At 65.0% G+C, this 115,343-nt stretch carries 98 protein-coding genes and 4 pseudogenes (2 of these 102 only partly in view); 36 read left to right on the forward strand and 66 right to left on the reverse strand.

The window, feature by feature from the left end; all coding sequences use genetic code 11:
* Positions 1-797, forward strand: the 3' portion of a protein-coding gene (locus ACQPXH_RS17230; RefSeq protein WP_433597547.1) for a class I SAM-dependent methyltransferase. It extends 106 nt beyond the left edge of the window; the window shows 797 of its 903 coding nt (coding positions 107-903); its start codon lies beyond the left edge, outside the window; its stop codon occupies positions 795-797.
* Between the two features lie 21 nt (positions 798-818).
* Here the strand turns inward: ACQPXH_RS17230 and ACQPXH_RS17235 are convergent, their stop codons facing one another.
* Positions 819-2,975, reverse strand: a complete 2,157-nt coding sequence (locus tag ACQPXH_RS17235) for an acyltransferase family protein (protein WP_433597548.1) — start codon at positions 2,973-2,975, stop codon at positions 819-821.
* Between the two features lie 222 nt (positions 2,976-3,197).
* Here ACQPXH_RS17235 and ACQPXH_RS17240 point away from each other — a divergent pair, with 222 nt between their 5' ends.
* The 3 genes from ACQPXH_RS17240 to ACQPXH_RS17250 all read left to right on the forward strand — a co-directional run bounded on the left by ACQPXH_RS17240 (position 3,198) and on the right by ACQPXH_RS17250 (position 18,307).
* A complete protein-coding gene (locus ACQPXH_RS17240) occupies positions 3,198-3,608 on the forward strand; it encodes a hypothetical protein (protein WP_433597549.1) in 411 nt (136 codons plus the stop codon).
* A gap of 268 nt (positions 3,609-3,876) precedes the next feature.
* On the forward strand, positions 3,877-17,118 hold the full coding sequence (locus ACQPXH_RS17245) for an amino acid adenylation domain-containing protein (RefSeq protein ID WP_433597550.1): 13,242 nt from the start codon (positions 3,877-3,879) through the stop codon (positions 17,116-17,118).
* A gap of 121 nt (positions 17,119-17,239) precedes the next feature.
* Positions 17,240-18,307, forward strand: coding sequence for a serine hydrolase domain-containing protein (locus tag ACQPXH_RS17250; protein WP_433597551.1), 1,068 nt, complete (start codon positions 17,240-17,242; stop codon positions 18,305-18,307).
* Between the two features lie 94 nt (positions 18,308-18,401).
* Here ACQPXH_RS17250 and ACQPXH_RS17255 read toward each other — a convergent pair whose 3' ends face one another.
* From ACQPXH_RS17255 to ACQPXH_RS17310, 12 genes and pseudogenes are all read right to left on the reverse strand, one after another.
* Complete coding sequence (locus ACQPXH_RS17255) at positions 18,402-18,824, reverse strand: tautomerase family protein (RefSeq protein ID WP_433597552.1); 423 nt, start codon at positions 18,822-18,824, stop codon at positions 18,402-18,404.
* 28 nt (positions 18,825-18,852) lie between these two features.
* A pseudogene (locus ACQPXH_RS17260) lies at positions 18,853-19,553 on the reverse strand (SDR family oxidoreductase).
* Between the two features lie 217 nt (positions 19,554-19,770).
* The gene (locus ACQPXH_RS17265; protein ID WP_433597553.1) at positions 19,771-19,992 is read right to left on the reverse strand and encodes a hypothetical protein; all 222 of its coding nucleotides are present in this window, start codon (positions 19,990-19,992) and stop codon (positions 19,771-19,773) included.
* 141 nt (positions 19,993-20,133) lie between these two features.
* A complete protein-coding gene (locus ACQPXH_RS17270) occupies positions 20,134-20,949 on the reverse strand; it encodes an alpha/beta fold hydrolase (protein ID WP_433597554.1) in 816 nt (271 codons plus the stop codon).
* Positions 20,950-20,978: 29 nt separating this feature from the next.
* The gene (locus ACQPXH_RS17275) at positions 20,979-22,187 is read right to left on the reverse strand and encodes a cytochrome P450 (protein WP_433597555.1); all 1,209 of its coding nucleotides are present in this window, start codon (positions 22,185-22,187) and stop codon (positions 20,979-20,981) included.
* 5 nt (positions 22,188-22,192) lie between these two features.
* Complete coding sequence (locus ACQPXH_RS17280; RefSeq protein WP_387283872.1) at positions 22,193-22,648, reverse strand: PaaI family thioesterase; 456 nt, start codon at positions 22,646-22,648, stop codon at positions 22,193-22,195.
* A 4-nt stretch (positions 22,649-22,652) separates the two neighbouring features.
* On the reverse strand, positions 22,653-24,380 hold the full coding sequence (locus ACQPXH_RS17285) for a fatty acyl-AMP ligase (RefSeq protein WP_433597556.1): 1,728 nt from the start codon (positions 24,378-24,380) through the stop codon (positions 22,653-22,655).
* 8 nt (positions 24,381-24,388) lie between these two features.
* Complete coding sequence (locus ACQPXH_RS17290; RefSeq protein WP_433597557.1) at positions 24,389-25,126, reverse strand: thioesterase II family protein; 738 nt, start codon at positions 25,124-25,126, stop codon at positions 24,389-24,391.
* A complete protein-coding gene (locus tag ACQPXH_RS17295) occupies positions 25,123-26,382 on the reverse strand; it encodes a cytochrome P450 (protein WP_433597558.1) in 1,260 nt (419 codons plus the stop codon). Before ACQPXH_RS17295 ends, ACQPXH_RS17290 begins: the two co-directional genes overlap by 4 nt.
* Positions 26,379-27,278 (reverse strand): class I SAM-dependent methyltransferase, encoded by a 900-nt coding sequence (locus ACQPXH_RS17300; protein ID WP_433597559.1) that lies wholly within the window; start codon positions 27,276-27,278, stop codon positions 26,379-26,381. The genes ACQPXH_RS17295 and ACQPXH_RS17300 overlap by 4 nt, the downstream gene beginning before the upstream one ends.
* A 2-nt stretch (positions 27,279-27,280) precedes the next feature.
* Positions 27,281-27,538: an acyl carrier protein gene (locus ACQPXH_RS17305; RefSeq protein WP_433597560.1), complete on the reverse strand. Its 258-nt coding sequence runs from the start codon at positions 27,536-27,538 to the stop codon at positions 27,281-27,283.
* A 12-nt stretch (positions 27,539-27,550) separates the two neighbouring features.
* Entirely contained in the window at positions 27,551-28,531 is a 981-nt protein-coding gene (locus ACQPXH_RS17310; RefSeq protein ID WP_433597561.1) for an acyl-CoA desaturase, read from the reverse strand.
* Between the two features lie 935 nt (positions 28,532-29,466).
* On the opposite strand from ACQPXH_RS17310, the gene ACQPXH_RS17315 reads away from it, so the two are divergent.
* The 3 genes from ACQPXH_RS17315 (at position 29,467) to ACQPXH_RS17325 (ending at position 32,505) form a co-directional block, all read left to right on the forward strand.
* Positions 29,467-30,453 (forward strand): hypothetical protein, encoded by a 987-nt coding sequence (locus ACQPXH_RS17315; protein ID WP_433597562.1) that lies wholly within the window; start codon positions 29,467-29,469, stop codon positions 30,451-30,453.
* Positions 30,454-30,612: 159 nt separating this feature from the next.
* On the forward strand, positions 30,613-31,977 hold the full coding sequence (locus ACQPXH_RS17320) for a flavin monoamine oxidase family protein (RefSeq protein WP_433597563.1): 1,365 nt from the start codon (positions 30,613-30,615) through the stop codon (positions 31,975-31,977).
* A 123-nt stretch (positions 31,978-32,100) separates the two neighbouring features.
* Complete coding sequence (locus ACQPXH_RS17325) at positions 32,101-32,505, forward strand: hypothetical protein (RefSeq protein WP_433597564.1); 405 nt, start codon at positions 32,101-32,103, stop codon at positions 32,503-32,505.
* A gap of 73 nt (positions 32,506-32,578) precedes the next feature.
* Here ACQPXH_RS17325 and ACQPXH_RS17330 read toward each other — a convergent pair whose 3' ends face one another.
* From ACQPXH_RS17330 to ACQPXH_RS17360, 7 genes are all read right to left on the reverse strand, one after another.
* The gene (locus ACQPXH_RS17330; RefSeq protein ID WP_387283899.1) at positions 32,579-32,734 is read right to left on the reverse strand and encodes a DUF6131 family protein; all 156 of its coding nucleotides are present in this window, start codon (positions 32,732-32,734) and stop codon (positions 32,579-32,581) included.
* Between the two features lie 206 nt (positions 32,735-32,940).
* Positions 32,941-33,951, reverse strand: coding sequence for an endonuclease/exonuclease/phosphatase family protein (locus tag ACQPXH_RS17335; RefSeq protein WP_433597565.1), 1,011 nt, complete (start codon positions 33,949-33,951; stop codon positions 32,941-32,943).
* A 241-nt stretch (positions 33,952-34,192) separates the two neighbouring features.
* A complete protein-coding gene (gene frdD / locus ACQPXH_RS17340; RefSeq protein WP_433597566.1) occupies positions 34,193-34,546 on the reverse strand; it encodes a fumarate reductase subunit FrdD in 354 nt (117 codons plus the stop codon).
* Positions 34,543-34,935 carry a fumarate reductase subunit C gene (locus ACQPXH_RS17345; protein WP_433597567.1) on the reverse strand — a complete coding sequence of 131 codons (393 nt, stop codon included), beginning with the start codon at positions 34,933-34,935 and terminating at the stop codon, positions 34,543-34,545. The genes frdD and ACQPXH_RS17345 overlap by 4 nt, the downstream gene beginning before the upstream one ends.
* Complete coding sequence (gene sdhB / locus ACQPXH_RS17350; protein WP_433597568.1) at positions 34,932-35,675, reverse strand: succinate dehydrogenase iron-sulfur subunit; 744 nt, start codon at positions 35,673-35,675, stop codon at positions 34,932-34,934. The genes ACQPXH_RS17345 and sdhB overlap by 4 nt, the downstream gene beginning before the upstream one ends.
* Before the next feature lie 5 nt (positions 35,676-35,680).
* A complete protein-coding gene (frdA, locus tag ACQPXH_RS17355; protein WP_433597569.1) occupies positions 35,681-37,423 on the reverse strand; it encodes a fumarate reductase (quinol) flavoprotein subunit in 1,743 nt (580 codons plus the stop codon).
* Positions 37,424-37,446: 23 nt separating this feature from the next.
* Positions 37,447-37,680, reverse strand: a complete 234-nt coding sequence (locus tag ACQPXH_RS17360) for a hypothetical protein (RefSeq protein ID WP_433597570.1) — start codon at positions 37,678-37,680, stop codon at positions 37,447-37,449.
* Positions 37,681-39,098: 1,418 nt separating this feature from the next.
* Between ACQPXH_RS17360 and ACQPXH_RS17365 the strand changes: the two genes are divergently transcribed.
* The gene (locus tag ACQPXH_RS17365) at positions 39,099-39,317 is read left to right on the forward strand and encodes a hypothetical protein (RefSeq protein WP_433597571.1); all 219 of its coding nucleotides are present in this window, start codon (positions 39,099-39,101) and stop codon (positions 39,315-39,317) included.
* Between the two features lie 194 nt (positions 39,318-39,511).
* On the opposite strand, the pseudogene ACQPXH_RS17370 reads toward ACQPXH_RS17365, so the two are convergent.
* The 6 genes and pseudogenes from ACQPXH_RS17370 to ACQPXH_RS17395 all read right to left on the reverse strand — a co-directional run.
* Positions 39,512-39,783, reverse strand: a pseudogene (locus ACQPXH_RS17370) (histidine kinase); the annotation flags it as partial.
* Positions 39,784-39,809: 26 nt separating this feature from the next.
* A pseudogene (locus ACQPXH_RS17375) lies at positions 39,810-40,417 on the reverse strand (hypothetical protein); the annotation flags it as partial.
* Positions 40,418-41,608: 1,191 nt separating this feature from the next.
* Positions 41,609-42,358 carry a hypothetical protein gene (locus ACQPXH_RS17380; RefSeq protein WP_433597572.1) on the reverse strand — a complete coding sequence of 250 codons (750 nt, stop codon included), beginning with the start codon at positions 42,356-42,358 and terminating at the stop codon, positions 41,609-41,611.
* A gap of 158 nt (positions 42,359-42,516) precedes the next feature.
* Positions 42,517-44,088, reverse strand: a complete 1,572-nt coding sequence (locus ACQPXH_RS17385) for an HD domain-containing phosphohydrolase (protein WP_433597573.1) — start codon at positions 44,086-44,088, stop codon at positions 42,517-42,519.
* Between the two features lie 1,447 nt (positions 44,089-45,535).
* The gene (locus ACQPXH_RS17390) at positions 45,536-46,150 is read right to left on the reverse strand and encodes a cutinase family protein (protein ID WP_433597574.1); all 615 of its coding nucleotides are present in this window, start codon (positions 46,148-46,150) and stop codon (positions 45,536-45,538) included.
* A gap of 878 nt (positions 46,151-47,028) precedes the next feature.
* Positions 47,029-47,406, reverse strand: a complete 378-nt coding sequence (locus tag ACQPXH_RS17395) for a phage tail protein (RefSeq protein WP_433597575.1) — start codon at positions 47,404-47,406, stop codon at positions 47,029-47,031.
* A 316-nt stretch (positions 47,407-47,722) separates the two neighbouring features.
* On the opposite strand from ACQPXH_RS17395, the gene ACQPXH_RS17400 reads away from it, so the two are divergent.
* Positions 47,723-48,151, forward strand: coding sequence for a hypothetical protein (locus ACQPXH_RS17400; RefSeq protein WP_433597576.1), 429 nt, complete (start codon positions 47,723-47,725; stop codon positions 48,149-48,151).
* Between the two features lie 308 nt (positions 48,152-48,459).
* Here the strand turns inward: ACQPXH_RS17400 and ACQPXH_RS17405 are convergent, their stop codons facing one another.
* A complete protein-coding gene (locus ACQPXH_RS17405; protein WP_433597577.1) occupies positions 48,460-48,807 on the reverse strand; it encodes a hypothetical protein in 348 nt (115 codons plus the stop codon).
* Complete coding sequence (locus ACQPXH_RS17410) at positions 48,774-48,899, reverse strand: Rv1535 domain-containing protein (RefSeq protein WP_433597578.1); 126 nt, start codon at positions 48,897-48,899, stop codon at positions 48,774-48,776. The genes ACQPXH_RS17405 and ACQPXH_RS17410 overlap by 34 nt, the downstream gene beginning before the upstream one ends.
* A 66-nt stretch (positions 48,900-48,965) precedes the next feature.
* Here ACQPXH_RS17410 and ACQPXH_RS17415 point away from each other — a divergent pair, with 66 nt between their 5' ends.
* Positions 48,966-49,232: a hypothetical protein gene (locus ACQPXH_RS17415; RefSeq protein WP_063038195.1), complete on the forward strand. Its 267-nt coding sequence runs from the start codon at positions 48,966-48,968 to the stop codon at positions 49,230-49,232.
* A 94-nt stretch (positions 49,233-49,326) separates the two neighbouring features.
* On the forward strand, positions 49,327-49,539 hold the full coding sequence (locus ACQPXH_RS17420) for a hypothetical protein (RefSeq protein WP_433597579.1): 213 nt from the start codon (positions 49,327-49,329) through the stop codon (positions 49,537-49,539).
* Between the two features lie 103 nt (positions 49,540-49,642).
* Here ACQPXH_RS17420 and phoU read toward each other — a convergent pair whose 3' ends face one another.
* Positions 49,643-50,344 (reverse strand): phosphate signaling complex protein PhoU, encoded by a 702-nt coding sequence (gene phoU, locus ACQPXH_RS17425; protein WP_433597580.1) that lies wholly within the window; start codon positions 50,342-50,344, stop codon positions 49,643-49,645.
* A gap of 162 nt (positions 50,345-50,506) precedes the next feature.
* Between phoU and ACQPXH_RS17430 the strand changes: the two genes are divergently transcribed.
* Positions 50,507-50,836: a plasmid stabilization protein gene (locus tag ACQPXH_RS17430; RefSeq protein ID WP_433597581.1), complete on the forward strand. Its 330-nt coding sequence runs from the start codon at positions 50,507-50,509 to the stop codon at positions 50,834-50,836.
* Between the two features lie 85 nt (positions 50,837-50,921).
* Here the strand turns inward: ACQPXH_RS17430 and ACQPXH_RS17435 are convergent, their stop codons facing one another.
* Together ACQPXH_RS17435 and ACQPXH_RS17440 are read right to left on the reverse strand one after the other, a co-directional pair.
* Complete coding sequence (locus ACQPXH_RS17435) at positions 50,922-51,245, reverse strand: hypothetical protein (protein WP_433597582.1); 324 nt, start codon at positions 51,243-51,245, stop codon at positions 50,922-50,924.
* A complete protein-coding gene (locus tag ACQPXH_RS17440) occupies positions 51,242-51,958 on the reverse strand; it encodes a hypothetical protein (RefSeq protein WP_433597583.1) in 717 nt (238 codons plus the stop codon). Before ACQPXH_RS17440 ends, ACQPXH_RS17435 begins: the two co-directional genes overlap by 4 nt.
* 220 nt (positions 51,959-52,178) lie before the next feature.
* Here ACQPXH_RS17440 and ACQPXH_RS17445 point away from each other — a divergent pair, with 220 nt between their 5' ends.
* The 3 genes from ACQPXH_RS17445 to ACQPXH_RS17455 all read left to right on the forward strand — a co-directional run bounded on the left by ACQPXH_RS17445 (position 52,179) and on the right by ACQPXH_RS17455 (position 56,997).
* Positions 52,179-52,412, forward strand: coding sequence for a hypothetical protein (locus ACQPXH_RS17445; RefSeq protein WP_433597584.1), 234 nt, complete (start codon positions 52,179-52,181; stop codon positions 52,410-52,412).
* A 255-nt stretch (positions 52,413-52,667) separates the two neighbouring features.
* Positions 52,668-53,651: a hypothetical protein gene (locus tag ACQPXH_RS17450; RefSeq protein ID WP_433597585.1), complete on the forward strand. Its 984-nt coding sequence runs from the start codon at positions 52,668-52,670 to the stop codon at positions 53,649-53,651.
* A 787-nt stretch (positions 53,652-54,438) separates the two neighbouring features.
* Positions 54,439-56,997, forward strand: coding sequence for a LuxR C-terminal-related transcriptional regulator (locus ACQPXH_RS17455; protein WP_433597586.1), 2,559 nt, complete (start codon positions 54,439-54,441; stop codon positions 56,995-56,997).
* A gap of 61 nt (positions 56,998-57,058) precedes the next feature.
* Here ACQPXH_RS17455 and ACQPXH_RS17460 read toward each other — a convergent pair whose 3' ends face one another.
* The 6 genes from ACQPXH_RS17460 to ACQPXH_RS17485 form a co-directional block, all read right to left on the reverse strand.
* Positions 57,059-57,589, reverse strand: a complete 531-nt coding sequence (locus tag ACQPXH_RS17460; RefSeq protein ID WP_433597587.1) for a dihydrofolate reductase family protein — start codon at positions 57,587-57,589, stop codon at positions 57,059-57,061.
* Between the two features lie 136 nt (positions 57,590-57,725).
* Positions 57,726-58,529 carry an LLM class flavin-dependent oxidoreductase gene (locus tag ACQPXH_RS17465; RefSeq protein WP_433597588.1) on the reverse strand — a complete coding sequence of 268 codons (804 nt, stop codon included), beginning with the start codon at positions 58,527-58,529 and terminating at the stop codon, positions 57,726-57,728.
* A 242-nt stretch (positions 58,530-58,771) separates the two neighbouring features.
* Positions 58,772-59,008, reverse strand: a complete 237-nt coding sequence (locus ACQPXH_RS17470) for a peptidase inhibitor family I36 protein (RefSeq protein WP_433597589.1) — start codon at positions 59,006-59,008, stop codon at positions 58,772-58,774.
* Positions 59,009-59,241: 233 nt separating this feature from the next.
* Entirely contained in the window at positions 59,242-59,955 is a 714-nt protein-coding gene (locus ACQPXH_RS17475) for a response regulator (protein ID WP_433597590.1), read from the reverse strand.
* 44 nt (positions 59,956-59,999) lie between these two features.
* Positions 60,000-60,200, reverse strand: a complete 201-nt coding sequence (locus ACQPXH_RS17480) for a DUF7489 domain-containing protein (RefSeq protein WP_433597591.1) — start codon at positions 60,198-60,200, stop codon at positions 60,000-60,002.
* Between the two features lie 87 nt (positions 60,201-60,287).
* On the reverse strand, positions 60,288-61,421 hold the full coding sequence (locus tag ACQPXH_RS17485) for a sensor histidine kinase (protein WP_433597592.1): 1,134 nt from the start codon (positions 61,419-61,421) through the stop codon (positions 60,288-60,290).
* Between the two features lie 173 nt (positions 61,422-61,594).
* On the opposite strand from ACQPXH_RS17485, the gene ACQPXH_RS17490 reads away from it, so the two are divergent.
* The 3 genes from ACQPXH_RS17490 (at position 61,595) to ACQPXH_RS17500 (ending at position 62,955) form a co-directional block, all read left to right on the forward strand.
* Positions 61,595-61,744: a hypothetical protein gene (locus ACQPXH_RS17490; protein WP_433597593.1), complete on the forward strand. Its 150-nt coding sequence runs from the start codon at positions 61,595-61,597 to the stop codon at positions 61,742-61,744.
* A complete protein-coding gene (locus ACQPXH_RS17495) occupies positions 61,741-62,010 on the forward strand; it encodes a hypothetical protein (RefSeq protein ID WP_433597594.1) in 270 nt (89 codons plus the stop codon). The genes ACQPXH_RS17490 and ACQPXH_RS17495 overlap by 4 nt, the downstream gene beginning before the upstream one ends.
* A gap of 123 nt (positions 62,011-62,133) precedes the next feature.
* Positions 62,134-62,955, forward strand: coding sequence for a MerR family transcriptional regulator (locus ACQPXH_RS17500; protein ID WP_433597595.1), 822 nt, complete (start codon positions 62,134-62,136; stop codon positions 62,953-62,955).
* A 448-nt stretch (positions 62,956-63,403) separates the two neighbouring features.
* Here ACQPXH_RS17500 and ACQPXH_RS17505 read toward each other — a convergent pair whose 3' ends face one another.
* From ACQPXH_RS17505 to ACQPXH_RS17515, 3 genes are all read right to left on the reverse strand, one after another.
* Positions 63,404-63,838 carry a hypothetical protein gene (locus ACQPXH_RS17505; RefSeq protein ID WP_433597596.1) on the reverse strand — a complete coding sequence of 145 codons (435 nt, stop codon included), beginning with the start codon at positions 63,836-63,838 and terminating at the stop codon, positions 63,404-63,406.
* 70 nt (positions 63,839-63,908) lie between these two features.
* Positions 63,909-64,325, reverse strand: a complete 417-nt coding sequence (locus ACQPXH_RS17510; protein WP_433597597.1) for a hypothetical protein — start codon at positions 64,323-64,325, stop codon at positions 63,909-63,911.
* A 131-nt stretch (positions 64,326-64,456) separates the two neighbouring features.
* Positions 64,457-64,741 carry a hypothetical protein gene (locus ACQPXH_RS17515; protein ID WP_433597598.1) on the reverse strand — a complete coding sequence of 95 codons (285 nt, stop codon included), beginning with the start codon at positions 64,739-64,741 and terminating at the stop codon, positions 64,457-64,459.
* A gap of 543 nt (positions 64,742-65,284) precedes the next feature.
* Between ACQPXH_RS17515 and ACQPXH_RS17520 the strand changes: the two genes are divergently transcribed.
* On the forward strand, positions 65,285-65,734 hold the full coding sequence (locus ACQPXH_RS17520) for a putative glycolipid-binding domain-containing protein (RefSeq protein ID WP_433597599.1): 450 nt from the start codon (positions 65,285-65,287) through the stop codon (positions 65,732-65,734).
* A gap of 402 nt (positions 65,735-66,136) precedes the next feature.
* Here the strand turns inward: ACQPXH_RS17520 and ACQPXH_RS17525 are convergent, their stop codons facing one another.
* The 6 genes from ACQPXH_RS17525 to ACQPXH_RS17550 all read right to left on the reverse strand — a co-directional run bounded on the left by ACQPXH_RS17525 (position 66,137) and on the right by ACQPXH_RS17550 (position 72,163).
* On the reverse strand, positions 66,137-66,559 hold the full coding sequence (locus tag ACQPXH_RS17525) for a hypothetical protein (RefSeq protein WP_433597600.1): 423 nt from the start codon (positions 66,557-66,559) through the stop codon (positions 66,137-66,139).
* A 396-nt stretch (positions 66,560-66,955) separates the two neighbouring features.
* Complete coding sequence (locus ACQPXH_RS17530) at positions 66,956-68,479, reverse strand: tetratricopeptide repeat protein (RefSeq protein ID WP_433597601.1); 1,524 nt, start codon at positions 68,477-68,479, stop codon at positions 66,956-66,958.
* 306 nt (positions 68,480-68,785) lie between these two features.
* Positions 68,786-69,073, reverse strand: coding sequence for a hypothetical protein (locus ACQPXH_RS17535; RefSeq protein ID WP_433597602.1), 288 nt, complete (start codon positions 69,071-69,073; stop codon positions 68,786-68,788).
* Complete coding sequence (locus tag ACQPXH_RS17540; protein ID WP_433597603.1) at positions 69,063-69,941, reverse strand: M48 family metalloprotease; 879 nt, start codon at positions 69,939-69,941, stop codon at positions 69,063-69,065. The genes ACQPXH_RS17535 and ACQPXH_RS17540 overlap by 11 nt, the downstream gene beginning before the upstream one ends.
* Before the next feature lie 534 nt (positions 69,942-70,475).
* Positions 70,476-70,820 (reverse strand): hypothetical protein, encoded by a 345-nt coding sequence (locus tag ACQPXH_RS17545; RefSeq protein WP_433597604.1) that lies wholly within the window; start codon positions 70,818-70,820, stop codon positions 70,476-70,478.
* 440 nt (positions 70,821-71,260) lie between these two features.
* Positions 71,261-72,163 carry a helix-turn-helix transcriptional regulator gene (locus ACQPXH_RS17550; RefSeq protein ID WP_433597605.1) on the reverse strand — a complete coding sequence of 301 codons (903 nt, stop codon included), beginning with the start codon at positions 72,161-72,163 and terminating at the stop codon, positions 71,261-71,263.
* A gap of 219 nt (positions 72,164-72,382) precedes the next feature.
* On the opposite strand from ACQPXH_RS17550, the pseudogene ACQPXH_RS17555 reads away from it, so the two are divergent.
* A pseudogene (locus ACQPXH_RS17555) lies at positions 72,383-72,610 on the forward strand (LysR substrate-binding domain-containing protein); the annotation flags it as partial.
* 348 nt (positions 72,611-72,958) lie between these two features.
* Here the strand turns inward: ACQPXH_RS17555 and ACQPXH_RS17560 are convergent.
* A complete protein-coding gene (locus tag ACQPXH_RS17560; RefSeq protein ID WP_433603488.1) occupies positions 72,959-74,560 on the reverse strand; it encodes a sulfatase-like hydrolase/transferase in 1,602 nt (533 codons plus the stop codon).
* Between the two features lie 60 nt (positions 74,561-74,620).
* The gene (locus ACQPXH_RS17565; protein WP_433597606.1) at positions 74,621-75,559 is read right to left on the reverse strand and encodes a haloalkane dehalogenase; all 939 of its coding nucleotides are present in this window, start codon (positions 75,557-75,559) and stop codon (positions 74,621-74,623) included.
* Between the two features lie 68 nt (positions 75,560-75,627).
* Between ACQPXH_RS17565 and ACQPXH_RS17570 the strand changes: the two genes are divergently transcribed.
* The gene (locus ACQPXH_RS17570) at positions 75,628-76,224 is read left to right on the forward strand and encodes a TetR family transcriptional regulator (RefSeq protein WP_433597607.1); all 597 of its coding nucleotides are present in this window, start codon (positions 75,628-75,630) and stop codon (positions 76,222-76,224) included.
* A 349-nt stretch (positions 76,225-76,573) separates the two neighbouring features.
* The gene (locus tag ACQPXH_RS17575; RefSeq protein ID WP_433603489.1) at positions 76,574-78,124 is read left to right on the forward strand and encodes an alpha/beta fold hydrolase; all 1,551 of its coding nucleotides are present in this window, start codon (positions 76,574-76,576) and stop codon (positions 78,122-78,124) included.
* Positions 78,125-78,545: 421 nt separating this feature from the next.
* On the opposite strand, the gene ACQPXH_RS17580 is transcribed toward ACQPXH_RS17575, so the two are convergent.
* Positions 78,546-79,100: a hemerythrin domain-containing protein gene (locus ACQPXH_RS17580; protein ID WP_433597608.1), complete on the reverse strand. Its 555-nt coding sequence runs from the start codon at positions 79,098-79,100 to the stop codon at positions 78,546-78,548.
* Positions 79,101-79,219: 119 nt separating this feature from the next.
* Here ACQPXH_RS17580 and ACQPXH_RS17585 point away from each other — a divergent pair, with 119 nt between their 5' ends.
* The gene (locus tag ACQPXH_RS17585) at positions 79,220-80,680 is read left to right on the forward strand and encodes an aminotransferase class I/II-fold pyridoxal phosphate-dependent enzyme (protein ID WP_433597609.1); all 1,461 of its coding nucleotides are present in this window, start codon (positions 79,220-79,222) and stop codon (positions 80,678-80,680) included.
* Positions 80,681-80,689: 9 nt separating this feature from the next.
* Here ACQPXH_RS17585 and ACQPXH_RS17590 read toward each other — a convergent pair whose 3' ends face one another.
* Positions 80,690-82,159 carry a bifunctional phosphatase PAP2/diacylglycerol kinase family protein gene (locus ACQPXH_RS17590; protein ID WP_433597610.1) on the reverse strand — a complete coding sequence of 490 codons (1,470 nt, stop codon included), beginning with the start codon at positions 82,157-82,159 and terminating at the stop codon, positions 80,690-80,692.
* A 39-nt stretch (positions 82,160-82,198) separates the two neighbouring features.
* On the opposite strand from ACQPXH_RS17590, the gene ACQPXH_RS17595 reads away from it, so the two are divergent.
* Positions 82,199-82,426 carry a hypothetical protein gene (locus ACQPXH_RS17595; RefSeq protein ID WP_433597611.1) on the forward strand — a complete coding sequence of 76 codons (228 nt, stop codon included), beginning with the start codon at positions 82,199-82,201 and terminating at the stop codon, positions 82,424-82,426.
* Here ACQPXH_RS17595 and car read toward each other — a convergent pair whose 3' ends face one another.
* Positions 82,427-85,909, reverse strand: coding sequence for a carboxylic acid reductase (gene car, locus ACQPXH_RS17600; RefSeq protein WP_433597612.1), 3,483 nt, complete (start codon positions 85,907-85,909; stop codon positions 82,427-82,429).
* A 263-nt stretch (positions 85,910-86,172) separates the two neighbouring features.
* Between car and ACQPXH_RS17605 the strand changes: the two genes are divergently transcribed.
* The 4 genes from ACQPXH_RS17605 (at position 86,173) to ACQPXH_RS17620 (ending at position 91,882) form a co-directional block, all read left to right on the forward strand.
* Entirely contained in the window at positions 86,173-87,624 is a 1,452-nt protein-coding gene (locus ACQPXH_RS17605; protein WP_433597613.1) for an MFS transporter, read from the forward strand.
* 123 nt (positions 87,625-87,747) lie between these two features.
* A complete protein-coding gene (locus ACQPXH_RS17610) occupies positions 87,748-88,815 on the forward strand; it encodes an LLM class flavin-dependent oxidoreductase (RefSeq protein ID WP_433597614.1) in 1,068 nt (355 codons plus the stop codon).
* Positions 88,815-90,179 (forward strand): NtaA/DmoA family FMN-dependent monooxygenase, encoded by a 1,365-nt coding sequence (locus ACQPXH_RS17615; RefSeq protein ID WP_433597615.1) that lies wholly within the window; start codon positions 88,815-88,817, stop codon positions 90,177-90,179. Before ACQPXH_RS17610 ends, ACQPXH_RS17615 begins: the two co-directional genes overlap by 1 nt.
* 68 nt (positions 90,180-90,247) lie before the next feature.
* Positions 90,248-91,882, forward strand: coding sequence for a GMC family oxidoreductase (locus ACQPXH_RS17620; RefSeq protein WP_433597616.1), 1,635 nt, complete (start codon positions 90,248-90,250; stop codon positions 91,880-91,882).
* A 519-nt stretch (positions 91,883-92,401) separates the two neighbouring features.
* Here the strand turns inward: ACQPXH_RS17620 and ACQPXH_RS17625 are convergent.
* Complete coding sequence (locus ACQPXH_RS17625) at positions 92,402-92,749, reverse strand: DoxX family protein (RefSeq protein WP_433597617.1); 348 nt, start codon at positions 92,747-92,749, stop codon at positions 92,402-92,404.
* 103 nt (positions 92,750-92,852) lie between these two features.
* On the opposite strand from ACQPXH_RS17625, the gene ACQPXH_RS17630 reads away from it, so the two are divergent.
* Positions 92,853-93,737, forward strand: a complete 885-nt coding sequence (locus tag ACQPXH_RS17630) for a sigma-70 family RNA polymerase sigma factor (RefSeq protein WP_433597618.1) — start codon at positions 92,853-92,855, stop codon at positions 93,735-93,737.
* Between the two features lie 264 nt (positions 93,738-94,001).
* Here ACQPXH_RS17630 and ilvD read toward each other — a convergent pair whose 3' ends face one another.
* The 7 genes from ilvD to ACQPXH_RS17665 form a co-directional block, all read right to left on the reverse strand.
* On the reverse strand, positions 94,002-95,708 hold the full coding sequence (gene ilvD, locus ACQPXH_RS17635; RefSeq protein ID WP_433597619.1) for a dihydroxy-acid dehydratase: 1,707 nt from the start codon (positions 95,706-95,708) through the stop codon (positions 94,002-94,004).
* A gap of 200 nt (positions 95,709-95,908) precedes the next feature.
* Positions 95,909-96,382 carry an HAD-IIIC family phosphatase gene (locus tag ACQPXH_RS17640; RefSeq protein WP_433597620.1) on the reverse strand — a complete coding sequence of 158 codons (474 nt, stop codon included), beginning with the start codon at positions 96,380-96,382 and terminating at the stop codon, positions 95,909-95,911.
* A gap of 166 nt (positions 96,383-96,548) precedes the next feature.
* Entirely contained in the window at positions 96,549-96,746 is a 198-nt protein-coding gene (locus ACQPXH_RS17645; protein ID WP_433597621.1) for a hypothetical protein, read from the reverse strand.
* A 531-nt stretch (positions 96,747-97,277) separates the two neighbouring features.
* A complete protein-coding gene (locus tag ACQPXH_RS17650) occupies positions 97,278-98,078 on the reverse strand; it encodes a VOC family protein (protein ID WP_433597622.1) in 801 nt (266 codons plus the stop codon).
* 470 nt (positions 98,079-98,548) lie between these two features.
* Positions 98,549-99,559 (reverse strand): alpha/beta hydrolase, encoded by a 1,011-nt coding sequence (locus tag ACQPXH_RS17655; protein ID WP_433597623.1) that lies wholly within the window; start codon positions 99,557-99,559, stop codon positions 98,549-98,551.
* Entirely contained in the window at positions 99,556-100,503 is a 948-nt protein-coding gene (locus ACQPXH_RS17660; protein WP_433597624.1) for an acyl-ACP desaturase, read from the reverse strand. The genes ACQPXH_RS17655 and ACQPXH_RS17660 overlap by 4 nt, the downstream gene beginning before the upstream one ends.
* 46 nt (positions 100,504-100,549) lie before the next feature.
* Complete coding sequence (locus ACQPXH_RS17665) at positions 100,550-101,383, reverse strand: transcriptional regulator (RefSeq protein ID WP_433597625.1); 834 nt, start codon at positions 101,381-101,383, stop codon at positions 100,550-100,552.
* Positions 101,384-101,921: 538 nt separating this feature from the next.
* Here ACQPXH_RS17665 and ACQPXH_RS17670 point away from each other — a divergent pair.
* A complete protein-coding gene (locus tag ACQPXH_RS17670) occupies positions 101,922-103,472 on the forward strand; it encodes an acyl-CoA carboxylase subunit beta (RefSeq protein WP_433597626.1) in 1,551 nt (516 codons plus the stop codon).
* Between the two features lie 205 nt (positions 103,473-103,677).
* Here ACQPXH_RS17670 and ACQPXH_RS17675 read toward each other — a convergent pair whose 3' ends face one another.
* From ACQPXH_RS17675 to ACQPXH_RS17700, 6 genes are all read right to left on the reverse strand, one after another.
* A complete protein-coding gene (locus tag ACQPXH_RS17675; protein ID WP_433597627.1) occupies positions 103,678-104,286 on the reverse strand; it encodes an Rv1733c family protein in 609 nt (202 codons plus the stop codon).
* Complete coding sequence (locus ACQPXH_RS17680; RefSeq protein WP_433597628.1) at positions 104,283-104,930, reverse strand: TetR/AcrR family transcriptional regulator; 648 nt, start codon at positions 104,928-104,930, stop codon at positions 104,283-104,285. The genes ACQPXH_RS17675 and ACQPXH_RS17680 overlap by 4 nt, the downstream gene beginning before the upstream one ends.
* Before the next feature lie 230 nt (positions 104,931-105,160).
* Complete coding sequence (locus ACQPXH_RS17685; RefSeq protein WP_433597629.1) at positions 105,161-106,102, reverse strand: helix-turn-helix domain-containing protein; 942 nt, start codon at positions 106,100-106,102, stop codon at positions 105,161-105,163.
* A gap of 114 nt (positions 106,103-106,216) precedes the next feature.
* Entirely contained in the window at positions 106,217-107,242 is a 1,026-nt protein-coding gene (locus tag ACQPXH_RS17690; RefSeq protein WP_433597630.1) for a fused (3R)-hydroxyacyl-ACP dehydratase subunits HadA/HadB, read from the reverse strand.
* Positions 107,243-107,339: 97 nt separating this feature from the next.
* Positions 107,340-108,743: a lipase family protein gene (locus ACQPXH_RS17695; protein ID WP_433597631.1), complete on the reverse strand. Its 1,404-nt coding sequence runs from the start codon at positions 108,741-108,743 to the stop codon at positions 107,340-107,342.
* Positions 108,744-108,968: 225 nt separating this feature from the next.
* Entirely contained in the window at positions 108,969-110,147 is a 1,179-nt protein-coding gene (locus ACQPXH_RS17700) for a lipase family protein (RefSeq protein WP_433603490.1), read from the reverse strand.
* Positions 110,148-110,877: 730 nt separating this feature from the next.
* On the opposite strand from ACQPXH_RS17700, the gene ACQPXH_RS17705 reads away from it, so the two are divergent.
* The 4 genes from ACQPXH_RS17705 to ACQPXH_RS17720 all read left to right on the forward strand — a co-directional run bounded on the left by ACQPXH_RS17705 (position 110,878) and on the right by ACQPXH_RS17720 (position 113,002).
* Entirely contained in the window at positions 110,878-111,378 is a 501-nt protein-coding gene (locus ACQPXH_RS17705) for a DUF2599 domain-containing protein (protein WP_433597632.1), read from the forward strand.
* A gap of 51 nt (positions 111,379-111,429) precedes the next feature.
* Positions 111,430-112,125 (forward strand): SDR family oxidoreductase, encoded by a 696-nt coding sequence (locus tag ACQPXH_RS17710; protein ID WP_433597633.1) that lies wholly within the window; start codon positions 111,430-111,432, stop codon positions 112,123-112,125.
* Positions 112,126-112,157: 32 nt separating this feature from the next.
* The gene (locus tag ACQPXH_RS17715) at positions 112,158-112,460 is read left to right on the forward strand and encodes a putative quinol monooxygenase (RefSeq protein WP_040700936.1); all 303 of its coding nucleotides are present in this window, start codon (positions 112,158-112,160) and stop codon (positions 112,458-112,460) included.
* Positions 112,461-112,774: 314 nt separating this feature from the next.
* On the forward strand, positions 112,775-113,002 hold the full coding sequence (locus ACQPXH_RS17720) for a hypothetical protein (protein ID WP_433597634.1): 228 nt from the start codon (positions 112,775-112,777) through the stop codon (positions 113,000-113,002).
* Between the two features lie 53 nt (positions 113,003-113,055).
* On the opposite strand, the gene ACQPXH_RS17725 is transcribed toward ACQPXH_RS17720, so the two are convergent.
* Positions 113,056-113,694 carry a TetR family transcriptional regulator gene (locus ACQPXH_RS17725; protein WP_433597635.1) on the reverse strand — a complete coding sequence of 213 codons (639 nt, stop codon included), beginning with the start codon at positions 113,692-113,694 and terminating at the stop codon, positions 113,056-113,058.
* 54 nt (positions 113,695-113,748) lie between these two features.
* On the opposite strand from ACQPXH_RS17725, the gene ACQPXH_RS17730 reads away from it, so the two are divergent.
* Positions 113,749-114,417, forward strand: a complete 669-nt coding sequence (locus tag ACQPXH_RS17730; RefSeq protein WP_433597636.1) for a class II aldolase/adducin family protein — start codon at positions 113,749-113,751, stop codon at positions 114,415-114,417.
* Positions 114,414-115,343 carry the 5' portion of a carbohydrate kinase family protein gene (locus ACQPXH_RS17735; RefSeq protein WP_433597637.1) on the forward strand. It continues 18 nt past the right edge of the window, so 930 of the gene's 948 nt are visible here — the first part of the coding sequence; it begins with the start codon at positions 114,414-114,416; its stop codon lies off the right edge, out of view. Before ACQPXH_RS17730 ends, ACQPXH_RS17735 begins: the two co-directional genes overlap by 4 nt.

Below are 115,343 nucleotides of genomic sequence, written 5' to 3' on the forward strand. Positions count from 1 at the left end.
TCCACGACGACTTCGCGGCGTGGTTCGTGGAGGCGGCGGGTGAACCGCACTTTCAGCAGATACTCGGAGAACCGGCGTCGGCGGGCTCAGGCGGATTGTTCGGGCGGTTCATGGGGGTTCGGACAAGATTCTTCGACGAGTTCTTCGCCGCGGCGTGGCAGCAGGGTGTGCGCCAGGCGGTGATCCTGGCATCCGGTCTGGATGCGCGGGCCTATCGGCTGGATTGGCCCGCGGGCATGGTCGTCTACGAGATCGATCAGCCCCGTGTGCTGGAGTTCAAGGACGGGGTGCTCGCCGAGCACGGTGCCGTGGCCACGGCCGATCGGCGCGCGCTGGCGGTCGATCTGCGCGACGACTGGCCCGCCGCGCTGACTACTGCCGGCTTCGATCCGGGGCGGCCGGCGGCGTGGTCGGCCGAGGGACTGTTGCCGTTCCTGCCGGGTTCGGCACATGACGCATTGTTCGAACGCATCGACGGCCTGTCCGAACCCGGCAGCTGCATGGCCGCCGACGACTTCGGCCGCGGCATGGACCAGCGCCACTTCGACATGGAGGAAAAGTTCTTCGGCCCCAACCCGTTCGGCAACTTGAACGTGCACGACCTGTGGTACGACGACGCGCGCGCCGAGCCCGGGGACTGGCTGTCTCGGCACGACTGGTCGGTCCACCGGGTCAGCCCCTTCGATCTGGCCGCCACCTACGGCCGCCCGATCACCGACTTGCCCAGCGACCTTCCTGCCGAACTGCTCGATCGGCTGCAGCAGGCGGCCTACATATCCGCCGAGAAGCACCGGTGAACCCGGACCCGCGTGGCCGGCTCAGCCGTTGGCGAGTGCACGGTCGGCGAGTGCGGCGATGACCGGTCCGAGTGTTCTGGCGTAACTGACGGTGAGATGGTTGTCGTCGCGGTACACCAGGTTGTCACCGATGATGAGCGGGCAGCTGGCGGCAGTGCAGAACAGCGAGGTCAGATCGGCGTACTGGCCGCCGCCGGTGGTAGCTGCCGCCTGCTCAGCCGTTATACCCGCGTCGTCGACCGCTTCCGGCCGCGCCGGCGTGCATGCCGCGGCATTGTCGATATGTTCGGACAGGCACGCGGGCACGGTGGTGTGCGGATCGGGAATCGACCCGAGCACGAGGACTGCCGCCCCGGTTGCTCGCAGCTGGCCGACCAGGCGGTTCAGGCTGTCGATCCAGGCCTGGTCGTATGAGACGAAGCCGAAGTCCGCGCCGTAGCGCCGGGACATGCTCACCACGATCAAGCGCGGGCGTTCGGTCTGCAACCTGGCCAAGATCTGGCCGCGCCACTGCTCGCATTCGGTGTACTCCCGGCCCAGATAAGGGCTGGTGATGGGCAAGCCGAGCAACGGACAGGTGACCTTGGCCATGGTTTCCAGCCGCCAGTGCCGCTGCGCGGCGATCGACTCGAACGCCGGATGCCACATCGCTGCGTGTGAATCGCCGACCAGGGCCACTGTCGTGGCCGAGTCCGGATCGCCGGAGGCGCACTCGGCCTGTCCCACGTCACGCCACGATCGCACACAGCCGTCGACGAACACGCCCGCCTTGTCGCCGGGCGCGTCGGCCAGCGAGGGGGTGAGATTCGAAGGGACAGCGCGGATTTCGGCCGAGGCGGCGACTGCGGCCTGCGTCTGCGCGGTCAGCTGCCGAACAGTCGCGTCGTGCGCGTCCGCGCTGGAGGTGGCCGGTGTGGCGAGCGTGAGAGCCGCGGCCGCTGCGCCGCGGCCGACCGGGACGGGAGTGAGCACGAGCAGCATCAGTGCCACACCGCCGGCGACCGCGGTGATCGCGCCGCCACCGGCGAGGCTGCGTGCGGCCGACCCGCGCAACCCGGCGGCGAAGCGAACCGGGTTCTCGACCAGCCACAACGTGAGCATGGCGAGTCCGCCGGCCATGATGACCGCGCCCATCGAGCCACCTCGACCGAGTTGGTGACCGAGCACGCGCGGTGCCAGCAGCAATACCGGCCAGTGCCACAGATACCAGGAGTACGACACGCGGCCGATCGCCCGCATCGCCGGCACCGCCAGTCCGCGGCCGACCCCGAATCGTGTTTCCGCACAACCCGATACGATCACCAGGGCGGTACCGAGAACAGGCAGCAGGGCGGCAGTGCCCGGATACGGTGTCTTTCCGTTCAGCTGGGTGCACGCCGCGACGATCAGGGTCAGACCGATCCATCCGGCAGGGACGGCGACCGATTTCGGCAACCGGGACCACGCACCGGCCGACAGCGCGATCATGCCGCCTGCGCCCAGCTCCCAGGCCCGCGTCGGCAGCGAGAAGAACGCCCACGGTGGCAGCGTGTGGGTCCAGGTCAGCGAGATCGCGAAGGAGAACACGGCGACAGCCGCAAGAACGACCAGGTACGGGAACACAGCGGCCGATCCGATTGCGCGCCGCCGCGCGAACCACGCCGTACCGGCGATCAGTGCGGGCCACAACAGATAGAACTGCTCCTCCACACCGAGCGACCAGAAGTGCTGAAACGGCGACGGAAGCGTATCGGCGGCAAGGTAGTCGGTGCCGTGCAGTGCTAGCCGATAATTCCCGGCGTACAAGGCGCTGGCGATTCCGTCGCCGAGGACTTGGCGAGCCTGCAGCGGCGGCAGCAGTACCGCCGCGCCGATAGCCGTGGCAACCACCACCACACCAGCCGCGGGCAGCAGGCGGCGGGCCCGCGCGCCGTAGAACCGGAGCAGCCCGACAGTATCGGCGGAAACCGCTTCTCGCCAAAGGATTCCGGTCACGAGGAATCCGGAAATGACGAAAAAGACGTCGACACCGATGAATCCGCCCCCGAGCCCGGGCGTATTCGCATGAAAAAGCACAACGGCAAATACGGCGACTGCTCGCAACCCCTCGATGTCGGGCCGAAATCTCTCGTGCGGTGTCGCATCGGGCGCCCGATCAATTCGCCGATCTATCAAACCGCCGCTCGCCGCCACCGTCATGCGCGGCATTGTTATCGGTATCGCTGGCTAAGTCACGGCAACTCACCGCGCGCCGAGCGCCCGACCTCGATCTTTCGGCGGCACAGGCAGATCGAGTTCGGTTTCGGGATCTCACTGTGCGCCGAGCGCGCGGCCGTCTTCGACGCTACTGTGGTCCAGCCCACAATCGAGGCCGACTACCGCGTGGGAAGCGCGGTCCATCCCGGGAAGGCGCAAGGCAATATGTCGCGAACGATCCTCTACCCATCCGACGAGTTGATCCGCACCGTGACCGCCACCCTGCTCGGAGCCAATGAGCAGTCGGACTCGACTCCCCTCTTTTTCGGCCTCACCCTGGCGGGTCCGGATCAGATCGGCGTTCTCACGCTACCGACATCCGCAGATCCGCCGTTCCAGGATCTGGCGACGCTGGTCTTCTCGCGGGCGCCCCGTAAGACGCTGTGGGGGTTCGGATTCCACGCGGAAGCGGCCCTGATGCGGACCGCCGACGCACGGGGCAATCTCTGGTCGGCGTCGCGGGACCGCCCCGGCGCCGATGTCGTGGAAACATTCCGGTCGGCAGATCACGGCGTGCCCGACGATCCGATCGATCGAGAGCTGTGGGTCGCCGCACTGGCTCTCGCAGCGCTCTGAGCAAACGGTGAGCGCCCTGCCCCCGGATGCAACCCATGTGACGTCGTGGCGCCGGTGCCTGTGATTTGATAGGGCACAAATACTCCAAATCGATACCTTCTCGCTTTGTTCGACACTGGTCCGCCAACGGTGTGCCGGGATCCGGCCGGGTTCGTTGGTTCGGCAAGACCTGTGGAGCTCGACGCGAGAGGACTGTAGTACTCGAATGGATAGGGTTCGTCGCACTGTTCGGAGTCGAATTCGCCGCAAATCGAGTAGTCCGCTCTTCATGCAGTTGTTGGGGGCCGCGGTCGAATCCGCGGCCGGCTCGATCGCGATCCGCTACAACCCGACCGGCGAACCCGATGATCAGCGCGAACTCACGTACACGGAGCTGGACCAGTCGTCCTCGCGGCTGGCACGGGAACTGATCGAGCGGGGCGTGGGTCCCGGCGACGTCGTTGCCGTCGGCTTCACTCGCTCGATCGAATCCGTACTGGCCGTATGGGCCATCGCCAAGACCGGCGCGGCGTATGTACCGGTCGACCCCACCCTTCCGCCGGAGCGCAGCGCATACATCGTCGCCGACTCCCGGGCGGTGCTGGGGCTCACCGATTCGACGCATCGTTCGCGGTTCGGCACCGAGATCTACTGGCTCGACATCGCCGATCCGCTGCACCGGGAGCGGATCGCGGCACGACCCGCACATCCGGTCTCCTATGTCGACCGGGTGGGCACACCAACCGAACAGCATCCGGCCTATGTCATCTACACCTCCGGCTCCACCGGTCGCCCGAAGGGCGTTGTGGTGACTCACGCAGGTCTTGCAATGCTGGTGAACGCTCAGCGAGAGCACTACGCGGTCGATGACGATTCGCGGGTGCTGCACGTTTGTTCGCCGAACTTCGACGTGTCGGTGCTCGAGCTGCTGCTGGCCTTCAGTTCCGGCGCGACGCTCGTGGTTGCCCCGCCGACCGTGTTCGGCGGCGCCGAGCTCGCCGACCTGTTACGCCGTGAGCGTGTCACCCACATGCTGATCACGCCTGCGGCCCTGGAGTCGGTCGATCCGGTCGGACTCGACACGTTGCGGGTCGTGGTCGTCGCGGGTGATGCGTTCGGCCCACGGCTGGTCGAGCGATGGGCGGTCGCCGGGCGGTCTTTCCACAACGCCTACGGACCCACCGAGGCCACCATTCTCGCCACCGGCAGCGCCGAGTTGGTGCCCGGTCAGCCGATCACCATCGGTACCGCCCTGCCGGGTGTCGGCGCGGTGGTGCTCGATTCGCGGCTGCGGCCGGTACCCGCCGAAGTCATCGGCGAGCTCTACCTTTCCGGTCCCGCGCTCGCGCAGGGCTACCTGGGGCGGGCGGCGCTCACGGCGGACCGATTCGTGGCGAATCCGTTCGGCGGGGAAGCAGGCAACCCCGGGGCACGGATGTATCGCACCGGCGATCTGGTGCGGCGCCGCGGCGTCGACGGCGCGATCGAATATCTGGGACGCTCGGATTTCCAGATCAAGATTCGCGGCCTCCGTATCGAACCGGGTGAGGTCGACGCAGCACTGACCGATCACCCCGATATCGAATACGCGGCGACTCTCGGCAAGGTCGCGCCCTCCGGCGCGACCGTACTGGTCTCCTATGTGCTGCCGCGCACCGGCATTTCCATTGATGCCGGAGCAATCCTGCGCTTCGCCGGAGCCGCATTGCCCGGCCATTCGGTGCCGTCCGCGATCGTCGCACTCGACGCGATCCCCTTGTCCGCCAACGGAAAGCTCGATCGGCAGGCATTGCCCGAGCCGGAGTTCGAGGCGGCGGCGTCGCGTGCCCCCGTGGGCGCCGTCGAATCCCGGCTAGCCGAGTTGTATGCCCAAGTGCTCGGTGTGCGCGTCGGGGCGGAGGATTCGTTCTTCGCCGCCGGTGGAGACAGCATCCTATCGATCCAGTTGGTCTCGCGGGCCCGTGCGGCAGGGATAGTGTTCACCCCCCAGGATGTGTTCGAGCAGCGCACCGTGGCCGGGTTGGCGCGGGTCGCGGTTGTCGGCGCCGAACCCACGCCGAGGCTCGCGGAGTTGCCCGGTGGCGGCATCGGGGAGATTCCGCTGACACCGGTGCTGGCCGCTCACCTCGTCGGGGGGCGGTCGTTCGGCCGGTTCACCCAGCACATGGTGCTCGCCCTACCCGAGCACATCGACCGGGTGGGTTTGGTCGCCACGCTCGCCGCAGTGCTGGACCACCACGACATGCTCCGCGCACGGCTGTGGTCCGCCGACGGGCGATGGCAGCTGCGCACGCTGCCGCCGGGTGCGGTGGACGCGGACGCGCTGCTCACTCATGTCGACGTGCCCGCCGGACTGGACATTGATGAGTTGCGCGGAACAGCCAGTGCGGCAATGGATTCCGCCCTCGACACGCTCGACCCGGCGTCGGCCCGGATGATCGCCTGCACCTGGCTGTCTCGACCGGACGGCCGGGACGCGCTGATCATCGCCGCGCACCACTACGTGATCGATGGCGTGTCGTGGCGAATTCTGATCTCGGACTTGGTGACCGCGTGGATGCAACGCGACGGTGGGCATCGGATCGACCTGCCCGCTGTCGGCACGTCGTTCCGGCGGTGGGCGCACGGTCTGGTCGAGGCGGCGACCGCCGCGGACCGTACCAGCGAATTGCCGTACTGGCGGCAGGTGCTGACCGTCGCTGATCCGCTGTTGGGGGCGCGGGCACTCGACCCGGTCATCGATAGAGCGGCCACGGTGCGGCATTTCACCGTCACGGTGCCGACCGAGGTCACCCATGCGGTGTTGACCGAGTTGCCGCGGCTGCATCGGAGCGGAGTCAACGACGGTCTGCTCGCGGCATTGGCGCTCGCGGTGCGCTCGTGGCGGGCGAAAAGAGGGGTCGATGCCGCGGCCACGCGAATCCGGCTCGAGGGACACGGTCGTGAGGAAACCGCCGTCGCCGGTGTCGACCTGAACCGCACTGTCGGCTGGTTCACCAGTATGTATCCGGCGGCGCTCGATCTGTCCGGCATCGACGCCGATGCCGCATGGAACACCGCCGACGCGACCGCGGCGATGCTCAAGACGGTGAAGGAGCAGCTGCTCGCGGTGCCGGATAAAGGCATCGGTTTCGGCATGCTGCGTCATCTCGACACCGGTACCGCCGGCGAACTCGACGGCGCGCTCGGCCAGATCGGATTCAACTATCTCGGTCGGATTTCCGCAGGCGACGTGCCGGAGGGGCTGACGGATCACAGTTGGCTGCCGACCGCCGACTGGGGCGCGCCGGCAGCCGACCAGGATCGGGCGATGCCCGCGACCGCCGTGGTGGATATCAACGCGATCGTCACCGATATCGACGCGGGCGCGCAGATGAGTGCGTCGTTCGCTTACGCGTCCGAGATCCTCGACGAGGCCGCCGTGCGGGAGCTCGCCGAGTACTGGGTGGCCGCACTGACCATGCTCGCCGGACATGTACACGATCCGGCGGCCGGTGGCCTGACCCCGGCGGATGTCCCGCTAGTGCCGACCACCCAGGGGGAACTCGATAGCTGGCAGCGGGAACACCCGGGCCTGGTCGATGTCCTGCCGCTGTCGCCGCTGCAGCTCGGATTGCTTTTCCTGACACAGCTTTCCGACGATGCGGCGGATCCCTATCTGCTGCAGTTGGCGGTGGAGTTGTCCGGCGTGATCGATCTGGATCGCCTACGGCGGGCGGCGCAAGCGGTGTTGGATCGGCATGCGATCCTGCGGGCCGCGTTCAGAACTTCGGTCGAGGGCACCCCGATCCAGATCGTCGCGGAGGGTCTCGAGGTCCCGTGGCGGATCGTCGACACCTCGGACACCGATCGGGCCGCGCTCCTGGCCGCCGAGGCACGTCTCGGGTTCGATCCGACGGCGGCGCCGCTGCTGCGATTCACGGTGTATCGCACGAACGCCGGACGCGTACATCTGGTTCTGACCGCGCATCACATCCTGTTGGACGGCTGGTCGATGCCGTTGTTGATGAAGGAACTACTGGTTTCCTACGCCGCCGACGGTGATTCGACGGCGCTGCCGCGAGTCCGGCCGTATCGGGACTATCTCGCCTGGTTGGCCCGCTACGACCGGGACGCCACCCTGCGGACGTGGCGCGCGGCGCTGGCAGATCCGACGCCGACTCGGCTGGCCATGACCCTGCCGCCGCCCGCGACGCCCGCCGAGGGCCACGGTGTTTGCGCCGCCGACCTGTCACCTGCCGAGACTGCGGAGCTGCTGAGGTTCGCCGCGGCAACCGAGGTCACCGTCAATACGGTGGTCCAGGCGGCGTGGGGCCTGGTGCTCGCGGCCAGTGTCGGAGGCGATGATGTCGTATTCGGCGCGGTGGTTTCCGGGCGGCCGCCGCAGGTCGACGGGGTCGACGAAATGGTCGGCCTATTCGCCAATACCGTCCCGGTCCGGGTTCGGTTCGACTCCGATGCGCCGGTGCGGCAACTGCTGATTCGGCTGCAGTCCGAACAGGTTTCGTTGCTCGACTCTCATCACATCGGGCTCGCCGATATTCAACGCGCGGCTGGTGCGGGTGAGTTGTTCGATTCTCTCGTGGCCTTCGAGTCGTATCCGGTCGACACCGATGGTTTGCGGCAGGCCCACGCGACGATCGACGGGCTGGAAGTCGTCGATCTCCAAGGTCGCAACTTCACGCACTATCCGGTGGCGGTCGTGGTCGAGCTGGGCACTCGACTGCATGTGCAGGTGCAGTACCGGCGCGACATGATCACCGCCGCCGCCGCGCAGTCGCTCGCCGCGCGGTTGCGGGTACTGATCGGTGAATTCGTCGCGACGCCGGAGCGCACACCGGCGGAAATCAATCGGATCTTCGATGGTCGCGGCGATCTGATCTCGCAGACGCGCTACTGGCGCACCATGCTCGAGGGCCTGCCGGATGAGCTGAACCTGCCCACGGATCACCCACGTCCAGCGATTCCCTCCCTCGCGGACTCGTGCGTCGAGTTCGAGATCGGTGCGGATCTGCAGCACCGGCTACGTGAAGTCGCACACGACACCACAATGTTCACGGTCGTACACGCGACCTTCGCGGTACTGCTCGCGCGACTATCGGGGACCGATGACATCGCGATCGGCACCCCCGCCGAAACGGGCGGATCGGTCAACACGGTCGTCCTGCGCACCAGGGTGCCGGGTGAAATATCCTTCAACGATCTGCTCGCGCAGGCGAAAGACATTGCCCTACAGGCATTCACACGAACAGAACTGCCCTTCGAAGAGTTGGTGGCACTGCTGGATCCGGTTCGGTCGGACGCACGTCACCCACTGGTCCAGGTGATGCTGTCCGCCGGTGATCGGACTCCCCTCGCACGCGGACCGTACGATCTGTCCCTGCACATTCGGGAGAACCGAGACAGCACCCGCATCGTCGCTGACCTCTCCTTCGCGCCCGATCTGTTCGACCGGCGCACCGTCGAGATTTTCGCCGAGCGATTCCTGCGATTGCTGGCGGCCGCGGTACGCCGACCCGGGGACCCGATCGGTGACCTGCCGTTGCTCGGCGACGACGAACTGGCCCTGCTGACCCGGGTCCACGACAATGACGTGCGGGCGCCCCGGTTACTGCCTGATCTGCTGACTCGTGGAGTCGCGTTGGGCCGGGACCGGATTGCGGTGCGGTACCAGGGGCGGTCGATCAGTTACGGCGAACTCGACGACCAATCGTCACGATTGGCGAGGGTCCTGATCGATCGAGGGGTCGGTCCCGAACTGCCGGTTGCGGTGTCACTGCCCCGTTCCTACGAGATGGTGCTGGCAGCCGTCGCGATTGCCAAGGCCGGTGGTGCGCACCTGCCGATCGACCCAGCTCATCCCGCGCGTCGGGTGCGGCATATGTTGACCGATTCCGGTGCGGCCCTGGGCATTACCGGATCCGACCAGGTCGATCGGCTACCCGATGCGGTGGATTGGCTGCTGCTCGATGCACCGACGACGGCGGTGTTGTGTGCAGGCAAGTCCGCCGACGTGATCACCGATACCGAGCGGATCGCGCCGTTACGGACGCAACATCCGGCCTACGTGATCTACACCTCGGGCTCGACGGGCCTGCCCAAGGGGGTTGCCGTAACCCATGCCGGGTTGAGCGATCTGGTCGATCATTCGGTCGGCCAGTACTGTCTCGAGCCACACCACCGGTATCTGCATATCTGTTCGCCGAGTTTCGATCCATCGGTGATGGAATGGATGTGCGCATTCTCGGTGGGGGCGACGTTGGTGGTCGTGCCGTCGGATGTCACGGGCGGACCGGAACTCGGCGAGTTGCTGCGGACCGAGGGGGTGACGCACACGATCATCACCCCGGCGGTGCTCGGCACGGTCGATCCGGCCGGTGTGGGCCGGATGGAAGTGCTGTTCGTCGGTGGGGATGTGCTGACCCCGGAGCTGTTGGCAAGGTGGCAGCCGGGCCGCCGATTGTTCAACGCGTACGGTCCCACCGAGGCGACCGTTATGTCGTCGAATGTGGAACTGGTTGCGGGGCAACATATCACGATCGGCAGGCCGATTCTGGGTAGCTCGGCATTCGTGCTGGATTCGCGGTTGAATCCGGTACCACCCGGTGTTACGGGTGAGCTTTATCTGGCGGGCGCCGCGCTGGCTCGTGGCTACTGGAAACGCGCCGGGTTGTCGGCGCAGCGGTTTGTCGCCAATCCCTGGGGTGGGCCGGGTTCGCGGATCTATCGCACCGGCGACCTCGTGCGCTGGTGCGCGGCACCGGAGCAGCGGGCGGGGAATCTCGCCGTTCCATCGGCGGATTGGCAGCTCGACTATGTCGGTCGCGCTGATTTCCAGGTGAAGGTCCGTGGTTTCCGTATCGAGCTCGGCGAGATCGACACCGTGCTCGGCCGACATGCCGATATCGATTTCGTGGTCACGCTGGGCCGTGAGATGCCCGGTGGTGCAACGGCATTGGTGTCGTATGTGCGGGCGGCGCCGGGACGGGTGGTGGATCCGGCCGGGCTGCGGGAATATGCGGCCGGGATCCTGCCGTCGCATATGGTGCCCGCGGCGATTGTGGTGCTGGACCGGATTCCGTCGACTTCGAACGGAAAACTGGACCGTAAAGCGTTGCCGGAGATGGTGTTCCCGACGGCGGTGTCGCGTGCTCCGGTCGGCGCGGTGGAGTCGCGGCTCGCCGAGCTCTTCGCGCAGGTGCTGGGCATGGAACGGATCGGGGTGGACGATTCGTTCTTCGCGGTCGGCGGTGACAGCATCATGTCGATCCAGTTGGTGTCGCGGGCCAAGGCGGCGGGGATCGTGTTCACCGCGCGGGATGTGTTCGAGCAGAAGACAGTCGCGAGATTGGCTCGCGTTGCCGTGGTCGGTGCGGCGTCGGCGGCGAATCTCGCGGAGTTGCCCGGCGGCGGTGTCGGCGCGGTTCCGTTGACTCCGGTACTCGCCTGGTTCCTCGACAACGGCTCGTTCGGTCGGTTCGCCCAAAGCATGGTGCTCGGATTGCCGGAGGAGATCGATCGCGCGGGTGTGGTGGCCACTGTCGGCGCGGTGCTCGATCATCATGATGTGCTGCGTTCGCGTGTGTGGCAGGCGGACGGGTCGTGGCGGTTCGAGGTGCTGGCGCGTAACGCCGTCGAGGCCGATGCGCTGGTCGCCGAGGTCGAGGTGCCCGCGGGTATCGATGAGGCCGAGTTGAACCGAATTGCCGACACGGCCATGGATTCCGCGTTGGCCACGCTGGATCCCGCTGCGGGCCGGATGATCGCGTGCACGTGGCTGCGCAGACCCGATGCGCGCGACGCTGTCGCCGTCGCGGTCCATCACTATGCGATCGATGGTGTGTCGTGGCGCATTCTCATTCCCGACCTCGTGCTCGCGTGGGCGCAGCGCAGCGCCGGGCAGCCCGTGGCCTTGCCCGCCGTCGGCACCTCCTTCCGGCGCTGGGCGCATGCCTTGGTGGAAGCGGCCGCCGCACCGGACCGTGCCGAGGAACTCGGCTATTGGCAGCGGGTGTTGGCCACGCCGGATCCACTGTTCGGCGCGCGTGCCCTGGACCCGGTCGCCGATACCTTCCAGACCCGGGGCGTATTCGACATCCGGGTTCCGGTCGCAGTCGCCGACGCGGTGCTCGCCAAGGTTCCGGCGCTGTACCAGGGCGGCGCCAACGACAGCCTGCTGGCCGCGCTCGCGATGGCGGTGCGTTCCTGGCGCGCGCGGCGCGGCATCGATGCTCCGTTCACCCGGCTGCGGCTCGAGGGCCACGGTCGCGAGGAAGACGCGGTGCCCGGCGCTGACCTGACTCGCACCGTAGGTTGGTTCACCATCATCAGTCCGGTGGCCATCGACCTGTCCGGGATCGACACCGAAGCCGCCCTCGCCGGTGGCGAGGCGACCGCCGCGGTGCTGAAATCGGTGAAGGAGCAACTGCTTTCCGTGCCCGATCGAGGCATCGGTTTCGGCATGCTGCGACATCTGAATCCGGATACCGCCGACGCGCTGGCCGGTGATCTCGGGCAGATCAGCTTCAACTACCTCGGCCGCGTCTCGGCGGGTGCGGTGCCCGACGGCCACTCCGACTGGCTGCCCACCGGAGAACTGGGAACCATTGCCGCAGAGCCGAATCCGGACCTGCCGCTGTCCGCGGTGATCGATATCAACACGATCGTCAGCGATACCGCGGATGGCCCGCGGATGGTGGCGTCGTTCGCCTTTGCCGCCGCGATCCTCGACGAGGCGGCGGTACGGGAGCTGGCGCAGGACTGGCTGACCGCGCTCACCGCGATCGCCGACCACACGAAGGATCCGGCCGCCGGCGGTCTGACTCCGTCGGATGTGCCGCTCGTGCAGGTCTCTCAGGCCCAGTTGGACCAGTGGCGGCGGAACCATCCTGGACTGTCGGATGTGCTGCCACTGTCACCGCTGCAGAATTCGCTGCGGGTGCTCATCGAGCTACTGGACGGTTCGGTCGACGCCTACATAATCCAGCTGGCGGCGCAGCTGACCGGCGAGCTGGATATGGGCCGGTTGCGCCGAGCCGCGCAGACCATTCTGGACCGGCACGCGAACCTGCGCTCGGCCTTCGTACCCACGGCCGACGGGACACCGGTGCAGCTGGTGGTGGACGGGGTCGAGGTGCCATGGCAGGTTGTCCATGGCGTATCCGAGGCCGAGCTGCCGGAACTGCTGGTCGCCGAGCGGCGCCGCGGATTCGATCCGGCGGTGGCACCGCTGCTGCGATTCACGGTGTACACCAACGACTCCGGGCACCATCTCGTCTTGACCGGACACCACATCCTGCTCGACGGCTGGTCGATGCCGTTGTTGATGAAGGAGCTCCTGGTCCTGTACGCGACCGGCGGCGACAGGTCACTGCTCGCACCGGTCCGGCCCTACCGCGACTACCTGCGGTGGCTCGGGCAACAAGACCGGGAGGCCGCGGTACGCGCCTGGTCGGACGTGTTGACCGGCGCCACCGCGACCATGCTCGCCCCTGAACTGACCTGGCCCGCGGCGACCGGTGACGGGTTCGGCGTCGTTGAATTCGATCTGTCGACCGCACAGACCGCGGCGCTGACGGCGTATGCGGCGACGGCCGAGGTCACCGCCAATACGGTGATACAGACGGCATGGGGTCTGGTCATCGCCGGTAGCACCGGACGCGACGATGTCGTCTTCGGCGCGACCGTCTCGGGCAGACCGGCGCAACTCGACGGTATCGGCGACATGATCGGCCTGTTCGTGGATGCCATCCCGGTACGGATCCGGTTCGATCGCGGCACAACGGTACGGGCTCTGCTGGCGGGATTGCAGGGCGAGCAAGCGTCGCTGTTGGACCATCACCACCTCGGACTCGGCGCCATCCAACGCGTCGCCGGGCTGAACTCACACGCCGCGCCGACTCCGCGAGCTCCATCGGCCGGCGTCCCCAATGACGACCTGTTCGACACGATGCTGGTCTTCGAGTCCTACCCGGTCGACGCCGAGGGGCTACAGCAGGCCGGCGACGCCATCGACGGGTTGCGGATCGAGCAGATGCGCGGAGCCGACTTCACGCACTATCCGATCACCGTTGTGGTCTTCCTGGATACCCGGACGCTGGTGCAGGTGAAGTACCGGCGCGATGTCGTCGCCGACGAGACGGCACAGGCTGTGGCCGATCGGCTTCGCCGCGTGCTCAGCGATCTGCCCGCGACAACGGACCGTACCGCGGCCGATATCGCGCTACGGTGCAGTACCGAATCGGACGACCCGATCACCAGGTCTCGCTACTGGCGCACCGCATTGGCGGGCCTGCCCGATCGGCTGGCGCTGCCGACGGACCGGCCGCGCACCGCAATGCGGTCCAATGTCCGTGGGCAGGTGGAGTTCTCGGTGCCGAACCAGGTACACCTGGGTCTCCGACAGCTCGCGCACACGGCGGGCGTCACATGGACCGCGGTGGTGCGCGCGGCATTGGCGGTAGTGCTCGCGCGGCTATCCGGCTCCGGCGACATCGCGATCGGCACTCCGATGCCAGGCGATCGCCGCGCCGAGCTGGTGCTGCGGACCCGCGTGGATCGGGCCGCGCGCTTCATCGACCTCCTACCGGAGGCACACGAGCGTGAACAGCGAGGTTTCCGGCACGCGGGTATTCCGTTCGACGAGTTGGTGGATCTGTTGGGTGCGCGGCGGTCGCCGGATCGGCATCCCCTGTTCCAGGTGGCCCTGTCGTTCCAGAGCCCGCCGGATGCGGTCGGGGATCTGGCTCTGGCGATCTCGGCCGCGGATGGCGACTCGGAGAGTATGCACGGCGAAATGTCTTTTGTGCGTGATCTTTTCGATGACCGTACGGCGGAGATGTTCGCCCGGCGGTTCGTTCGGGTGCTGGCGGCGGTCGTGGACGACCCCGCGACGCGGGTGCGCGATCTGCCGCTGTTGGTCGACGACGAGTACGAGTGGCTGACCCGGATGGGCGGCGGCACCGTGGCTACCGTCGGGGTGCTGCCGGATCTGCTGACCCGGGGAGTCGGTTCGGGGCGTGATCGCGTCGCGGTGCGCGACGCGGGACGGGCATACACCTACGGTGAACTCGACGAACTGTCGTCACGTCTGGCGCGCGTCCTGATCGATCGAGGTGTCGCGCCGGAGACGGTGGTGGCGCTGGCGATGCGACGTTCGTACGAGATGATCGCCGCGGTATGGGCGGTCGCCAAGGCGGGTGGCGCGTATCTGCCGGTCGATCCGAGCTATCCGGCCGAACGGGTGCGGCACATGGTGGCCGATTCCGGTGCGGTAGTAGGCATTACGGTCGCCGAGCACGCCGATCTACCCGACTCGGTGGACTGGCTGGTGTTCGACGATCCCGCGGTGCTCGCACGCTGCGCCGCCCACTCGGCGGCCGCGGTGACCGACGCGGACCGTCGTGCCCCGCTGCGCATGTCGCATCCGGCCTATGTGATCTACACATCGGGGTCTACCGGATTGCCCAAGGGGGTCGCCGTCACCCACGCCGGGTTAGGTGGACTCGTCGGCCACACGGTCGACATGCTCGGACTCGGGCCGCAACATCGGATGCTGCATGTGTGTTCGCCGAGTTTCGACCAATCGGTCGAGGAGTGGTCCAGCGCGTTCTACAGCGGCACCACCCTTGTGATCGCCGCGCCGGATATCGTCGGCGGCACCGAACTTCGTGACCTACTGCGTGGCGAACGGGTGACGCATACGATCATCACCCCGGCGCTGCTCGGCACCGTCGATCCCGCCGGCCTGGACGATTTGGCGGTGGTGTCCGCAGGGGGCGAGGCCACCACTCCCGAACTGCTTGCCAGATGGCAGCCGGGTCGCCGCTTCATCAACGGATACGGTCCGACCGAGGCGACGATCGGCGCCACCTATACGACTCTGCTTGCGGGACAACGGGTGACGATCGGCCATCCGATACCCGGCGGGTGGGCGGCGGTGCTCGATGAGCGGTTGCACCCGGTGCCCGCGGGTGTCACCGGTGAGTTGTATCTGGCGGGCCCGGCACTGGCCCGCGGCTATCACGGGCGTTCCGGTGCGACGTCGGAACGTTTCGTCGCGAATCCGTGGGGTCGGTGGGGCGACCGGATGTACCGGACCGGCGATCTGGTTCGTTGGGTCGAGGTACCGAATGCCACGGCAACCGGTTGGGAGTTGGAGTACTTGGGCCGCACGGACTTCCAGGTGAAGATCCGCGGCTTCCGTATCGAGCTCGGCGAGATCGATGCGGTACTGGCCGCCCATGCGGAAGTGGATTTCGCCGTCACGATCGGCAGGGAGAATTCCGCTGGGGCAACGGTTCTGGTGTCGTACGTGGTGGCCGCCAAGGACCAGGTGATCGATACGGATCGGCTGATCCGCAGGGCCGCACGGACCTTGCCGTCGCATATGGTGCCCACGGCGATCGTCGTTCTCGATGACGTCCCGTTGACCCAGGTCGGCAAACTCGATCGCGCGGCGCTGCCCGAACCGGAGTTCGGGACCCGCGTCTACCGCGCACCGACGACAGCGCTCGAGACCATGGTCTGCGAGATTTTCGCGGAGGTACTGGGTCTGGATCGCATCGGATTGGATGACAACTTCTTCGAACTCGGCGGCAATTCACTGATCGCGACCAAGCTGACGGCTCGGTTGAGCGAGGCGATGGCCGAAACGATTCCGGTGATGTGGGCGTTCACCGCCCCGACCCCCGCGGGCATCCTCGCGGAGTTGCGTCGGCGCGGCGCGGCGGGCGCCGGTGCCGACGCGGCATTCGATGTGCTGTTGCCGCTGCGGGTTTCCGGCACCGCCGAGCCGCTGTTCTGCATCCATCCGATCGGGGGCATCGCGTGGTCGTTCGCCGGGCTGGCAGCCCATCTCGATTCGGATCGGCCCATTTACGGACTCCAGTCACCCGCGCTGAGTTCGGCGGACCCACCGCCGGATTCGATCGAGGATTGGGCGCGACACTACGTCAAACACATTCGTGAGGTGCAACCGGAGGGGCCCTACCACCTGCTCGGCTGGTCACTTGGTGGTGTGCTCGCCCATGCCATGGCCGTCCAACTCCTGGACGAAGGCGCGCAGGTGGCGCTGCTGGGCATGATGGACAGTCGACTACTCGACATCGGCGCCGGAACCGAACTCGCGGGGATCAAGGTCACGGTGCCGGACCTGCTCGGTGGACTGCTCGGCGCGCGGGCCGCGGAATTCGGCCTGGACGAAACGGTGGAATTGTCCGAGCTGGCACAGCGATTGAGCGTGCTCCCCGAGCCGTTCGCATCCTTCGGGGCCGCGCGGATCGAACGGGTCGTGGCCGCGGCGATCGATTCGGCGGCTCTCGACGCGGCCTATCGAGCGCGGCCCTTCGATGGCGACCTCGTCTATTTCACTGCGGCCCACGACGATCCGACGGGTTCCGTCGGCGCCGCGACCTGGACGGCAGCAGTGGCGGGTTCCGTGCACAACCACCCGGTGGCCACCACACACTGGCGGATGACCACTGATGCTGCGCTCCGCAGTATCGCGGAGGTTCTGCGCGAGTGGTTGTGACTCGCGGCTGCGGCGTGGTCGGTGTGTGAAGAGGGTGTCGAGTTCGCCGGCGAACAGATTCGGCAACGGCGGCGGTGAAAATCATTGGTGCCGTGCGGTGGACGCGGTCTACGGTGGGCCCGTGACTACCAATGTGCGGGGTTCCTACGATGCGCGGTTCGCCGGTGTCGCCGAGGCACTCGCGGCATCGCTGAACGCCGACGATGTCGGCGCGTCGGCGGCGGTGTACGTCGACGGCGAACCCGTGGTCGACATCTGGGGCGGCTATGCCGACGCGGATCGCACCGTGCTGTGGGAGGCGGACACCATCGTCAACGTCTGGTCGACGACCAAGACGATGGTGGCATTGTGCGCGCTGATATTGGCCGACCGTGGCGAACTCGATCTGAACGCGCCGGTCGCCAGGTACTGGCCGGAGTTCGCGGCAACGGGCAAACACGCTGTGCTGGTCCGGCATCTACTCGGTCACACCGCGGGTCTGCCGGTATGGGACACCCCCATCGCGGCCGCCGACCTGTACTCGTGGCCGACCATCACCGCGCGTCTTGCCGGACAGTCTCCCCAATGGGAACCGGGCACCGAAGGGGGTTACCACTCGATCACGTTCGGCTTCCTCATCGGTGAGGTCATCGCCCGGGTGACCGGACGCAGCGTGGGCACATTCTTCGCCGAGGAAGTGGCCGCGCCGTTGGGTGCGGACTTCCACATAGGGCTATCCCCCGAGCACGACCATCGCGTTGCCGCGCTCGTCCCCGCGCCCGAGGGGGACCGCCCCGAGGGATTCTCGGTCGGAGTGTCCGACGCCAACACTTCGGCGTGGCGGCGCGCGGAAATCCCGGCCGTCAACGGGCACGGCAACGCACGCTCGGTCGCCGCGGTCCAGTCGATACTCGCTTGCGGCGGCAGTGTCGGCGGTGTTCGCCTGCTGTCGCAGCCAGGCTGTGATCGCGTATTCGAAGAACAATTCCACGGCCGGGATCGTGTGCTGGAATGGCCGATCCGCTGGGGCATGGGCTACCGTCTCGAGGGTCGCACCTGCTCGTGGGGCGGATGGGGCGGCTCCCTGGTGCTCGTCGACTTCGAGCACCGCATGACGGTGTCCTATGTGATGAACCAGATGCTGTGGACCGACGACAATATGCGAGCCCTGAGCATCGTGATCGCCGCCTACGATGCGCTGACCGCCTGACGGCGACCATCCGCATCGGCGCGATGGAAAGCCCAGTGCGCCTGGTGAATCCGCTGCCTCGGACAAGTACGCCGGTCCGGCGCCGCCGCCGACTTCAGTACGGGATGGGCTTGTTCTCCTCGGCCCAGGCCTGCTCGATATCGCTGCCGATCGGCGGCGGGAAGAGTCCGGCGATCATCCAGGTGTCGCGGGCTACCTCGTTGATATTGAATTCCAGGTACAGACCGCGGTCGTGTGTATAGGGGGCCATGAGGGTGTCGAGGCCGCGGGTCATGCGCTTTCGCATTTCGGGGTCGTCGAGTTGCCGGGCGAGGTGGTCGATGGTGACGCGCACCGAGGCGGCGGTGGGTTTGCCGCCCACGTAGCAGGAGTCGGCCGGGAGTTCGTGGAAGAGGGCTACGGCGTAGAACTCCGGGAGGCCGACGCGGGCGTAGTAGGCGGTGATGTCCCGGGCGAAGTTTTGCTTGTCCTGCGGGGTGTAGGTGTTCGCGGGGTGGTAGATGTGCCAGAGCGGCATGGCGAATTCCTTTGGGCGAAGCGGCGTCTCAGCGACGGAAGGGCAGGACGAGGTTTTCGACGGGACCGGATAGGGATGCCTTCACCTGCCGGGTGAACTCATCGACGAGGACTTCGTGCGCACCCTGTTCCAAGCCATCGGCGAGTGCGGCGGCGACCACGGCGGGACTGAGCTTGACGGCGTCTATGGCCTTCACCATGTCGGTCTCGGCGAAGGCGAGGTGGACACCGACAACCTGGGTGCCCTGCGGCGCCAGTTCGATGCGCAGGGAATTGGTCAGAGACCACAGGGCGGCCTTCGACGCACCGTAGGCCGCGCCCCCCGAGCTCCAGGACAGGACGGAGTGGATATCCACCAGTGCGCCACCACCATTGGCGGCGAGGATGGGAGCGAATGCCCGGGCGATGCGCAGGGACCGAAGACGTTGGTCTCGAATGTTTCGACCACATCGGCCATTTCGGCATGCAGTAGCGGCGCGGAGCGCAGTACACCGGCGTTGTTGATGACGATGTTCACATCAGCGGCCCGTTCCGCCACCGCCGCAACCGAATCCGGGTCGGTGACCTCCAGTTCGAGCGGGACGACGCGAGCATTATCGTCCGCCTCGGGCTTGCGGGCGGTTGCGTAGACCTTGGCCGCGCCACGCGCCAGGAGTTCCTCGGTGAATGCTCGGCCGAGGCCGCGTTGCCCGCCGGTCACCAGGGCGATAGCACCTTCGATTCTGGTCATGTCTGCCTTCCTGATTCGTTCGCCGGAGCTGACTATATATAACTATAGCCAACGTTCCGCTCACCCGACAACACCGACCCTCAGCGCGGCATTCGACACGGCGGGTCAGCGGCAGAGGGAGGCGGGGCGCGACTGAAGCATCACTGCCACGCCCTGATGTCGAGTTGCCGAGACGGCTCGGTGTTCGAATCGGGCGGCGCAAGTCGGCGAGCGGATCTCAGCGCTCGTTGGAGCCCAGTTCCGGAAATCGGTCGAGCAGCTGAGCCAGGCAGCGGCGCACCTCGCGCATGTCCCGATCCAGCAACCGGGCCTCGGTGGTCGCCCGCGGTGCCCCGCGCCGGGTCAGCTGGGTTCGCAGCATTGCATCAAGGGCAGCGGCCTCGGCCTCGAGCAATCTGTAGAAGACGCGCGCCTGGGCCACATCGGATTCGTCACGCACTCGATGCTCGCGTCAGGCTGTCCGCCCCGACAGACATAGAGCAGTTCGATATTCGTGCATCTGACAGACACCCATGATTCATATTGTCCGGTGTCTGCCTGCTGGTCAATCGGTCGGCTCATGGCCGGCTATCAGGATCGGTCAATGGTTGCCGAGGAAATCCTGGAGCAGTGCCGTGATCGCGGTCGGCTGTTCCAAACTGCTGGTGTGGCCACAATCGGCGATGGTGTGCAGTCGAGCGCCCGGGATCAACTCGGCGATGCGCTCGGATCGTGCGGGCGGCGTCGCTGTGTCGTCGATGCCGACGACCACGAGCGTCGGCACCGTGATGGCGGTGATCTCATGCTCGACCGACGCACGATCGGCAACACCGAGCACCGACTTGCGCACAGCCGCACGATCGCAGCGCCCCAGGCCGGCGGCCCACTTGTCGATCGCGGGTCTGTTGGCGGGGTTCGCGAGGAAACTCGGACCGAAGAGGCGGGGTTCGATCTTGCCGAGAATCGGTCGGGCACCGACCAGTCGCAATGCCAGCGCCAGCCGCTTGTACTCGCTGATCTTGTTCGGATCCTCTGGCTCGGCGCTGCTGTCCAACAACGTCAGTGTGCGTAGCAGCGCTGCGTGGCGCGCCGCGATTCGCTGTCCGATGAAGCCGCCCATGGACAGACCGACCCAATGCACCGGAGCAACCTCGAGGCGCCGGAGCACCGCGACGGCGTCGCCGGTGAGGGTGTCCATGTCATAGCCGCGGGTGGTTGCCGGAGTCGCGCCCTGCCCTCGCCAGTCGATCGTGATGCACCGGTAGTGCGCGCGCAAGACCTCGATCTGCGGCTGGAACATCCAGCCGCCGAACAGCAGTCCGTGGCCGAACACCACGGTAGCCGCCTCCGGCCGGCCGGCCGGGGCTCCGGTGTCGGTGTAGGCGATCTGTGCGCCATCGATCGTGATTGTCGGCACGATTCTGTCCGTCTCCCGAAAACTTTGCGCTACACCGAGATCGATAGTTCGGCGGGGCCACGCACATTGATCCGGCCGTTCCAGCGCAGCTCCTCGACGACGGCGTCGGGGAAGCGCGCCACGAAGTGCGAGAAGGCGACTCGGGCCTCGAGCCGAACCAGCGCCGCACCCAGACAGCGGTGGATGCCCGCACCGAACGAGAGGTTCTGCTGCGCGTTCGGCCGGTCGAGGCGCAATTCGTCGGCGTCCGCGCCCCAGAACTCCGGATCACGATTGGCGGCGGCGACACAGGCGAGCACCAAACTGCCGGGCGGGATCTCCGCGCCGCCGATGGGCAGGGGGCCGACGGTGATCCGGCGCATCAGTTGCACCGGGGTGTCGTATCGGAGCAGTTCCGCGACGGCGTTGTCGGCAAGTCCCGGGTCTTCCCGGAGCCGTCGAGCCTGGTCGGGATGTCGCAGCAGAGCCAGGATCCCGCCCGCGAGGTGATTCACGGTTGTTTCGTGGCCCGCGATGTAGAGCAGCATGACCTGGGCGACCAGTTCGTCCTCGCTCAAGACATCGCCCTCGTGTTCGGCGGTGATCAGCCTGGTCAGCAGGTCGTCGCCGGGTGTGGCGCGTTTCCAGCGGACCAGTTCACCGACCATCGCGAACAATTCCTCGTTGGCCGACCGGACCTTGGCCTGCAGGTCCGGATCGGAAAGGGGTTCCAACGCCAGCACCAGTATCGCGGTGAGTTCGCGCAGCCGCGTGTGCTCGACTACCGGGACACCCAGCATCTCCGAGATGATCCCGAACGGCACCGGAAACGCCAGTTCCGCAACGACATCCGCGGTGCCCGCTTCGGCGATGCGGTCCAGGGCGGCGTCGACGAGTGCCTCGGCCCTTGGCTGCAACGCCTCGATTGCGCGGGTTGTGAATGCCTTGGCGACCAGGCGGCGCAGGCGGGTGTGATCGGGCGGGTCCCGGTCCAGCATGGATAGTCCGCGCATCATCCGGTTTTCTTTGCCGAGCTTGCTGCTGTCGCTCTTCCACGACGGCAGCCGGGTCAAGTACTGCTCGTCGACGGACTGCGCCGAGCGCTGCAGCCCGGCGACATCCTCGTATCTCGACACGATCCAGAACCCGAGTGGATGCTCGTGCGTGGGTGCGGTGCTGCGCAGCCGGGCATAGTGGGGATACGGATCCGCGGCGAAGCCCGCGACGAACGGGTCGAACACGAATCCGTCGGAGGTCATGGCCACTACTCCCGGTCCGATTTGAACAGTTTCACGTTTCGCATGGTCACAAGTGCTGTGGCACAGAGTGTTTCGCCGTCTTCGTCGACCGAGTAAACGTCTGCGGCGGCGATCGTGATGAGCGCGCCCGGCTTGATCACCCGGCCGCGGGCGACGACCTTCGGCCCCTTCGCCGGGGCGAGGATCTTCACCGTGTAGTCGATCGTCATGTTCACCCATCCTGGCTGCAGCAGGGTCCCGGCCGCGGAACCGGCGGCGAAATCTGCCAGGGAGCCGAGCACGCCGCCCTGGAAGAACCCGTCGTGCTGGGTGAGTTCCTTGCGATGCGGCTGGACTATCTCGGCTTCGCCGGGAGCCACCCGCCCGAATTCGAAACCCAAATGCTGGGCAGCGGGCATGCTGAGCACCGCGCCCGTCACGGCCGCTTCGAAATCGGGGTTTTCCGCTTGCCAGATCTGCATGTGCTCAGCTCCTTGCTCGAAGTTCCGCGGATTCTTCGCCGTGTGGTGACCAGGTCCCGAATCCGCCTGCCAGATACCGTTTTCTGGCTGCTGAACGCATGATCTTTCCACTGCTGGTCTTCCGCACCTGGCCGGCCGTGGTCAGCACCACCTCGCCGATGGCCAGTTCGTGCTCCTGGACGACCGCCGTCCTGACCGCGCCCACGATGTCGGCGACATCGGCCTCCAGTGCGTCACGCTTGACCTCTTGCACCACAACGAGTTTCGCACCGTCACGCCCGGGCACCGAGAACGCCGCACCACCGCCGATCCGGAGCGCGGGATGCGCGGACTGAACGGTGTGTTCGATGTCCTGCGGGTAATAGTTCCGCCCCCGGACGATGATCAGGTCCGCGAGCCGCCCCACCACATACAGCTCACCGTCCACCACGACACCGAGGTCGCCGGTGCGCAGGTAGGTTCGTGCGGGATCGTCGGCGCATCGCGCGTGGAAGGTCTCGGCCGTCGCCTCTGGCTTCTCCCAATAGCCGTGTGCAACATGCTCTCCCGAAACCCAGATCTCGCCGATCCGTTCCGGCGGGCAGGGCTGCCCGGTTTCGGGATCCACGATCCGCAGTTCTTGCTCCGCGAGCACACACCCCGAGCCGACAAGGGTGCGGGCCGGCTCGGCTGCCGCATCGGCATAACGACCGCAGCCGAGTGCATCGGGATCCACGTCGAGCGTCAGCGGACCGCGCCCTTTCCGGCTGCCCGCGACGAGCAGGCTGGCCTCGGCGAGGCCATAGCACGGATACAACGCCCGAGCATCGAACCCGTGCGGCGCGAAAGTTTTCGCGAATCGGGACAAAGTCCCGGCGCGGATCGGCTCGGCTCCGTTGAACGCCACCTTCCAGCTGCTCAGATCCAACTCGGGCACCTCTCCCGCGGCGCGCGCGACACAGGCGTCGAAGGCGAAGTTGGGGCCACCGCTGGTGTGCGCGCGATACCGGGAGATGACCTCCAGCCACAGCAGCGGTCGGCGAATGAACGTCGTCGGCGACATCAGTACGCTGGTCGCCCCCACATACAGCGGCTGCAGCACGTTGCCGATCAAACCCTGGTCGTGGAAGAAGGGCGCCCAGCCGACCACCGTCGAGTCCCGATCATGGCCGAACGCCTGCCGAATCATCTCCTCGTTCGCCATCAGGTTCCGATGCGTGACCATGACCCCTTTGGGAGCTGCGGTGGAACCGGACGTGTACTGCAGGAACGCGACGGCATCGAGCTCGGCGACGGTGGGCGTGACGCCCGCCCCCGCCGCGGGCAACTCGTCGACGGCAAGCCAATGCCGGGCCGCGCAGATCGGCGCCAGCGCCGGACGCAGCGTCGCGATCATCGCACCGAGCGTCAGCACCGCGACTGGCCCGGAGTCGACGGTGATGGCTCGCGTCGCCTCCTGCACCTTGTCGCGGCGCGGCGGATTCAGCGGCACCGCGATGACGCCCGCATAGAGGCAACCGAAGTACGCGACGATGAAATCCAGGCTCTGCGGGAACACCAGCAGCGCGCGGTCCCCCGGCGCGCACCGGGATTCGAGCTCGGCCGCCACCGCCAGCGCTCGGTCGTGCAATTCGCGGTAGGTCAGTGTGGTTGTCGCCGAACCGTTCTCGTCCAAGAACACATAGGCGGTCCGGTCGGGCTCATCGACGGCGCGGCGCTGCAGGATGTCGGGAAGCAGGATCGGGTGCGGCACGTCGGTCCTCACAACAACGCGGTAGTCATCGCCGCCGCGATGGCCACTCGATGCCGATGGTGGAAGTAGTGATCGCCGGAAAATCCGTGGATCGCGAAGCCGCCGCCCGTCAGCTCATGCCACGCCGCGATCTCGGCCGGGTCGACCACCGGGTCCTCGGTGCCGTAGAACGCTATGATCGGGCAGCCCAGCCTTGGCAGCGGCTGATAGTGGTATTCCTCGGAGAGCTCCAGGTCGGCGCGGATCAGTGGTAGTGCGTAGCGCAGGAAGGCGGCGCTGCGCCCCGCCGCACCCCATGCGTTCATCGCGATGAGCGCCGCGGCGAAATCGTCTTCGGCCAGATGGTGAATCGGTGTGCGGCTCGAAAACAATTGCGGCGCACGACGGCCGGAAACGAACAGGTGCGTCGCCGGTCTGCCCGCCGCCGCGAGCGCGCGGGCCAGCTCGAACGCCACCAGCGCTCCCATGCTGTGGCCGTAGATCGCCACTCGCGCACCGCCCAACTGCTCGAGCTGCGGCATCAACCCGTCCACCGCGTCGCCGACGCGGCGCAGCGCGTGCTCGCCGGACAGATCCTCCCGGCCGGGGAGCTGGACCCGGACCGCGGCGATGTCCGGCGGGAACAGGTCCAGCCAACGGTTGAACGATGACGCGCCCGCGCCCGCGTGGGGTATGCAGACCACCTGTACGGGGGCCTCGGCGCGCTCCTGCCGCAGCCACGTCCGAGTCGATCGCAGGACGGTCATCGAACGCTCCGGAGTGTGACCGGTAGGTTTTTCAACCCACGAACAATGAAACTGTGGTCCTGCCATGCCAACTCACCGTCCGGTAGCTCCAGGTCCTGTGATTGCCGGTACAAGTATTCGAAGGCGACCTCCGCCTGCAGTTCGGCGAGCAGCCCACCCAGGCAACCGTGCATGCCGTGGCCGAAGGCGAGATGATCCCCGGCGGTGCGGGTCAGATCGAACTCGTCGGGTCGGTCGAAGACGGCGGGGTCGCGGTTGGCGGCGCCCAGGCACACCAGGACTTGGTCGCCTGCCGATACCCGTTTCCCATCGATGTCGGCGTCGCGGGTGGCCAGACGTTTGGTCAGCTGGAGCGGACAGTCATAACGCAGCGCCTCCACGACGGCGGCTCTGACCAACGTGGGCCTGCGCCGCAGCAGCGCGGCCTGATCTGGATGCCGCAGCAGTGCCAGCACACCGTTACCGATCAACGATTTCGTGGTCTCGTTGCCCGCGACGAAACACATGATGCAGACGAAGATCAGCTCCTCGTCGCTGAGCATGTCGCCACCGGCCGTGCGCGCGGCGAGCAGCCGACTGATCAGGTCGGCGCCGGGCCGGGATCGACGCTCGGCGAGCACCCCGTCCAGAGCGGTAGCGAACTCTTCGACCACCGCACAGACGCGTGCGAAGTCCTCGGCCTTCATCAGTCCTGGTTCCAGCAGGAACCGAATGTCGTGGGTCCATGGGCCGACCCGTTCGCGCAGGTCGCCGGGAAGGGCCATCCATTCGCACAGCACCGTCACCGGCAAAGGCGCAGCCAACTCGGTGATCACGTCCAGGCCGCCCGCGTTCCAGGCTCGCCGCATCAGATCCTCGGCGACCCGGGTGACCAGGGGGCGCAGGTCGGCGACCGCCCGGGCGGTGAACACCCGATTCACCAGTCCGCGCAACCGCGCATGGTCCGGATTGTCGGTGAACACCAACGACTTACGGCCCAACTGCTCGATCCGCGCGACATCGTGCTGCCCGAATCGCTCGGCTTGCTCGCCAACCAGCCGCGGAATCAGTCCAGCGCTGTACGAGCGGTCGAGCAGGACCCCGCGCACATCGCTGTGCCGGGTGAGCACCCACATCCCCAGTGTCTTGTGCACCGGCTGGGTCTCACGCAGTTCCCGGTAGAGCGGGTAAGGGTCGCGGCGGAACTCCGCGCTGAAGGGGTTGAACCGGACTCGTGGCCGAATCGGCTCGGCCTGATCGGGCGTTCGCACTGTCATCCGGCCCGCACCCCTCGACCGAAGAATCCGTCGCCATAGGGTGCCAGCACGAGCCGCAGCAGACCGATCTTGCCCATCCGGAAGCCGAGCGCGGAGAGCTTGAGGTAGCGCTCGTAGCGAGCGACCACCTCGGTGCCGACGATCTCGGCGGCTTCGGCACGGTTCGCCCGAAGTCTGCGCGCCCATTCCTCGCAGGTCCACGCATAGTCGAGACGCCCATTGGTGAGAGAGCGGATCTCGAAGACGCCTTCGGCCGCGGCCGCGATCTCGGCGAGCGTCGGCAGGTCCGCATCGGGGAAGATCTCCCGCTGCATGAACGTGTTCGCGTGCTCGCGCTCCATATTGGCGTAGACGATCGTTTGCAGCGACAGCACGCCGTCGTCGTGCAGCCAGTTGCGGCAGCGGGTGAAGAACTCCCGGTACACCCGGATCTTCTCGGCAGGCGAATCATCCGGCCGGGCAAAGTGTTCGAAAGCGCCGATCGAGATGATGCCGTCGAAACGCATATCCGGCTCGTAATGCATCCAGTTCTCCAGCCGCACTTCTACGCCTGGAAAGTCGCGCGACCGCACGAACTCGGCCTGCTCGGCGCTGAGGGAGAGCCCGACCGACCGCACGACCGCGTGCTGCTCCGACAGGCGTTGCAGGATCGCACCCCACCCGCACCCGATGTCCAGCACCGCCGCGGCGCTGTCGGCGCCGATCGCGTCCAGATGGAACCGCAATTTCCGTTCCTGAGCGGCTTCCAAGGTGTCGGCGCTGCTCTCACGCAACGCGCAGGAGTAACTCAACGACGTATCGAGCCACAGCCGATAGAAGTCATTGCCCGCGTCGTAGTGGTGCCGGATCGCGGCCGCCGCCGCATCAGCGCGATCGTCGCCGATCGTCGCGGACATGGCTACGCCACGCTCCGCCGGCTCTGCTCGTGCAGATAGCCGGCCACCGCATTGATATTGGGGTTCTCGAAGAGATCCTCGGGCGCCAGATCGACGCCGTAGCGCGCCTCGACTTCGATCAGCAACGCAACCGCGAGAGCGGAGTCGACTCCCATCCGGTCGAAGTCCGCCGCCGGGTCCACCGCTTCCGCCGGAATCTCGAGCAAATTTCCGAGATATTCCCTGCACCACTGGACGATGGCGTCTCTACTCGTGTCCACTGTGTGTATTCCTCACGCTGCGTTACCGACGGGTTCAGTGTTTCCGGAAATACGTTTGGCGGCGATCCGCGGCGCCGACGGCATTTTCAGATCCGAGGCCAGACCGAATATCTCCAGCAGTTTGATGAGCCAGAAGCCGGGATCGAGCCGATACCAATCCAAACCGAAGGACGGCGATTCGGGGAATGCGTGATGGTTGTTGTGCCACGACTCCCCCAACGTCACCAGGGCGAATATTCCGCCGTTGTGGCTGTTCTCCCGCGATGCGTAGCGGCGGGTACCGAACATGTGCAGGAAAGAATTGATCGCCCAGACGATGTGCTCGAGTACGAGGATCCGCACCAGACCGCCCCACAGCAGACCGCTCACCGCCCCGGTCCAGCTCAGCGAAACCAACCCGCCGATCACCGTGGGGATGAGCAGCCCGAGCCCCACCCAGTAGTAGTAGAGACGAGCGATCCGCACCAAGCCGCGATCCTTGACGAGGTCGGGAGCGTAATGCACGACGTTCGGGTATTCGTGTCGGCGCATCCACAGGAAATGCGAATGCACGAGGCCCCGCAGCGAACCGAGTAAACCACCGCCGGAAAGGTTGGGTGAGTGCGGATCCCCTTCGCGATCGCTGTATTCGTGATGCCGCCGATGCAGCGCCACCCAGGACACCACGCCGCCCTGTCCGGCCATCGACCCGAATATCGCCAGTAGCCCGGCGACCCACGGCACCGCCTTGAACGTGCGGTGAGTGAACAGCCGGTGATAGCCGACGGTCACGCCGAGCCCGGTCACCAGCCACATCGAGAACAGCAGCGCGAATTCGGTTACGCCGAACGGACGTACCGCGAGAAACGCGAATGCGCAGGCCGTGCCGAGAATCGGCAGAATATCGAAAAGAAGGAAATGCCGACGCTGCAGCCGATGAATGTAAGGACTGCTGATAGTTTTCCTGCGCGGCTCGAGCAAGTCGCCATTCCGATGATTATCTTCGGCAATCACTCGACTACACCTCATCGGTCCGAGACCGTTTCGCCAGCGGGACCCCTCGACCGTAACCTCGGCGATCGGACCGCCATCGCAGGACCGAGTCCTACCGATCGCAAGATCGAAATCGCTGATCGTGACCCGGTGCCGAACTTCGCTCACCAGTACTCCGGTGACCCGGCCACCGTCGGCGACCAGACCGTTTGCCGCGATGCGCGCACGCAATGTCGTGCAAGGTGACCACCCGGCCCTGCTCGTCGGTGAGCCAGCGACCCGCGTGCCCCAGTTCAGGAGCCGTCGGGTCGCCCCCTGCCGGTGTGGTCAGTCCCAGCAGCAACATCACCGACCCGAGACACCGCGCTGTCGCGGACATGATGGTCATCGCGCAATCTTTTCGACGAGTATGCGGCACCGGCACGTGGCGACGCGCTCCGATACACGGCAGCACTCCGTGCGCGGATCAATCCGTACAACGAGATGGCCGAGACCACGGCGCTGATGCGGAAGTGCTTTATGCCGCCGACCGGATTCGATCACGACACTCCGCCGGACACGGCCGACGTCGCATGCCTCGAACATCGCCTCGGAGAGAGAGGTCGCAACGCTCTTCCGCCGAGCCGGTTCCGCTAAGTTATGCTGAGAATTTGCGGGCCTTCATCTCAATGTCTGGTCGACTTCTTGGCAATACCCGAACACGTCGTGATGGCAAACGAATGAGGTTCAGATTAGCTGGTCATTCGGTCTTGCACGGCAGCCGTCCGCCGGGCCCCGAAACCGGATCAAGCATCGCCACAAGTTTGCGTGAATACCGAAGCCGGCCGACCGAGGACGCAATGTGAGCAGGAAGCCGGATGACAATCGCTCGGCAACGCCATTGCGCTCGGCGCATTGCGGTCCGCAGCCGCACCTCGCGCTAGATCGTCCACCTCACAACCACTAGGAGACCATCGATGCTGCTGTCCAGTTTTCGCCGCGCGTTCGCCATTCCGGTCACCTGCGTCCTCGCAGTGACCGGCACGTACCTGGCTGCCGGCTGCGGCAACCAGCCCGGCACCGACAGCACAGCAGACAACCACGCTTCGGCCTCGACGTCTGCGTCACCGCAACGGCAGGCCTTCACCTTCGGCGCCGGCTACGGGACGACCGTTGCCGCCGACCAGGCCGGACATCAATGGGCGCCCGCCGCCTCCGCCGCGATCACCCCGGGGATACAGACCTATACCCACGATGCTGTCCAATGCACGGCGAACTACGTCTTCATCGATGACACCGGCCACGTGTACATCGGCCAGGCGGCCCACTGCGGCACCACGGGACTCGTCACCGAAACCGATGGCTGCACCGCCGGTAGCCTCCCGCTCGGAACCGCTGTGAGTTTCAACCGCAACGGCTCGCCGGTTTCCGGCGCGACGACCGCCGCCGGGCAACTCGCGTACAGCAGTTGGCTGACCATGCAGGAAAACGGCGAGCAGGACCGAAATGCCTGCGCCTACAACGACTTGGCGCTGGTGAAGCTCGCGCCGGAGGACATCGGGAAAGTCAATCCGAGCCTGCCGCACTGGGGCGGCCCGGTCGGCATCAACACCAGTGGCACGAATGCCGGCGACCACCTCTACAGCTACTGGAACTCAATTCTGCGTGGCGGTATCGCCGGCCTGTCCCCTCAGATCGGTGAAAGCAAGATCGACGATGTCGCTGCCAGCGGCTGGACCCACGCTTTTGTCGCGACCATCCCCGGCATTCCGGGCGATAGCGGCAGCGCCTTCCTCGACAGCGATGGCAATGCGCTCGGCACGCTGTCAACGCTCGCCATTTCGGTTCCCATAGTCAACAACGTCGGTGACATCAGCCGCGAACTGGCTTACGCCCGAGCGCATTCCGGTATCTCGGGTCTGCGCCTGGTGCTCGGGACCGAACCGTTCACGCCGAACCGTTGAAACGGCTTATTCTGCCTCGGAATTCGCTCTAGAATTGCTGAATATTCGACCCGTCTACCTGATCGAAGGCGATGTGCACCCGCTGTGTCGAGGGTGCCGCGATCGTGCGCTGGTCCGACGGCGGCCGTGCGCAGAACTGCGATACGAGGACAGCTCGCCATGACAGATGTCGACTATTGCGTGATCGGTGCAGGCTTCGCAGGACTGACAGCCGCACTGCGGCTGAAACAGGCGGGTCGATCGGTAGCGGTGCTGGAAGCCCGCGACCGGCCGGGCGGGCGCACATTCACCGAAGTGCGTGCCGACGGGTCGTGGATCGATCGCGGTGGTGCGTGGGTAGGACCGGGGCAAGACCGGATCCACGCACTGATGGACGAGTTCGGGGTACCGAGTTACCAGCAGTACACCGACGGTGAGGCCATCATGGTGGTCGAGGGCAAGCAGCACCGCTACACGGGCACGATTCCGTGGACAATGAGCCCGTGGGCGGCGTTGAACCTCGGTGCGGCGTTGTTCGAGCTGGGACATATGTGCGAGTCGGTTCCCCTCGACGCGCCGTGGGCATCGAAGCAGGCAGCCGGATTGGACCAGCTCAGCCTGGCGCAGTGGCTGGACGACCACGTGCTGTCCAGACCCGCCCATGATCTGCTCGAGACCGCCGTCGCCGGCTGCTACACCTCGGCCGCCTCGGAGGTGTCACTACTGTTCGTGCTGTACCAGATGGCCTCGGCGGGAGGGCCGAACTTCGTCCTCGGCGTCAAGAACGGCGCGCAGGATGCTCGACCGGTCGGCGGCATGGGTGCAATCTACCGGCCGATGGCGGCCGAACTCGGCGACTCGATCCATCTGTCGCAGCCGGTTCGCCGGATAGACCAGGACTCCGCCGGTGTCACGGTGCGGGCGGAAGACGTGACGGTGCGCGCACGTCGGGCGATCGTGGCGGTTCCCCTGGCCATCGCGAGTCATATTCTGTACGAGCCCACGCTGCCGGTCGATCGATCGTTTCTGCATCAGCGGATGCCGAGCGGCTCGATCATCAAGATTGCCGCCGTGTACGACGAGCCGTTCTGGCGGCGCGACGGATTGTCCGGGCAGTCGGCCGCACCGGGGTCGCCCGCGACCATCACCATCGATGCCTGCACGGATACCGCGCGACCCGGGATCCTATGTGTCATCGTCGAGGGACCCATCGCGCGGCAGGTCGGACAACTCGACGAGGCCGAACGAAGGCAGGCGGTCCTCGGCGCGCTGGTCGAGCGGTTCGGCGACACGGCCGGCTCCCCCGTCGACTACGTCGAGCACAACTGGACTGTCGAGCGCTACTCCGGCGGCGGGATGCTGAGTCACGCACCCACCGGTGTCCTCACCCAGTTCGGCCATGCTCTGCGGGAGCCGTGCGGCCGCATCCATTGGGCCGGAACCGAGAGCTCTGCCGTCATGTGCGGTTGGGTCGACGGAGCCGTTCGCTCGGGAGAACGGGTGGCAAGTGAAGTGCTCGCGCACGAGACGGCGACGGCGGTCTAGCGGTTTCCCCACCCGCTCAGTCCCGAAGGCTGCACCATGGATACGTGCAGTACGGCCAATGCCGCGTTCTCTTCCCGTTGTGTTCAGCGATTCATCCCCGCCACACAGGAGGAACCGAGATCCATGATGACTACCCGGAATTGTCGGCGCAGCAACCACGTCGCGACCGTCTTCGCAACGATGGCGACAGCCATGGTCGTAACGGCTGCTCCCGCTCTCGCCGCCACGAGCATCGATATCGCCCGCGCCGGACCGACGATAGTTCAAGTCACCTACAGCTGCGATAACTCCGACGGGGTGACCAGCATTCGGGCGATGATGGGCGAACCCACCGCCGACGGTCCGGCCGCCCAGGGCACGCAGAATGCCGTCACCTGCGACAATACCCAACACGATGCGAGCATCGCGATGACAGAGACCCCTGGACAGCCACCTCTGGGGTCGGGTCAAGTCCAGGTGCGAGTCGCACTTGTCGACAGCAATGACACGGTTGTATCCGGACAGGCGAAGCTTTTCGCCATGCAATAGGGAACCACTCGTGCGGCCGCTGCTGTCATGTTCAGTGGCATAGGGCAGGCGCCGGTACTCACCGATCCAAGGGTCAGTAGTAATGGCGTCTGCCGCCGACGGCGCGGCCCGTCGACCCCAATAGGAACAACACGAGCCCGATAATGAGAACCACGATTCCGATTGTCCACAGGATCGGGATGCTGAATATGAACCCGACGATAAGAAGAATAATTCCGAGAATGATCATGGCCAGCTACCTCGTTTCGCTGCTGTTTTCGAAGGGGCTCATCTCAGTTCCTTTCCGGGCTAGTCCCGATGCCGCCGCGTATGCGTTCGGCCGGGGTCGAATATGTCCGGCTTGTTTCCTGCCGGTCTTCTGGCGGATAACCCGCATTCCGACAGCCAAACAACGCTGCTGGGCAGACTTGTCGCGGCATCCGGAGATAACGTCGTTCAGTCGGTGAGTTGGTATGTCGCGAAGATGCCTTTGTGGTCGCTGACCCACGGGGCAGGCGAGGCGACAAAGTTGTCCTGGGTCGTCTTTTGCCGTCGGGTACCGCGCACGATGGACCCGCGCGGGCCGATGATGCCGACGGCGGACAGACACAGGGCGGTGCCCTGAGCGAAGATGTAGTCGACGCGGTCGCGTTCGTCGGCCTCAGGAGCCCAGGCGAGCTCGGAGACATCCACATCGATGTTGTCCGAGGGCCAGGTGAGTCCCGGATGGGTCACCGGGTCTGGATACATCGATCGGTAGGCATCGATGAAACCGGCTTCCTGCAGGCGCCGAGTGGTCTCCCACGCCGACACCACACCGTTGTGGTCGAACAACTTCGCCGTGGCGGGCGTCCAATCCAACAGGGACGGCTCGTTCAGATCGCCACCTATGATGACCGAAGCCCCGTCGGCGATTTCGGCTTTCGCGTCGGCGAGAAAGTTGCTGATGACCTCTGGGCGGCCCGAGGCCGCGTTGATGCGCTGAATCACGGCCAGGTCGGTCACTGGGCCGTCGGGCAGCTTGTTCCACTCGTGCGCGGCGAACTCGCCCGGCGCCGGAGCTCCGGGACCGTAGCCTCGGGGCAGGTTGGAGGCGTACCAGCGATACTCCAGATGCGCGGAGTAGACGGTGAGGCGCTTTCCGCCGATGTTCAACCGCGCCTTGACCATCCATTGCAGGTCGGCGCTGTCCTGGACCGGAAACACCGACAGAATTCCGGTGTCGTGCGAGGCAATGGCATTGAACTCGCGCCCCCGCCGAACCAGTTCGGCCGCGACGGCCGTGGTCGCTTCGGTTGCCTCCGAAAGCAGCACGATCGTGGCCTGTGTCGAGATGATGAGATCGGTGATCAGCTGAATACCAGTGGAGATCTTGCTACCGCTGTGCCACGTGTTCAATGCCAGCACCCGGATCTCGCGTGCCGCGGGTGCGGCAGCGGCGGAAATCTCCGAACCAGCCTCGAGCACTGCGCCCGCCCCTGCCCTTGCCGACCCTGAGTCGCTTCGCCTCATCAACCCATCATGGCCTCCCTCATCACGCCGACGATCGGGCTCGAGTGAATTCCCGAGGTGCGTCCGCTTCGTTCGTACGCCCGTTCGGTCGATACGCATTCACAGCGAGTCGCCGCATCGCGAGAGTCGAGTTAGTGAACTACCCGTGACCAGGCACGATGGCGGATGGAAACAAACAAGGCCACACGCACGCGGGCTAGACGCGGAGCAGAAGGTAAGCGGCCGTTGCCGAGCCGATGACGGCGGCGCCGTAGCAGACCACGATGATCAACGCGCTGAACCGCTTCAGCCGCAAGCCGTCGTACAGCATGTACCGGAAGCGGTGTGCCCAATGGAATAGAGCCAGCACACATAGTCCGAAAAGGACCAGCCGGGTGAGAGGATGACGCAACACCGAGAGCAGGTATGCGTGGTCCGGCTCGGGAAGCCAACCCAGCGGGAAGGCGAGGCCGAACAGAAACAGCAGCACAGGTATGAGCAGCGCCGCGGCCATCCCGCCGGCGCTGAACATCAGCCACCCCAACGGTTCCAGGGACTTCCTTTTCGTCATCGCAGCACCACCAACAGCACGATCACCGTCAGCAGACCCCACAGTAGGTAGTGCAGCCCGAGGACCACGACCGGCGCGACGGGTCGGCTCCGCACGTGCACCACCATCGCCTTGGGCGCGAGGTTGAACCAGGTGACGGTGTGCATGAGCACGAACAGCAGGGCGATCAGATTCAGCGCGAGCACCCCCGGGCCGGCACTCCAGTTCAGAAACCGCTGGTACTGCTCGCTTCCTGAACTCACCGCGTTGACCAGAAGCAGGAGGTACACCACGAACCAGGCGACAAACAAACTGCTGAGTTCGCGCAGGACGAAGATCAGGTACGAGCGGCGTCGCACCCACCAGAACCGGGAGATCGGCTTTCGATACAACCGGGGTGTCGTGGTCATCGTGCCCGCCAAGGCATGAGGAAGTCGCGCAGCGATTGCGTTGCCGCGGTGAGCTTGTAGCGTTGGATCGCCCCAGCCGGGTCGACCCCCTTCGGGCACGCGGTAGTGCACTCACCGACAAGGGTGCAGGACCAAACTCCCTCGGCCGACGCGAGAACGTCGCGCCGATCTCCGGCTCCCTCATCGCGCGAGTCGAGGTTGTACCGTTGGGCCAGTGCGATCGCCGCCGGACCGAGGAACACGGGATCGAGCGCGTAGACGGGACAAGCCGAGTAGCAGAGCATGCAGTTGATACACATGCTGTACTTCTTGTAGTCGTCCATTTCGAGCGGCGATTGCAGGTACTCGCCGTCTTCGAGTCGCCCGGGTTCCTCCCTGATCAGCCATGGCTTCACCGCGGTCAGCTTGTGCATGAAGTCGCCGATCTCTACGACGAGATCCCGGATCACCGGGAAGTTGCGCAATGGCTCGACTCGCACCGGCCCCGGTGCGAAATCGGTCAGGAAGGTGGCGCAGCTCAGTTGTGGCTCGCCGTTGACTGTCATGCCGCAACTACCGCAGATGCCCATCCGGCAGGACCAGCGGTAAGACACCGTTCCGTCGAGGTAGTCCTTGATGTAATTGAGGCCGTCGAGCACGGTCCAATCCCGGCGCAGCGGAACTTCATACGACTGCAGTACCGGTTCGTCGTCTCGATCCGGTCGGTACCGCGCGACTTGCACGGTTATCCGGTCCTCCATCACACTCACCTCCCGTATACGCGTTCGCCAGGAGGCCAGCGGGTGATCGTTACCGGGAGGTGCGAGACTCGGCCCGAACCGTCCGGCGCCCGATGGATCACCGAATGGGCCAGGAAACGCTGGTCGTTTCTGGCGGGGAAATCGGTTCGTTGGTGCGCACCCCGGGATTCCTCCCGCGCCAGCGCGCAGCCGATGATGCACTCCGCCACATCGAGCATGCACGACAACTCCAGCATCGCCACCAACTCGGTGTTGAACGCCCGGCTGTGGTCATCGAGGCAAGCGCTGCCGAACCGATCGCGCAGCTCGCGCAGCCTGTCGACAGCCGCGGCGAGAGAGTCGCCGTCGCGGTAGATCCCAGCACTGGTCTCCATCGTCTCCTGCATCTCGGTGCGGATGCGTGCGATTCGTTCGGATCCCTCGGCGTGCCGCGTGAGATCCCGTTCCAGCCGATCCTGTTCGGCGCGACCTCGCGCCATGACCGCCGGCGACCGGGCGGCTGTGGCCGAACTCGCGTACTCGGCGGCGGCGCGACCGGCTCGCGCACCGAAGACCAGCAACTCGGGAAGGGAATTCGACCCGAGCCGGTTGGCGCCGTTGATACTGACGCAGGCAACCTCCCCAGCGGCGTACAGCCCCGCCAGTGGTGTCGCGCCATGGATATCGGTGTGGACGCCGCCCATCATGTAGTGGACGACGGGGCGCACCGGGATCAGCTCCCGGACCGGGTCGATGTTCTGGTATTTCGAGCACAGCTCGCGCACGAACGGCAGCTTCGTGTCGATGAGATCCGCACCGAGGTGGCGTATGTCGAGATGCACGACCGGTCCGTATGGCGTGGCGATGGTCCGGCCCTTGTCGAGTTCGTGCACGAAGGCCTGTGACAGCCGGTCGCGTGGCCCCAGCTCCATACTTCGCAATACCGGCACCGGTGATGGCGTCCCGAGGTCGTAATCCTGCAAGTAGCGGTAACCGTCTTTATTGAGCAGCCAACCGCCCTCAGCGCGCGTCGCCTCGGTGATCAGAATGCCGGTGAACGGAAGGCCGGTCGGGTGGTACTGGACGAACTCCATATCCTTGAGCGGCGCGCCTGCCCGGTATGCCAGCGCCATACCGTCGCCGGTCTTGATATTGGCGTTGGTGGTGAACGGATACACCCGGCCGCAGCCACCGGTGCATACGATGACCGCGTTGGCGTGAATGGTTTCGATGCGTCCGGTGGCCAGTTCTATGGCTACGATGCCACCCACCTTTTCGTCGTCGACGAGCAATGTTGTCGCGAACCACTCGTCGTACCTGACGATGTCCGGATAGGACAGCGTGGTCTGGAACAGGGTGTGCAGCAAGTGAAAACCGGTCTTGTCGGCTGCGAACCAGGTGCGGAGATTCTTCATGCCGCCGAACGCCCGTACCGCGATGTGTCCATCCGACCGGCGGCTCCAAGGGCAGCCCCAGTGCTCCAGTTGGAGCAGCTCCCGCGGTGCCTCCTCGACGAAGGCCTCGACAGCGTCTTGGTCACAGAGCCAATCGCTGCCGGAAATCGTGTCGTATGCGTGCTCGTCGATGGTGTCGTCGCGACCGGCGACTGCGGCGGCGCCACCCTCGGCGGAGACGGTGTGGCTGCGCATCGGATAGACCTTGGAAACGATCGCGATGGTCAACTGCGGGTTGTGTTCCGCGATGGCGATCGCCGCACGCAAACCCGCGCCACCTCCGCCAACGATCACGACATCGTGAAAAGCGGTCATGGTGCCACCCGGGGTGTGGTCGGTCAGGCCTCGAAGTCGGCGCTTTGCTCGTCCATCAGGATCTTGCCGTCATGGCGGACCGTTCTGATCCGAACGCTGCCGTCGTGGAATACGTGCCGAATCCGGCGGCAGCCACAGTCGTAAGTCATATCGTCGATGACCAAGCCCGCGTCGTCGTCTTCGCGGTGGCGAGCCCCGCCCCTCAGTTTCCCGCACGGGGCGCATTCCTTGCTGAACTGCTCGGTGGCACTGAGCATTTCCACCTCCCGGCAACCCGGTGGCACACCTGATTGATAGGTGTCGGCAAATAAGTTTACGCGCATCGCACCGAGGCCGCAGGAGGCATTTCGGCCTGCCGGACGTAGCTACCCGCCACTTCAGTCGAATCTCCTTGCGCGACAAGACCATCCAGCGTTTTCAACGCCCGTCAACGAGATAGCACGCCTGAGCGTCAGATCGAGTTCGGTGCCAGGCTGAGCCGATCGCAGGTTTGCTGAGAGTGGGCCGAATGCTGAGCATCGAGGATCCGCGACGGCCCGGACCTTCGGTTGGAGCAGCCGGTCCATCGCCACGACCTGCTCCTCCGAGCACTGCATGTCGGCGAAGAGGAGGCCGAAGTCCGGCCGGTCGACGCCGCGCTGGGCCTGCACTGCCGGTGAGGTCAGACCGATCTTCCGGCCGACCATGATCGTGCCGGCGTCGAGCCGGGCGGCGGTCAGGCGCTCCTGGACGACAAAGGGCGGCGCCGACGACGGTGGTGCCGATCAGATCACGAACCGGCGCATAGGGCTGCCGGTTCGCCGCTGCCCGGATCGAGCGATCCGCGGCAGCCTCGACGACCTCGGGCCCGGATCCCGGGCTGTTATTCACGAAGGACATGGGAAATGCCGCGTCCCATCGATGCGCAGCGTGGCGATGGTCGAGTTCCGGTGAGCCGAACTCGACCACAGATCGCCGACTGCGCAGTCGAGGGTCGCCCTGAACGCGACGGCAGTACAGAGCAGTCGATCGCGTGGAGTCGCTGCCAGTCGTTCTCGAGCCGATCCCCAGAGCGACCGCTCGACCGCGCTCACGTCATGCAGCGTGGTCGCCGACTCCTGTTCAACGCACAACTCGATCCCCGATGCCGCCAAAAACCTTGTGCCAGAACCAGTTCGCCATGCTGAAATTCCTCTGACCGGACCAGCGAGCGGGTGGCGTGGGAATACCCCTTGGTCACCGCATGCCGATCGGCCGGACCTGGCCATATGTCGTTGCTCGGAAGCCGCAGCGGTCGATGTGAGAACCGTCACGCGGCGGGCGGGTCGAACTCCAGTGGAGTGATCACCACAGTTGGTTCGGTGTCGACGCGCCCACGGCGATAGCGGGCGGCGATGCGCGGCTCAGCAATCGCGGCAGCGGATCGCTACGATCGGAAATCCGCAGCAACATCCCCGCATATGCGACGAAAGGGTGGCGTACCTGCGATGTACTGGAATATCTCGCACTCTCGCTCTATGCATCGTTAACCGACTGTGCGTAAACTGTGACCGAGCTGAAATCAAAAATATTGCCGTCGCCCTCGCCTCGGGCGCGAAGCCCAGGGCAAACGGATTCAATCGCCGGCGAGCCGAGCACGTGATCTAGAAGGCAGATTCAGAGAACAAGATCACTATAGTCACCAAAGGAGTTGGCCATGCACAAGAAGGTCGAAGAAGCACTACATCAGGATTTCGATCGCTGGACCGAACTGGTCGAGCGCGCAGCGCACGCGGAGAACGAAGTCGAGCGAGAGAAACCCGCATTGGCTGCGACGGAGCTGCAAATGAAGTGGACACGTACCGCCGCCGAGGACTGGCGAACACTGCACGACCACTGGTACGAAGGAATCGACCGGATGCGGGCAAGTGTGTGAAGTTCGAATCGCGGGGTGTTGTCGCGGCACCTATCCGCAGCGGTTCCGAGGATGCTTCGGCTAGCTCGTAGCCGCGCAAAGTGATCGTACGGACTCCCGGTCACTTGTACGTCTGATCGCAGTGCCGGTGCATTTCGCTCATCGCTGTCCGGCAGATTCTGCGCGGTGCTCGCCAACGTAGTGTGCCGGATCGGTTACTCCTGCCGCCTCGAGGACTGGTTCGCATGGTTTGTGGACCCTGCCCGCGTGCCGGATACAGTGTTGGCCAGTGCGATGGCGACGCGGCGTTCGGACTCATCGGCGAACCGGCCTCCGAACGTGACGCGGCCTTCGTCGACGGTGGCCCGCCAGCATCGTCGCCTGTGTAGTCGTCCAGGCGCTTCTGGACTTCTACCGCTGTCCTTTCGTCCGGCTCGAGCATCAATCGCAGTAGGTCACTGCGGCTGAGGATGCCGACCACCAGTCCGTACATCGCCTATCTTCCGCGGGGTTGCGCACCGTGTTCTCGTGTACGCCGAGGCGCTCGCCTGCCTCGACCGCGTCGCCCCGCGCCTCCGACCACGCCTGCAGCGTCACCAAATACTGAGTGGAGAACGCGTGGTCGTACTGGCCGGAGCTCGGCAACGGGACCGCGTGCGAGGACGCAACCGGATCGGGCGGCGGTGCGCAAGCGTTGCAGCAGAATGGCGTGCCACGATTCGTCATAGGCGGGCGGCTCGCCGCTGAGTTGGACACTCTCGTGCAGTACAAGACACTCGTCGGCCTCTTGGTGCGCCACCGCCAGCTCCATTGCCCCAGCTCCTGTGCTGATGCCGGCTGACACACTCATCCGCTTGGGCAAGGCGTCGCGCAGCCCGGTGATCCAGCGCCGCGCCGTCATCGCCCGATCAGCGTCCTGCTGCAACGTCGAGTAGGCCGGCACCCGAGACAGCCGGTCCTCGATCGTGACCGCGGCGCCGACCGCATCGGCCAGAGCATCGGCCAAGGCGAACAAATCGGTTGGGCCGCGACGGACTCGGTGTCACGTCCTCCAGCACCACGCCATAGACGACCGCCGCCAGCTCACTCCACGTCACGGCCGGATCGACCACCTTCACCGCACAGCCAGCCCGGGTCTGCGAACGTGATCTGCTCAACATCGCCGCGCGCACCAGCACCACACCTGCTCGCGCCGACACTGCCCAATCCACAGCCTCGGTGACCTCGTGCCGAAAGGGACCTCGAGTGCGCCGAAGTTGCCCGGCGATCCCAGAGGCACGCGGTGTGCGCGCACGACGACGGTCGCTCGAGGCGTTCGCCGACCTGATTATCGCGAGGATGGCTGGCCGACAAGACCGAATGGGCGCGGCAGCCTTACTTGCGGTGCCGTCCGGGGCGAGAAGGTAGTGACAAAGCGAGGGGTGGTAGCCGGGTTGTATCGGCCAGCGGGTCAACACGTAGCGTCGCGATGAAATGGTCCACGGAGGCGAAGCCCGCGGCGTGGATATGCGAGAGCAGTTCGACTGCGGGGATAGCTACGTCGTTTCGCTTCATACTGGCTCCCTTGCCAGGCTGATGGTGTTGGCACCGCGACAGGGACTCGATCTCCAGCGAGAGCCCTGTCCGGTGTACAGCGAACGGCAGCTACGTGGGTGCGCCTGCCGCCTATGGCCTTCCGATTCACCGGAGCAAGCAGAATCGTAGCGAAGGCACGGCTATCACGCAGCGGTTTACCGACTGGCTTCATGTCGACGAATCGGCCGATGCGGGTCTGGTTCTGTTGTAGTGGTCCGGTCCCCTCCGCAGTGCTCGAGAACCGGTTCACCGCCCTGCTGCATCAACTGAGTTGGTACATCCCTTCATGGGCCGGATGTGTCCAGCCCGATGCCGAAGCTCGGCGCTGCACAGTCAGGCGCGGCCTGTAGAACCGTGGCCCCGATCGCAGCAGAGGTTTCACCAGGGCTGTGGCCTGGCACCAACGATGCCGGGTCGGCGGCCGACGGCGCTGCGCTCAGCGCTACCGGTTCCGCACCCCCTATCGCAACTGCTTCTCCCCCAGCGCATTCTGTATTGAACTTACCCTGGAGACATCCTCGCTGAGGCGTGGCGGCGTGGCTGGGCCAGGTGATGGCGGCGACCGCGGCCGCCGATCTACTGGCTGTCCCGTCCAAGCTACGTCGCGGGGCAGACCGTCCCTCACCGGACACCCCGGACCCGGATCTGGTGCGACCTGCTCGGACATCGGCGTGACTTCGTTTGCCGAGTCCACGACATCGAGCTACCGGATGGACGTGCTCATCGGATACGCCCGATTACCGTGAGTGGGGCTCCGGCGTGAGATTGCCAGGGCCCGAATTACTTTCGGTCGGGGCGAGGGCCTGCCACATCGCCTGGCCGATAGCGACCACGCCGCGCGCGGGCAGGGCGACATCGCCTATGACCGGGTTCGTATCCAGGCGTGCGGGATGTCCGAGGTCGCGGCCGTCCAGCACGGCCGTCGACTGCGTTATCAGGTACATCTGCTGGGGCATGAGGATTCCGACGTGGCCGCTCGGCATGACACCCGCCATGCTCAGATGACCCAAACCCAGTGCGGCGGCGATCATTTCCCGGGCACGCACCAGCGAACGCGACCGCCAGGTGGCAAGCGGCAGACGCCCTCCGACGGCGTTGAGCATATGCAGCGCCGTAGTCTCGTGCGCGGTCAACGTCCAGTCCAGCGCGGGTTCGTCGACGGTGATTCGCAGCGAAGCCGGTCCGGTCCACGCCACTCGAATCGTGGCGAAACCGGTGTAGGCACACGCGGGACCGTAGTAGCGGGGGCAGGCGGTCTCCAGCCGGTCGCCGTCGACGAAGATCGACCATCGGCCATCGGGGTCGCGGTGCCAGACTGTTTTGTATGGGCCGAAGTCGTTTTCGGGGAAGACCCGCAAGGCCAGGATGTGGCCGCTGTCGAAGGGAAGGCCGAAAACGCCCCAGCCCTTGACGTATTCGTGGCCGGGCCACGGCGCGTGGCCCCGGTATTCCGGCAGGTCGGTCAACTGGGATGCCAAATCTAACATGGTACTCACCTCCGGCGCTGCGCGCCTGAGTAGCTGAATGTGGTGGCAACGGCTCTTGACATCGCGAAACCTCACTTCATGCATTGCCGCCGGACGGCAGAACGGATCATGAAACGAACGCTAGGCGCGACGGCTATGCATGTCGTCGGGTGTTCTCCCTACGAATCGGTGGCCAGCGTGTCCAGTAAGCCGTGCTGAACCGCGTAGAGAGTGGCGGTCGCTCGAGTCGACGATCCGGTCTTGACGTAGATGCGTTCGATGTGGGTGCCTGCCGTTTTCGGGGTGATGCCCAGGGTGCGTGCGACGTGCCGGGTCGAGGCACCCCGCGCGATAAGCACGAGGACCTCGAGCTCGCGCGGTGTCAGACCGTCCGGGCCGCCGCGGTGGCGATGGCGCGGCTGTCCCGCTGCCGCGAGGACAGCGTCGACCGCCGCCGCGTCGAGTCGACCGCGGCGCACCTCGGCACGCAGTTCGGCGAGAATCTGCTTGGGTGGCAAGGCATCTCGATACGGACGCGGCTCGGTCATGGCCCGATATGTATCAGCCGCCGCCAGCAGGCGCGCCGACACTGGGATCGACGGTCCGGTCAGCCCGCGATGCGCTCCGGAGCCGTCGAGGCGCTCGTAGGCCAGGGCCGCGATAGCCCCGATGCGAGACAGCGCGGCCGGGCGGGCCAGCACCCGCTCGGTGTAGTACGAGTTCATCCGGAGCCGCTCGAGTTCGGTCAGGCTCAGCGCTCCCGGCTTGTCCAAAATGGTGGCCGGAACACCGTGTAACCCGATATCGTGCAACAACGCCGCGCGACGCACCAACGTCATATCGGCTTCGGGGAACCCGGCCACGGCCGCGGCCCGACCGGCGAGATCGGCTACACCACGAGAATGGCCTGCCCTGTAGGGCGAGCGCAGATCGGTGAAGTCGGCGATCACCTCGAGTGCCGAATCCAGTTCCGCACCGGTGAGATTCCGCCGCAGCGCCGGATCGGCGGCAATGAGCTCCCCATAGTCCGGCTCGACTTCCGCATCCGCCAGCAGGTCACGGGCCGAGGCACAGAATGCGTCCACCACGGCCGGATCGAACTGCGTCCCACGCCGCGAACGGGCGACCTCGATCGCGGCATCGATTCCAGCACTACGGTGCAGCACCTCGACGACATCGGCGAGATGGAACAGCCGCATACCGAGCCCGATTCGTTCCCCGGCGACACCACCCGGCACGCCCTTTCCGTCCCATCTCGCGAAGAACTGCCGCAGCGAGTCCCCGACAGTCGGGCCGAGCCCGAGCCGTTCCGCCATCGTCGACGTGGTCAGGCAGTGCGACATCAACCCCCGCTCGATATCGCGGCCGCCCTTCGCCGCGATCGTCACCGTCTTGCGCACCCGCTGCGCGAACGGTCCCGAGGACCCCGCGTGCGACAGGAAGAACACCGCCCCGCTCGCCCCGCGCAAATCCAATTTGTAGCTGTCCGCGCGAAAAGCGATGTCATCGCCGAACCACGCGGCCACCTCGGGTGCGTCGGCCACACAACCGGTCCACGCCAAAACCGCGGTGTAGTACAGGTCGGACCGCTCCTCGGCGCTCAACCCGACTCGCTCTCCGAGCCGCGAAGCCAGCCGCCACGACCGCAGCACATGTGCCATCGGCTGGCCCAGGCCGAGATCCATCGCAAACGAGAACGCGGCCAGTAGCGCGGCCAGCGAAACACCCGAGTCCCGAGCGTGACGCGTCATGTTGCGAGCATAGGCGTGTCCGCGTGCACAGCGTTTGATCCCGGACAGGATGCTCTCGCCACAGGCCCACCCTTATCCTCCCGGCTCAGGTCGACCTTGCCCCGCACCCAGACGTTGCCGTCCTGTACGCACACCACATAGGCCCATGTGGTGCGGGGCGCTCTTGGGAGTCGACGACCATTTGGTCAACGGTGTTGGGTCGACGAGATCGCACGCATTGGTGATCGTGCTCATCGCATGGATCGTCGGCGCCGCGTTGCCCTGCACCGACGTCGCCGTGGCGCCCGCGGGCACGACGCTCTCGTCCCGCCGCGGATCCAGCAACCCGACCACACCTATGCAAACCACCACCAGCAGGATGACGCCGCCGATGATAAGCCCGGCCTTGCTGCCACCAATCGGCGGCGGCTGGCCGTGACGGGTGGGCCGTATCCGGCGCCGGACTGGATCGGGTGCGCGCCCGTGACGGCACCCAGGCACCGGATCAGGTGCGCCTCCGGCAGACCGTCAGCCGAGCCTGCCGCAGCGGGGGCCGAAGAACGCGAGGCCGTATCCGGGTTCGGGACGCTCTGCTCGTCCTCGATGATCGGCTCGACGCCAAGGACGCCGACGCGGCATTGCGCGGACCTGCCACCGAAAACCGTTGACCGTCAGCGGTGTTCACCGATCGTGAGCGGTCCGGCATCGCCCGGTAACCTCAGGATATTCGTTGATGCGGGTGGATGCGTTGTCGGCCGGCGGCTTCTGATCGCTTGTCCGACAGGGGTATCCGGCTGGACCACAAACCACCGCGTGCCGATTAGCGTGAGCGGGGCCGCGATTACCACGGAAGCCCCCTTGACAGGCCCTCTTGCCATTGCACTGTTTGGTGATAGTTTTTCTATATGATCGATTAGATCTCATACTCGCCGCGCATCGAGGGAGATGTCGTGTCAATGGCCGGAAGCGTCGCCGCTGCAAGGGTTTGCGGAGGAATTCTCGGTACACTCGCGTGTCTGGTCGCGGTGAGCACCGCGCACGCCGATGATGAACCTGGCCCATTACTGGTGGGTGACACAGCGTATTTCGCCATGGGCAGTTGGAACTGCTCGATCGGCGCGGACGGCACAGTGGGCTGCGACCTCGCAGTCCCGGCACCGTCCATGAATGTGCTGTATGCCGGAATGCAGGTTCCGATGCCGAATGTGCCGGCCGTCATAATCGACTCGACCATGTGGCCGGCACATCCTCAGTGGAACTCCAACGGCAGTCACACTGTGCCAGGCGGGAATCCGCCGCTACCGCGCATCACACCCGCGAGTTACCACGACCCACAGTATTCGATCACATATGCCGGAGCGAATTGCCAAATCACCTATCAAGGTGCGGCAGTATGCACATCGATGGGGCACGGGTTCAGCCAATGGGGACCAGTGCCACAAGGCTACTGATCCCCACGAATCACCGGCTACCGATACCAGATACCGGAATCCCAATCACCGTAGTCCCACACATTGAAATCGTAACGACCATGCGCACCCCCGAACAGATAGCCCCACCATCCGGCCGAGGTGTCGCAGATCTGGTCGTCGTGGTTGCACACCGTCAGTACCGGGAAGTCGCCGAACCAGTCGTCGACACCGGCCAGCGGATAACCGACGATCCCACTCCCGGGAGTCGACGACAGGCCACCCCAACCAGGCCCGGGGGCTCGCTTGGGATCCGACAGGAGAATAGCGTTGGCATTGCCGACATTCTGGTGGGCGGTGACCCAGGCGTGGACGATGCCCGCGCCCTCGCTGTGCCCGATCAGCCTGATGTGGTCGTCCGGACATTCGCTGCGATGCAGCCAGAACAAGCGGTCGAGTTCGTTCAGTCCCGACATCGGGTCGAGCGAATTGTAGCCGACAGGTTGATCCACAAATGGGATGAACACCGACGAGGTGTTGTCACCGAGACCGCCGATACCGATGGCCCAGTCGCCAATACAGTTGTCGGCGTGAGCCTTCGGCCCCATCTCGTTGGTGAAGGAAAGGATGATTGCCAACAGTAATGCGGCGAAGAGCGCCGTTGCTCTACGCATGGTCGTACTTCTTAATTTATCGTGCCTCCGGGGCCAGCCCGGCTTGTGTCGGGAGTACCCAGAAGTTGCTCGCGTTCTTGCTTTCTGGCGAAATAGTTACGCAGGCCATCGATATATTGTCCGTAACGCAATGTCGGAGGCCATGATCCGCGAAGCGAATCCGTCCGCCCCCGGGCGACATACTCTTCGTTGCTCGGGCTTCGATGGTCGAATGTCACGGGACATGGCTGCGGGGAATGGTTGTCGCGGTGCACTTTTGAGATGAGGTGTTCACAAGGCGGCCGCTGACCAACCCTTTCCGGTAAATCAACCCAAACCTTCGAACCGGGCCGGATTCCCAGCTCGTCGCGCTCGCAGGTTGGCACAGGTCATGATCGTTTCCTTCTTCACTGCTGAAGGCGCGCGGGCGATCGTGGTGCCGTCTTGCGCAACTCGATCATCCGCGCATCGATCTCCTGAAGCTGCTTACGCCCCAACTGCTCTCGCACACGGCGCCTCGCTACACAAGCTCGACGCCATCGCCGACGCGTAGGCCGATTCGGCAAGCGAACTCGGCGCGCGCTATCCCGAATTCGAACGCCACGGCTGAACATTTCACTCGGCACATCGCTCGCAGGTCGCACGGGACTCGAGCAGTGGCGGCTTCGACATCGGAATCCCGGTCGGTGCGTATGCGCCCATCGGCCGCAGACATACGCGGATCAGGCGCGGGATCCCAGCGACAGCCTCGCCGAGGAACTGGGCGGGATCGTGCAGGTGGACGCGGCGGCGCCAGTTCGCAAATGATGGACCGCCGAGTCGGCCCGCCGCAGAACAGCGCGGGCCGATCCGGCGCCGAAGACCGGGCTAGTCGCGGAAACGACGCCGAGCGAACGGTGCTACTCGATTCTCATCTCTTCGTAGGCGACAGTGACGCTCTCATTCGCCAGCTCCGCATTCTCGGCGCCGAGCGAAGGCTCCGTCCAACTCGTCGGCAAGGCACGCAGCAAGCGAATCCGCCGACCAGGCTTCATATCAGCGTCCATCACGGTGATCGTGATGTCCTCTCTGGCGGAGTCCACGCCGCCGTCGGCCAGCGTTCGCTCGATCCAGTCGGTGAACGCTTTGCTCCGATCAAGCCCCCGTGTTATCCGCACCTCCCCCAACGTTCCCTCCGACGGCGTGCTGAGACCCCTCACGTCCTGCACCGTTTCTACCCTGAAATCGCCCAGATCGATGGCGAAGCTACGGCTGTCGGTCTTGTCCTGGATTTGCATGTCGACCTCCTGAATTCGTAACCGTTGGGTTCTCTCTCATGAGGCAATGCCACTCGAGAATACGGTGTGGCCCGGGCCACCGTAGTGCGAATTCGCCCAATCCCGTTGTGGTTCTGGTCGGGTCCTCGGGCGTTTGAGCCATTCCGGATCGATGCGGTATACGCGACTTCGATGGATTGCTGCCTCGTAACGTGAGAGCCACTGTCGAGGGCGCAGCCGTTGAGCATTCGGATCTGAAGTCGCGCTATCCCCGCTTCCTGGCGGTAAACTCCTGTTTGCTCATTGATGTCCATAAGGTGAACGCGACGGAGTGGTGATGAACATTTCCGATGGCGTGCTGGACGTGATCACGCGGACGGCCGATGCAACGACGGCGGCGGCCGGTGCCGTGGGCGGCGCTGCTGTCGAGGGCGTCGTCGGCGGTATCCGAGGTGCGGCGGCCGGTGTCAAACACGGCTTGGGCAGCGGTAGCCACTCGGCACCGGCGGCGGTTTTGACATTGGCGGCGATCGGCGCCACGGGGCTGGTGGACTGGCCGGTGCTGCTGGGCGTCGGCGGCGCCGCTCTGGTGGTCCAGCGTCTCGGGCAGCGATCGGGTCGAGTGGCGGCACCCGCCGTCGGCGATCGCGCCGGACAGTCCCCTACCCGCACGCAGAAGGCGACCAAACGGCCCGCCACTGCGACGAAGGCGGCCTCCGCGCCCAAGAGCACTACTCGGGCACGACGTTCACCGAGTAAGCGTTAGTCGTCGACGTGGACCTGGGCCTACTGTTACGGACCGCGTCCTCCCTGCCCTCGCGCGTCGTCGGCGCGGGTGTGCGTTCGGCCGCGGACGCTGCTGCCGCGGGTATGGAACTGGTCACCTCGCCGGTGCGCACGGTGCTCGATCGCCGGGTGGTCGAGGCGGTCACCGAAGCCGCATCGGAACTGCTCGGTGGTGCGCCCGTCCGGCGTCGTTGGTGCGGCCAGCGCCGCTGTTGGATCGAAGTACGTGGCCTGGGCGGGCGCGAGCCGCGCGACGAGCTGGGTCCCGCGGTGCTCGCCGCCGTGCGTTCACATCGGGCCGTGACCTCGGCGGCGCTCAACTATCCGCTGTCCCGGGTCATCGCCGAGGTGGACGACCCGACGGTCGTCGACGAGCTGTGCGCGGTGGTAGCGGCTGCCGAACGGCCGCATCGGTCCGATTCGGGTCTCCGGCCGGTCGACGGCGTCGCGCTGGCCGGCGACGCGGTTTCGGCGGCGGCGAACGCCGTGGGTCACCCCTGGGCCGATCGGATGGTGGCAGGCCCTGTCCACCACCGCCACCACCGCCGCCGTCGCCACCGCCGTCGCTCCCGACTGTTCGCTGCGGGCGGTCGCCAGCGGGATCAGTCGAGGATCTCGATGACCCCGAGCCGCCACAGCACCGCGTACACCTCACGCAACGGCACGGTCAGCACCTGCGTCAATGCGCCCGTCAAAGAATCAGAGCCAACGCCCGCGCCACTACTCATCACACTGGACACTATGCGGATGCCAGGAGTCGAATACTCGAACACACCATGACCGGGAGGCAACACATGGCCGAAAAATCATCAACCGGCCACCGAAACGCCGTCGACCGGGTACTGGCCGCCCAAGGTTTCGCGGTGGATCTGCCGGTGCTCGGCCGTGTCCGCATTCCCCGGCCCGAACAATTGGCGTACTACGGTGCCCTCGGCGCCCTAGCGGCCGCGGAGATCATCGAATGGCCCGTCGCGGTCGTCCTCGCGACCGGCCACTGGCTGGTGCAGAATCAGCACAACCGCGTCGCCCACGAGATCGGCGAAGCCCTCGAAGACGCGTAGATCAGCACATCAGTGAGATCCCTCTCGGCGGTGTCCGGCCGGGCCGCGAATCGGGAGATGACCACGAGTCCGGGCTGGTAGCGCAGCGCAGAACGTGAACTGCGGCGACCTCGGTGATCCCTTCCGACCCGAGGCCGGCGGTCCGGGTCGGCGCGTTGACCAGGATCACGCCCTGGGCGACGACGATCCGCTCGGCGTGGAAACCTTTGCCACGCAACGGCTTCCACTGTCGGAGGCACCCGACGCCTGCCGGATGTTCCAGCAGAAAACCGACAGCGCGGTGAAGATCGTGCTCGACCCGACGTGAAAGGCGCCGCGCGAGTCGTCACAAGCGTCATAGGCAATGCCGACATTGAAACCGATGTGGGCCGCGACCGCGCCGCCGCTGACTCGGTGTACCAGCGGCCTGTTCACAGAATCGGTCTGGCTCCGGTGATGGATACCTTATGTTCGCCGGGTGAAGACCAGTCGCCGAATGACTCACCGGTCGACATGAAGATCGTGCGACGGCCGACTTGCACGGCATGGTCGGCGAACCTCTCGTAATAACGGCCCAGGAGCGTCAGATCGACCGCAGCGGCCGTCCCTCCATCCCAGTCATCGTCGAGCACCGCTGCCAGCAGGTCGTGATGTAGACGATCCATGGTGTCGTCCTGGCGATCGAGCGCCGCGGCGTCGCCCGGGTCACCGGACCCCAGCACCGCGGCGGCACTGGTGGCCATCGCGACAGCGGCCGCCCCCATGCGGGCCACGATCGGTTGCACCGATACCGGGACCGCGCAGGCAGGGTGTCGGCGGCGCGCGATATTGGCGATATGTTCGGACAACACGCCCATCCGGTCGAGGTCACCGACGAGCTGGATCGCGGTGACCACTTGCCGCAACTCGCCCGCGACCGGGGCCTGCAACGCCAGGAGCGTCACCGCTACGTGCTCACAATGATCGCGCTGAGTATCGAGGTCACGGCAGATATCGATAGCTTGCTCGGCGAGCTCGAGATCGGCGCGTAGCAGCGCATTGGTACCGGTCGCGACGGCGGCCCGGTCACGCTGACACATCGCTTGCAACTGAGCGGCCAGCCGGTCGAGGTTCTCGTGGAAGCGAGTCCGCATCCCTCATCTTGACCCATGTGACAACACCCGTATAGCCGAGGCCACCGATCCCGTTGGCAAGCCACCGGTGGACACCGTCTTTTCGCATACCGGGAACCGAGCGCGGCGTACCCATGTTTCGGCGGCCGGGTTGGGGTATTCGCGGCATAGGAGGTGATGGACATGCCGAAGGCATGGTCGAACAAGCGGGAGCGGCAGTTCGAGCACATCAAGGATTCGGAGAAAGAGCAGGGTGCGTCCAGCCGGCGGGCGGAGGAGATCGCGGCGCGCACGGTGAACAAGAACCGTGCTCAGTCCGGCGAGGCCCGCACGGCCAGTCGGTCCTCGGTGCAGGACATGTCGCCGCAGCGGCGTGGTGGTCTCCGGTCGGGAACCGATCGACCGAAGGGCCCGACCCGAGATCAGCTGTACAACGAGGCGAAAATGCGCAATATCGAGGGCCGCTCGAAGATGACCAAAGGCCAACTTGCCCAAGCACTCGGCCGCGCCTGATCGGATCAGGTCGACATGCAAAGGTCGAGAAAGAGCGGCGGTTGGCGATGCAACCGATCCAAGTCGAAATGGTCAACCCTAGTTGTCAGCTGTGAATCGCTTGGTTGAACGTCAACACCGCCCACATCGGGGCTGTCAGGGCGTAGTACTGCATCGGAATGCCCATCAGTCGATGACGATTCACCGACAGCACCGGTCGTCCGGTCGACCGATCGTAACCGGGTTTCGGGCGGTTGAGGGCACTGCCGGCGAACCATACGGCGACACCGCCCACCACGAACCCGATCGACGTACCCAGATTCGCACCGGAAGCGGATTGTCCCAGCAGGTCGGCGATTCCGGTACCGGCGCCCGCGCATGCGGCGAGGATCGCGAGCGCGAAGATCCCGAGGCCACTCCAACTGATCACCGAGCCTCCTCCGTTGCCACAGTGACAACGCCATCGGTCGGTTCGACCGGGCCGAGCCCGAATCCTGTTGCCGACGCCGGAATAAACGTCGAGGTCTGCATGCCCGACGACTGGTGAAGGACCGGATCGTGCATGATCGCGTATAGCACCGACAACACCAGAATCATCAATACCGCCGCGACGAGGACCGCGATATCCACTCGCCTTCTGCGGCGCCAGTATTCGGGGTCCACCTCGATGGGCGCGGTCACCGAGGCGCCGGGCAGCGACCCGGCCGGTGGTGACCCACTCCCCGCCGCGTGTGCCGCGCGCGACTCGGCCGAGACGGTCGGCAGGATCGTGTCCAGTCCGTTCAACGGCACGCCGAGGATGTCCGACTGCAGGAAATCCAGCAATTCCTCACGTGACAGTCCGCCATCGCGCAAGGCCTGTGCCGCAGCGCTGGAATCGTCGGCGACCAGGCCGATTGCCAGGATTCCCACCGGTAGCGGCCACATGTTGTACCGATACGTCAAGCGCCAAGCGACATCGAGAGCCATTGAGCACGTCTGCGTCAGCTGGATATGCTCCCAGCTCCGTTCGCTGGCGGTATTGGGATCGATGACAACCTTGCCGGCCACGGCATCGGCGTCTCCGGCATGGAGCCAGATGCGATGCCACGCCCCGGGTGAGTCGGCCCGCATCAACGCCACGAGCACGTCCCTCGTGTCCACCGGGCCCCTGGCGGCCCGCCCACCCGTGGCGCGCAACGCTGTCGACACGGTGGAATGCAGTGGTACCCCTGGCAACACAGCAGTCATCACCGGCGGTCTGTCATTCATCGTTCCCCCGGGTTGTTTACTCACGTATGGAGATCATCATGTCATAGGTAGATGCGACACATCAGTAATTCCGTTCATCGCACTGACCCAACTCGGCAATCTGACCGCGGTTATGCTCGCGGACCTGTCGAGTCCTGATGATTGGCCTGCCCTGCTGCGCCATGCCGTCCCGGTCGACCTGTACCAGATCTTCGAAGTGGTCTCCGACAATCTGGGGATCGGCCTGGCCTCCGTTCAGCCCGACGTGGACAGCGAATTAAGGGATCTGCTACTGGACTTCAACGCCTTGGCCGCCGAGGATCTACGTCACCCCAGCGCGATCGGTCGGCCACAACATTGCCGATAGCCGCCCGCTGCGCCGGATTCGACGCCGCGAAGCAGAGTCCTGCGCCGAGCCCGCATGTCGGTATCGCTCGACGATGCGCCACCGACGGCAACGGATACGTGCGAATAGCATGCGACGGTGGGTAGATTCAGCCGCACGGATACGGTGCCGGAGGAAAACAACGGCGGGCCGCCGGTTCTCGACACCGAGCGCGGCCGCCGTGGGCGGGGGTGGCGAGGTTGGTCACGACGTCGGCGCGCGGCTGTGATCACGATCGTGTTTGTCCATGTCCTGCTGCTTCCGGTGTCAGCGGCCGCCATCTTCTTGCGGTTGGAGTACACGGGAACTCCGTCCGCGCAGGCGCACACCACGGGGCGGGACGCTCTGTGGCTGGGACATGCCTGGCTCGACGGTCGCAAGACCGAAGCCGACGTGTCCCAGCTCGCAAACATATTGTCTGGTACTGGAATCAAAGATCTCTATGTTCATACTGGTCCGCTGGAGCATGACGGCAGTCTCCGTGCGGAATTGTCCCCACAGGCCCGCTGGTTCGTGCAAGTTGCGCATCGGATGCTGCCCGGGGTCCGGGTGCAGTCCTGGCTCGGTGACATAGTGGCGCCAGAGTTCGACGGACTGAACCTGGAGGACGTGGCATCTCGCGATCGAGCCACGGCCTCGGCGAATCGAGTGCTCGATCTCGGTTTCGACGGAATACACCTGGATCTGGAGCCCGTACGCTCTGGTTCGCCCGGATTCCTCGCGCTCCTCGACCAAGTGCACGGGATGACCGAACGGCGGCATGTTCTGCTGTCGGCGTCGGCCCCGACCATCGATCCGCTGCCCGGCCTGCATTCGGCCGGTCTGGTCCTCGCCGGTCACGGAAAATGGTGGTCGCAGAGCTATTTCGCGCAGGTGACACGCCGTGTCGAACAGGTTGCGGTGATGTCCTACGACACGGCGATGCCGGTATTGGCGCTCTATGGCGGGTACGTCGCTCAGCAAACCCGACTCGCGCTACAGGTCACACCACCGAACGTGGATCTGCTGATGGGCGCACCCGCCTTCTGGGCGAACGATCTCGGCCATCGTGGTAGGGCAGAAACGGTCGCTGGGGCGATCCGCGGTATCCGATTGGGACTGGACCGGACAACACCGGGACGGAAGGCATTCGGTGTCGCGCTGTATATCGACTTCGCCGCGACACCACAGGATTGGGCGGACTTCCGGCGGGACTGGTTCGACCTCACCACCTCCGGGTAAGCCCACAGCACGATTGAGGCGGGAACAAGGCACACAGCAGCAAACGAGCCGTCGCCGAACATGAGAAACTTGCTGCTGAAGACCATTTCCAAGGCCTTGCGGCGAATCAGTCTGCACCCTGTCGGATCGGCGCGATACAGCACTCGTACTGTTCCATATCGAACACGACCGCCCACCTTCGAGCCCGGCCGCTCGCACGGTCTTCCGGAATTCATTGCCGACTGCGGGGCGGTCGTCATGGGCCGCAATACCTTCGATCCTGCCATCGGTGCACCCAGCTGGCCATGGCTGGGACTGCAAGTCTTTGTGCTGACCACGCGCACCATATGAATATCATCCAGGTCGGGACACTGTCATAGAATTCGAACAGACTCCAGCCGTCCTTGATGCTCTGTCGAATTACCTCGATTTCCGTTCCACAACCGACGGATCAATGATTCCCGTCGGGCGCAGCAGCGACTGATAAACATAAGAGCTGAAGGTGCATTCGAGGACGGCCACACGCTGATCGTCGGGAAGGTTCCGGAATGCGGAATTCAAACATTGCTCACCCGTACATCGCACCGAATTGATTGGAGTCGAACCGGTGTATTCCTGCTATGACGTACCCCGGTTCGCCATCGGCACAAACAGCAACGTGCGCTCGGCGCATGCTGAATCTCGGACCGCGATTCAACCTCTGGTATCGCAATCATCAACCGATAGGTAGATATCGCGCATCGGCAGATAGGTGGATTCAAGGTACTTCGACGCAGTGTGTCCGGCCCCACCGACTAGATTGCTCAATGTGTCAGCGCAACATCCCCTCGGTGGTTCCCTTCCAGTTGCGACGAGCGATTTCGTCGGACGAGAAAGAGAGCTGGAGAAAATCGCAACGCTGCTTCTGTCCTCGACGCGGTTGATCACCCTGATCGGGTCCGGCGGTATCGGTAAGACGCGGCTCGCGACCGAGGCCGCCCACCGCTATCACAAGGCTCGCCGGGTGCCGATCCGCTGGGTCCGCCTGGCCCGGCTCCCGGCGGGCTCGGATGCGACGGCGGTCGAGGACGAACTCGCACACTCGATCATCGACGTCGACTTCTCGAACCGATCGAGCTTGGATGCCCTGATCGATACCTTCACCAGATCCGACGGCGCCAGCCGCAACCTGCAGACAATCCTGGTGATGGACAACTGTGAGCATGTCCTCGACGGCGTCGGCCGGGTGATCAGCGAATTGCTGGACGCAGTGCCCGGACTGACCGTGCTGGCCACCAGCCGCGAGGCGATCGGCTGGGTCGACGAGCAATTGGTGCCGGTCCCGGCACTGTCGCGCGAACAAGCGCTGACCATGTTTCGCGCGCGTGCGGACTTGACCGGTCATCCCATCGCGGGGGATGACGATGCCGCAGTGGCCGGATCGATCTGCTGGCACGTGCACAACCATCCCCTCTACATCAGACTCGCCGCAGCCCGGTTGATGCGTCAACCATTGCCGATGATCCTGCGTGATCTCAGTGGGCTCGATGGCGACCGGCGGCTGCGCTGGTCGCATGGACCGCGCGTCGGCACCGACCAAAGGCATTGGCGCATCCACGATGTCATCGCCTGGTCCTACAACCTCTGCCAGGACAACGAACGGCTGCTCTTCGAACGGATGTCGGTCTTCGCGGCCGGTTACGACAGTAACCCCGACGACGAGCACGGCACGTCCGGACCCGATGTGGGCGCCGAACTCGAAGCGATCGAGACGGTATGCGCGGACGACGGCACCGGCATCGCTCGCGACGAGATCGAGGGATTGCTGGAACGCCTGGTGGACCAATCGCTGGTCACAATGCACCGGACACCGAACACGGTCCGGTATTCACTGCTGGAGAGCCTGCGAGTCTTCGCCCAGCAGCAGCTGCGCGAACGATCGGCGGGCGCGGAATGGGAACGATTGTCCGGCAGGCACCGTCGCTACTATCGCGACAAGGCCATCCGCGCCGGCGCCGAGTGGTTCAGTCCGGCCGAACGAGACCTGTTGGATTGGGCGCGCGCGGCCTGGGACAACCTGCTCACCGCGATGGACAGCAGCCTCACCACGCCTGGGGAGTCCGCGATCGGACTGGAGATCGCGTCCGGGTTGATCGCGCTGCGTCTTCCGTTCTTCATGGGTTCGCTGCGTGAGTCTCGTCGCTGGGCGATGCGAACCCTGGAAGCCACCCGAAGTCTCGATCAGCAGCCGGTCGAACTGCAAACCTCCTCGATGGCGCTCACCGCGTGGGTCACCTCATGCCAGGGCGTGCATGACGACGCCGCACGGATACTCGACGAATGCGTCGCCGCCTGCGTCATGGATGGGGCAGCGAGATCGAATTGGCGAGACGATCCAGTGGATGATCTCGGACTACCGGCCCCCGTCGACTTCGCCTGGGGCACCGAACTGCTCTTCGCGGATGATCCGCGCTCGATTGTGGTCCTGGCGCGTGCGCGCGAACGGTTCCGCAAATATGGCGATGAGGGCAGTTCCGCCATGAGCGAGTTGTTCCAGTCCCTCGCGGCCGGACTGCTCGGCACCGCAGCGCAGGCGTTGGAGATCACACAGGCCTATCTCGACCGCGCCACGCGATCGGGTGCAGGATGGGCACAATCCTGGGCCGAACTCGCGTGGGCCATCGCACTGACCAAACACGGTGACCCGCGCGAGGCATTGGCGGTCGGGCGCACCGCGCTGACGAGTCAACTGTCGATGCGAGACCAATGGGGAGCGATCTGGGCGGTCCACATCCGGATGTGGACGCTGGCACGATTGGCCGCCGACGCACGCCTCGAGCACGGCACCCAGCCCGATTCGGTACTCGACTCGGCGACGGAGATCGCGAACCTCGCCGGCGGTGCCCGCACGGTCCGCCAGAAGCTGGGTGTGCACATCGCCAACCTCGGGCCGTTCGCGACCGAAACAGATAAAGCGATCGCGACAGCACGAGATGTGCTCGGACACAAGGCTTTCAGCGCCGCCGAGCAAGAAGGCTCGATGCTTCGACCCGAGTTCGACGAGGTTGCTCGACTGGCGCTGGGCACCTTGTCGTTGAACAAACTCGCGCTCGACCACCCGGTCCGACGACACCGACCAACCACATGGAATGGACTGTCCAACGCCGAACGCGAAGTAGCCGTACTCGCCGCAGCCGGATGGACGAACACGGCGATCGCGGCCACCCGTGGCAGCTCGTTCAAAACAGTCGACGCCCAGATCGCCTCGATCTTCAGCAAACTGATGATCAACTCCCGAACCGATATCATCACGCTCGTTCCCACCGATACGCGGGAACAGGTCGCACAGGCGGCCGACCGCCGACCCGAGCAACGAAGACATCGATAGCCGAATCGACTCCAACGTTTCGTGTGGACTTCATGTATGAAGCGCGGGTGAGACACCCCTGTCAGTGGTGTGGCAGCACTCGGTAGACGATCTCCACCCCACCGCCGTCCAGCGGACGTGAACTCTCGAATTCCAGATCGGTCTGCGGATTCAGCGAATCGGTCAGGCGCATGCCGCTGCCGACGAAGAACGGCAGGACCACGAGCTCGAGTTTGTCGAGAACACCGAGGGCGCGGTAGGTCTCGATCGTGCCGGGACCGCCGATGAGATGAACATCGCCACCGCGATTGGCCGCGCGGACCTTTTCCAGCAGCCGCACCGGATCATCTTCGACAGTGACGACGTCGGGAGTGCCCTCGGGCCGGTGCGAGCCCAGCACGAAGACCTCCAGATCCGGCCAGGGCCAGCGATCTGCGGTGAGCGCGGGTTCGAAAGTGGTGCGGCCCATCAGCGCGGCCTCACAGTTCCGCAGAAATTCGGCGATGCCGTGACTGCCCGGACCGTGCACCGGATCGATGACCTGAGGCGGCCAGCCGTCCGGAGTCGTCACATAGCCGTCAGCAGTCATGCACAGGCGAGCGAGGATCTGCACGAGTTTGTCCCTTCTGTCCAGTCATAGAAGATCCGTTCGTCGCGGCAGCCCGGTTTCGGCGAGGGACAGGAGACGACTCCCTGGCATAGGCTCACGAACTGGCGGGTGCCGCCTCGCATCGTCCCTCGTCACCCAACTAACGTCCGGCGAGCTCGGCGACGATCGGAGCGAACCTGTCGGCGAAGTCGGCGCCGAAAACGAAGTAGGAGAAGCCGATCTCCTCGCGCCGCCGCTGGATTTCCTCGGCGGCAGCCGCCGGATCATCTGGAAGCACGGTCAGTGCATCCGCCGCGCGAAGTACGGCAGGGTCGGTATCGGGGGGCGCCATGTGCGGTGCGACACTGTCGCCGATAACCGGCACGGCGAGCGCGAGCTCGACGTCCCCGCTGGTGCGGAACTCGCGTGCCAGCCGCTCGACTTCGCCCCGAGGCTGATCGCCCAGCGCGAAGGTGACCGTGTCCGCGACCTCGGCCGCCAACACCCGCGCCTTCGGCCCCAGGACGGCCATCGCCACAGGCGTGCGACGGTCGGGGCCGTCGAGATCTCGCAGCCTCTTGACGGTCTCACGCACCTGGGCCAGCCGCTCGTTCGGCGAGACCACGGGCAGTCCCTTGTCGCGTAGCTCATCCTCGATTCCCGGTCTGCCGGTGCCGATGCCGAACTCGAAACGCCCCTCGGTCAGCAACGACAACGAGTGCGCTTCCCACGCCGTCATCCACGCCGGGCGCAACGGAGAGGCATACACCCAGGTGCCCACGCGCAGGTCGGTAAGGGCCGCGACAGTCGCCAGCATGGGGCCCGGCGCCGGTTGCGTGAGAGGGAAGTCGGGCACCAGCAGCGTCGAATAGCCGCTATCGGCGATGCGGCGCACGCGATCTCGCCACGTCGGCAGGTCGGTTCCGAGCGGGGCAACGACCCCGAATCGAAACGGTCTCGTCATGTCTGAACTCCTAATCGGTATATCCAGAGGTATCGACTACGGATCCACCCAAAAATCATCGGTGCAGCCGAATCGTGGACACGCTCCTGCGAACGCCCTGAACTCGGCATGCGCGAGCAGTCTCAAAGAGGTTCCGCCGTCGCCGCGTCAACCTTGCGACCAGCCAATTCCTGCCACGACCTTGTCTCGAAACAGGCGACGCCGATCGATTCAGCCGCGCTTTACCGGGTGGACTTGGGTAATTACGTCGCTGGAATGTCGCTTTGCCAACCGGCACCAATATGGAAGATCGCGCAGCGTCGGTCGTCGTGTTCCGTAGATCCCGTCCATTCCTGGGATGTGCGATTCCAGATCGAGTACGCCGCACCATCCACGCCTTCCAAGCGAAGGTCGGTCGACCCGAGGCGGAAATATGCAATTCGACCTCCTCCACCCCTGGCTGTGCAGATGCAAATTCCCATCCGGGCACCGATCCGCATTCTGTCGCTGCCTGGACTGGTGCGGCGAACGATACGATCCGGTCAAGCCGACGGCCGCCAATGCTTATGGCAGCGGCTTGTCTGAATGTCATTCACACTCTCCTGTACATCTGACTCGGTAATGCAGTCTCGCCAAATAGGGGGTGGTTGTGCATCGGTAGCGGGATGGGTAGGCATAGGTATCGATTGGTGGTTACGGCGCGACGAGCTGACACGCACTGTGCGTAGCGGCCCTAGGGATGCCGGGGCCGGACCAGGCCGATGTCGTAGGCGAGCACGACCGCCTGTACTCGATCCCGCAGGCCGAGTTTGCGCAAAATCGCCGAGACATGGCTCTTTGCAGTGCCTTCGCTGACGGCCAGTGTCGTCGCTATCTCGGCGTTGGAGGCCGCTTGTGCGATAAGCGTGAGGACCTCGACCTCTCGATTCGTGAGGTCGGTGAGCTCCGGCATTGCCGCTGTTTCGGGGCGTAGGTCGGCGACGAACCGATCCAGGAGTCGGCGCGTAACTCGCGGCGCGAGCAGTGCCTCGCCGCTGGCCACCACCCGTATCGCTTCGACCAGTTCGGCAGGTCGGGTGTCCTTCAGCAGAAACCCGCCCGCGCCCGCACGTAGGGCCGCATACAGCAGTTCGTCTTCGTCGAAGGTGGTCAGGATGATGACCGAGGGCCTGGGCTGGAATGCGGAAAGTCGTTGTGTCGCCTGTATTCCGTCGACGTGCGGCATCCGCAGATCCATCAGCACGATGTCCGGCATCGTCTGGGCGGCCAGGCGCACTGCCTCTTCCCCGTTCCCGGCTTCACCGACGACCCGAATATCCGCACGTGTCTCCAGGATCATCCGGATCCCGGCGCGGACCAAGGTCTGATCATCGGCGACCAGCACGCTGACAGTCCTTCTCGCCTCCGTATGGTCTATCGGGTGCACGCGTCGCGGCGGCCGGTTCATGGGGAGCATCCAACCATCCGCGTGCGAAACGTGCGACCGGCATGTCAGTCCTTCACCGGATCGGCTCCCGCGTGCTTGGTCACCGAATCACCTGCTTCCACCGCTTTCCACAATGCCCGGTTCACCCGGACCTTCACGGTACTGCCGTCCTCCAGCCGGACAATCAAACGCCGGTACAGATTCGCCCCGTCGAACAACCCACGCGACTTCTTGATAACGGTCCCCCGCCATTCCTGCTGTGTCACTGATCGACTCCTTACTCCACCGAGCGTTCACGCCGCGGGATCCCTGACGGCGTGACTTCAGTGTTTCCTCTCGCCGAGCCGGGAACATCAACCCCCAGGCGTGTATTCGCCTCTGCCGAAAGTTGGAGACGGCACATCATGCTGCGACTGAATCGGCAGCCATGCCGCGACGCGGAAGCCACCAGCAGTGCAAGGTCCGGCCTCGAATTGTCCGCCTAGCTCGGTGGCACGTTGCCGCATGCCGTTCATGCCCCGACCGCTACCGCGATCGAGTCGGCTACCACCGCCGTTATCGGTGACCGACACCATGAGTTGACCGGCGGCAATTCGGACCTCGACGTCGGCTCGATCGGCTCGTGCGTGGCGCAGGACGTTGGTCAGCGACTCCTGCACGATCCGGTACGCCGCTTCCGCGGCCCCCGGCGCGACGGCGGTGCCGTCTGTCCCGTGCCGGTTTACAACCACATCGACTCCGGCCTGTGACATCGACTCCACCAGCTTGTCCAGATCCTCCAGCCCAGGCGAAACGCTCGGATCACGGTCGATCACCTCGAGCAGCCGTCGTACTTCGCCGAGGGCTTGTCGGCCCACGGACTCCAGTGCGGCAACGGCCTGCCGGGCCTTGTCCGGGTGAGTGTCGAACACATCGTTAGCCGCTGCGGCTTGCAGCACCATCAGCGACACCGTGTGCGCGAGCACATCGTGTAGTTCGCGCGTGATACGGGCACGCTCCTGCTGGACCAGACGCCGGGCTTCGGCGTCGCGCTGGGCGGATCTGGCGTGCCCCAACGCGCCCCAACTCCAGGCCAGCAGCGCGGCACCGGACCACAGCAGGGCTTGCAGCCCCCGCCCGGTCGTTCCCAGCGCGAGCGCGGAGAACAGCACCGCCGCGGCGAGACCCCACAACGATGTACGTGCGGGACGCAGCCAGGCAAAGGTCGTCAGCACGATAAAGGCGACGCCCGATCCCGCCCCGACTTCCAGCAGTTCCAACGTTGTTCCCACCAAAAGGGAGGCAATCGTGACGGAAACCGGCCGGCGGTCCATCCACCAGACAACCACTACCTGGCACACCACCAGCCCGACCACGATGACACGTCCGGCGGACGTGGGCACCGACTGGGGAACGAACAGCACTACCGGCAACAACGTGGTAATGGTGCAGGCGACCAGCACTACCCGCCAACGCCGCGACAGCCGCATCTCGAACTGATCCTGCACGTCACCGACGCTACCGGCTCCAACACCTCCGTCCACCGCCCACACGGAACACTGCCCACCCGCACGCGAGCACCAACCGCACCCGCGGCGCAAAGAATCTCGAGCGCGAGCGCATGCGATGAATCCGCTGGCGGTCAGTTGACGAAACGCGGCCACCTTGCAGAGGGCGAGCAGTGGTATCGCAGATCGACGCTGCCCAGCGGAAGTTGATCCGGGTCGTCATCGTCGCACTCATGCATGACCTCGACGTCCACGCCACGGTCGCCGAGCACATCACCCGGAACCGACGCGCGACGAAGTCGACAGCGCATTACGAGTCGTGACGGCTGCGGGGTACCGCCGTGGAATGCCCGCGGAGCAGATCATCCGCCGGATCATGGAGGCGATGGGTAAGGCCCGCCACAGTGAGCAGTACACACTGCGGCCCGACCTCGAGCGGCCTCCCCTTCTCGGCTGTCTCGTTGGCTGGGCGTTCGACGAGTTCGCCCTTGGCGAACGTGGCTCCGGCGCCGATGAGCGGGACCGGGTGAGCGCGTTGACTGCGCCAGCGGGCCTGGCGGCTTGGATCAGCTCGAAGCAACATGGCTAGTCCGGCGCCGCGTGAGCCGGGCATTCCGGCTACGGTGCCGCGGGCTCACCTTTCGTCGTGTCCAAGCCAGGCATTGCGGCAGGGCTTGCACCTCACGCGACGTGAGGTCCTACTGTCGCAGCTGTGACCAAGTCCAGTGCGGGCAAGACCCAGGCCGACGCCGATACCGTCGTCAAGGTCGGCGAACTAGCGACCACGGCCGGGCTTACCGTGCGCACGCTGCACTACTACGACGAGATCGGGCTGTTGTCGCCATCGCGACGCAGCAGCGCCGGACACCGGTTGTACTCGGATCAGGATGTGGAGCGGCTGTATCGCATCGGGCTGCTGAGGCAGCTCGGGCTGCAGTTGGACGAGGTCGCCGCCGCGCTCGGCGATCCGGACCGGGATCTGCTCCCCAGCGTGAACCAGCACCTCGCCCGGCTCGATCAACGGCTGAGTATCGAGCACCGACTGCGCAACCGGCTGGCCACCATGGTCGACAACCTCACTCGACAACAAAAACCCGACATTCACCAACTTCTCGACACCTTGGAGGACATGGCCATGCTCGACACCAAAATACGGCACCGCATCCCGACTCTGGTCTACCGCGACATCGCCGCGGCCCACGAATTCCTCACCACCGCCTTCGGTTTCGAACCAGGCCGCGTCACACGCTCGCCCGATGGCATCGTCCGCCACGCCGAGGTCACCGCCGGCGATGGCGTGATCTGGCTGCACCAGGTGTCCGAGCAGTACGGCCTGCAAACCCCCGAGGCTCTGGGCGCGTGTACCGAGGGCATGTCGATCGTCGTCGACGACGTCGATGCCCACTACCGGCATGCCGCCCAGCACGGCGCCGACATCCTCTACCCGCCCACCGATCAGCCCTATGGCTACCGCGACTACAGCGCCCGCGACCTCGAGCAGCGCCTGTGGTCGTTCATGTCACCGTTGACCTGACGCCGCACCGAGAAATTGTCGAATTCGAGACAAGAGTGGACGCCAGGTGTCAGCGCACCTTTGCGGATATCACCGCCATACAACACCGAAATGCCTCGAGCCACACGACAATACGTAGTTATTCTACGGCGATCACCCCGCCCGCCATCGAGGTCCGTTCACCCAGATCAATTATCCGTGCCGAATCTGAAACCTAACTCACCCTTCTAAGAATTTGTCCACCTCGCCTCGGGTATCCCACTGCCGTCATATCCCGCTGCACGATAGTAGTACGGCATGGAGTTGTATACGATCATTACGCGGTCGAACTGTTCCTTTCGAGGTCGGTACACATTCCAGTATTCCGATCTTTTCGACATACCAATGCGGGCCCGAATTCGAAATCCTCGTATAGCAGTGCCGTGACCGGTACTTCGGCACCACCGACTCCATCCATCGGTGCTTCGGTTTATCGATTGGCCAACCGCGGCCTTTTGAACCAACGACCCGCCGAACCCTGGCACAGTAGTACCACAATGACAAATGCGGCAATCAAACCGATAGGCCCCGGCGAATAGCGCACGATATTCATGCCGGGATGCTCGTGCATAGCAATACTGGAGTTGGCCTGAACCGAGCCGAGTGCGATCAACGACTGCAGGATCGCCAGCACGATTGCCGCGACACGAACCCCGTTGCCGCCGCGGCGGAAGAATAAAGCGACGATAGCCAGGATCCAGAAGAAGAGATAGCCCGTGCTGTTGGCCCCCGCAACATAGGAATCACGGAAGGCAGCGAGGCCGACGGTTCCCACCACACCGATAATGGCGAAGATATTGATGATCCACCGCGCCGCACGGACGGTTCCAGGCAACGTCGGAAAGGCTTCTGACCGCTCATACATGTGTTGTGCACATTTCACCGGGTTGCACCGATCTTATCGACATTCTGTCGCTTTCCTGCCGACAGACCTGTTACAACAGTTCGCGATCGGAGTGACTGCACAGCAATCCCCCGATACTCAGTTGACTCGATCGATGATCGTCGACTAGGTAGATGACGCACATCGGTAATTCACAAAGATCATGCACCGGCCAAGCCGTTCGAGGAGCCTCGAGTTTGAAACCCTCCAGAAACTCTTCGGCATACCGCTTTGTGCTGAAATCCCCGAGTGGCATTGCACTGAAGTATCCGACTCCGATTTCATCGACCATCAATTGAATCACGGACCGAGCCATCTCGATGAACGGCACGAATTCGTCGAATCCGAGCGGGTGGACCAGCTTTACCTCCCAGGCATGCCAACGCCGTGCCGACGGCGCAGTCGCAGACACCGTGTGGATGCCATCGGATTTGTCGGGCACTTCCCCGAATTGCGGCTGCTTTTCCATGCGCTGTCCACCTTTCCGGCCGGCTGGATTCGCTGACGGCGGCTATGCCGGACGCCTAGTCGAATGGGCGAAATCCGTTCTGGCACTGACAGCGGGCCAGCCACCTGAGTTCTTATTATATAAGCGAACTACTAATGGCTCGAGCCGCTCTCGATCAGTTCTCGCAGGAAGCAGAGGGGACAGACGGGGTCGAAAGGAGCTGTCGTCTGTGTTCGAGCAGTGAGTTCAGGTTGCGGCGGTGTCCCGTCCGGGGCTGCCACCGCGATCGCCGGCTGCAGACCGAGCGCCACAGAGATCGCTCCGGCGGCAATGATTTTCGCCACGACACGATACACGAGATCCTCCACTCCGATGAGATGAGCGCCGACGGCATCAAGGTCGACACCGCCGACCGACCCAAGCCAGTTCTCGGACACGTCACTCCTGTTGCCCCCGCTGGCGCACCCGCCGGTTGTGCAGGGACGCCGCCGATATCGGGCGACAATGTGATCCTTCTCGAATAGGTAGAGGACAAACATCAGTATTGTCGGCGCGCTGAGTCGATTCATGCCGACACCACAAGATTTCCCCTCTGTGTCGTGGTGTCGCAGGCCGGGGCTCCACCGATTGGTGGACGAGACGGACTTTCCGGTTGGTCCGGTCTCACCATCGACCGGTGGCGCGCTGCCTGCCGGTGCGTTCGCCGTGTAACCGGTCTTTGAGGTCGGCGTGTTGTGGGTCAGCAGGAAAACCTGGTGCCCCAAGGTGAATCGGTTTCGATGTCGCAGGTCGCGTTCTGCTGCTGAGCCGGAAATGGGAATACGCACTTCCCCAATAGCGCGGAGCGTGCTGGCCTCCGGGGGAAGGAGGCTGAGCAGCCTTCCTGTCGGAAGTCGGCGCAGCGACATGCCGAGGCCGCGGCACCCGGAATGACATCACGACGGGTCTCGCGCGAGGAGTTGTAGCGATAGCCTTCCCGTGTGCGAACCTTGATGTGGGAGGGCATCGATGAGCCTCGAATCGAAATCGTCCGAGTGGACTCCCTGGATCGGGCACGCGGTACTCAGCTCGGGCTCGTTTACGAATTGCGTTGGGAGCTGGACGGTTCCGAGTTGATCGTCGACATCGGTGACGGGCCGGTACGTCACCGTCCGGACGGAGCGGACTATTTCGACCTTCAGCATTCCGCGTTCTTCAACACGTTGCCCGTGGTGGGAGACCGGCTGCTGGACACCGCCGAACCACGCGACTACATCATGCGGTTCGTCTCTGTTCCCGAGCTCACCGCCACGCTCGCCACGCAGCGATACGAACCGGTGGGCGACCGCACGGTGCACTTCTCCTCGGGTGACTACGAGGCCGATATCGACTTCGACGACGACAGCTTCGTCCTGCTTTACCACGACTACTTGCGACGTCTGCATCCCTGAGAGGGTTCAGCCGCTGAAATAGTGCCGGAATTCCCGACGACGATGTGCGAATGCTCGCGGCAGTCGCCTCCGTCGTCACACATAAGACGAGATCGACTCGACCGATTCGATCGTCAAACCAAAATCGCCAACGCCCCAACAACTTCGACCCAAACCAAGATATGCAGAGAACCACACGGACGCGTTCCCCGACATCCCAACGGTTAGCGTCACGCGCCTTGCCTCGTTTATCGAACGACACCCGATGCGTATTGCTCAGGTCGTCGACCCATACCCCGGATGCAACCGACCCGATCGCTGGTGTAGCTATGCGAGTGTTCGACAGTCGGTGCGGGTTTGGTGGGCATTAGGCAAGCCCCACCGGCGGCTCGGCGCGGACGGCGAAATGCGCTCCACCCGATATCACGACAGTGGCGATATCGGCCGCGTATCAAGAACATTCGAACTTCGGAAGCATGTCTTCGAGGGTTCCCCGTCATCACCGTGGACGAACTCCTCCATGCGTCGCCCATGGGCGTAGTACACGACATCGAGGTCCTCCATCTGCAGCGTGCACACGCTTGCGCCGGTGCGCACAGTCATCCAAACGAACCAGTCCCGGATCGACTCCGAGCCCGCGAAAAGACCACTCATCATGGTGGAGGCTGCGGTGAAACTGAACAATAGATGGTCCGGCAGCACGCTCCACGGGCCGTCGTGAATCGAGAGGTAGATGTAGCCGAGCTCGTAACGCCCGGTCGCGTCCAGCGACGGGTCCTCCAACGCATCGAAGTAGCGACGAAGGGCATCGTCGGGGAGGAACCGCAGCACCAAGTCTAATCGCACCGTCGCATCCCGGTCCCGCCAATCGACTGCGCGCCGGACCCGTTGAGTCACACCTTGCTGTTTATGCCATCCCCAGCCGACGTGGGGCAATACCACCCGGCGGTCATCGATCTCGACCGCTGTCCACCCATCACCGTTGTGCAGGCCCACGTTCTCGCCCACGGCGGCAAGCAACCGCCAGGCCCGGTCACGGTGGATGTATATCTCCCAGCTGTAGTCCAACCCATGCCGCTTCCTTACTCTCCCGAATCACTGTGGTACGCAAGACCGCAACGGGCAACCGATTTCTCGGGGGCTTCCACAGAGGATGTCGTGAGCCGCAGCGTATTTCGGCCTCGGTGTCGCCAGACATTCGATCTGAGCCGATACTCGAAGCGGCCGGACGCGAATACGGATTCAGCCCTGCCGACGTCGGTCCTCGCGTAATCTCTCAATGGCTTTGCGGATCAACGTCTCTCGATCTGCGGTTGGCGTTTTCCGTTGCTCGTAGGCGATCAGCCCCTCGGCCGTTGTGTGATTTCCCATCACCATGCCCAGGAGAATCTTGTAGTCGTCCGGCGGGGTGGAGGTGACTTGTTGCAGCACGTTTCGCGGTGTCGGCGAACTGACCGGCTGTCTCGGTGAGTGCCGCCGTGTCGGACTCGGGTAACGTGCCGGTCGGGGTATCAGTCCGAGTTCGGTCAACTCCTCGACCCTGCTCAGTAGCCGCCGCAAGTTCACCTTCGCGGCGGTGCTGCCGCCCGCTATGGCGTTGCGAAGCCAGTGCTCCGCTTCGGCGAATTCGTTGCGTTCAAGGAGCAGCACACCCAGATTGTTCATACTACTGGTATCGCCGGCGTCAATTGCTTTGCGGTACCACCACTCAGCCTCAGGAAGATTCCTACCTTCCTCGAGCAATGCCCCGAGACCGGCCATCGCATCAACGTTGCCTGCTGCGGCAGCTTTACGGAACCAGCCTTCGGATTCGGCGAGATCCGCTTCGTTCGGCGTCCGGTGGCGCCATCGCTGCAGCATGCCTTGTCTGGCGACACGGTCGTGGAGCAGCCGCGCCAACCTGTTCATTGCGTACGCGCTGCCTACCACGGCGGCTCGGTGATACCAGCTTTCGGCCTCGGTGAAGTCCCCTCGGCCCGCGAGTAGATCCGCCAAGTTGTTCATGCCGAAGGCATGATCGGCTCCGGCTGATCTGCGATACCACTGCTCCGCCTCGACGATGTCGTCACGTTTCTTCAGCAGGCCACCCAGCAGGTTCATCGCATGTGGCTCGCCCTCGTCGGCAGCTTTGCGATACCACTGCCCAGCCTCATCGACGATGCCGCGTCCTTCGAGCAGCCAGCCCAGATTGGTCATTGCGAGGGTGTGGCCGGCTGCAGCGGATCTGCGGTACCACTGCTCGGCCTCGACAAGATCGCCCCTGCTCGACAGCAGCCACCCCAGGTGATTCATCGCATCGCTATCACCCGCTTCGGCCGATTCACGGAGTCGGCTTTCGGATTCGGTGCCGTCCTGCCGACTCTCGGGCCGCACGTCGGCGACCGCCGTCCCGGATCGCGGACCTGCGACCGACGTTGTTGGTTGCCGAGCACGCGACTCGGCCATCGATTCCGAGGTACGCGCAACATAGACCGAACGTGATTCGGCCACCAGCCTCGGCAGCACGGTCTCGAGCTGGCTCAGCGGTGAACCGAGGATGTCCGATTGCAACTTTTCGAGCAGCGCGTCGCGCTCCAACCCGTCACCAAGAGCCTGGGCGGCACCGGATGCGGGATCGGCGACTAAGCCGATCGCCACCAACCCCACGGAAAGGTGCCGCATACCGTAACGGGACGCGATGCGCCAGCCGACATCCAGCCCCATCGCGCAGGTATCGGTCAGCGGGACGTTTTCCCACGTTACCGAGGCGCCGTCGGCGGGATCCACCGCTGTCTTCCCTTCGATGGCGTCGATATCCCCGCAGTACAACCAGATTCGTTCCCACGGCCCGTAGGGGTCCGCGCGCATCAACCAGACGAGCAGTGAGCGGGAATCCACCGGCCGGGGCGCACTCTGCGACCAAGCCGCGTGCACGGCCGCTGCTACGACTGAGTGCATGGGCACTCCCGGCAGTACCTCGCTCACCACTGAACAACTTTCACCAATCGCCCCGTCATCACAGCTCTCTACAGACCGGCCATCAGCGCACGATCCGAAATACTGAGACAGCGACTCCAAATCCTCAGTTGACTTCTATTGATTGTCGTCCGCTAGGTAGCCGACGAACATCGGTAGTACGACAAGGAAGGCCGTCGATTCAATAAATGCGGAGCAGGCGTGATCGCTGTGGCCGCCTGCGCGGCTGTTCGCAAATGCTCCCACGTTCGGGCTCCGGTGGCCGCCGGATCGAGGATGCTCTCGTAATTGAGCTGAGCCCAGCGCTCGGTGGAGGACAGGCTGCTCGTTGTCCGGCAGGGTGGTCTTGTGATCATCGGATCGTGCGGTGATGGAAAACCAGAACTGTGGATCGTCATTGTTCACCGCCGTATCCTCGTTCACTTCTCCTCAATCGCGCGGCTATCGGGGGATGGCTGCCGAACCAACGGGCACGCACAGCGACAACACCGGTGGGCGGCGGGAGAATTCGCAGCCATAGGCGAAGAGCAGCCGCAAGATCGCGCCCATATCCGAGGTCGACGGCTATCCGGTCGGCAGCGAATTCCTCACGGCGGCTGCGCGCCGCGCTGGCGAGCGGTTCGATCGCGAACAACGCCGACAGCAGCAGCGCGACCGGCCAGCCGACCACCGGCGCCAGAGCAACAGCCAGCAACGCCAGGACAATCACGACGAGCACGAATCGGACCAGGATCGCCCCAATACCGAGGGCGTTCACCAGCCGTCCCGCCGCAGCGGCGAGGCGTTGCACAAACCGCGCGGGCACCGAGCACCACGCCTCCAACAGTCGCAGACGCTGGTCGATCAGCAGGTGATGGCCGAGCTCGTGGGCGAGCACCGCCTCCAACTGACGTGACGCCAGCGCCGCGACTGCCCCACTGGTGACAGCGACAATGCGGGTCGGCACAGCAGTCGCGTTGATGTACGCCGATTGCTGAACCCACAAAGAATACGGCCACCCGTCTACACCAGGTGCGCAAGTAACATTCGCCCACGCGGCAGCGAGGATTTCCGACTCCGCGTCGACCGGCTTGCGGAACCCGAAAATCGCGGCCCACGACTGACGATTCGGAGTGAACCACCCCACGTCGACGAGGATGATACCGACCAACAACCACACCCCCGCTACCATCGCCGTGAGCCACGGTCCAGTGCACATCGCGACGACGACAACGATCAGCACACTCAACGCCACCGTCGGCAACGCGAGCACCACGCCGAACAACCATGACAAGTCATCCCGGACACGATGTCCAGGCGCACCACTATGCTGCGGCAAACCGCGAAAAGGCCGCATGTCCCTCCTGATCCGAGTTACCAACCGCCCGGCCCGAACCACTGCAAAAGCGGGAACGGCTGTGAAATCCATCGGTTTTCACACCGTGGTCGCATAACAGTAGGGACGGTCCCGGCTGTAGTCGCCAGTCAACTGAACTCGGGGCCGTCTCCCTGATCGGACCAGGCGGGTTCATGTCGATTCCGTCGCTCCACCAGCTGCTCCGCGAATCGCTGTCCGCGCAATTGTCCGGCCGCGCAACGATGTCGGCCGCATCTGGATCGCGGGCCCCGAAGAGAATTGCCGCAACGTAGCCATCACTAGTGTCGGCTGCTCGGTACGCGACTCCGTCCGTTTCGGCGCAGCGGGGCATGCCGGGCGTGATTCGGCCACCAGACTCGTCAGCACTGTTTCGAGCCCGTTCAATCCCGTTGGTGTATTGCGCATCTCAACCCAGATTGCTGTCGTCCTCGGTCCACGTCGTGTCCGCCGCTATGCGGGCAGATGGCCGTAGCCGACGATGTTGATGAAGTAGTTGCCTGGGATCAGTTGGTTCATCGCGTGCCACTGTCCGGCCGGGTCGCGCTGGTAGTAACTCACCGGCAACCAACCGACGTCGTAGCAGACGATGTCGGCGGTGCCGAACGGGCTCCAATATGTGCTCGTACCCGGGCGGCCGGGTTCGAGCGGGGTCGTGAACAGGTGACTGCACGCAGTGATGCTCGGTTCGTAGATCGAGGGCGCGGCCGCGGCAGTCGGCGCGAGGCCGGCCACACCGATACCGCCCAATCCCACACACACCGCGGCAGTCAACGAACGAGGGACAACTCGTCCCATGTCGGTTCTCCTCATCTGTAGCTGGCAGTCTCGTAGCTGAATGCGCCTGATACAAATCCTTGTCTGACCGGCCCTGACTGGCCTACCCGTCGCACCTCGAAGTTCCCCCTGGGCGCACCCACCGGTTGGACAGGAAGATCCGCTGACGTGATTCTGATCGAATAGGTAGAGGACAAACATCAGTATTGTCAGCGCGCCGAGTTCGATTCGTGCCATCATCCGACACCCAAGATTCCCATCTGACCATCAGACCGAACAGTCGAGCTTGTCGGCGAAGCATCGCTCGATGCCCGCGAGATAGCCGGGCGCGGCCGCGCGCAGACGCTCCCGGCCGGCATCGGTGCGGTGCCGACGAGGTCAACGGTGAGGATCCTCCGCGGAGCTACGGATCATCACGTCGAACACGATCCGATCCGCGCAGCTCAGCAACGAGCCTGCGGCTAACCCGCAGCAGCATGATACTGCTCGCGATGCTCGGCCCAAGGCCGTTGGCGCTCTTCCTCACTCATGGCCAACAACTCACGCAACTTCACCCACGCCACCTCATCGACCGGGGTGTAGATCTGCATCCACGCATGCGGAAGCGCAGGCAAACTCATGCTCGTCAAGAACATCTCCAACTCCCCCACCGCCAAATTCCGGATCTGCTTGGTGCGACTCGCCGGAACCGCCACATCGTTGCGCTCCCACAACGACGCGAAAGTCTCACTCTCAGAACACAGCTCAGAGATGAAACGCTGCCAACCCGGATCGCCGAGGTTCTTCGCATACGAACCACGCAGATAACCCACCATGCGCCGCAAATCATCCCAATTATGATGATAGGTATTGCAGCACTGCGGGGTCAGGAACACCCGACGAGCCACATTACGTTCCCCTTTTACGAAACCCGGGCACAGCGCCTCATAGGACTTGTTGTGCGCCAGCACGTCATATCGCGGACTGAGCACTACCGCCGGCAACGGCTCCAAATGATCCAAAATCACCTGAAGCTCTTCCGGCAGAGCCGTTCCCGCATGCGCGGTCGGTACCGTCGGCACATCCGCCAACCGATACAAATGCGCCTTCTCCGCAGCATCCAGAGACAGCGTCCGCGCAACCGAATTCAATACCTGCACACTGACATTGATGCTGCGCCCTTGCTCGAGCCAGGTGTACCACGTCACTCCTATCCCCGCCAATTGCGCGACCTCCTCGCGGCGCAGACCTGGCGTTCGCCTACGGGGTCCCGGAGGAAGCCCCACGTCCTCCGGCGAGATCCTGGCACGACGTGACTTCAGGAATGCCCCCAGCTCAGAACGTCGAGCTTTGCGCACCGCCTGCACATCAACAACATCGGTCATCTAATGATCGTCCCGCACTTCACTAGCAGTATCCAGGTGCCACCAGTACCAGCATCAGCAAGGGCTACAAGCGATCCCCACCCGTGGCGGGAACGCCACGTCGCCTCCGGACACGGTCAAGCGACATGACCTTGCTCATACTTGCCCGGACGGTCAGCGGATAGCGAGTTGCGAGATCTGTAGCAGCCACAGGGGACTGGAGGACAGCGGAAGCGGCCAGAACGCGCGATGCACGATGTGCAGGACTTGATTCGCGGACAGTTGCGGGTGGCCATCACCCCGACGTTCACCGCGTATCTCATCGGACCGCTCATGCACCGGGTTCCGTTCCGCACATCCCCGTATCACCCACCGTCCAGGAGACGACCCAGGAACTTGATGGAGGCAGACCTGGTCGCGGACCGGCTCGACCTCGGCATCGGGTTCATCGGCGCGCACGCCGCAGGTTCTGTCATACCGGCGAGGATCCCGGCTGGGAGGTGATGCTTCAGCACCTCCCGGCATTGGGCACCAGCGTTGTGGTGCTGAGCAACGTGAACGGCTTGGCCACGACATCGGTGACTTCATGGTCAAGTTGGTGCTGAAAGGTTTGTCGGGCCAGTAGATCTCGGATTCTGAATGGCTACGGGAGTCACAATTGCCTCGAGATCGGCGTGTAGACAACGGACGTTCGTCGCCGCGCTCGAAGCATGGTCGACGCCCACTTTCGTGCCTTTCGAGCAGAATCCCGACTCGAACCGCTATGGAAGATCGGCCTCGCGAGGCGAGCCGGGTGCGGAGCACCGTGGCCGCGGGCTACTTCGCGCCGATGCCGTCGCGGAGGAAGTCGCTGAGCTGCTCGCCGAACGGCTTGGCGATCTGGGTGTTGTAGTCGTTCCAGCCTTCTTGCTGTGCCTGCTGCAGGTAGTCGGGCAGCGGTCGATGCAGTTCTTCGCCGACGGCTCGGTCGTGCAGCCGGCTCATCGCGTCGCGCAGGCTCCCGCCTGTCGCGGCGGTGTTGTCCAGTTCGAGTCCACCATCGTGGGTCGAGTAGTCGTAGAGCTCGTACTCCTCCTCGCGCGACGGATCGATCTCCGCGGAGCCCTGCACCCAGTGCGAGTAGCGGACGAACTTCGCGTCGGCGGTCCGGACGGCCACCACATGGCCGGGTGCGTCGCGGTCGAACAGCACCGCGGCCTCCTCGATGGAGTGTTCGTCGGTGGTGTGTACGACCCAGGGCCGTCCCGGCGCGCTCGGGTCGCGGCAGACCGCGGCGATATCGTGTCTGCTTGCCAGATGGGCGTAGCGCTCGTCGGCGCGCCAGCCGTTGCCGCCCGCGCCGATGGTCAGGAGCAGTGGAGCCAGGTCGATGCTGGAGGTCAGCTGGGTGCGGGTGCCGGCTGCCGGCGTGAGGTCACCGCGCGGGTCGTACACGAACAGCGGCACCCGGATGGCCTCGTCGTAGGCCCCGCCTCCCTTGCCGTGCAAGCCGTGTGAGCCGGCGTAGTCACCGTGATCGGAGGTGAACACCACCACGGTATTGGCCGCCACCTCCGGACGGGTCGCCAGTTCCGTCAGTACCCGGCCGATCTGGATGTCCACCTGCTGCTGGAACCACAGGTAGAGATTGAGCAGGTCGATCCACTCCTGGTCGGCGTCGGGCGTGCCGTACGGCGCGACGCCGAAGGTCGCCGCCGATACCTGCACCAAGGCCAGCTGCAGACGAGGCTTGCGCGAGAGTTGTTCGAGGGTCTCGTGATTGGCGGGCAGGGTGTCGATCCAGCGCGGAATGTTGTTGAACGCCAAGGTGCGCCGGGTCCAGCGCGGCCACCACTGGACATCATGCGGGTTGACCAGCGACACCGTCGTACACCAGGGGCCTTGGCCCGCATCGGTATTGAACCAGTCGACGAACTGGTCGACGATCCGGCCGTCCATCTGCAGGCCCTGCTCGGGCGTGCCGTTGGGCGAAGGGTAGGTGCCGCCGTCGAAGCCGTGACGCTCCAACCCGCCCGGCGTCGTGTCGGCGTGGTGGCCCAAATGCCATTTGCCCCACCATGAGGTGCGGTAGCCGTGTTCGCGCAGCATCGAGCCCCAGGTCGGGAAGCTCGGCGACAGCTGCGAGGTCGAGGTCGACAGACAGCCGGTCTGATGTGAGTACAGGCCGGTCACCATCGCGCCCCGGGAGGGCGTGCAGTCGTTGGCGGCGGTGTAATGCTGTTCGAACGAGACCGACTCGGACCGCAATCCGGCGATGTTCGGAAGGACGGTGTCGAGCACGGGCTGGTCCGGGAACCACATGGGGGTCCGCATCTCGTCGACGATGACGACAAGAATATTCGGCTTGTCGGGGTGAATGTCCATGCGCGGCCCGGCGGATGCGCTCGGGCTGCCGGTGGTCATGGCGGCAGTCGCCATGGCAGCGGTCGCCGCCGCTCCGCCACCGAAGAGCCCACGCCTGCTGATCGACACTGTGTCCTACTGCCTTTCGGTCGAGTGCTGGGAAAAAGCGTCCATGAAATGATTCACCACCGACGCGAGCCGAGGACCGTTGTCCTCCTGCAGAAAATGTCCCGCGCCCTCGATCACCGTATGCGGTTGACCGGACGCCCCGGGAATCTTGCGCTGGAAGATCTTCTCGCCGCCGGCTGTGATCGGGTCGCCATCGGAGAAGGCGGTGAGAAACGGTTTGTCGAAGCGGGCCAATTGCTCCCAGGCCTGACGGTTCGCCGCAGCGGCCGGATCGTCGGGCCGGGTCGGGACCAGGAGGGGGAAGGCGCGGGCACCGGCCTTGTAGCTCTCATCGGGAAACGGGGCGTCGTATGCGGCCACAGCCTCGGGGGAAAGCTTTGCCCGACAACCATTTTCGATAATTGCCCCGACCGGGAACTGCGGCGTCTCCTGTGAGAACCGCTGCCAGGCGAGAAAGGCATCGCTCAGCGTTGCCGTTCCGTCGGGAAACCCGGTGTTGGCCGCGACCACCCGGGCGAAGCGATCGGGATGTTCGGCGACGAGCCGCATCCCGATCAGACCGCCCCAGTCCTGGCAGACCAGCGTGATGGACGCGAGATCCAGGTGGTCGAAGAGCGCTTCTCGCAGCCATTCGACATGGCGGGCATACGTGTAGTCAGCTCGGTCGGCGGGCTTGTCGCTGCGGCCGAAGCCGATCAGGTCCGGTGCGACACACCGCCGGCCCGCCGCGACGAGCACCGAAATCATGCTGCGGTACAGGAAACTCCAGGACGGCTCGCCGTGCAGCAGTACGACGACTTCGCCATTTCGCGGGCCCTCGTCGAGGTAGTGCATGCGCAGGCGGGTGTCGTCGCCGTCGCCGGCCACAACTTCGACATAGTGCGGCGGAAACGGAAAGTCGGGCAAGGCCGAGAACCGTTCCTCAGGCGTACGCAGTGCGTGCATAGTTCTGACACTAAATGTTCTTGCATCATGAGTGCAACTATTGCCACGGCTTGTTAGAATGAACCGCGATGGATGGACGTACCGCTCGGGCGGCAAGGAACCGTCAAGCGGTGCTCGATGCCGTGCTGGCGCTCACGGAAGAAGGCGATCTGCAACCGACCGCGCGGGCCGTTGCCGAGCGAGCCGGGGTCGCGACCAGGTCGGTGTTCCATCACTTCACCGATCTCGAGTCGATGTATGCTGCTGCCGCCCAGACGCAAATGGAGCGACATTGGTTTCCCCTGCTCCGTCCGGTGATCGGCGATCGGGGTCATCGCATCGAGACCCTGGTCGAGCTGCGAGCCGAACTGTACGAGCGCATTTCGGGCACCCGCCGCGCCGCCGTGTTGCGCGAGCACGAATCCGCCGTCCTCGCCGAGCGTTTGCAGGAAAGCCGCGCCGCCTTGCGCGCCCACCTGCGCGCCAACCTCCCCGAACTCGAGCGCCTCGACCGCCCCGCCCGCGAGGCCGCCTACGCTGCCGCTTCATGGGAGACCTGGGACGTATTCCGCCGTCATCAAGGCCTTTCCGCGGATGCCGCCCGAGCCGCTGTCGTCGCTACCCTCACCGCCCTGCTCGCACCCGCGCCGACCGTCATCGACGGAACCGCCGCGGTCATCGGCTGACCGTGGTGCGGACTCTTCGACACCAGAAACGCACGCGCAGAACGGGATCCGGGTCGCTGGATGAGCAGATAAGCCTGAATTGTCCAGGCGAAACTGTCGAGACCCATTCCAGCGCCGGGCGGGCAGTCCATGGCCGATCCTGTGTGGCCCACACCTGCATCGATCTGCGCCGTCCGGGTGACCGAGTCGAGCCGGGAGAACAGCGTGCTGGATGGGCTCGACGGGCACCGAAATACTCGGCTCTTCCTGGGTGGGTGTGGGCTACCACAACCGAACCGCCGGATCGGCTACGGTTCACGTCGCACCAACCTGCGTGATCCCTCATGTCGAGAGGTGAAGTCTGTTGTCGGTGAACCTGTTCTGGCGTTCGATGTCTGTAGTCGCGGTGACCCTGCTGATGGCTGTGCCGGCGTACAGCCAGGCGGCCCCGGTGGACGACGCGCACCCGATCGGGTTGGACCGGTTCTATCACCAGCGGCTCGAGTGGAAGCCTTGCGGCGTCGAGAATGTCGACAGGGCCGGTGGCGAGTGCGCGGATGTACTGGTGCCCCTGGACTACGAGAATCCCGACGATCGAACGATGACCGTGGCGATTTCGCGGGTGAAGGCAGGCGATCCGGTGCGGCGGCGGGGAATTCTGCTGTCCAATCCGGGCGGCCCCGGTGCGGAGGGGCTGGACAGTCTGGATCTGCTCGGTGATGTGCTCTCGCCCGAGGTCTTGGCGAGTTATGACCTGATCGGCATGGATCCGCGCGGGGTCGGCGAATCCGGTCGGAGTCCGAGGTGCGGGTGGCCGGTAGGCGAGATGATTCGGTCGGCGGGTCTGGATCCGCTGGGATTCGTGCACGACACCGTTCAGTCCGCGGGGATGGCCGCGACCTGCCTGATTCGTGATCCGAACAAGTTGAGGCAGTTCACCACTCGCAACACCGCACGTGACATGGACATTGCGCGAGGCGCCCTCGGTGAGGAGAAGGTCAACTTCTACGGCGTGTCCTATGGCACCTACCTCGGTGCCGTGTTCACGCAGATGTTCCCCGACAGGAGTGACCGCGTCGTGCTCGATAGCTCGATCGACCCGGACCGGTATTGGGAGGGCTTGGTTCAGGATTGGGGTCCGGCAGACGAGATCGCGCTGGACGACTGGGCCGGCTGGGTTTCCGGTCGGGATGACGAGTTCCGGCTCGGTGCGACTCCGCAGCAGGTGCGGGCGAAGATCGAGGACCTCGTTCGCATCGCCGCACGCCAACCCATTGTCATCGATGGGTTTGCCATCGACGATCACTGGCTTCCGTTCATCCTGCACGGATTGCTGATGAACTTCCGGCTGAACGAAGCGATGGCCGCAACCGTGCGGGAGATCGCCGACGCCGCCGGCGGTCCGCCCACCACATCGCGAACACCCCGGCTTCGCGCCATCGTGGAGGCGCTGCGCGACAACGAGAACTCGGTGCTTGCACAGATCGCCTGCGGCGACGTCGGGGCACCGATTGATCCGACCTGGTACTGGCGCAACATCGAAGAGACCCGCGCCACGCAGCCGGTGTTCGGCGCGCTGGCGAACAACATCCAGCCGTGCGCCTTCTGGCCTCGGCCGGTCGAGCCTCCGACTGTCGTCCGGAATTCGGTGCCCGCGCTCATCTTGCAGGCGACGGGAGATCCCCGAACTCCTTATGCCCACGGCGTCCGATTGCATCAGGACATGTCCGAGTCACGGATGGTGACGCTGCAGGATGTCCGTATCCACATGACATTCCGGCCCGAACTGAGCAACTGCGTGAACAACACGATCAATACATACTTCAGCGTGGGGACCATGCCGGATACAGACATCACCTGCTACGCGGATGCAGAAGCCGCAGACCGGACTCGCGCCGCTTCCACGCCGGAAACCACCTGAGCCGTCTTATCGAGCTGCGCGAATGATCTTATCGGATCTCGCCGTTTTGGCTGTTTCCAGCCACTCACGGCCTGCAGACACCTGGGTGATCAGAAGGTGACGAATGGATGCACACAGAGCAGTTCGGCGACATGACGAATCCGACGAACAACGAGGTGTCCGAATTCTTGGGCGGTTTGGGTCCACCCCCGCTTCGGTGGCCTCCAACTGAAGTACCGCAACTGACGCAACTCAACCCGCCGACGCTAGCCGACCCGACCCATTCGATCACCCACAGCGAGTCGCCGACTCGAGCCGCGCGCAATCACCTGGATGGCAGCGGTTCCGGAGTAGAGGCGCGAGTCATCGAATCGCTACGCGATGCTGTCGTACGCGATCGTCCCGAATCCCGCCAGCGATATTCCAGGTGCCGGCAATGGCTTCAGTGCGAGCGAATATCGCGAAGGACGTCCCGCGCTCGGTCGAATACGGCCAATGGCGGGCTCATCACGAGGTTCGCCAGTCCGGTCTCTCCCGCACGGGGGTGCGGGCGGGTCGGGGCGAGTCTCTCGGCGGCGCGCACCATGCCGGCCCAGCGTTCGAGTTGGTTGACCGAGAACTGTTTGAGCAGGAAGGGGAATTCCTCGGTCTCCTCGTGTGCGGCATGTGCGGAGATCTTATCGGCCAATGCGGCGAGCTTCGCATCGAAATCCGGATGGTCGACGCCCATGTCGTACAGTTCGGCCAGTGCGTGCTTCAGCGCGTTTTCCTCGGCCAGTCTGGGGCCGATGATGTCGTCGGCGCCGAAAGCCGCGCGCCGTGCCACCGCATGCACGACCTCCTCCTCGGCGGTTTCGTGTACCGCGAGTAGGCGCACCAGCTCGGTGAACAGTTCCCGCCTATCGTCCTGGCCCGATTTCAGCTTCTCGAGCAGGCGCCGGATCTGCTCGTGCTGGTCGGTCAGCAGATCGATCACATTCTGATCCAGCTTTCCCATCGTGCACCTCATTTCTGCGGCGGAGTACTACACATCTTCCTCCGAAGGCCGACCAGCGCGCCACGGGCAAACTCGCCACCGAGCCGTTTGCTACCTGCGCCCCTGGGTAGGTCGGCACTATGGACCATGCCAGAGCCCCTCTACTCGAAGCCCTGGTCGAATACCGTGAGCTGGGCCGATACGGTTTCACCCCGCCCGGCCACCGACAGGGCCGCGGCGCGGACGAGCGTGTGCGACGCATCCTCGGCGCCGAGACATTCGGTTCGGATGTCCTCGGCAACAGCGGACTCGACGACCGCCGGGCAAGCGGTGGCTACCTGGCGCGCGCCGAGGAGTTGATGGCCGACGCGGTCGGCGCCGACTACGCGTTCTTTTCGACCTGCGGTAGTTCACTGTCGGTCAAGGCGGCGATGATGGCGGTCGCGGGAGGTTCACCGGGGCTGCTGGTAGCGCGCGACAGTCACAAGTCGATCGTTGCCGGTTTGATCTTCTCCGGTGTGCAGCCGCGCTGGATCACCCCGCGCTGGGATGCCGAGCGGCACCTGTCCCATCCGCCGTCGCCCGAGCGGATCCGCGAAACCTGGGAGCGCTATCCGGATGCGGCGGGGACCTTGATCGTCAGCCCGAGTCCATACGGAACGTGCGCCGATATCCGGGGTATCGCGGAGGTGTGCCACGAGCGTGGTAAGCCGCTCATCGTCGATGAGGCGTGGGGCGCGCATCTACCGTTCCACGACGAATTGCCCACGTGGGCAATGGATGCGGGCGCGGATGTCTGTGTGGTCAGCGTGCACAAGATGGGCAGTGGGTTCGAGCAGGGTTCGGTCTTCCATCTGCAGGGCGATCTGGTCGAACGCGAGCGTCTGTCGGCATGTGCCGATCTCTTGATGACCACCAGCCCGAATGTCATGGTGTACGCGGCATTGGACGGGTGGCGACGTCAGATGGTCGAGCACGGTAACGAATTGCTCGGCACCACACTGAAATTGGCCGGACAACTACGCGCCGATATCGAGGACATTCCGGGATTGCACGTAATGGAGGACGAGTTGCTCGGCGCTGAGGCGTCGCACGACCTGGACCGGCTGCAGGTCCTCATCGATGTCGACGAGCTCGGGCTGTCCGGCTATCAGTGTGCCGATTGGCTGCGGGAGCACGCGCGCATCGACGTCGGACTCAGCGATCACCGCCGGATCATGGCGACGCTGTCGATGGCCGACGACGAGTCCACCACCAGGCGGCTGCTCGATGCACTGATGTCGCTGAGCGCGGCGGCCCCGGAAATTCCTGCGCCGGAACCGATTCGACTTCCCGATCCGCAAGATCTCGAACTCGATACCACGATGCTACCCCGCGACGCGTTCTTCGGGGCCGTCGATACGGTCGAGATGAAGTCCGCTGCCGGGCGGATCGTCGCCGAACAGCTCACGCCGTATCCGCCCGGCATACCGGTCGCGGTGCCTGGGGAGAGGCTGAACGAGGCCGTGATCGACTACCTGGTCACCGGCGTTCGCGCCGGAATGATGGTGCCGGATGCCGCCGACAGTTCGATGCGGACGGTCCGGGTGGTCGCGAACTGACGCGCCGAATCAACTCGGCTCCGGTCGGCGGAACAGTGTGAGCGTCGCGGGGCGGCTGGTGAAGGTGAAGTCGTTGCCGCGGTGCTCGACCTCGCCGTCGGTGGCCAGGGCGACCGCGCCACCGTCGACGTGCACGGTCAGCCGGTCGGCGCGGCGGTTGACATAGGTCGCGGAGCGGTCGAGGGTGCCGGTGAGGGTGGCCCAGATCAGCCGGGTTCGGGAAAACGGCAGGTCCGCACGCAGATATCGGATGTCGAGCGTGCCGTGGCGCAGCGCGGGACGCGACATCGGGATCTGGTGGGCGGGACGGTAGTGGCCGTTTCCGACGAACAGCATCCAGATGGCGGTGCGGGTGCCGTCGATGGTCGTCGGGAGCGGTTGGGCCCGAAACAGCACGCGCACCATGGCAATTCCCGCGGCGGGCCATTTACCGAGGCGTGGCTCCCAGTGTTCGCGGATGCGGACGAAGTCGGGATAGCCGCCCAGGCTTGCGGTATTGACGAAGGTGCGCGGGCCGAGTCTGTCGGATCGCACCTCGGCGGTATCGGTTCGGACCGCGTCGCCGGATTCCAGTGCGGCCAAAGTGTGCTCGGGGTGCTCGACCCCGGTGTCGCGGGCGAAATGGTTGAGGGTGCCACCGGCGAATACCGCCAGGGGCAGCCGATGTTCGACTGCCGCTGCCGCGACGGCCGAAACTGTTCCGTCGCCGCCGAATACGCCGAGTGCGGCGACGTGGTGGCCGCGGGCACGTTCGGCGAGCTGGGCGGTGAGGTCTTCGGTCACCGCCAAAACCTCAGCGGCGGGCAGGTTTTCGTGTAGTAACTGCAGTTGCTCCGAGTCGGCGCCGCTGCCCGAATCGGTATTGACGACGAGCAGCAGCCCGAATCCGTTGCGCATAGCCGTGATTCGTTCACGCGGACCCAGCTCGGCGGGCTCATCGTCGCGCTGCGCCCACCAGCGCCGGGTACCGAGGGCGATCGCACTGCCCAGTGCCGCGCCCGCGATCACATCGGAGGGCCAATGCACGCCGATGTGTACGCGTGAGTAGCCGACGGCCGCCGCTATCGGCGCGACAACGACCGCGGCGGCCGGAGATTCGAGGGCGACGCCGGTTGCGAAGGCCGCCGCGGAGGCGGAGTGGCCGGAGGGGAACGAGGAGGACACCGGCGGTTTCACCAGCCGTCGCACGAACGGCACCGACTCGTCCGGCGGTCGGCGGCGCGGAAACAGCGGCTTCGCGATGCCGTTTGCCACCGAACTGGCCAGCGCGACCGAGAGCAGCCCGCGCACTGCCGCCCGTCGCGGCGCTCGGCCGCCCATCGACATCAGCGCCGCCACGACCAGCCACAGGCGACTGTGGTCGGCGCTCATGCTCAATGTTCGCAGGAACCGATCGGCAGGGGTCGGCCGCACCCGGGCACTTCGCGCCACCAGCCACGCATCCACGTGACTCGATAGCTTCGGTGACTGCTTGCGCATACCCACAGGCTATCGGGCCAGGTGCGGTCAGCCACGGCAGTGCCGGCCGCACCCCTCGCTTCAGCCCCGTTGAACTGCGATAACGCACCGGCGCAGGCCGCGCGCTTCGCTGCCGCACCGGGCCGGATTCCGCTGCCGGTCAGCGCGATATCCGGCGCACTCGTCGCACTGTTCCTCGATTGGCTCGACGGCGATGTCGAGGCAAATCGCGACGAGGTGGTCGACTACGCCACTCGACTCACCATCACCATTCTCGAGCTCACCTGACTACAGCAGCCCACGCAACCGCAGATCGCTGACGTATTTGTCGATGAGCTCAGGGGTCAGATGCGGAATATCTCTTTCGACACCGACTTCGGCGGCTTGTACGGCAGCGGTGAACCCCTTTGCCGGGATGACGGCGCCATGGATCGGCCGAGCGGGTCGGGTGTAGGCGTGCAGCAGCGGTAGCAGCGAGGCCTGGCGCTGTTTCTCGGGGAGACCGCGCAGTGCGGTTTCGAATCGGCTCAACCATTCCTGATAGTCGTCGATCCGGCGGATGGGGTGGCCGGATTCGATGAGCCAGTCGACGAATTCGTCGAGGGAGACGCCGTCGTCGTGCGGGTTGAGGACATCGAAGGTGTGGAAATCGGTGCGCGCCTGGACGCCGATGGCGGTGATCGATTCGGCGGTGAAGTCGACGGGCAGCCCGTCGTAGTGTGCGCGTTGGCGCTTGCCGTCGGCATCGGTCTCGTAGAAGGAGTACGGGGCGATGCCGGTGGCCACCAGACTCAGCAGCAGCCGGGTGAACATATCCGGAATATTGAGCTGGCCACCGAATCGGCTGTGCGCCAGGATCATATCGGATCGGAAGACGGCGACCGGAAGTCCGCACAGATCGTGTGCCTCCCGCAGCAGGACCTCCCCCGCCCATTTGCTGTTGCCGTAGCCGTTGGCGTAGCTGTCGTCGATGGCACGCGTGGCGCTTATTTCGCGGATGTCGCCGTCCTCCTCGAAGGACGACGGCTGGATCTGGGCGGCGACGGCCACTGTGGACAGATACGTAACGGGCTTGATCCGGGTGGTGATGGCCAGGCGGATCAGTTCAGCGGTACCGACGACATTGGGGCCGAACAGCTGGTCGTAGGGCAGGACGTGGTTGACCAGCGCGGCGGGATGCACGATCAGATCGACGGTGTCGGCCAGCCGATGCCACGTCACATCGTCCAGACCGAGATTCGGCTCGCCGATATCACCGGGCAGCACTTCGAGGCGGCGGGCCGCCAGCTCGCGGTAGTGCCGCAGCAGGTCCGGATCACCGCTGTCGAAGGCATCGTCGAGACGCTTGCGCGCTGCCGCGACGTCTCTGCCGCGGATGATGCAGATGAGTGTGCCGCCCGTCGTGTCGAGTCGCTCGAGCCATTCCAGGCAGAGGAAGCGGCCGAGGTAGCCGTTGGCGCCGGTCAGCAGCACCATTTGCGTCTCGGTCGTGTGCGGGAGAGTCGTTGCGCCGGATAGTGTTTGCGCGTCGATGAACTTGTCCAGTGTCAGTTCATCCGCACGCGCGACGCCGCCGTGGGTATGGACCGCGGCGAAGGTGGGCCGGATGGCGCCGGACGCCTGCGCCGACTCGACATACTCCGCCAACTCACGTAATCCGTTGGCCGGGCTGACGATAACGCCCACCGGTACATCGACGGCGAAAATATCGCGCAGCAGATTAGAAAATGACAGCGCCGACAGGGAATCGCCGCCCAGATCGGTGAAATGCGCATCCGGTCGTAGATCGGTTGTCGCACAACCGAGCAATGCCTGCGCGGCTCGGCTCACGGTTTCCAGAACCGGCAGGTCGGCGGCGTCGTGGCGCAGTGTGAGCAGTTCGTTCGCCTGCCCTTCGGCCAGGTCGGTGTACAGCTGCTGCAGCCGCTCGCCGTAGCGCTCGATCAACTTGGGACGCAACAACTTACCGATACCGGAGAGCAGACCGTTTTCGGTGGTGAAACGTTCGGTTTCGATAAGGAAGTCGCGTGGGATCTCGTACGACTCCAGATCGGCCTCCTTGGCGATGCGCTGCAGCGAATCACTCAGTGCCGCTTTGGGATCTGCGCTACGGAGCGTCTCTTCGGTCGGGACGACAACCGCGAGCAGGTAGGCGCGCTCACTGCTGCCGTATACGAAGATCTGCTCGAGCAGCGGGCTGCTGGCATATACGGCTTCCAGGTGTGCGACCGCGACGAATTCGCCTTGAGAAAGCTTCAGCACATTATTGCGACGGTCGAGGTACACGAGTTCATCGGGTCCGAGCTCGGCCACGATGTCACCGGTCCGGTAGAACCCGTCCGCGTCGAATATCTCTGCGGTGACCTCGGGGCGCTTGTAGTATCCGGGAATCATGGTGCTGGTCTTCAGCAGCAACTCACCGCGCGGATGCGGCTGGTCGGTACCGAAATATCCCAGCTCCGGCACGTCCACCAGCTTGTAGTCGAGCACAGGTGGACGGTGGATCACATTGTCGACCATGACGGCGCCCCCCGCCTCGGTCGAACCGTAGCCATCGTGCAGGTCCATCTCGATGACCGATTCCATGAATGTCTTCATCTCGGCGGCCAGTGGCGCACTACCGACGATGGGCGATAGGAATCGGCCGCCCAGAAAGTTCTCGCGCAGTTCGGTTTTCACCGCACGGTCTAATTCGGCGCGGTCGATGCCCGGTTCGGCGCGAAGTGCCATTTCGCTCTGATAGCGCTGGAAAACCATATCGCACACGCGTGGCACGAAGAACATCTCGGTCGGCCGAACGAGGCCGATATCCTCGAAAAGCGTCGATACATCACTCTTGGCCGTGAAATACGCCGTGCCGCCGCGGGCCAGCACGCCGTAGAGCGACATGCGTCCGGCCATGTGGCTCATCGGCATGTAGTTCAGGCCGATCCCCCCGACCTCCGGCTGGACCAACCACATGGCGGTTACCAACCGGCTGGTGTACATCGCGCCCTTGGGGGTTCCGGTGCTGCCGGAAGTGTAGATCAGCAGCTCCAAAGCGTCATCGTCGTCGGGTACGAACAGCGGCGCGGGCGGCAGGGTACCGCCGCGTTCGACTACCGACTCCAGCGATTCCACCACTATCGGCGTGTTCGCCAAGCGGTCGCGGGCGGATTCGAATGCGTCGCGCTGATCATCGTCCTCGGGGTGGTAATCGAAGACTACGAGGCGTTCCGGCGTCGGACCCGCGAGCACGCATTCCACTGCGGTAGTGAGAGTCTCGGGTGTCGCGGCGAGGATGCGTGGTTCGGTCTCGGCAATGATCGCCGACAATTGCTTCGGTGCCGCACCTGCCTGCAGCGGCACCGCGACCGCGCCGAGATATAGACAGGCCAGATCGAGCGTGGTGTAGTCGCCGCTGGTGAAGCCGAGTGTCGCGATGAAGTCACCCGCTTTGACGGGGTTGTCGGGATTGTGATGCCAGGCTGCGGCGATCGCACCGACGCGCGCCCACAACTCGCCGTAAGTGATGGTGGCGAATTCGGGCAGCGGTTGCAGCGTGCACCGTCCGGACTCGTCCGTGGCGGGTTCGAGGACCCGGTGCCCGAGCGCGGGCCGGTCGGCGTAGGCCGCCACGACCGTAGCCACGATCTGCGATGGCCGCATTCCGGGTTCTCGGATCGCGGCGAAAGTCTCCGGTTTCGGTCGCGCGTTGCGAATGTCCGGATAGGTGGCGTACAGGTCGGCGATGCGGTTCATGACCTGTTCCATCCGCGTATCAATAATCATGGCCAGCCTCCTTCGATCGCATGTCAACCGTCGGTTGTTCTGTTCAGATTGAAGACGCCTGTATCCAGTAACCCGTTAGCCTGGCTAAATATTCCAGGGCGGTCCATTTTCGGCAACGGGCCTGGCCATATCATTGCGCTGCGCGGCGCTTTGCGATGCTGAAACCATGACGATCCCGCTTCCCCGGTCGGTATCCAGGTGTTGCCAGTACCAGTATTATCGGACTCCTGTTACTGGTGTCGGATCGGTTGCAAGCTCATGACATGACTCAGACCTTGCAGCCGGGTAACGCTGCGGCCACGTCGGCCGTTGCGGAATCGGCAGTTCAACCCGCCGCGTTCGGTGCGCGGCGGACCATCGCGGTGCTCGCGGTATTGCTCACCGGGCAGTTCATGGCGGTACTCGATGCCTCGATCGTGAATGTCGCCATTCCTTCTATTCGTACGTCATTGCATACCAGTGGATCCGCACTGCAGTTGATCGTCGCGGGGTATGTGATCGCCTATGCGGTGCTGCTCGTGACCGGTGCGCGATTGGGTGATCGGTTCACTCAGCGCCACACCTTCATAACCGGGCTCGCGGTGTTCACCGTCGCCTCACTGGCCTGTGGGTTGGCCTGGAATGAGTTCTCGCTCATCGTATTCCGGTTCCTGCAGGGCGCGGGGGCCGCCGCGATGATTCCGCAGATCATGACCATGATCCAGCGGAATTTCACCGGTAATGCCAGGGCCAAGGCGCTCAGCGCGTACTCGGCGATCATTTCCGGCGGCATGGTCGTCGGTCAGGTGGCGGGCGGATTGATCGTCAATGCCGACCTTTTCGGGAGTAGCTGGCGCGGCGTGTTCCTGGTGAATGTGCCGATCGGTGCGGTGCTTCTGTTGATTGCGCCGCGGGTACTGCCAACGGCCGCTGCGCGATTCGATCGGAAACTCGATCTCGCGGGTCTGACCATGCTCACCATCTCGGTGCTGCTGCTCGTGTTGCCGCTGGTGCTGGGGCATGAGCAGAACTGGCCGCTGTGGACATGGATCACGTTGGGTGCCGGCGTGATCGGTGTCGGAATGTTCGTTGCGATAGAGCGGGCGGTCGCGGCCCGCGACGGTGAACCGCTGTTCGCACAGCGGGTGCTGAAATCGCCGGGCCTGGCGCTCACCGCGGGCACGCTCTTCACGATCATGGCGACCTTCGGTGGCTGGATGTTCGTCATGGCGATCCACCTGCAGAGCACCCTCGGCTACACCGCACTACACGCGGGTCTGCTGTTCATCCCGATGGGCGCGACCTTCGCGCTGGCCAGTTTGAACTGGGAGCGCATCCCACATCGCCTGCACGCCAACATGATTCCCTTCGGCCTGGTGGGAGCCGCGGCCACCATGGTGGCGTTGGGCATGATGCTGCGCAACGGCGCCGACTTCGGTCCGCTGCCGCTGGTCGTCTTCGGGATCCAGGGCATCGGTTTCGGCCTGGCCTTCAGCCCGCTGATGACCCGCACCCTGGCCAGGATTCCGATGGCCCTCGCGGCCGATGCCAGCGGCATTCTGGTGACCAGTGTGCAACTCGGCATCGTGGTCGGTATCGCCTGCTTCGGGTCGGTATTCCTCGGCCTCATCGGCAGTACGGCGCACTCGGCCGCACATGCGTTGGGCGGCACCGCCATTGCGGAGGGTGTCACAGTTTTGGTTGCCGCTGCGCTGTCTGCCCGCGCCGCGCGGTAGTGCAATCGATCCCGGATTCGCTCGGTGGCGACTCCGGGATCACCGCCATCTCGCGATCGTCGATTCGGATCATCGCGACGCAAATCATGGCGGTGGCGGCCAAGTTTGACGATTGTCATACCAATGAGCAGAAATGTCTTCGCGGTGGGCATCGAACTGGATGGCGAGGGATATCACCCGGCCGCGTGGCGGCGGGCCGCACATGCGCCCGACCAGTTGCTCACCGGAAATACGCTGCGCAAACGGGTGAGCGCCGCCGAGAATGCCGGTTTCACCCTCGCCACCTTCGACGATTCGATCCTGCCACCCACCGGGCATCCGGCGGGGCGGATCGACGGGGTGACGCGCGCTTCGTTCGTCGCGGCGACAACCAGCACCATCGGCCTGGTAGCCACGGTCGCGACCACTTACGCCGAGCCGTTCCACACGTCGTCACAACTGGCCACGCTCGATTACGCCTCGCGTGGGCGCGGCGGGTGGATCGCCACGACCGACCCCGCAGCCGCCACCACCTGGGGACGCCCGCCACGCACAGCTGAGGCGGAACTCGCACGCGAACAACGAGATTCGATCGAGGCCGCGCGTCGGCTGTGGGATTCGTGGGAAGACGACGCCGTGGTGCGCGACTATACGGCGAGCCGATTCTTGGATCGAGACAAGCTGCACTACATCGACTTCAGCGGCGAAACGTTCTCGGTGAAGGGTCCGGCGATTGTGCCGCGGCCACCGCAGGGGCAGGTGGTCGTCTTCGCGCACGACACCGCTGATGCCGACGTCGTCCTGGTCACCGGAGCCGACCTCGCTCAGACCCTCGCCGCCGCGGACCACGCGCGGGCCACCGGTGCGCTGGTGTTCGCGGAACTCGATGTCGCCCTGGACATTCCGCACGCGACGGCCGCCGAACGACTCGCCGACCTGGGCAAGCACGCGGCCGCGAATCGCACCGAGCGCCTGGCGTTCTCGGGCTCCCCGGCCGAACTCGTGCGCCTCATTACCGAACTCGCTCGCCATGTCGACGGCGTGCGCCTGCATCCGGCCGTCATCGACGAAGACCTCCCGGCGCTGGCGCGCTACGGCCTGCCCGCCCTGTTCCGCGCCGGCGTCGCCCACCGTCCGGTGCCGGGTTCGACCCTGCGCGCCAATCTCGGCCTGGAGCGGCCGATCAACCGCTATGCGAAGGATCAGCAATGATGTCCGAGGTTCCTTTCCCCGACGCACAGGTTCATTTCGGCGTCTTCTTCCAGGGCGTCAACCACAGCACCATCTGGTCGGATTCGAGCAGCGGCTCACAGATCGACTTCGAAACCTTCCGGCGGATCGTCACCACGGCCGAGCGCGGACTCTTCGACGCATTCTTCCTCGGTGAGGGCCTGCGCCTACGCGAGCAGAACGGAAAGCTCCTCGATACCGATATCGCCGGGCGTCCCGACGCCATTGCCCAGTTGGCGGCGCTGGCCGGCATCACCAGCCGGATCGGTCTGGTCGCCACGCAGAACACCACCTACAACGAACCCGCCGATCTCGCCCGCCGACTCGCGGGCCTGGATCTGCTGTCCGGCGGCCGTGCAGGCTGGAACGCGGTCACCACCGACAATGCCTGGACCGGTGCGAATTTCCGGCGCGGCGGTTTCCTCGACCACGCGCAGCGCTACGAGCGCGCGGCCGAATTCATCCGGACGGCCCGCGAGATCTGGGATGCCTGGGCCGATAATGCGATCGCGACCTCGCGTCACGACACCGATTGGGCCGCATCGGATTCGGTGCGGACGGTGACCCGCGACAACGAGCACTTCCAAGTATCGATCACGCCGACGCTGCCACGCAGCGCCCAGGGCCATCCGGTGATCTTCCAAGCCGGTGATTCACCAGCGGGCCGCGATTTCGCGGCGACCCATGCGGAGGTCATCTTCTCCAGGCACGGAACACATTTCGACGCCGCGCTCGCATTCGCGAACGATATTCGAGCACGCCTGGAACGCGCGGGCCGACCGGCCGATGACATCAAGATCCTGCCCGGCACCCAGATCGTTTTGGCGGAGCGGGAATCCGAGGTCGAGGAGAAGGCGCGCTGGGTGCTGGAGGGCCAATTCACCGGACAGACCGCGCTTTCCCTGGTCGGGCAGGTGTGGGGTCGCGATCTGTCGGATCTCGATCCGGACGGTCCGCTGCCCGCGGACGACCCACAGCCCCGGGTGATTTCGGGCGAGCGCGGCGCACAGCGCGACGGTCAGGATCCGGTGGCGATCGCCCGGCAGTGGCGGGCGCTGGCCGAGGCCAAGAATCTGTCGCTGCGCCAGGTCGCCATCGAGACCTCGCAGCGGTCCGGATTCGCCGGGACACCGAGCCAGGTCGCCGACGAACTCACCCGGTGGGTCCGCCACGGTGCGACCCACGGGTTCAATATCTCGCCGTATCTGGTGCCGACCGGACTCGACGAGATCGTCGACTGGCTGATTCCTGAATTGCAGGAGCGCGGGTCCTATCGCACCGCCTACACAGGCACCACCCTGCGCGAACATCTCGGGCTGCGACCGCCGCTGACCAGGCGCAGATAGCCAGGTCCGATCCGCGAAACATGGCCGGTTTGTCACCGAAACCGAACCCGAGGCCGCGTCGTACTCGTATGTTTGCCATACGCAGTGCAGATCGGAGAGGGATAGTGCAAGCAGGGGTTACCGTGGATTATGTGATCGTCGGTTCCGGATCGGCCGGCGCGGTTCTGGCCAACCGGCTCAGCGACGATCCGGATGTTTCGGTGGTGGTGCTCGAGGCCGGACCGCCGGACAAGAACAGGTTCGTCCATATCCCGGCGGCATTCGCCAAGCTGTTCCGCTCGGAGGTGGATTGGGACTACCTCACCGAACCGCAGCCCGAGCTGAAGAATCGGCAGATCTACTGGCCGCGCGGGAAAATGTTCGGCGGATCGTCGTCGATGAACGCGATGATGTGGGTGCGCGGATTCCGTGCCGACTACGCCGAGTGGGCACTGCTGGCCGGAGACGAGTGGGGGTTCGCGGCGGCGGTAGAGCAGTTCCGCAAGATCGAGTCAGTCGAGGACGCCCAGTATCCGGATGAGGGTGCGACCGGGCCGCTGCATATTTCGCGGCAGCGCAGTCCGCGCGCTTTGACCGCGGCATATTTGGCCGCGGCCAAGGAATCCGGATTCCTTGTGGAGCCACCGAATCGGCCGCAGCCGGAGGGCTTCAGCGAGACCATGGTCACCCAGCGCGGCGGCAGGCGGTGGAGTACGGCCGACGGGTATCTGAAGCCCGCGATGCGCCGTGCGAATCTCACCGTCTGTACCGAGGCGCTCGCGTCGCGGATCATCTTCGAAACCTCGCCGACCGGAGGGCGGCGCGCGACGGGTGTGGAGTACCGCAAGGACGGCGTCATACAAACGGTGTCCGCCAGGCGTGAGGTGTTGCTCTGCGGTGGTGCGATCAATAGCCCGCAGCTGCTCATGCTCTCGGGTATCGGCGATCCGGACGAGCTGGCCCGCCATCACATTCCGCTTGTGCACAATGCGCCCGAGGTGGGCGCCAATCTGCAGGACCACCTGGTTGCGGCGCTCGGCTACGGCGTGGAATCCGATTCGCTGTTCACGGCGGAGAAGCCACGTCAGCTGCTCGATTATCTGATCCGACACCGCGGCATGCTCACCTCCAATGTCGGTGAGGCCTACGGTTTCATCCGCAGCCGGTCCGATCTCGAATTGCCCGATCTGGAGCTGATTTTCGCGCCCGCGCCCTTCTTCTACGAGGGTCTCGTGGATCCGACCGAGCACGGGGTTGTGCTGGCGACGGTGCTGTTGCGGCCGCACAGCCGCGGCCGGATCTCGCTGGGTTCCGGTGATCCCACCGCCAAACCGATCATCGACCCACGCTATCTCTCCGATAGCGGTGGCGCGGACCGGGCCGCGATCATGTCTGGTCTGCGCGTGTGCGCCGAACTGGCCGCTGCGCCAGCTCTGAAGGCGGCACTCGGGCCGCTGATCTATCCTCCGCAGGCTCCGGCCGAGCTCGAAGCCGCGATGGAATTGACACTGAACGGCTACTCGCACACCCTGTATCACCCGGTCGGCACCTGCCGGATGGGTACCGATGCGGGCAGTGTCGTGACGCCGCGACTGGAAGTGCGTGGGGTGCAAGGACTCCGCGTTGCGGACGCGTCGGTGATGCCGTTGCTGATCCGCGGGCATACGCATGCGCCGAGTGTGTTCATCGGCGAGCAAGCGGCTCAGTTCATTCTGCATGGTTAGCACACTGCCGCAGGCGAAGAGTTTCGATAGACCACCATTGGGTTGCCGGTCGGGCCCCACGGGACTCTTCGCGGCGGCGGAATGTGCCGGGCAGCAAGGGAATCAGTGGCCCCGAGTTCGTGCCACAGATCGGGCTCGAAATGGCATGCCATACAATATCGCATTGCATGCTTGTGCGCATAACGTGCTGTGCCGCACCGAATGTCAAAGCGTTCGCCTCACCGATTGGTGTTGTGCCGCAGTGACTCGCCTCGTCGAGGCGAGTCTTCTGGTCTCCGTCGAAAGTGGTGCGGCAGCACCGCGCAGGACAATGACACCCAGCAGGACAGCGACGTCCGGCGGCGCGCCGATATTCGGGAGCGCAGCGGCACCGAGCAGCACGACAACACCCAGCAGGGCGATGACACTCGGCAGTACAACAACCTCCAGCCGCATATCGACACCCGATAGCACGACAACACCCAGCAGCACGACAACACCCAGCAGCGCCGCGGGCTCGATCGCGGGCGTGGGGCGGCGTCAGGCGTAGGCGAACAGGGCCAGGGAGCCTGCCGACAGCAGCAGGTAGGGCATGGGATACGCGATGTCGGCGTACAGCTTGGCTCGGACGATGGTGATTTCCGCGCCGAGGAAGTAGAGGACCAGGCAGAGGGCGGCAGTGAGCCCGAGTGGCGGGTAGGCCAGGCCGATCAGGAGGCCGAGGCCGCCGAGGGCTTTCAGGATGGCCAACGGGTTGAGAGTCCATCGTGGGAGGCCGTAGCCGCGCATGGTCTCGTGCACCTGTTCCGCTTTGACGATATCGAAGCCGGTGGCGGCGAATGCGGCTGCGGCGGCGAGGATGGTGACGACGGCATATGCGACAAACATGGGAACTACCCTCCAGGTATCTCGGTTCAGCGGGTCTGCGATCGTGGGTGGGACACCCGATCGCCCTATTCACGTGACGAATGCCGACCGCGAAAGGTGACCGATGCACGCACAGGAGTTGTTGGCGCGACGATTCGAGACGCACCGCGATCACCTGCACGCGGTCGCCTACCGAATGCTCGGATCGGCCAGTGAAGCCGAGGACGCCGTGCAGGAGGCCTGGCTGCGGCTGGACCGCTCCGACACGAGCGAGGTCGAGAATCTGGCGGGGTGGTTGACCACGGTGGTCTCCCGGATATGTCTCGATATGCTGCGCTCGCGAACCGCCCGGCGCGAGGATCCGATCGATCGGCTCGCTGAACTCGGCGACGCCGCCTACGACCGCGATCCGGAAAGCGAAGCAGTGCTGATCGATTCGGTCGGGCGCGCGCTATTGGTGGTGCTGGATACGCTCGGTCCGGATGAGCGGGTGGCGTTCGTGTTGCACGATATGTTCGCCGTTCCCTTCGATCAGATCGCACCGATCGTCGGGCGCACCAGCGTCGCCACCAAGAAGCTCGCCAGCCGGGCTCGGACCCGGGCACACGGCGGTGCGAGCGCGTCCACCGCCGAACTCGCGCGGCAGCGACATGTCGTGGATGCCTTCCTCGCCGCCGCCCGCAGTGGCGATCTCGACGCACTGCTCGCGGTCCTCGCGCCCGATGTGGTGCGTACCGCCGATCCGGCCGCGCTGCCCTCGGGAACGGCGCCGGTCGCGCGGGGTGCGCAGGCGGTGGCCCGCGAGACCGTCATCCTGCGCCGCCGCTCCCAGGTCGCCACGCTCGCGCTGGTCGACGGCGCGGTCGGGATCATTATCGCGCCGCGCGGCAAACTGCTGCTCGCGTTGGCGGTTACGGTCGCAGACGACCGGATCGCGGGCTACGAGGTGATCGCCGATCCGACCCGCCTGCGGCACCTGGAGATCGCCGTCCTTCCCGAATTGCCCTGAGCCAGAGGAATTCAGGTGTCGCGCAGTACGCCGCCACCCAACTGACGAAGGCGACTTCAGTCGCAGACGACACCCGAGGACGCCGAACCGACCAACTTCGAATACTCGGCGAGCGCGTCGCAAAGATTCCGAGACCTCGGTAAGACAGGTGGGCTTATCGTGCGGGCGAGCCGAATGGTCGCTTACCGAATGCATCCGAACCACCATGTGACTCACCTCGACAGCCGATCCGGCCAACGGGATCGACTGTCGTCGACTCCTGCTTCAGTCGCAGACCGCACCGAAGGACGCCGAGCCGACCAACTTCGAGTATTTGGCGAGCACGCCACGGGTGTAGCGGGGCGGCAAGGGTTTCCAGCCTTCGCGGCGGCGGTCGAGTTCTTCAGGGGCGATGAGAAGGTCGAGGGTGCCTGCGGCAACGTCGAGGCGGATCTGGTCGCCGTCGTGGACGAAAGCGATCGGCCCGGCATCGACCGCCTCGGGAGCGACATGGCCGACGCAGAGACCGGTGGTGCCGCCGGAGAAGCGTCCGTCGGTCAGCAACAGCACGTCCTTGCCGAGGCCCGCACCCTTGATGGCCGCGGTGATCGCGAGCATCTCGCGCATGCCGGGACCGCCCTTGGGGCCCTCGTAGCGGATGACCACCACATCGCCCGTGGTGATCGTGCCGTCCTCTAGCGCGTCCATCGCCGCCCGCTCGCGATCGAAAACCCGTGCCGTACCTATGAATACGTCCGAATCGAAGCCTGCCGACTTGACCACCGCGCCGCCGGGCGCGAGCGATCCGGCGAGGATGGTGATGCCACCGGTCGGGTGGATCGGAGATGCCATGGCCCGCACCACTTTTCCGTCGGGATCGGGCGGCGCGATGGTGGCGAGGTTCTCCGCGACCGTGCGACCGGTGACGGTCAGGCAGTCGCCGTGCACCAGTCCGGCATCGAGCAGCGCCTTCATCATCACCGGCACGCCGCCGATCCGGTCGACATCGGTCATCACATGTCGCCCGAAGGGTTTCACATCGGCGAGGTGCGGCACCCGGCGGCCGATGCGCGCGAAGTCCTCGAGTGCCAGATCGACTTTCGCGTCGTGGGCGATCGCCAGCAGATGCAGTACGGCATTGGTGGAGCCGCCGAACGCCATCACCACCGCGATCGCGTTCTCGAAGGCCTCCTTGGTGAGAATGTCGGCCGTCGTGATTCCCCGCCGCAGCAATTCCACCACCGCCTCACCGCTGCGCCGCGCGTAACCGTCGCGCCGCCGATCGGTCGCGGGCGGTGCCGCACTGCCGGGCAGCGACATACCCAATGCCTCGGCCGCGCTCGCCATGGTGTTGGCCGTGTACATGCCGCCGCAGGCGCCCTCACCCGGACAGATGGCCCGTTCGATGGCGTCCACATCCTCGCGGCTCATCAAACCGCGCGAGCAGGCGCCGACCGCCTCGAACGCATCGATGATCGTCACTTCGCGCTCGCTGCCATCGCTGAGTTTCGCGATACCGGGCAGGATCGAGCCCGCGTACAGGAACACACTCGCCAGGTTCAGTCGCGCCGCCGCCATCAGCATGCCGGGCAAGGATTTATCGCATCCGGCCAGCAGCACCGAACCGTCGAGCCGCTCGGCCTGCATGACGGTTTCCACACTGTCGGCGATCACCTCCCGCGATACCAGGGAGAAATGCATGCCCTCATGCCCCATGGAGATGCCGTCCGAAACCGAAATGGTCCCGAATTCCATCGGATACCCGCCGCCCGCGAACACCCCCTCCTTGCAAGCCTTGGCGAGCCGGTCCAGCGACAGATTGCACGGCGTGATCTCGTTCCACGAAGAGGCCACCCCGATCTGCGACTTGCCCCAGTCGCCGTCGTCCATGCCCACCGCCCGCAACATGCCACGTGCGGCCGTCTTCTCCAGACCATCGGTGACATCGCGACTACGCGGCTTGATATCGGGACCGTTCGGATCATTGACCATGGCCACATCATTCCCCGCCCGCATCCCCCACCGCTGTCGACCACGCCGATCGAGGTGATTATCGGTGCGTGCCGATTCGCTGGAGGCACAACCACCGACACGCACAGAGAATAGCGACTCGACCTATCGCGATCAGGTGGCACCGGTGGAGCGGGCTACTCGATCGATGCCGCCACAGCTTCCACCTGATCTTGATCCACCTACCCCCGTAGGCTCGCGAAACCCATGGGTGGGGTGGGCGATGGGCCTGTGCGCGGGACTGGGCGGAAGTCGGGGAGGGCGGGTAGGACATCGGCGTTGCGGGCGGCGTAGCAGCGCACGCCTGGGAGTGCGCGGACGACCTCGGCTCGCTCCACCGGTTCGGCGTCGATGAAACCGATGGTGTCCAGTTCCAGGCCGAGGGTGTGCGCGATTCGCAATATCGACGCGGATTTGCGGCCCCAACCGATCTCGATGGCCGAGAACATGTCGTAGAGACCGTGGCGGTAGAGCTTTTTGAGGGTCAGGTCGCGGTCGCTGCGGCTGGCTACGGCGTGCCAGATGCCGCGCTCGCTGAGCTTCAGCAGCGTGCGCAGGGCGGCGGGGCGTGGTGCGCTGCTCGTCGCGTCGCAGACGACACCATCCCAGAGGGTGTTGTCCAGTTCCCAGACAAGACATCTCAGAGCCGGTGCCATCGCCTGCCCCTATCGGTTGGTCATCGCTGCCTCTCCTGCCGTGTCGTCGGCAGATGGGCTACTGCGAAAACCATCCAGCGAACGGCACGTACCGGACAAGCCCCCGTATTCTCGGGAGCCCGTGCGGCCGAGGTGATACTACCGGTACTGCCCGGGCACGCTCCTGTCAAAGGCCGTAGTAGCGGCGAACGAGCCGTTCGTAGACCCGAGCGGGCGTGAATCGCCGGGTCCAGAACGCGAGCCGAACGTCGCTGCCGCACAGGTAGGTTTGGCGCGGTTCGGGTGCTTCCAGGACTGTCCGCATCTTCCTGGCTACCATCTCCGCGGACCCGTATTCCAGATATCCGGTGACGCCTGCTCGCACCGAAGTCCGATCCGGCGTGTATGCCTCGACGGGTCGGCAACGCGCGCAGCCGAATCGATGATCGGGGTGACCGTCCACCCTGACGCGAGGACCGAGACGTGGATGCCGAAGCCTGCGGCCTCCATCCGCATCGCCTCACCGAGACATTCGACGACCGCCTTGGTGGCCGAATACCAACCGCCGTAGGTTCGGCGATCGCACCCGCACCGGAGCTCGCTCGCCAGCACCAGTTTCATGGGCTTGTTCTGCGTCACTGGGCATTTCGACGGTGAGATCGGTATCCCGTTCGCGTAGCGCGTCTTCTACCGGACGCCACCGCTGCAGCGCGGTTCCGGCATTGGACGGTGAATTCAGGACGACGAGCATGATTTCTCCCCGATACCCAGTCACTCGCGCAGCCGAGGGCGATCCCCGTACTTACAAGACCCGAATATTTCTGTGGAACAACGGATTCCGGCGCGTTCACGAGGAATACGGGGATCCCGAGAAGTGCAGGCGGGCACACCGTAGAAGTCGTCCGGCGACGGTCGTCTACTGCGGCATCTCCCCCACCCGCACGTTTGTGTCGATGATTCCGAATACCTCGCCCTGTGGCGCAGCGACCATCGCCATCCGGCCGGCAGGAGAGTCGGAGGCCGGCATCAGCACCGTCGCGCCGAGCTCGCCGACCCGCACCATCCCGGCGTCGACGTCATCGAACTGGAACCAGGTCAGCCAGTAGCTGGGCATGGGTTCGCCGGGCATCACCGTGTCGTCGTTCATGCCGCCGGCAGCCTGTTCGCCGCCGCGCGGGGTGAACATCGCGTAGATCATGTTCTTGCCGTCGCCGACATCGGCGTAGGTGAAACCGAAGACATCGGCGTAGAACTTCTTCGCGGTGTCGAGCTGCCGGGTGTGCAGTTCGTTCCAGCAGTAGGCGCCGTGCTCGTTGTGGACGGCGGCGCCGTTGTGCGCACGGGCCTGCCAGATGCCGAATGCCGCGCCGACGGTATCGAGCCCGATGAACATTCGTCCGGCGTCGAGCACGTCGAAGGGGGGCATGACGACCTGACCGCCTGCCGCGCCCACCTTCTCCGCAATCGCGTCGGCATTGTCGGCGGCGAGGTAGGTCGTCCAGACCGAGGGCATCCCGGCCTGCGGCTTGGGGCCGATCCCAGCGACAGCCTGCCCGTTCTTCATCCCCATCAGATATCCGCCGGCCTCGTCCCCGCCGCCCTCGATGGTCCAGCCGAACAGATCGGCGTAGAACTCGCTCGCCTTCACCGTGTCGTCGACCTGGCAGTCGACCCAACACGGGGTGCCCTCGGACCAAGGCGTGCTTCGAACAGGCATCTACATCTCCGTTCACTAGTTGATTGCTGTGATATCGGGCAAACGCGCTTACGCCGCCCGAAATGATGCCGATCACATTGCTGTCTAGTAGTGAACCAGCATCACTGGCCGCTGTCATGGAGTTGCCGAACGTTTACAGACACCACACGAGTTCGGATATGCGAATACCCACCGGGCCGATTTATGCGGATCGGCCTGGAGGGCACGCCCCCACGCGCCCACGCCGACCGGGACCCACTCGACACCACAGCGAAACTCCTGCGTGACAGCGCCTGTGCCACCACGACAACACTGCCCGGTTAGGACAACACTGCCCGGTTAGTCCGACACCTTCAGCGCCAATCGGTCCAGCATGTCGGCCGCATACCGCTTGGCCGCGGCGGCGGATTGCCCGCGCAGCCGCGCGAGATAGACGAGCTACCGACGCGCCCCACCGAGACGAGCCTCGCCAGCTCGGGGTGTCGAGTGAATCAGTGCGGGTCGGGCAGGCCGAGCGCCGGTGCCAGCACGCGCCAGGCCCGCGGCAGCTGGGCCTCGAAGTCGGGCCAGGTGTGCATACCCGTCGGGGCGTAGTCGACGGTGGCTGGGATATTCAGCTCCGCCAGTCGCGCCGCGAAGCGTTCGGTACACGAGCGCGCACCGGCCTCGAGGGCCAGACCTCCGCCCGCCGTCTTCAAGGCTTCACCGAGGTCGGACGCACGCGATACCGCGACAAGGTCGGCATCGGTCGGCAGGCCGGTCGCCGCGGCCAGGTAGATCGAGGTGCCGCGTAGCTGCGGTGCGCCGAGCAGGCTGTCGTGCGCACTCCACTCTGGCGATCCGGGTGGGCCCCAGAGGTTTTCGACATTGCCACCGCGCGACGCGACAGTGATCGTGGTGACCGCCCGGCCGAGATCATCTGCGGTGGAATAACATCCACTCATTCCCGCGACCGCACGGTATCGCCCCGGATTCCGCTGGGCCAGCATCATGGCCGCCTGGGCGCCCATGGACACACCCGCGATCGCCCGCCGCCCATCGGTTTTCAGATACGACTCGATAATCGGCGGCAGCTCGGTGGTGAGAAAGGTTTCCCAGCGGTTGACCCCGAGGGTGGCGTCGCGGCGCAGCCAGTCAGTGTACATGCTCCCGGTGCCGCCGCTGGTAAACACCACATCGACCGGTTTATCCGCGAAGAACTCCGCCGCATGCCCCTTGGTCAGCCACCCCGAGACCGCCTCGCCGTCGACGCCATCGAGCAGATACAGCAGCGGACGCGGTCCGGAACCGCTGCCGTGCAACACATCCACCGTAATGACCCGACGCATGGCGGCCGAGGCGATGGCGAAACGTTCGTGCCGCGGCCCGACCGTCTCGATGCTGATAGTTCCGGTCCGTGTCATGGCCGGATCGACAGCGGGCGGATCCGCGAGTGCGGGCACGGACGCCAGTGCGGCGATGAGGGCCATCGCCGCCGCGGTGATCGGTGCTCGAAAACTCATAGTACGACGGCGGCTCGATTCGCCTGTCTGGCCGCGGCCCGGTCGCGCTGCTCCTCGAAACATGTTGCCTTGATGGCTAATTCGTCGAGGTAGGCGCCGAACTCGTCGCGGACGCGCTCGCCCTCGTCGGACAGATCGGTGCGCTCGAAGACATTCCAGGGGCGCAACACCGGCCGCAGCACGACATCCAGATGCTGACGCAGGTCGTAGCTGCCGTTTTTGGCCAGTACCACCGCGTTTCGCCGGAAGTTGGGCTGGGTGAGTCCGGGCATCCGGAACCGCGTGACGATATCGGTGACCGCATGCATGGCCTCGTCGGGTGCGAGGTCGAGGGCGGCACTGAGGTTGCGGTAGAAGATCATATGCAGGTTCTCGTCGGCGGCAATCCGTTGCAGCATACGCTCGGCGACGGGCTCGTTACAGGCGGCGCCGGTATTTCTGTGGCTTATTCTGGTCGCGAGCTCCTGCAACGCTACATATGCGACCGAACGCAGGAACTGCGGGCCTTTCTCCGGCTTCGCGACACCCGTCGTCATATGCGCCATTCTGGCCTGTTCCAGGGCCACCGGATCCACCGCGCGAGTGCACACCAGATAATCGCGCATGACGATCGCATGACGGTTTTCCTCCGCGGTCCAGCGCCCGACCGAAGTGCCCCGGACACCGTCCTGTGCGAACGACTCCGAGATCTCCCGGTGATAGGAGGGCTGATTGTCCTCGGTGAGCAGGTTGGTCACCATGGCCGTCCGCGCGACCTCCGACAGCCGAGATTGTTCCGGTTCCCAATCGATACCGCCCATGACGGCGAAATTCCGGCCGTCGTCCCACGGCACATTGTCGTGCGGGTGCCACGCCTTGGCCTTGCGCAGATGCTCGTCGAGATGACGTTCGGCAACAGGCTCCAGTTCGCGCGAAATGTCGAGATCGGCCAACGCGGTCGTCACACGTGCTCCTCTGTTGACCCCTTGAATCGACCGTAAGCGGGCTTGTTCAGGCCGAACGGGTGATTCGACGATCATTGGGCGAGGTGACGACAGCTCGAGGACCTGGCTGGAAACCGTCACAACCCGGCAGATCGGCCAGCCGATAGAGCCCCGGCTCCCAGCCTTCGGCGAGAAGTCGGGCGAGCCGTTCCTGTGCCGATCCGGCCAATTCGGGAATCCGAGCGGTCTCACCGGAGGCCACCACCGCGGTCACCGGTACCTCGGCAGCCTCGCTGACCAGCTCGAGCACGTCTGGAGTGAGCGCGAGCGATGTCATTGTGGATACCTCGTCGATCGGCACCAGGACCGTGCCGCCCTCATCGGACAGCAGCGACAGTGCCCGGGAACCGAGCGGCATCGCCAGCGCCGCCTGCACCCGGCGCAACTTCCGTCGAGCCGCGGACGGCGCACCGAGACCGCGTCTTCGCTCGTCCGGATGTGCGGGAATCGCGAGGGCGACGACTTGATAGGACGCGGCGACGCTGATGCCGGCGCGACCGGCCAGCCGCGCTACACCGTGCCCGCTGAGCAGCGCCGATACCAGAGTCTGTGCGGCGGTCTGCTGTTCCCGGGCGACCTGGCGGTGCTCATCCAGATAGGCCGTGGATGTCGCCGTCGTCACCATTTCCAGTACGCGCACGATCAATCCCGCCGCCGCCGCCACCTGATCGGCATCCTCGTCCGCCGCCTGATCGGCAAGGAATTCCAGTCCGACCCGCACACCGTCGTGATAGGCGTTCAGCACAGTTTCCAGCGCCACCCCCTCGCGGGCCCACCGCGCGGCCGATCCGGTGATCACCGCGGGCTGCTCCGGGACCGGATCCAGCTGCGGTTCCAGCACTTGCGCGGCCTCCGCCAAACAGGCGCGCGTGATAGTACCGAGATCTCCGCACTGCGTGCGCCGTGCCTGAAAAGTCAAATGTTCGACCAGTTTCGATTCCAGGCTCTTGCTGCCCGAACCAGCCTGTCTGCCCACCATGACTCCGAAAGGCTAGCGGCATTCGTACCGAAATTGCATACCCCGGTCCATTAATTAGGAAAGTCATCACACCGTACCGAACAGCTTGGGCGAAATCACAAGCAGCGGAGCGATTCTCGGGCCAATATTTCCGGTCATTCGGATGACCGAATATAGTCGGCGACACCGGTGCTCCACGGGGACACTGACGCGGGTGCGACACTTCGGTCCGACGGCTGTAACGCCCGGCGACGATCCACCGACGGCACCGAGGACGGCACCCGGCGGACCGGTGAGCCGTCACATGACTAAAGTTGAGTCCCTGTGCTGCGGGTCCTGCACCCGATAGCATCGAGCGCCTTGTACCGTTCGGTGGACCCGGACAGTACAGGCGACTAGTTCGAAGGATGGCATACCCCATATGAGCGGCACGCGAGAAAAGCTCGAGGAACTCCGGGACATCCTGGAGCTCGCCGAGGAACCCGCCGGCGAGACCGGCATCGCGAAACGCAAGAAAAAGGGCATACCGAGTGCGCGCGAGCGCGTGCGCATGCTGTTGGACCAGGGCTCCTTCGTGGAAATGGGCGCGCTGGTACGACAGCCGGGCAGCACCGACGGCATGTACGGCGACGGTGTGGTGACCGGACGCGGCTACATCGACGGCCGGCCGGTCGTCGTCATCGCCCACGACCAGACCGTGCACGGCGGTTCGGTCGGCGAGATGTTCGGGCGAAAAGTCGCCGCCGCAATGGAGTTCGCGCAGGAGAACGCCTGCCCGGTGGTGTCGATCAACGATTCCGGCGGCGCCCGCATCCAGGAGGCGGTGACCTCGCTGGCCTGGTACGCGCTGATGTGCCGACGCCAGGAGGATCTGTCCGGCTTCGTGCCGATGGTCGCGGTCATGCTCGGCAAATGCGCCGCCGGGTCGGTCTACGGCCCGGTGAATATGGATGTGCTGGTCGCGACCGAGAAGTCGTATATGTTCGTCACCGGTCCGGAGGTGATCAAGGGCGTGACGGGCGAGGTGGTCAGCGCCGACGATCTCGGTGGCGCCGCCGCCCTGCAGGCCAATGGCACGGTGCACCATGTCGCCGCCGACGAGCAGGCCGCCTTCGACTGGGTCCGCAGCTATCTGAGCTACCTGCCGTCGAGCTGCCTCGAACAGGCTCCGGTGGTGAATCCGGGATTGGAACCCGAAACCACGGCACACGACCTCGAGCTGAACTCGATCATTCCGGATTCCGACCGGTCCGGTTACGACATGCACGAGGTGCTGCTGCGCATCTTCGACGACGGCGATTTCCACGAGATCAGCGCTGGTACCGCCCAGAACCTGATCACCGGATTCGCCAGAGTCGACGGTCGCAGTGTGGGCGTGGTCGCCAATCAGCCGCAGGTACTCGGCGGCGCGCTGGACGGACTGTGCTCGGATAAGGCGGCATATTTCATCCGGCTGTGCGACGCCTTCGGCCTGCCGCTGATCTTCGTCGTCGACACCCCGGGTGTGTTGCCCGGTCTCGAAGAGGAACGCAACGGCGTCATCAAGCGCGGCGGCCGGTTCTTCCGCGCGGTCATCGAGGCCACGGTGCCGATCGTCTCGATCGTGACGCGCAAGGCCTACGGCGGCGGCTATGCGGTGATGGGCTGCAAACCGCTGGGCGCGGACCTTGCCCTGGCCTGGCCGACGGCACAGATCGCGGTCATGGGCGCCGAGAGCATGATCGGCATCATCGGCCGCAGGCAGCTGGAGGCGACCCCGCCCGACCAGCGCGCCACCGTGCGCCAGCAGATGATCGACTTCTACAACGCCACCGTCGCCACTCCGTGGACCGCGGCCGAACGCGGCTACATCGATGCCGTCGTCGAACCGTCGCAGACCCGGCTGGAGATCCGCAAGGCGCTGCGCCTGCTGCGCGAGAAGGGCGCGGTCAGGAAGCACAACCCGCGCAAGCACAGCCTCTTCCCGGTCTAGTCATCGGCCCGTTTGTGTTGTGTCACAGCACAAACGGGTATCGGTCGTGTGCTATCCGATGTTCGTTCGCTCGCCACGCGGCCCGATACCGCTGTGCCCTGACGTCATCCGTGCTTGACCCGTATTCGCCGCACGACGACCGGGTACGCGGCGCGCCCACCGAGAGTGTCCCTACCCACTCCGAGTGGGCGCGCCGCACTTGAAACTAGGCCTGATCCGGACGCGTCCCGTGGTTGCCCCAAGTGCGTTCCACCTCGGCCCATTCGGTCTCCCACAGCCGGGCCCTGCGCCGATCGAGCGCGCGGCGCAGCAGTGCGTAGCCGCAGCCGAAACAGACCGCGATCCCGAAGACCATGCCGGTGGTGATCAGCAATGCCTTGCTCAGTGCCCGGGTGTCCGACGGCGGCTCGGTGACCTTGCCCGAGCCGTCGAGCCAAATCTTCACCGTGGCACCGGCTTTCATCACTCCGGTGGCCTGGTAGTCGCTGGTGTGCGTGACACCGTCGGCGTCGCGCCACTGCACCCGAGCCGGGGTGATGGGCGCGTAGAGCGGCACTTTGCCGACCTCGAGCACGGTCGCGTCGACTTCGTGTAACTGCGCCGCTTCGGCCCGCGCGATCCGGTCCTCCGTCTGGTAGATTCGGCCGCCGACCGCCATCGACAGCACCGGGGCGATGATCAGGAACAACAACGTGAGCACCGCGGCGACCGCCAGTTGCAGGCGATCCTCGCGGCGGCGCATCGGATTTCGATCCAGGCCGGCCCGGCGGCAGGTGCGGCGGACAACGCCGGGTGACCCGGTTGCTGCGGTCATGACGATGACACCTCGCTCTGGAATTCAGCTGTCAGCCCGTTAAGGGTGTCGAAGAATGTGTCGATGAGATCGGGGAGTCCGTAGGTGTCCGAGCCCGCACCCCAGACCTGCAGTGCGGCGATGAGCAGTCCGGTCCCGGCCGCGACGGCCGCCTCCGGACGCCGGTCCGCCGCGGGATCGACATCGAGTCTGGCGGCGATGATCCGCACGGATTCGCGCTGCCCGTCGAGTCGGATGCGCTGATAGCCCGCGGCCAGTGTCGGTTCCGCCTCGAAGAGTTGGAACAGCGCCCAGCGTCGGGCCAGGCGCGCAGGCTTCGCGCCGGTGTGTTCGGTGGCCAGCCAGTCGTGCAGGGCATTGCGGTAGGCGACCAGCGGCGACTCGCCAACGGGCCGGCGGCGCAGCGCCTCGTTGAACAGGTGCACGTCCTGGTCGATTTCGCCGAGTACGGCATCCTCGATGGAGGAGAAATGACGACTGAAGGTCCGCCGGGTGACCCCGGCGCGCTCCGCGATGTCCTCGACCGCCACCGCACCCAGCCCGCGCTCGTTGAGCAGATCGAATGCGGCGCGCGACATTGCCGCGCGACTGCGGAGCGTGCGCAGCCGACGGCCGTCGAGGTCGACCGCGTCGTCGATACCCATATTTGCAGTCTACGCCCTATTGTCCCATCGGGACAATAGTTCGGTGCGATTCGTATCAGGGCTTCCGTGCCAGCCCGGCAGCATCATCGGTCATTGTCGACACCTTCGTCTACGGGACCTGTGCGATTCCTATCGTATGAGACCCGGCATCACACCGTACGCACTTGACGAACCCGGCACGGCAGCACACGACGCCGAGTTCGATTGTCCCGCTTATTGTTTTCGGCCTATCACCGCGAATCGCCGGGCGCGGCCGGGTGATCGAGCGTCTCCGGATGCCGTTCGCACAAGGCGCGCAGCAACCCCGGGGAGTACTCGGGTGGCGCGGCATGCACCGATAGTTGATTGGCGACCGCGCGATACGCGTCCAGGTCGGCGGTCTTGTCCAGATACAGCGCACTGGTGAGTTGCTGCAGATAGACGATGTCGGGAAGATCGGCTTCGGCGAAGCGCAACATGGTGAACGCACCATCGGCCAACGCCGGACCGCCGACATGATCGGGCAGCACCTGCACCGTGATGTGCGGCTCCTCGACAATGCGCAGCAAATACTCGAGCTGGGCCCGCCATACCGTCGACCCGCCGATCGGTCGGCGCAGCGCGGCCTCCTCGACGATCAGCCACAGCTGCGGCGGATGCGGGCGACGCAAGATCTCTTGACGGCGCAACCGCAGCGCGACCCGCCGTGCGATCCCCTCCGCCGATTCGGCCGGATGCGCCATGGCCAACAGTGCCCGCGCATAGTCCGCGGTCTGCAGCAGTTCTGGCACCGCCCTCGGCTCATAGCCGCGGATCAGCTTGGCGGCCTGCTCGAGTCCGAGATAGGTGTCGAACCACTTCGGCAACCAATCGCTGTCGCGATGCCACCAGCCCGAGGCGTTGGCCTGGCGCGCGAGCTCCCTGAACTCCTCACGCTCATCCGGGTCGGTGACCCCGTAGAGCGTAAGCAGATCGAGGAGATCGCGTTCCCGGAAACCGGTGCGCCCCAACTCGAGTCGACTGATCTTGGAATGGGAACCGCGGATCGCCTCGCCCGCATCCTCGCGGGAGATGTCACAGGTCTCGCGCAGCCGTCGCATCCGGCTGCCGAGCATCATCCGCAGCACGGTCGGTCCACCGTCGGCAGCAGGGTTCTTGCCGGAAAATGAATGTCGCACTTCCGAAGCACGCATTCGATGAGTCTGCCATGAAGTAGCAACGACTCTCTAGAACCAAAATGCCCTATTTCCACAAGTATTCGGACATCTGCAAGGACATTCCCCACTATCTTCGGCCCGGCTTCGGTTTCAGCGCAGCAGCACCTCCGCGCCTGCCCGGCCGAACAGCTTGCGGCCGTCGCAGATCGCGGTGAGCGCGATGGTCGCCGCGCGGCGATCCGGATCCATTGCCTTCACCCGCCCGCGGAATTCGATCTCGCACTGCCGGGTCGCCGAGACCGGGGCGAATCCGGCAAACCGCACACCGTATTCGCTGATCGCGGCTGGATCGCCGAGCCAGTCGGTGAGGTAGCTCGCGCCGAGCCCCATGGTCAGCAGGCCGTGCGAGACCACGCCGGGCAGTCCCGCGGCGATCGCGACATGCTCGCTGAAGTGGATCGGATTCGAATCACCCGACACCCCAGCGTAATTCACCAGGTCACCGCGTGAAAGCGGCACGAAACGGGCGGGCAGTTCGGCACCGACCTGCAGCTCGTCGAACTCGATGCCGCACGGCACCCGCACCGGTGGCTCGTCCACGCCGTCCTCGGGCAACATCTCGTCGAAGCATTCGACGACACCGCCGTCCAACGCATGCTCCGGCCGCCGGGTGGCGTCTTGCCGTTGGCTCAGCGCCTCGCCGCTCATGATGACGCCGTCGACCGCAGTGACCAGCTCGGTCGCGACGTCGGCGCCGGTGTGGGCCACCACGGTGGTGTGCGCGGTCTGCAGCAGTTCCTTGTACTGATTGGAGAGCAGACTCCGAATGACCATGAAGTCCATGTCGCCGAACTGCCGGAACGATTCGACACAGGTGTCGCAGCGCAGTTGATCACCGGCGACGAGCGGCCGGTGCACCCGGATGCTCTGCTCGGTATGCAGCACCTGGCTGATGTCGTAGCCGGTCAGCACCGAATCGAACATCTTGCGCTGGAGCAGCAGCCAGATGATCGCGGAGAAGGTGGGTGGGGCGACGAGCCCGTCGTAGCCGAGCTCCCACGCCGCCTCCTCGTAATAGTGCGCAGGATGGACACCGCGAACCGCACGGGCGAATTCGCGGATCTTCTCCCGCCCGACCTCGTAATGGTCGGACATCCGATAGTGGCGCCCCACCATCGCGCTAGCTTGTTCAGATCCACTCAAAACCGTCACGTGTCATAGATCGCGGCCCGGGCGCCAGTTGCAACACCAATAGCTGACCGCCATAAGTCTCTCAACATTCATCGGGTGCCGGCACCCCCTGCAGGCGCTGATCCAGCCAGATCATCGCGTCCGGATAGCCGAGCCCGCCTGCGATGATGTGTTCACCGAGGACGCTGCGATACACCGCAGAGACACCGAGGCCGCACTGCTCCCGATAGAGGTTGCGCGCGCCCTCGGCCGGAATCCAGAATTCCTGCTCACCGTTGTAGATATACAGCGGTGTCGCGGACTTCATGCCCGCCATGCGCGTCACATCGTAGATCTCGGTGGCGACCTCGGAGTGCAGCGGATCCGGAATCCTGGCGGCGATATCGATCGGCAGCATCAACAACCCCACCGCACCGAATACGCTGCCGCACAGGTCTTTCAGCGGTGATGTCGCCGCCCACTGCGCCAGGTTGTTCATGCTGGCCAGGATCTCCGGACGCTCCCGGCCGACGCCGAAGGTGGCGGCCAGGAAGACCCCCGAGGCGAGATTGCCGTTCATGCTGCGCCCGAGGATTTCGTAGTCGGCGGGTACACCGCCGAGCGCGGCACCGACGATCGATCCGGCCAATTCCGGGGCGTAGCTATCGATCAGCTTCACCGCTCCCTTGGTGGCGATGGCGCCGCCGGAGTATCCGGTCATTCCGAATCGGCTGTCGCCGAATTCGTCGGGGCGCAATCCACGCACCGCTCGGATGGCATCGAGCACGGCATGTCCGGCGACATAGGGCTCCGCGTAGGCCATCCACGGTCCCTCGTGATCCGGAATCAGCACCGCGTATCCGCGCAGTGCGGCCAATTGCGTTGTGGGCGGGAGGAAGTCGGTGATGCTGGTATTGCGTGACCAACCGTGCGAGAAGGTGTAGCCGGGAGTACAGTCCCGGCCGAGCGCATCGATCGGGAGGTTGTTCACCACGACCGGTCGGCTGTCCGGACCGGGCCATGCGGTGGCCGGAATAATCAATGTCGCAGTGGCATACGACGCCGCGCCGCGCGAATCGGCGGTGCGGTATTTCAACAGCAGCGCCTGCCGAATCGGCACCAATACCAGCGGTGCGGCAGTCGCGCTGACATCGCGCACCTCCACGAGCTCGCCGGGCGCGTAATCGTCCAGGTTCGCCGGCCACGCGTCGAAGGCCGGATCACCGACAGCGCTCGGCGCCGAGGCCTGGCGCAGCGCGGCCAGCGCCGGGGACATGGTGGTGGCCTCCTGCATCGGACCGGAGAAATGCGGCCCGACAGCGATCGGTGGCGGCGGGATGACGCTATCGATCCACTGCTGCAGATCCGGCAGTATCGAACCGGCATCGGGCGGAATCGGCAACGCGGGCAGGCCGGGAATAGCGGGCGGCGGTTCGGCCGACGCCTCCCCCACCGCGACCGGAAACACAAGCAACAGCACGAAAACGATGACACGCAGGCACTTCATTTAGCACACGCCCCAGGGTGCGACGTCAGGTTCCCTGGCGCCCGGGTTTTATGGTGCCTTCGACCCCCGAAATGCCCCTGAGTGCCGAGGCCAGGAAGTCAGGCTAACCGAGGGAACTCGCGCGGATACCCCGCCGTGCCCGAGTTGTGCGTGTCATGTCGCCGAATCGCAACAATCCGAGCCGAATCCGCTTGTCCAGCAACGCGGATCCGGCTCGGTCGGATTTCAACAGTTGCTCGGCGCTGCCTCCCCCCGGAATCGCGCGTCCAACCAATTCAGCGCCGCCGGAATGCCCAGGACCGCGGCCGTGAGATGGTCGGGTACCGGGATCTGCTCGGACTGCACCCGCGCCCCGGCCGCGCACCAGCGCTTATCGGTATTCACCACCGCATCGACGGGAATGAGTCCGTCGATCGGCGAATGCCATTCGAAGATCGGCGTTTTCGGTACGCCGTCGTAGAGTTCGAGGCTGTTCTCCTCGACCACCGCGCGTGCGGTGGCATCGTTGATCATCGAGGTCGACTTCGCGAAGTCCAGTGCCCCACGCCCCGCGCCCGCGGCCAGGATGTCGTTGGTGCAGCTATTGGCGATCGCCGTCCGTGCGGCGAGGCCGCGCTCGTTGAGTTGGTCGCTGAGCGGGAAGCGGTCGGGATACTCCCGCTCCAAGCCGAGTCCCGCCGCCAGGGCGAGCCCGAAGACCGGATGCGAGTTGAGGCCTAGGGTCTCCAGCATGGTCACCAGATTCATCGGCACACCGCCCATCGCGGCGCCGGCGATCTCCACGTCCGGCGCGTACTTGGGCGCCAGTGCGGCCGCCCATGCGGTAGCCATGCCGCCGCCGGAGTACCCGACCATCGAGACCGGGCTCTTCTGCACCTGCAATTCGGCGACCTGCTGCACCGCCCGGATGCCGTCGAGAGTGATCATGCCGCCCAATTTGGCCGCGCCGTAGGCGAAATTCGGACCGAGGTGGTCCGGCAGCGCGACGCTCCAGCCGCGCGAGAGCAGCACATTCCAGCCCGGCGCCTCCCGGACGATGAGGTTCGGATCGCCGGTGTAGAGCACCCGCGATACCGAGCACTCGGCACCGAGACCGTTGATGATGTGCTGGTAGGAGAGCAAGGGGCCGTCCGGGGCGTGCGCCTTCGGAGTGAGCACCGTGGTGGTCGCCGCGATCGGCTGACCTTCGGAGCTGGTGGAACGGAAGCGCACGACGGTGACGGTGGTATCCGGGAAGATCGCCAGCGGGGGCATCACGCGCGTCGCGATCACATCACCGGGTTTCCTATCCGCCAGATCGGGCGGAGTGGCGTAGAAAGGGTCGGGATCAGGGCTGGGATACAGCGGGTTGGTGTGGGCGACGCCAGCCGCCGCCGTCAGTGCCATCAGCAGACCGATCGTCATGGCCAGCGACTGTTTGCCGGTCGCTCGAATCACGGCGCCGACTGCGCGAATCGGTCTACGCAGGGCCTGTCTCATCGACGTATTGCCTCCGGGAGAGAGAGTTTGGTCCAACGTTGGGAACATAGTCGACGGTCATTATCGCGAAGGCAAAGGGCGAGCGAAATGTTTTGAGAAATCACAACTCTCGGGCGCTCGAACCGTGGTCGGCGGTCCGGTTCCTTCGTGACTGTCTCCGATCGCGAGGTGTCGTGTCTGTGACATGTTCAGCCGGCCGGACCATGTTTTGCACCATGGTGCGCGACTTACCGTCACACCTATCGTCGCGGCAAGTCGGGTCGGAAGGAGACGGTGGCATGGACGGCACTGTGCAATCTGGAACGGATCCCCCGAGCGAAGCTCGGTGTATCCGATGACTATCCAGGATCCACCGACGCGAGGGGTCACCGTCTACTTCGACGGTCCGACCGCCGAGGACGCACTCGTGCTCGAGTACGCCGACCGAACCGAGGCCTGAGAGTTCACCTCGGCCGCGCTCGACGCCGGGCTCACCGTGACGGTCGACAGCCAGGTGCGACCCGGACTGCGCAGAATGCTGTGCCGCTCGCTGTGGCACCGACCGTGGCTGCGGCGTCGCTGCCGTAAACACTGGGCGGCCACATCCCGGTATGGCTGTTGCGTCGCCGCACGATGGCTACTCTCGGATGGTGGACACCATGCGGGAGGATCGACGTTGACCCAGCGGAATACCGGATGGGCACGATGGGGTGCCGCGCTGCTGTGCTGTGGCGCGCTGACCCCGGCCGTCGCGGCGTGCGGCTCCGACCAGATACCGTCGGCCGTAGCCACGACCACGACGACACCGACGGCCGCGGCCGTAACCACCACTGCCCTTGCCGCGCTGCCGAGCGTCGATCCCTACGCCGATATGCCGCTTATCGACCACACCACCTGGACCGAGGGCGTCGACGGTGCTCGCCTGAAGGTCTACCCCACCGAGGCCGGGCGGCACGAAACCTTCCCCGATACCGAGGAACGGGCGTGGCAAGAGGTGCTCACGCACTCCCCCGACGCCGATACGCCCGGTATGCGCGACCAGTTCGTCTGTCACTGGGTCTGGGCCCGCGTGGTGCAGCCCAACAAGGAGAGCTGGAATCTGGAACCCTGGCGGCCTGCCATGGGCTATCAGGCCACTGTCCAGGCATCGTGTAATCCCGGAGGACCCGAACGCTGACCATTTCGAGCGATGTGCAAGCAATCGCCACGGCATGAAAGGACTCGCCATATGCGCGTCGTCATCGCAGGCGGACACGGAAAGATCGCGCTACTGCTCGGCGAACTACTGACCGGGCGTGGCGACGACGTCGAGAGCCTGATCCGCAATGCCGATCACGCGGGCGAGGTCGCGGCCACCGGCGCACGACCGGTCGTCTTCGATCTCGAGCACAGCACGGTGGCCGAGCTCGCCACCGTCGTAAAGGGTTCCGATGCGGTGATTTTCGCCGCCGGCGCCGGCGCGGGCAGCGGGGCCGCTCGCAAGTACACGGTGGACAAGGGTGGTTCGGTGCTCTTGGCCGATGCCGCGGAGGCGGCCGGTGTCCGGCGGTTCGTACAGATCTCCACGATGGGCGCGGGTAAGCCGCCCGCGCCAGGCACCGATGAGGTCTGGGCCGCCTACATCGACGCCAAGACCCAAGCCGAGGACGATTTACGCGCCCGCGATCTCGATTGGACGATCCTGCGCCCGGGCCGACTGCTCGATACCGCCGCGACCGACCGGGTCTTGTTGAGCACGCCGCCGCTGCCCTTCGGCAGCATCGCGCGGGCCGACGTCGCCGCCGTCCTCGCCGAAATTCTGCACGCATCACAGACCACGCGAACCACTTTGGAACTCGTCGCAGGCGACATTTCGGTAACGCGCGCAGTCGCGGATATCGGTAGCCAGTCGGTCGCCGAAGGCGGTGCCGCACTTACCGATTGATATTTTTCGCCGCCAGATTGGAGAAGATAACCGTGTTCAGCCGTATCACTTCCCTGAAGCTGCGACCCGGATCCCGCGGCGAATTCCTCGATGTGGTCAGTCGCAGTGCCGCCGCATCGGTGCGCGAGGAACCCGGTTGCCTACGATTCGATGTGTGCGCCGACCGGGTTGATCCGCACCGGTTTTTCCTCTACCAGGTCTATATCGATGAGGAGGCCGCCGAAGCGCACCGTTTCACCGAGCATTTCCTGGCATGGCGCTGCGCGGCCGACCGATATGTGGAGCCGGGCACTCAGGTGCACTACAGCACCGATGTCGTGATCAATGCGAAATGATCGCGCCGAATCAGCCTTCGCATCCGCGCCGGTTCGCGGATGATTAGCAGGCGCGAAATCCCAACTGCGAAGGCACAATCGATCGTGCAGATGTGCTTGCAAATGAAAGGCGCACAGACCTAAACTCAGTCCCGCAAGGCAGTACAAGGGGGACAACCAGGGGAGGCCGCGTGGGTGAACCAAGGGCCGATGTCGCCAGGGGTTTGCTGCCGCCAGACGTCAGGGGCGTTCGAATGGACCAACCACTTCACGGCGGCCGGCTCGGAATCGCCGAAGCCGCCCTGGCCGACCAGCCAGCGAACGGTATAACAACTATGAGCACACCGTCGACCGCAAGCGGACAGCGCAGTACCGCGTACTCGCGAGAAACCGCAGTCGCTTTCGTCATCGATGCCGTCGAGTCAACCGGTGCGGCCACTCGACATGATTTCGACATCGACCGGATCGTCACCACCGCGCACGCGATGGCCGACGACTGGGACATCGAAACCCTGCAGCCGGCGACCTTCTGGCGCATCGCCTCCAGCTTCATCAAGCAGTGACCGGTAAATACCGACCACTGCGTCGAATGATGTAGCAGCACAACCGAATTGCGTTACGCCTCGGTCGGCGATGCCCACTGCGCCGTATAGGCCCGCAGTGCGACCTTGGCCTCGCGCAACAGATTCGAGTCGCCGTCGGGATCGGATCGGAACGCCTCCTGCAGGACGGCATCGCCCATGAGATGGGCGGCGCGGCAGGCGATATCGAGTCCTTCGATATCGGCGACGGCGCCCTGGGCAAGCATGACCTCCCGCAGCGCCACCGCCATCCGACGTTTGTGCTCACGATCGGCAGCCCGGGCGGCCTCGTTGAAATCCTTGCCGAACCACAGCGCGCGGAAGCCCGGCTCGTCGCGGTAGAACTGGGCGAACGCATCCACCAGCACGCCGATCGGATCGTCCCAGCGCTCGGCGCGCGCGAGTTCGAGCAGCAGGGCCGCCTTGGCTTCCAATTGCTCGATATAGGCCGCGGCGAGGGTTTCGATGACGGCCTCGCGATCCGGCAGGTACTGATACAGCGAGCCGACCGAAATCCGTGCGTCCGCAGCCACTCTGATCATGGTCAGCGCCTCGACGCCCTCCGTGGCGATCAGGCGATCGGCCACCGCGAGCACCCGCGCCAACCGCTCCCGGCTGCGCGCCTGAATCGGTACGCGACGCAGGCCCGCCTCAGGTAGTGCACGGATCGGCACGCAATACCTCCGAACGTAATGTGAATCATATTCAGGTTTGGGTAGAGTATCCGGATGACCACCACCGCACCAGCCGAACGCGCCGAGGTAGCGGCGGCCTGTCAGCGCCTGGCCGCACACGGACTGCTGATCGGCACCGCGGGCAATGTGAGCCTGCGCTGTGGCGATCTTGTCGCCGTCACGGCCACCGGTGCGGTGCTGGCGCAGGTCATCGCCGACGACGTCACCATGGTCGACCTGGCGGGTCAGGTGGTCGCTGGACGCTACGCGCCCACGTCCGAATTGGGTTTGCATCTCGATATCTATCGCACCTACGCCACCCAGGCGGTCGTGCACACCCATGCGCCCAAGGCGACGGCCATCGCCTGTGTGCTCGACGAACTGCCGGTCATCCATTACCAGCAGCTGCTACTCGGCGGTGCGACCAGGGTCGCCCCGTTCTATCCCTTCGGCACCGTCGAACTCGCCGATGCGGTGCGAACGGCGTTGCAGGGCAAGCAGTCCGCACTGCTGGCCAATCACGGGGCGGTCACCATCGGCGCATCGCTGGACCAGGCCGTCGAATCCGCACTGCTGCTGGAATGGGCCTGCGCGCTGTACCTGGACGCGATGACGATCGGCAGGCCGCGCGAACTCACCGAACAGCAGCAGGCGGCGGTCGTCGAGGTCGCACTACGCACCGGATACGGCACCCGCAAACCGCTGGAGAAGGACACCGAATGAACGTAATCGCTTTGGGTGCACATGTTTTGGATATCCTCGTCCGACCCGTCGCGGCGATACCGGACGGGCAGCAGACCGCACTGGTCGAGGACATCCGCATCACCGCGGCGGGTACGGCCGCGGGTACCGCGCTGACACTGGCCAAACTCGGCGCGAGCGTGCGGACCGCGGGTGCGATCGGCGCGGACACCTCCGGCGATATCCTGCTCGGTCTGCTCGCCAAGGCCGGCATCGATACGAAACTGGTGGTGCGCAAGGAAGATCAGCCCACCTCGTCGTCGGTGCTGCCGATCCGCCCCAACGGGGAACGCCCCAGCCTGCATCTATTGGGCGCCAACCCGTTCTACACCCTCGACGATGTCGATTGGGCCGCGATCGCCGCCGCCGACCATCTGCACCTCGGTGGTCCGGAACTGATCGGTGCGGCATCTGCGGCGCGAATCCTGCGGCACGCCAAGGACAATGGCGTCAGCACCTCGGTCGATCTGATCGCGCCCGGCGCACTCGGTAGCCTCGACGCCATCGCCGAAGTCCTCCCGCATACCGACTACTTCCTCCCGAATGACGAACAAGTGCTCGGCTTCACCGGTACCACCGACCTGGTGGCAGGCTGCGAGGTGCTGAAGGACGCGGGCGCTTGCATCCTGGCGATCACGCGGGGCGCCGACGGCACCCTACTAGTCGGCCCAGACAACTATCAGGACATTCCCGCGTTCGCCGTGGACGTCGTCGACACCACCGGGTGCGGTGATGCCTTCTCCGCTGGATTCATCCGTGCGATCGCACTGGGCCGGAATCTGCGTGCCGCTGCGATCTTCGGCAATGCGGTCGCGGCACTGGTCGCCCGCGGACTCGGCAGCGACCACGGCGATTTCGATCTCGCCGCGGTGGACGCGTTCGCAGCCGAAACACGCGCTATCGACCCG

Origin of the sequence: Nocardia sp. CA-135953, assembly GCF_050955735.1 — a bacterium.
In the GTDB taxonomy this organism is placed as follows: Bacteria; Actinomycetota; Actinomycetes; order Mycobacteriales; family Mycobacteriaceae; genus Nocardia.

Excerpts from the sequence above, each read along its gene's own strand:
- ACQPXH_RS17235 (WP_433597548.1), bottom strand. The coding sequence starts at position 2,975 with ATGACGGTGGCGGCGAGCGGCGGTTTGATAGATCGGCGAATTGATCGG.
- ACQPXH_RS17240 (WP_433597549.1), top strand. The coding sequence starts at position 3,198 with ATGTCGCGAACGATCCTCTACCCATCCGACGAGTTGATCCGCACCGTG.
- ACQPXH_RS17245 (WP_433597550.1), top strand. The coding sequence starts at position 3,877 with ATGCAGTTGTTGGGGGCCGCGGTCGAATCCGCGGCCGGCTCGATCGCG.
- ACQPXH_RS17255 (WP_433597552.1), bottom strand. The coding sequence starts at position 18,824 with ATGCCGCTCTGGCACATCTACCACCCCGCGAACACCTACACCCCGCAG.
- ACQPXH_RS17275 (WP_433597555.1), bottom strand. The coding sequence starts at position 22,187 with ATGACCTCCGACGGATTCGTGTTCGACCCGTTCGTCGCGGGCTTCGCC.
- ACQPXH_RS17280 (WP_387283872.1), bottom strand. The coding sequence starts at position 22,648 with ATGCAGATCTGGCAAGCGGAAAACCCCGATTTCGAAGCGGCCGTGACG.
- ACQPXH_RS17290 (WP_433597557.1), bottom strand. The coding sequence starts at position 25,126 with ATGACCGTCCTGCGATCGACTCGGACGTGGCTGCGGCAGGAGCGCGCC.
- ACQPXH_RS17295 (WP_433597558.1), bottom strand. The coding sequence starts at position 26,382 with ATGACAGTGCGAACGCCCGATCAGGCCGAGCCGATTCGGCCACGAGTC.
- ACQPXH_RS17300 (WP_433597559.1), bottom strand. The coding sequence starts at position 27,278 with ATGTCCGCGACGATCGGCGACGATCGCGCTGATGCGGCGGCGGCCGCG.
- ACQPXH_RS17315 (WP_433597562.1), top strand. The coding sequence starts at position 29,467 with ATGCTGCTGTCCAGTTTTCGCCGCGCGTTCGCCATTCCGGTCACCTGC.
- ACQPXH_RS17320 (WP_433597563.1), top strand. The coding sequence starts at position 30,613 with ATGACAGATGTCGACTATTGCGTGATCGGTGCAGGCTTCGCAGGACTG.
- ACQPXH_RS17325 (WP_433597564.1), top strand. The coding sequence starts at position 32,101 with ATGATGACTACCCGGAATTGTCGGCGCAGCAACCACGTCGCGACCGTC.
- ACQPXH_RS17330 (WP_387283899.1), bottom strand. The coding sequence starts at position 32,734 with ATGATCATTCTCGGAATTATTCTTCTTATCGTCGGGTTCATATTCAGC.
- frdD (WP_433597566.1), bottom strand. The coding sequence starts at position 34,546 with ATGACGAAAAGGAAGTCCCTGGAACCGTTGGGGTGGCTGATGTTCAGC.
- ACQPXH_RS17345 (WP_433597567.1), bottom strand. The coding sequence starts at position 34,935 with ATGACCACGACACCCCGGTTGTATCGAAAGCCGATCTCCCGGTTCTGG.
- sdhB (WP_433597568.1), bottom strand. The coding sequence starts at position 35,675 with ATGGAGGACCGGATAACCGTGCAAGTCGCGCGGTACCGACCGGATCGA.
- frdA (WP_433597569.1), bottom strand. The coding sequence starts at position 37,423 with ATGACCGCTTTTCACGATGTCGTGATCGTTGGCGGAGGTGGCGCGGGT.
- ACQPXH_RS17360 (WP_433597570.1), bottom strand. The coding sequence starts at position 37,680 with ATGCTCAGTGCCACCGAGCAGTTCAGCAAGGAATGCGCCCCGTGCGGG.
- ACQPXH_RS17365 (WP_433597571.1), top strand. The coding sequence starts at position 39,099 with ATGCACAAGAAGGTCGAAGAAGCACTACATCAGGATTTCGATCGCTGG.
- ACQPXH_RS17380 (WP_433597572.1), bottom strand. The coding sequence starts at position 42,358 with ATGTTAGATTTGGCATCCCAGTTGACCGACCTGCCGGAATACCGGGGC.
- ACQPXH_RS17385 (WP_433597573.1), bottom strand. The coding sequence starts at position 44,088 with ATGACGCGTCACGCTCGGGACTCGGGTGTTTCGCTGGCCGCGCTACTG.
- ACQPXH_RS17390 (WP_433597574.1), bottom strand. The coding sequence starts at position 46,150 with ATGCGTAGAGCAACGGCGCTCTTCGCCGCATTACTGTTGGCAATCATC.
- ACQPXH_RS17395 (WP_433597575.1), bottom strand. The coding sequence starts at position 47,406 with ATGCAAATCCAGGACAAGACCGACAGCCGTAGCTTCGCCATCGATCTG.
- ACQPXH_RS17400 (WP_433597576.1), top strand. The coding sequence starts at position 47,723 with ATGAACATTTCCGATGGCGTGCTGGACGTGATCACGCGGACGGCCGAT.
- ACQPXH_RS17410 (WP_433597578.1), bottom strand. The coding sequence starts at position 48,899 with ATGAGTAGTGGCGCGGGCGTTGGCTCTGATTCTTTGACGGGCGCATTG.
- ACQPXH_RS17415 (WP_063038195.1), top strand. The coding sequence starts at position 48,966 with ATGGCCGAAAAATCATCAACCGGCCACCGAAACGCCGTCGACCGGGTA.
- phoU (WP_433597580.1), bottom strand. The coding sequence starts at position 50,344 with ATGCGGACTCGCTTCCACGAGAACCTCGACCGGCTGGCCGCTCAGTTG.
- ACQPXH_RS17430 (WP_433597581.1), top strand. The coding sequence starts at position 50,507 with ATGCCGAAGGCATGGTCGAACAAGCGGGAGCGGCAGTTCGAGCACATC.
- ACQPXH_RS17445 (WP_433597584.1), top strand. The coding sequence starts at position 52,179 with ATGCTCGCGGACCTGTCGAGTCCTGATGATTGGCCTGCCCTGCTGCGC.
- ACQPXH_RS17465 (WP_433597588.1), bottom strand. The coding sequence starts at position 58,529 with ATGACGAGACCGTTTCGATTCGGGGTCGTTGCCCCGCTCGGAACCGAC.
- ACQPXH_RS17470 (WP_433597589.1), bottom strand. The coding sequence starts at position 59,008 with ATGCGGATCGGTGCCCGGATGGGAATTTGCATCTGCACAGCCAGGGGT.
- ACQPXH_RS17475 (WP_433597590.1), bottom strand. The coding sequence starts at position 59,955 with ATGAACCGGCCGCCGCGACGCGTGCACCCGATAGACCATACGGAGGCG.
- ACQPXH_RS17505 (WP_433597596.1), bottom strand. The coding sequence starts at position 63,838 with ATGTATGAGCGGTCAGAAGCCTTTCCGACGTTGCCTGGAACCGTCCGT.
- ACQPXH_RS17510 (WP_433597597.1), bottom strand. The coding sequence starts at position 64,325 with ATGGAAAAGCAGCCGCAATTCGGGGAAGTGCCCGACAAATCCGATGGC.
- ACQPXH_RS17545 (WP_433597604.1), bottom strand. The coding sequence starts at position 70,820 with ATGGGACGAGTTGTCCCTCGTTCGTTGACTGCCGCGGTGTGTGTGGGA.
- ACQPXH_RS17550 (WP_433597605.1), bottom strand. The coding sequence starts at position 72,163 with ATGACCGATGTTGTTGATGTGCAGGCGGTGCGCAAAGCTCGACGTTCT.
- ACQPXH_RS17560 (WP_433603488.1), bottom strand. The coding sequence starts at position 74,560 with ATGGCGACTGCCGCCATGACCACCGGCAGCCCGAGCGCATCCGCCGGG.
- ACQPXH_RS17565 (WP_433597606.1), bottom strand. The coding sequence starts at position 75,559 with ATGCACGCACTGCGTACGCCTGAGGAACGGTTCTCGGCCTTGCCCGAC.
- ACQPXH_RS17570 (WP_433597607.1), top strand. The coding sequence starts at position 75,628 with ATGGATGGACGTACCGCTCGGGCGGCAAGGAACCGTCAAGCGGTGCTC.
- ACQPXH_RS17580 (WP_433597608.1), bottom strand. The coding sequence starts at position 79,100 with ATGGGAAAGCTGGATCAGAATGTGATCGATCTGCTGACCGACCAGCAC.
- ACQPXH_RS17585 (WP_433597609.1), top strand. The coding sequence starts at position 79,220 with ATGGACCATGCCAGAGCCCCTCTACTCGAAGCCCTGGTCGAATACCGT.
- ACQPXH_RS17590 (WP_433597610.1), bottom strand. The coding sequence starts at position 82,159 with ATGCGCAAGCAGTCACCGAAGCTATCGAGTCACGTGGATGCGTGGCTG.
- car (WP_433597612.1), bottom strand. The coding sequence starts at position 85,909 with ATGATTATTGATACGCGGATGGAACAGGTCATGAACCGCATCGCCGAC.
- ACQPXH_RS17605 (WP_433597613.1), top strand. The coding sequence starts at position 86,173 with ATGACTCAGACCTTGCAGCCGGGTAACGCTGCGGCCACGTCGGCCGTT.
- ACQPXH_RS17610 (WP_433597614.1), top strand. The coding sequence starts at position 87,748 with ATGAGCAGAAATGTCTTCGCGGTGGGCATCGAACTGGATGGCGAGGGA.
- ACQPXH_RS17615 (WP_433597615.1), top strand. The coding sequence starts at position 88,815 with ATGTCCGAGGTTCCTTTCCCCGACGCACAGGTTCATTTCGGCGTCTTC.
- ACQPXH_RS17620 (WP_433597616.1), top strand. The coding sequence starts at position 90,248 with ATGTTTGCCATACGCAGTGCAGATCGGAGAGGGATAGTGCAAGCAGGG.
- ACQPXH_RS17625 (WP_433597617.1), bottom strand. The coding sequence starts at position 92,749 with ATGTTTGTCGCATATGCCGTCGTCACCATCCTCGCCGCCGCAGCCGCA.
- ACQPXH_RS17630 (WP_433597618.1), top strand. The coding sequence starts at position 92,853 with ATGCACGCACAGGAGTTGTTGGCGCGACGATTCGAGACGCACCGCGAT.
- ilvD (WP_433597619.1), bottom strand. The coding sequence starts at position 95,708 with ATGGTCAATGATCCGAACGGTCCCGATATCAAGCCGCGTAGTCGCGAT.
- ACQPXH_RS17640 (WP_433597620.1), bottom strand. The coding sequence starts at position 96,382 with ATGGCACCGGCTCTGAGATGTCTTGTCTGGGAACTGGACAACACCCTC.
- ACQPXH_RS17650 (WP_433597622.1), bottom strand. The coding sequence starts at position 98,078 with ATGCCTGTTCGAAGCACGCCTTGGTCCGAGGGCACCCCGTGTTGGGTC.
- ACQPXH_RS17655 (WP_433597623.1), bottom strand. The coding sequence starts at position 99,559 with ATGAGTTTTCGAGCACCGATCACCGCGGCGGCGATGGCCCTCATCGCC.
- ACQPXH_RS17670 (WP_433597626.1), top strand. The coding sequence starts at position 101,922 with ATGAGCGGCACGCGAGAAAAGCTCGAGGAACTCCGGGACATCCTGGAG.
- ACQPXH_RS17675 (WP_433597627.1), bottom strand. The coding sequence starts at position 104,286 with ATGACCGCAGCAACCGGGTCACCCGGCGTTGTCCGCCGCACCTGCCGC.
- ACQPXH_RS17680 (WP_433597628.1), bottom strand. The coding sequence starts at position 104,930 with ATGGGTATCGACGACGCGGTCGACCTCGACGGCCGTCGGCTGCGCACG.
- ACQPXH_RS17685 (WP_433597629.1), bottom strand. The coding sequence starts at position 106,102 with ATGCGTGCTTCGGAAGTGCGACATTCATTTTCCGGCAAGAACCCTGCT.
- ACQPXH_RS17690 (WP_433597630.1), bottom strand. The coding sequence starts at position 107,242 with ATGGTGGGGCGCCACTATCGGATGTCCGACCATTACGAGGTCGGGCGG.
- ACQPXH_RS17695 (WP_433597631.1), bottom strand. The coding sequence starts at position 108,743 with ATGAAGTGCCTGCGTGTCATCGTTTTCGTGCTGTTGCTTGTGTTTCCG.
- ACQPXH_RS17700 (WP_433603490.1), bottom strand. The coding sequence starts at position 110,147 with ATGACGATCGGTCTGCTGATGGCACTGACGGCGGCGGCTGGCGTCGCC.
- ACQPXH_RS17710 (WP_433597633.1), top strand. The coding sequence starts at position 111,430 with ATGCGCGTCGTCATCGCAGGCGGACACGGAAAGATCGCGCTACTGCTC.
- ACQPXH_RS17720 (WP_433597634.1), top strand. The coding sequence starts at position 112,775 with ATGAGCACACCGTCGACCGCAAGCGGACAGCGCAGTACCGCGTACTCG.
- ACQPXH_RS17730 (WP_433597636.1), top strand. The coding sequence starts at position 113,749 with ATGACCACCACCGCACCAGCCGAACGCGCCGAGGTAGCGGCGGCCTGT.